Genomic DNA, 115343 nt, shown 5'->3' with positions numbered 1-115343 from the left:
CGATATACTGTTTATTCGGCGAGTTGCCGGATAACCCATTGCGAAATTGCAGATGAGCACAAAAAGCCCCAATTGGAATGACCTGCGTATCTTCCTCGAGGTAGCGCGCGCCGGGACGCTGTCCGGCGCCGCCGCCAAACTGCGTGTGGATCATTCCACCATCAGCCGTCGTATCGCCCATCTGGAGGCGATTCTCAATGCGCCGGTATTCGAAAGGGACCATCAGGGATTCCACATCACGGTGAAGGGACGCGAGTTGCTGGAGCATGTCGAAGCCATGGAATCCGGCGCGCTGGCGATCACCGAATCCTTGTCCGGCACCTCGCGCATTCCGTCCGGTCCGGTGCGCATCGCTACCATGGAAGGCATCGCCTCGCTTTATCTGTCGCGGCAATTCGTCAGCTTCAAGGAGCGCTATCCGCTGATCCAGATCGAACTCGTCACCTCCACGCAACTGGTCCATGTGAGCCAGCGTGAAGCGGATGTTTTCCTGAGCTTCTTTCCGTCCGAAGGCAAGGGGCTGGAGGTGGAGCCGGTGGGGGCGTTTCCGCTCCATCTCTATGCCTCGGAAAGCTACCTCGCCCGCCACGGCGTGCCGGGTTCGGTCGGCGAACTCAGGGATCATCAGTTCGTGTCGTATGTCGACGACCTGATTCAACTCAATACGGTGCGTTGGCTGGAAGAGGCGATCAAGAATCCGCCGGTGGTGTTTCATTCATCGAGCATGATTGCCCAATTGTTTGCCGCAGCCGAGGGTGGTGGCATCGTCATGCTGCCGGCGTTTTCCAATGCGGAGCGATTCGGTTTGCGCGCGCTGCTGGTGGACCAGATCGACGTGAAACGCACCATCTGGATGACGGTGCATCGCGAGCGCTGTTTCATGCCGCGGATCAAGGCGGTTCAGCAATTCATCAAAGACATCCTGGCGCGCGACTTTCCTCTGCCGCCGGGGATCAGGAGCAAGTGAGCGCGTAAAAAAAAGCGCCCCTCGCAGGGAGGGGCGCTTTGCAGCATCGCTAATCCTTGTGGATCAGCGTTTGAGCGCCGGCGCTTGCGCGCCGCCTTTGCCGAACACCAGCTGCACCACCACGGCCACAACGATGTTGAGCGCGAGAGCGATCAGACCGGTGTAGAGCGTGTAGGAATCAGCACCGATGTGGAAGGTATGCACCGGCTTGATGCCGTCCGCGTACGCCAGCCAGCTGCCGCCGACGATGCCGACGGCCCAGCCGGTCAGCAGCGCGTTGGCGCCGAACCAGCCGATGAACAGGCCGAAAACCAGCGCCGGGAAGGTTTGCAGGATCCACACGCCGCCCAGCAACTGCAGATCAAGCGCGAACTTGGTCGGCAGGAAGAGGATGAACACCAGCGCGCCGAACTTCACCACCAGCGAGACGATCTTGGCGACCTTGGCTTCACCCTGCGGCGACACGTTCGGGTTCACGTAGGGCTTCCAGAAGTTGCGCGTGAACAGGTTGGCAGCGCCGATCGACATCACCGCCGCCGGCACCAGTGCGCCGATGGCGATTGCCGCAAACGCAAAGCCGCTGAACCAGCTCGGGAACATGGCGTTGAACAGTGCAGGCACGACGTCATTGTTGGCTTCAACCTTGACGCCAGCCGCGTAGGCCATGTAGCCCAGCAGCGCGATCAAGCCGAGCAGCACGGTGTACGCAGGCAGGAACACGGCGTTCTTGCGGATCGTGTCGGCACTCTTGGCCGCGAAGATGCCGGTCAGTGTATGCGGATACATGAAGGCCGCCATGGCCGAACCCAGCGCCAGCGAAGCAAACGGCAGGAACTGCGCCGGCTTGAGTGTCAGGCCGGTGGCGCCGCCCTTGGCTGCAAACGCATCGCGCGCCGAAGCGAACACCACGCCGTAGCCGCCCAGTTTCATCGGCACCAGCACCACCGCCACCAGCACCACGATGTAGATCATCAGGTCCTTGACGAAGGCGATCAGCGCAGGTGCGCGCAGGCCGGCCGAATAGGTGTACAGCGCCAGGATCACGAAGGCCGCCAGCAGGGGAAGTTCACCGGTGACGCCGAGCGCCTTGATGACGACTTCCATGCCGATCAGTTGCAGCGCGATGTAGGGCATGGTCGCAACGACGCCGGTCAGGGCGATGGCGAGCTCCAGCTTGCGCGACTTGTAGCGGCCGAAGACGACGTCGGCAGCCGTGACGTGACCGGCCTTGTGCGCAGCGTGCCACAGCTTCGGCATGATCAGGAACACGATCGGATAGACCAGGATCGTGTACGGCAGCGCGAAGAAGCCATAAGCGCCGACCGCATACACCAGCGCCGGCACCGCGATCACGGTATAGGCGGTGTAGAAGTCGCCGCCGACCAGGAACCAGGTAATCCAGGTGCCGAAGTTACGGCCGCCCAGACCCCATTCGTCGAGGTGCGCACCCTTGTTGGCTTTGCCGCCGCTTTGCCAGCGCGAGGCCCAGAAGCCCATCACGGTGACCAGTGCGAAGAAGAAGATGAAGACGCCGAGCGCCGTCCAGTTGATGGAAGAGGAATTCATTATTCGACTCCCTTTTTGAGACCGTCTTTATAGACGATCCAGATGATCAGCGCGGTGAGCGGAACCCACGCGAACTGATACCAGTAGAAAAACGGGAAGCCAAGCAGCGTGGGCAATTCGTCGTTGTAAAACGGGACCCACAATAGACCAATGAACGGCAACAGGAGTAAGAGCCGCATAGAAATTCTCCTCATACTTTTGGTGGAAGGATTGTTATAAAAATTGCAGCGCAATTATAGAGAGGATCGATAATTTCTGTTTGCGGTGCAATCGTTTTTAGGGCTGTTACTACGGATGGAAAGCCGCTATGGCGTTGGGTTTGCGAGATTCCAGAAAATGCTGCTTGCGTTCAGTTTGCGAGGAAATCCAGATATTGAAAGGCCTGCTGTCGATGCCTGAAAATTCATTCGCATTTTTGTCAGTGAAACGTCAGATTTTTGGCGGCCGTCAGATTTTTCCGTGCATTGCATATCCGCTATCCATCTCGTTATGAAGAGGCAATAAAAAAGCCCCCGACAATGTCGAGGGCCCCTTCAACGCACACTACCAACTGCAATGACTACGCCGTCAGCGCCGGATAGTCGGTGTAGCCTTCAGCGCCGCCGCCGTACAAGGTGTCCGGGTTCAGCGGATTGAGCGGCTTGGATTCGCGCACGCGGCGCACCAGGTCCGGGTTGGCGATGAACGGACGGCCGAAGGCGATGGCATCCGCCTTGCCGGCTTCCACGGTAGCTTGTCCTTCAGCGCCGTCGAAGCCGTTGTTGACGACGAAGACGCCCGGGAAGCGGCTGCGCAATGCGGCGTAGTCAAACTTCACCGCTGCACCTTCAGGCACACGCACGCCGCCGGTTTCGCCTTCGATCACATGCAGATAGGCCAGGCCCAGTGGCGCGATCTGTTCCACCACATAGTTGTAGAGCGCTTGCGGATCGCTGTCGATGGCGGTGTCGTTGAAGGTTGTCATCGGGCTCAGGCGAATGCCGGTGCGGCCTGCGCCGACTTCCTTGGTGACTGCTTGCACGACTTCGAGCAACAGGCGCGCGCGGTTCTCGATGCTGCCGCCGTAAGGACCGGTGCGATCGTTGACGCTGTCGCGCAGGAACTGTTCCAGCAAGTAGGTGTTGGCGGCATGCACTTCAACGCCGTCGAAACCGGCGTCGATGGCGTTGCGCGCCGCCTTGCGGTAGTCCTCGACCAACGCCGGCAACTCGTCGTCGCGCAAGGCGCGCGGCGTCGATACGTCGCTATAACCCTCGGTGGTGAAGGTCTTGGCGTTGGCGGCACGGTTGGTTGACGATACCGGCGCGACACCGCCCGGCAGGAACGAAGTGTGCGAGATACGGCCGACGTGCCACAGCTGCAGCACGATCTTGCCGCCGGCTGCGTGCACCGCGCTGGTGACTTCGCGCCATGCAGCTACCTGTTCAGGAGAGTAAATGCCGGGCGTATTGAGGTAACCCTGGCCCATCTGGGTGATTTGCGTCGCTTCGGCAATGATCAGGCCGGCTGTGGCCCGTTGGCGGTAGTACTCCACCGTGAGCGGGCCGGGTTTGAAGCCTTCAACGGCGCGGCTGCGTGTCAGCGGCGCCATGACGAAACGATTGGCGAGCGAGATGTCGCCGAGCTTGATGGGATCGAACAAGGAAGTCATGGATATCCTTCAATAAAAATGAAAGCAGAATAAAAAAGACAGTGAGATCACTGTCTCTGAAGCTTTGCAGCCCGATGCATACGACAAATGCAACAGCCGAAATAAAGCCGACGGTTCATCATAGCCTAAAATTAGACCAGTCGTCTAAGAAGGCCCGATTTGCTGTTTCACTGTGGAAATCAGCAATAAAAAAGCGCCCCGAAGGGCGCTTGCAATGGAAACAGGACTGGCTGCAGAATCCGGCGACGGACAGGCCTGCGAGCAGGGCCAGACCGTCGTCGCGACAGTGCGCGTCAGTGATTGTGACGCGGCAGAACCTTGGCAATGCCCTGATACTTGACCGCCAGTTCCATGACGGCGCCGGTCTCGAGCTGGCCGACGGTGTCGCGATAAATCTCCTGCCACGGCGTCTGGCTGGCCGGGACTGCAGGGATACCCTCGGCCTTGCGTTTGGCCAGTTCTTCATCGCTGATCAGCATGTCGCAACGGCCGGTGTTGAGGTCGATGCGGATCTTGTCGCCCGTATGTAGATAGGCGAGACCGCCACCGACCGCGCTTTCGGGAGACGCGTTCAGGATCGACGGACTATCCGAGGTGCCCGACTGGCGACCGTCGCCGAGTGTCGGCAGGGTCGTGATGCCACGGCGCAGCAGTGCGTCAGGCGGTTGCATGTTGACCACCTCGGCCGAGCCGGGCCAGCCGACCGGACCGGCGCCGCGGATCACCAGGATGGTGTTCTCGTCGATGCCGAGCGCAGGATCGTTGATGCGCGCGTGGTAATCGTCGGAGCCGTCGAATACCGCTGCATTGCATTCGAAGATGCCTTCGCTGCCCGGTGTGTTCAGATAGCGTTCGCGGAAGGTGTCCGAGATGACGCTGGTCTTCATGATGGCGAAGTCGAACAGGTTGCCCTTGAGGACCAGGAAGCCGGCGCGTTCGCGCATCGGTGCTGCAAAAGGGAACACCACTTCGCGGTCGTGGCTTTCGCGGCCTTCGAGGTTTTGCGCCATGGTCTTGCCGCCGGCGGTGAGACGATTGGCGCGCAGCTTGCCGGCCTGTTGCAGTTCCCACATGATGGCCGGCACGCCGCCGGCGCGGTGGAAGCGCTCGCCCAGATATTTTCCGGCCGGTTGCATGTTGAGCAGCAGCGGCACGTCGTAGCCGTATTTCATCCAGTCATCGGAATGCAGTTCGACGCCGGCGTGGCGCGCCATCGCCATGATGTGCGGCTGGGCGTTGGTGGAGCCGCCGATGGCGGCGTTGACCACGATGGCGTCGAGGAAGGCGTCGCGCGTCAGGATCGCCGACGGACGCAGGTCTTCATACGCCATGCCGACGATGCGGCGACCGGTTTCGTAGGCCATCTGTCCGCGCTCGCGATACGGCGCGGGAATTGCGGAACAGCCGGTCAGCGACATGCCGAGCGCTTCGGCCATGGCGTTCATGGTCGAGGCGGTGCCCATGGTGTTGCAGTGGCCGGACGAGGGCGCCGAGGCGGCGGCGATCTCGAGGAATTTTTCATTGTCGATCTGGCCTGCGGACAACTGGCGGCGGCCCTTCCAGATGGCGGCGCCGGAGCCGACCAGTTCGCCGTCCATCCAGCCGTCCAGCATCGGACCGCCCGACAGTACGATGGCCGGGATGTCGACGGTGGAGGCGGCCATGATCTGCGCCGGCGTGGTCTTGTCGCAGCCAGTGGTCAGCACCACGGCGTCGATCGGATAGCCATGCAGGATTTCCACCAGGCCGAGGTAGGACAGGTTGCGGTCGATCGCCGCAGTCGGGCGACGGCAGTTCTCAAAAATCGGATGCAGCGGGAATTCCATCGGGATGCCGCCGGCGTCGCGGATGCCGTCGCGCACGCGGCGCGCCAGTTCCAGATGGATGCGGTTACAGGGGCTGATGTCGCTGCCGCTCTGGGCGATGCCGATGATGGGACGGCCGGAGCGCAGTTCCTCGGCGGTGATGCCGTAGTTCATGAACCGTTCCAGATACAACGCCGTCATGTCGATGTGGTCCGGATTGTCGAACCAGTCCTGGGAGCGGAAACGGCGTGGTGTCTGCGATTGATTTGTCACTTCTGTACCTCTGTCGATATGTAATGTTGAGCCAGGCCCGGCGTGTCGGCGCGGAACGAAAACAAGCCGCCCGCGAGCGGTTGCTGCAAGCGCTCGGCGGACGACAGGCCTTTCCAGGCAGTGGTGACGTGCACGGTCTGCAGGTCAGCGCCGCCGAAGGCCAGCTTGGTGATGTTGGCGCACGGGAAGGGAAGCACGCCGATCAGTTCCCCGGATGGCAGGAAGCGCTCGATGCGCCACCCGCCGAACAGGGCGACCCACAGGCAGCCTTCCGCATCCACCGCCATGCCGTCCGGGTAACCGGAGCCGTCAATGATGGTGAACGTGCGCTTGCCGGACAAGTTTCCCGCCGCGTCGACATCGAAAGCATATACCGTTCGCAGCAATGTGTCCGTGTGATATAGCGTTTTGCCGTCCGGGCTCATGGCCGGACCGTTGGTGATGACGTAGTTGTCGTCCTGTTTTTTCAGGATGTCGCGCTCGCGGCGGTACAGCGAACCGGTCGGATTTTCTTCCGCGTCATCCATGGTGCCGAACCACAGGCGACCGCGATGATCGACGAAACCGTCGTTGATCCGATTGCCCGGCAGGTCTTGTTCCACCGGCTGCAGCAACGTGAAACTTCCGGTGTCCGGAGTGAACTGATAAAGGCCGCCCTGCATGCCGCACAGCAGATTTTCGTCATCGCAGGGCAGCACGAAACCCGGCTGCTGCGGCGTGCTCCAGCTTTCCCGATGGCCGCCGTCAGCATCGCAGCGATGGAGCGCGCGGCCCTTGATGTCGACGAAGTAGAGCGCCTGTTGCGCCGCATGCCAGACCGGACCCTCGCCCAGTTCGGCGCCGACCGGCCACACGCAGGTCGGAGCGGGCGCGCTCATGCGCCGTACCAGCCGGCGTCGACGAAGTAGTCGCGACCGGAGCATTTCGATGCGCTGTCGGATGCCAGGAACAGCGCCAGCGCCGCGACGTCATGCGGATCGACGCGTTCGTACAGGCATTGCGATGCGAGGATCTTGGCTTCTTCTTCCGGGCTGTGCCACAGGCGCATCTGGCGCGGCGTGCGCACCGCGCCGGGGATGATGCAATTGACCCGGATGCCGTGCACGCCGAGGTCGCGCGCCAGGCCGCGCGTCAATCCTTCGATGGCGGCCTTGGCCGTCATGTACAGCGCCAGTCCGGGCAACGCCAGATGCCACGAGATCGAACCGAAATTCAGAATCACGCCGCGGCCCATTTCACGCATGCCGGGCGTAACCGCCTGTGCGCAAAAGAACTGATGGCGCAGGTTGACCGCCATGCGCTCATCCCAATAAGCCGGCGTGACGTCGGCGACTTTGTGGCGGTCGTCATTGGCGGCATTGTTGATGAGGATGTCGACGGCGCCGGCCATCTTTTCAATGACGACAAAGCTAGCCGCCAGCGCGTCCAGGTCGAGCAGGTCGCACTGCAGGAAGGTCGGCGGCAACGGCGTGTCGCGCAGCGTGGCTTCCAGTTCGCGCGACTCGCGCTCGGCGATGTCGAGGAAAAATACCTGCGCACCTTGTCTGGCGAAGGCTTCCACCAGCGCGGCGCCGATGCCGGTGCCGCCGCCGGTGATGACCACGCGTTTGCCGGCGAGGCTGCGGTAGACGGCGTGCTCGAAGGGTGTCGACGCGGCAGATGTGGTCGGCGGGGTCGGCGCGGTCGCGAGGGAAGCCGATGGTGATGCTGTCATGCTGCTGTTCTCCTGGAAGATGATACTGAAGTGGGCACTGAATCGGTCAGGCCGCGCCCGGCCAGATAGCGATAGAGCGAGCGGATGCCGAAGGTCCAGGGGGCGATGGCGTCGCTGCGTTGCACGCGATTGACGAGCGCGCCCAGCGACGGGCTGGCGATGGTGACGCGGTCGCCCAGATGATGGGTAAAGCCGGCACCGGCTGCGCCACGGTCCTTGATCGGCGAAAACATGGTGCCAAGGAACAGCATGAAGCCGTCCGGATACTGGTGATGCGCACCGCAGGTTTGCTGCACCAGGTCAAGCGGATCGCGGCTGATCTCGCGCATGAAGCTGACGCCGTCGAGACGGAAGCCGTCATCGCCTTCGATGAGCAGCGAGACTTCAGCCTGGCGCACCGTGTCGATCGTGAAGCGCTCGTCGAACAGACGGATGAAGGGACCGATGGCGCACGAACCGTTGTTGTCCTTGGCCTTGCCGAGCAGCAGCGCACTGCGGCCCTCGATGTCGCGCAGGTTGACGTCGTTGCCCAGCGTCGCGCCGACCGCTTCGCCGCAGCTGTTCACGGCCAGCACGATTTCCGGCTCGGGGTTGTTCCATTGCGACGCCGGGTGCAGGCCGACGTCGGCGCCCAGTCCCAGCGCCGACATCGCCTGCGCTTTCGAGAATACTTCCGCATCGGGGCCGATACCAACTTCCATGTACTGCGACCAGGCGTCGCGCTTGACGAGTTCCTGCTTCAACTTGGCGGCGGCTTCGGAACCGGGCCGGATGGTGGACAAGTCGGCGCCGATGCTGGCTTGCAATTCCTTGCGCAGGGCTTCTGCACGACCGGCGTCGCCGGCGGCTTTTTCTTCGATCACGCGTTCCAGCATGCTGACTGCGAAGGTCACGCCGCAGGCCTTGATCGGCTGGATGTCGCAGGGCGCCAGCAGCAGCGGCCGACTGGTGTCGTCCTGGGTATGCAGCGCATGATGAACCAGGTCCATTACGCTGCCCAGCGCTTCGCCGGGAGCGTGGCGGGCGATGTGCAGAAGGTCTTCGGCGTCGAGCAGGTCGGCCACCGTGGGCGCTGCGGCGGTGATGTCGAAGACCTGGCCCTGACGCACGACCACCACGCAGGGACCGTTGATCTTGCTGTTCCTCCAGACACGGCCGATCAGCAACGCGTCGGCAAGATCGGCGGGTAAGACGGCGTGGGCCGGTATGGTTTGCATCGAAGTTTGCATGAGCGTTTGCATGGCTGTCCTCTTTTCAGAATGAAATGGAAGCAGGCCGCTCAGCGACCCGAACGGGTGCTGACGTCGACCCACACGGCCAGCATCAGGATGCTGCCCTTGACGATCATCTGCCAGTAGGTGCCGACGTCGAGCATCGACATGCCGTTGTCCAGGCTGGCCATCACCAGCGCGCCGATCAGCGCGCCGTAGATGGTGCCCGAGCCACCGCGCATCGATGTGCCGCCGATGAAGCAGGCCGCGATGGCGTCGAGTTCGCCCATGCTGCCCGACGACGGCGAACCCGCCGCCAGACGCGCGGTGTTGACCAGTCCTGCCAGCGCGCACATCACGCCCATGATGCCGAACACCCACAGCTTGACCGACTGCACGTTGACGCCGGACAGCCGCGTTGCTTCCATGTTGCTGCCGACCGAATAGATGCGGCGGCCGAATACGGTTTGCGTGGTGACATAGCTGAACAGGCCGAGCAGCGCCAGCAACAGCAGCACCGGCACCGGGATGCCGTCATAGCTGTTGAGCGTGCGCACGAACGCCAGCAGCACCGCGCCGATCAGCGCCACCTTGACGGCGTCGCGCCACAGCGGCGGCACCGGCAAGGCATGGCGGGTGCGGTTGACGCGTTGGCGCCAGGTCAGCGCCAGCGCCAGCACGAACAGCACGATCACGAGCGCGACGCCGAAGCTGGCCGGCAGGTAGCCTTGGCCCAGGTACACCAGGTCGCTCGATACCGGTGCAATCGTGAGGCCGCCGGTGATGCCCAGCAGCACGCCGCGAAACGCCAGCATGCCGCCCAGACCGACGATGAAGGACGGGATGCGCATGTACGCCGTCAGGTAACCGTTGAACAGTCCCAGCAGCAATCCCAGCAGCAATACGAGGAACAGATTGAGCGGCAACGGCAGGTTGTGCGTCACGTTCAGGATGGCGGCAACGCCGCCCAGCAGGCCGAGCAGGGAGCCGACCGACAGGTCGATTTCGCCGGCGATGATGACCAGCACCATGCCGCAGGCCAGGATGCCGGTCACCGACATCTGGCGCAGCAGATTGGACAGGTTGCGCGGCGTGACGAAGCCGCCTTCGGTCTTCCAGCTGAAGAAGGCCCAGATGATGGCGATGGCGATCAGCAGCGCCATGATCTTGTAGCGGCTGAAGAGTTGCTTGATGTTGGCCGAGGTGTTGGCCGCGCCGTTGCGCGTACTGATGGTTGAAGTCATGCTTGATTCCAGAGTGTTGTGTTTATGCGGCGGAAGGCGTCGCGACGTGCATGCGCTGTGGCGGCGATTGGTTGATGGCCGCCGCCAGCACCATTTCCTGCGTCAGGTCCTGGTTGACGAAGTCGCCGCGCAGCTTGCCTTCGCCGATGACCAGCACGCGGTCGGAGACGCCCAGTACTTCAGCCAGTTCGGACGACACCATGATCACGGCCACGCCTTGCTTCGCCAGTTCGGCGATCAAGCGGTAGATTTCCGCCTTGGCGCCGACGTCGACGCCGCGCGTGGGCTCGTCGAGGATCAGGACTTTGGGATGCGCCAGCAACATCTTGGCCAGCACCGCCTTTTGCTGGTTGCCGCCGGACAGGCCGGTAATCGGCAGGAATGGGCTCGAGGTCTTGAGCCGCATGCGGGCGATTTCCTCGGTGACGGTCTTCAGCTCGGCCTCGGCGTCAATACGGGTGCCGCGCGAGAAGTTCTTCAGTACCGTCAGCGTGATGTTCTGGCCAACGTTGAGGTCAGGCACGATGCCGTGCTGCTTGCGGTCTTCCGGCACCATGCACAGGCCGAGCCGGATGGATTTGAGCGGCGTGCCGGTATCGACGCGTGCGCCGTTCATCCAGACTTCGCCTTCACAGCGGCCCGGATAAGCGCCGAAGATCGCCGATACCAGCTCGGTACGTCCCGCGCCGACCAGGCCGGCGATACCGAGGATTTCTCCGCGCCGCACCGAGAATGAGACGTCGTCGACGCGCTTGCGTTTGGGGTTGTCGACGTCGAGGCAGGTCATGTGCCGCGCTTCGAACACGATCTCGCCGACTTCATGGTCGCGGCGCGGGTACATCGCGGTGATTTCACGTCCGACCATCTGCGTGATGATGCGGTCGACGTCCAACTCTTCCATCGGCGTGGTGGCGATGTGCTTGCCGTCGCGGATGACCGAAATGGTGTCGCACACGGCGGCCACTTCGTCGAGCTTGTGCGAGATGTAAACGCAGGCCACACCCTTGGCCTTCAGATCCTTGATGATCTTCAGCAGTACGGCGATTTCGGAGGTGGTCAGCGACGATGACGGTTCGTCGAGGATCAGCAGGCGCGCCTTCTTGTTGAGCGCCTTGGCGATCTCCACCAGTTGCTGGTGGCCACCGCCGTATTGCATCACGGGCAGGGCGACGTTGATGTCCGGCATGTTCAGTTCGCGCATGAGTTCTTCGGCGCGCCGGTACATGGCGGGATAGTTCATGCGGCCGCCGGGCAAAGTCAGCTCATGGCCCATGAAAATGTTCTCCGCCACCGACAGCTCCGGTACCAGCATCAGTTCCTGATGGATGATGACGATGCCGGCGGCTTCGGTGTCGCGCACGGAGTGGGCGACCAGCGGCTTGCCGTCCCACAGGATGTCGCCGTCCCAGGTACCGTGCGGATAGACGCCGGAGAGGATCTTCATCAGCGTCGATTTGCCGGCGCCGTTTTCGCCGCACAGGCCGACACATTCGCCGGCCTTGATTTTCAGGTCGATGCCGTCGAGGGCGCGGACACCGTCAAACTGTTTGACGATGCCTTTCATTTCCAACAAATACTCTGACATGCTGCGCTCGCGGAAGGAGATGGGAAGAGGGGAGGCGCGGATACGACGCCCCGCAGGGCGCCGTCATCGCGTGCGTATTTCTTGTGGAGTTGCGAAGGACTTACTTCGCGCCGATCTGCGCCTGCGTATAGAAGCCGTCGTCGACCAGGATGTTGACGTTGGCCTTGGTCAGCGGGATCGGCTTGAGCAGCACCGTGTCGACCTTCTTGAAGCCGTTGTCGTACTGCGAGTTGTAGCTTGGCTTCTCGTTGCGCGCCAGGTGCACCGACAGGTTGGCGGCTTCGGTGGCGATCAGTTTGAGCGGCTTGTAGACCGTCATGGTCTGGGTGCCGGCGACGACGCGCTTGATCGCTGCGAGGTCGGCATCCTGGCCCGATACCGGCACCTTGCCGGCCAGCTTTTGTGCCGCCAGCGCCTGGATGGCGCCGCCTGCCGTGCCGTCATTGGAGGCGACGATGGCGTCGATCTTGTTGTTGTTGGCGGTCAGGGCGTTTTCAACAATGGACAAGGCCTCGGTCGGATTCCAGTCCTTGACCCATTGCTGGCCGACGATCTTGATGTCGCCCTTGTCGATCAGCGGCTTGAGCACCTTCATCTGGCCTTCGCGCAGCATCTTGGCGTTGTTGTCGGTAGGCGAGCCGCCGAGCAGGTAGAAGTTGCCTTTCGATTGCGCCTTGAGCACGCCTTCGGCCTGCATTTCACCGACCTTCTCGTTGTCGAACGAGATGTAGGCGTCGACGTCCGCGTTCAGGATCAGGCGGTCGTAGGACAGCACTTTGATGCCGGCCTTCTTGGCTTCCTTGATGGTGTTGGTCAGCACCGTGGCGTTGAACGGCACGATCACGATCACGTCGACGCCGCGCGAGATGAGATTCTCGATCTGCGAAATCTGGCGCGCTTCGCTGGCGTCGGCGGATTGCACGAATACCTTGGCGCCGAGTTTTTCCGCCGCGGCGGTGAAGAAGTCGCGGTCGCGCGCCCAGCGTTCCACGCGCAGGTCGTCAATGGAAAAGCCGATCTTCGGATTCTTGGCGTCAGCCATCGCGCCGCCTGCGACCAGCGACATCGTGGTCGCCGCCATCAGGGCCAATACACTCTTTTTCAGGATTGCGTTCATTGCCTTGTCTCCAGATTGTTCATTATGATTTTTAAGGGGGATGCTCCTGCATCGGCGGCTATTCTTGTAAGAACGTTTGTCCGCCACTGCCCATCTCCGCCTCGCCGAGGCTTGATGTGCGGCCATACTAGCAACCGCATACCGGCCACCACAATTACGAAATCCGCCAATCGGGAGTGCGATTCTTTCTATTGCACTTGCACAAACGGCTATTTGGACTGACGGGGGAACGCGCTCTCGGTACAATCAAAAAAGGATAAAAAACAGGAAGACCGGAATCGGAAAGATGCTGTTTTGGCATCACCAGAGGATTCGCCGGCGCTTCAGGAGACCGCTTGCCGGCGCAGCGATAGCTGCCGCCGGCGGGCATCGGAGAGTTCAGCGTGACAAAAGTACCGACCGTGCATCGCATTGCGCTGCTGTTCAACGGCAACAAGATATTCGACCGCGACATCATCGCCGGCATCGGTGAATACCTGACCAGCACGCGTGCGTCGTGGGACTTGTATCTGGAGGAAGATTTCCGCTGCCGGCCGCAGGGCATCGAGCGTTGGCAGGGCCACGGCATCATTGCCGATTTTGACGATCCGACCATGCAGGAAGCCTTGTCGCGCGTGCAATTGCCGGTGGTCGCGGTGGGCGGTTCCTATGCCGAAGAGTCCGGCTATCCGAAAGATTTTCCCTATGTCGCGACCGACAATTTCAAGCTGGTCAAGCTGGCTTACGATCATCTGATCGAAGCCGGCTTGCAGAATTTCGCCTGTTTCAGCCTGCCGCAAGCCGACGTCAACCGCTGGGCGCAGGAGCGTGAAAAGGCATTTGAATCGCTGACACAGCGCGACGGCATACAAGGCCACATCTATCGCGGCGTCGGCACCAGCGCGCAGTCCTGGGACACCGCGGTGGAGCAGCAAATCGCCTGGGTGCGTAGCCTCCCTAAACCGATCGGCATCATCGCGGTCACCGACGCGCGTGCGCGGCAATTGCTGCAAGCCTGCCTGTTCGCCGGCATCGCGGTGCCGGAGCAGGTCGCACTGATCGGCATCGACAACGATCCGCTGGCGCGCATCCTGACGCGCGTGCCGCTCAGTTCGGTAATACAGGGAACATTGGAAATGGGCCGCACCGCAGCGCATCTGTTGCACCAGATGCTGCACGGCCACGGCGGGCAGTTTGCCGACAAGCGCATCCTGGTGCCGCCGGCCGGCATCAACGTGCTGGCCTCCAGCCGGCATGAAGCGCGCAATCATCCGCACGTCATGCAGGCGATGCACTTCATCCGGCAGTACGCCCGCCAGGGCATCAAGACCGAGCAGGTCGCCGATTACGTCGGCGTATCGCGCTCGTCGCTGGACTGGTATTTCCGGCGCGAACTCGGCCGTAGCGTGCATGACGAAATCCTGCGTTTCAAACTCGACGCCGCGAAGCGCATGTTGCAGCAGGCGCATGGCAACGTCGCCGAGATCGCGGTCAGCTGCGGCTTTACCTCGGTGCAATACATGCACGCGGTGTTCAAGCGCGAGCTCGGCTGCACGCCGCGGGAATACCAGGAGCAGCTGACGCAGGGCGCCGCGGCCAATCCATCGCCTTCGCTTTCTTCTTTGCCTCTATTGCAAGAACCCATCCACGGCGATTGATTCGCCGCCGCATTCCGACGACATGACACATTTCACCCTCTCCAGCACTTCCGCCGGCCACGGCGTCACTTTGTACACCCTGCACAATGCGCATGACATGCGCGTCGTCATCAGCAACCGCGGCGCCACCCTGATTTCCTGGTGGGCGCCTGACCGCTATGGACGCGAGGCCGACGTCCTGCTCGGCTATCCGGACCAGCAGAGTTATCTCGCCAATACGCCGTTCTTCGGCGGCATCATCGGACGCTGGGGCAATCGCATCGCCGCAGGACGCTTTGCGCTCGACGGCGTCGACCATCAGGTCGACTGCAATGAAGGAGGCAATCATCTGCACGGCGGCGCCGGCGGCTTCCACTTGCTGCCGTGGCAGGCGCAGGCCGATCCCGAAGGGCTGCGCATGACGCTGGCGTCGCCGCACGGCGCCGCGGGCTTCCCGGGCAATGTGCTGGCGTCGGTGTTGTACCGGCTCGACGACGAGGGCCGGCTGAGCATCGACTACACGGCCACCAGCGATGCACCGACGCCGCTCAACCTGACTTCGCACGGCTACTTCAACCTGAACGGCGGCGCCGACGATATCTGCGACCACATCCTGTCCATCGATGCGGACCGCTATTTGCAAGTGGATCGCGCATTGATTCCGAACCGGGCGGCGCAGGTTGCCGGCAGTGCCTTCGATTTCCGCCAGCCGGCGCCGATCGGTGCGCGGCTGGCGTGGCCTGACGAGCAACTTGCCATCGCCGGTGGTTTCGATCACTGCTATTGCCTGCGTCCGGGTGACCCCGCAACCGCTTCGCGCAGCCGCAACGCGCAGGCTCTGCGCGACGTGGCGACGGTCTACGATCCCGGTTCGGGGCGTGAGCTGACTGTCGCCACGACGGAGAACGGCCTGCAGTTTTACAGCGGGAATTTTCTGGAAGGGGTTGCCGGACGCGGCGCGCAGGCCTATGCCGCGCATGATGGCTTCTGTCTCGAAGCGCAAGCCTATCCGGACCAGGTCAACGGGCCAGACCGCGAAGACGTGATCCTGCGGCCTGGGCAGGTCTATCGCCAGACCACGACTTATCGCCTGAGCGTGCGCGCCTGATCTGTTCAGCGTTCATCTCTTACCTCGCGCCGGATCGCCTGCGGTGGCACCCCGAAGCCGCGCATGAATACTTCACGCATGTGACGGCGGTCGCGGAAACCGGTTTCGCGCGCTATCACTTCGAGCGGATGGCGGCTTTGCTCGATCATCAAGCGCGCCGCTTCCAGGCGCAGGCCTTCGATCGCCTTGGCCGGCGACTGCCCGGTCTCGGCGGCGAACACGCGGCTGAACTGGCGCGGACTCAGGCTGACGGACTCCGCCAGCTCTTCCACCGAGAGCGCGTGCGAGAGATTCTTGCGGGCATAGTTGAGTGCGTTCTGAATGCGGTCCGATTTCGGCGCCAGGTCAAGGATCTCCGAATGCTGCGACTGGCCGCCTGAACGCCGCTGATGCATCACCAGCTTGTGCGCGACCGAGCGTGCCGCTTCCGAGCCGAGATCCTTTTCCACCATCGCCAGCGCCAAGTCCAGCCCGGCGGTCATGCCGGCCGAGGTCCAGATCGGACCGTCGATCAGATAGATGCGGTCGTCCTCGACCTGGATCTCCGGAAACATCGCCTGCATTTCGCGCGAAAAATGCCAATGGGTGGTCGCACGCCGTCCGTCCAGCAATCCTGATTCCGCCAGCACGAAGGCGCCGGTGCAGATCGCCGCGATGCGTCGCGCGCGTGTGCTGATCTTGTTGAGGAAGGCCAGCTCCGCCGCCGAGGCGGGTGAATGCACCGGGTCGCCGACGCCGGTGATGATCCAGGTATCGGCCGGACTGCGCAGCGTCGCCTGCCGCGTCGTCACGTTCAGGCCCAGTGAGGAGCGTATGTCGCCGCCTTGCACGGAAAAATTGTCGACCACGTAAAACGTCTCGCCCGCAACCAAGTTGGCGTATTCGAACACCGACTGTGTCGCCAGCGCCATCACCTGGAATCCGTCCTGCAGCAGGTAGCCGATACGGTGCATGTCCGTTCCTTGTTTGTTGAATGTCTCGAAATACTACCATAAACGTCATTTGAGACATTGGCGGACAGTCCTATGATGCAGCCATGGATTCGAACACGGATCCTTAATTACTCTCAAAAGGAACAAATCATGACGCAGGCACATCAAGGCACAGCCCTCATCACGGGCGCTTCTTCCGGCATCGGCGCGATCTACGCCGACCGTCTCGCAAAACGCGGCTACGACCTCATCCTGGTGGCGCGCAACCGCGATCGCCTTAACGCGCTGGCTGACCGCATCACGACCGAAACGCAGCGTACGGTCGAAGTGCTGGACGCCGACCTCAACGACAAGGCGGCGCTGGCGCAGGTGGAAGCCAAGCTGCGCAGCGACGCCAGCATCACGCTGCTGGTCAACAACGCCGGCATCGGCACGCATACGCCGCTGTTGTCCAGCGACGTCGACAAGATGGTGCAGATGATCGACCTCAACGTCACCGCGCTGACGCGCCTGACCTACGCGGCAGTTCCAGGTTTCGTTGCACGTGGCAAGGGCAGCATCATCAACATCGCCTCGATCGTCGCTATCGCTCCGGAAGTCCTCAATGGCGTCTATGGCGGCACCAAGGCGTTTGTCCAGGCGTTCAGCCAGTCGCTGCATCATGAGCTGGCGGCGCAGGGCGTGCGCGTGCAGGCGGTGTTGCCGGGCGCGACCGCAACCGAGTTCTGGGCCACAGGCGGCTTGCCGGTCGAGCATCTGGATCAGAATATCGTCATGCCAGCAGAGAGCATGGTCGACGCTGCGCTGGTCGGATTCGATCGCGGTGAACTGATCACGATTCCGTCATTGCATGAGGCCGAAGAGTGGGAAGCCTACGAGACGGCGCGCAAGACCTTGTCGGGGCATCTGTCGCGCAACACGCCGGCAGCGCGTTATACCTCGGTCGGCTGATTCATTCTGAGGGTAGTGTCAGAAGTATGGCGGCGCGAGTGCCGCCATACTTTCTCACTTTCTTGGAAGAGACTTTATCTGATGCGCAACAAGCGTCGCGTCAGCAGTGCATTCATTTCGCGTCGGACGTCGACAATAATATGAATGTAGACAACGTCCTGTCGCACTTCATAAATTACTCGGTTCATTCCCGATAGAACTTGCCGGTATTGCGTCAGGTTTAGCTTTTCAATTTCTTCAGGAACGGATCCGGCCTGCGGAAAATCCTGCAGACTGCGAATAGTTGCTTTCAACTTTATATAAGTGGTTTGCCAAGTGTCGGCTGAAAAGTCTTTGAGAATATAAGTGCGGAGCTCTTTGAGGTCTTGCTCGGCGGAATCGAGGATGACAACCTTGAAACGCATCAGCGATCGTCCTCGTCCATCTCTGCAAATACATCTTCCGCGTCGCGGAATTTTCCTCGCTCGATTTCACGATTGCCGAGTGCCAGGATTTTCAGCAACGCCAGCGTCTCTTCCTGTTCTTCGAAGCTTTTCACGTCCATGACGACCAGCTTGGCCTCGCCATTTTGCGTGATCAACATGGGCTCACGATTTTCTGTGATGTCCTTGATAATCTCAGCCGCGTGGCTCTTGAGGTAGCTGATGGGCTTCACCTGCGTGGAAAATTTCATGGACAGACCTCGGGCAAATACGTGAAGGACTGATTTTAGACCGAATTCAGTCTTGCGCATAGCGCCAGCGATCACATGCTGTCAAAAGTACATTGCGACAACAAATTGCTTTGATGAAGTGAAAAGTGGCGTTGTGCTCGCAAGGCTCTTATTTATGCGTAGTCGACAGCATGCGCTCGACATAACGCGCAATCAGGTCAATCTCCAGATTGACCTTGCCGCCCACCTTCAGGTGCTTGAGCGTAGTAACCTGGATCGTGTGCGGGATCAGATTGATCGAGAAGCGGCAGCCGTTGGCGACGTCTTCCACGCGGTTGACGGTCAGCGAGACGCCGTTGACGACGATCGAGCCTTTGTAGGCGAGATACTTGGCGAGCGATTTGGGGGCTTCGACGATCAGCTCCCAGGATTCGCCGATCGGTTCGAACTTGTTGACCACGCCGAGACCGTCGACGTGGCCGGAGACCAGGTGTCCACCCAGGCGTTCGGCCAGGGTCAGGGCCTTTTCGAGATTCACTTCACCGGGAGCGTCGAGGCCGACGGTGAGATTAAGGCTTTCGCGCGAGACGTCGACGGTGAATCCTTTTGCAGTCTTCTCCACCACCGTCATGCAGGCGCCGTTGAGCGCGATCGAATCGCCCAGCGCGACATCATCCATTGCCAGAGGGCCGGCGTCGATGTCGAGGCGCACACCGGCGTCGGCGGTGTTGCCCAGTGGTTGAACGGAAGTGATGTTGCCGACGGCGGCGACGATGCCTGTGAACATGATGGGATCCAAATAGGTAACTGAAGGTTGTTAAATAAAAGAGCCGGTTAGCTGAACCGGGCAAGGATACGCAAATCCTCGCCGATCTGCTTGATCTCATGGAAACGCAGCGCGATCTTGCCGGACAGGTCGTCCAGCGCCGGCAGGTCGAACATGCTGCGGCCGTCGCCCAGCAGGCTGGGCGCAAGGTAGAGCAGCAGTTCATCGACGCAGCCTTCGCGGATCAGCGAGGCATTGAGTTTGGAGCCCGCTTCGATGTGCACTTCATTGAGGTTGCGTTTGCCGAGCTCGGCGATCACGCGCGGCAGGTCGACCTTGCCGGCGGCGTTGGGCAGCACGATGACTTCGGCGCCGCGTTCTTCCAGCGCGGCAATGCGGGCGCGGTCTTCGCTGGCGGTGAAGACCCAGGTGCCGCCGCCGGCGAGGATGTTTGCGTCCGGCGACAGCGTCAATTTGCTGTCGACCACGATGCGGCGCGGCTGGCGTGGCGTATCGATGGCGCGCACACTCAGTTGGGGGTTGTCGTCCTTGACGGTGCCGATGCCGGTGACGATGGCGCAGGCGCGTGCGCGCCAGAAATGGCCGTCGTCGCGCGCCGCCTGGCCGGTGATCCACTGGCTCTTGCCGTTGTGCAAGGCAGTCTTGCCGTCGAGGCTGGCAGCCGATTTCATGCGCACCCACGGCGTGCCGTGCTGCATGCGCTTGAAGAAGCCGATGTTCATTTCACGGGCTTGTTCCGCCAGTACTCCGGACACCACGGCGATGCCGGCCGCCTGCAATTTTCCCAGGCCTTGGCCGGCCACCAGCGGATTGGGATCGGTCATCGCCGACACCACCTTGCCGACGCCGGCCTTCACCAGCGCATCGGCGCAGGGCGGGGTGCGGCCGAAATGGCTGCACGGCTCCAGCGTGACGTAGACGGTGGCGCCGCGCACGTCGTTGCCGCGTTGCTGCGCGTCGCGCATGGCCTGTATTTCAGCGTGGTTGCCGCCCGGCGGCTGTGTGAAACCGGCGCCGATGACACGGTCGTCGCGCACGATGACGCAGCCTACGCGCGGATTGGGCGTAGTCGTGAACATGCCTTGTTCGGCCTGTTGCAGCGCCAGCGCCATGGCTTGCTGGTCGTTTTCGATGAAGAGGTCGTAGATGGACATTTGGTTCACGGAGGTGCGATGTTCTGGTTGGTTGCCGGCGCAGGATTTGCTGTGAATGTGCAGCTTGCGTCATCCGCCGGATTGCAGATGCGGGCGCGACCCAGAATTCCAAGCCTGATCAGGCGGGTTCGGCCATCCAGCGAAAATTGCCACGAACCCCATAGCGGCGCCCGGTCGCTCATGTTGTTGCGGGTCCTGCCGTTGCCATTGTAAGCGATGTAGGACGCCGACTTGTCGCTCAGCTTGGTGGCCATATCGAGGCCGGCAGGCAACTGTTCATGGCTGTAAATCAATTCGTCCCCGATGTCGAATTGCAGGCTGGCGTCGCCCGGCTTGTTGGCGAAGACCACCCAGCCGCTCTCCCATCTGCTGCCGTCGCGCGGCGCCAGGTCGACCCGACTGCCGCGCCGGATGGCTTCGCTGCGGGCCAGATTGAGGGCGCCAAGGAACGCATTGGCGGCGTTCGCCAACTGCTGGTTTTGCGTGTAGGTGCGCAAGCTCGGCATGCCGGCCGCCAGCAGCACGCCGACTATGGCCAGCACGATCAGCAGTTCGGGCAGCGTGAAGCCGGCCGCAGCGGGATGCCGCCGGTGGGATTTCATCGGCATGCCTCGGGAGCGGCCGCGACAGATAGGCCGGAGATGGTTTGCTCGCCGCGGCTGTTGAGCGTCAGCGCGCCGCATTGGCGATCGATGAAGCCCCCGGCCGGCGTCGCCGACAACATGATGCATTCCTGCAAGGTGCCGCCGCTGCACCCGCTGGCGCTGAGGCGATAAGAGCTGCCGGCCTCGGTGTCGCCCGAAAACCATCGGAACATCCCGGCCGTGGAGGCGTCGCTGTAGGCGTGGTAGCGATTGTGTTGCGTGAAGTGGCGCTCCTGCTGCTGCATTGCCTGCATCAGCGCCGCACGTGCTTCGGTGCGGCGCGCCTTGCGTATGTGCGACTGGTAGGACGGATAGGCGAACAGCGCCAGCATGCCGATGATGCATAGTACGCACATGAGTTCGATCAGGGTGAAGCCGCGATGGCGGGCTTGCTGGGGCATGGCGTTTCTCCGTGAGGGGGGCAGTTCAGTTGTTGATTTCTCGCCAGGAAAGTCGAGGGAATGGCTTGGCGACATCGAGTACGGTTTGCAGCATGACCTGCGTGCCTGAGTTCGGGCCGAAGCCGACGGCCGTGACGCGATAGCGCACTGCGGCTTGCCGGTCTGCCGTCGTCAGCCTGAGCAATTCAATCAGGTAGCGTGGCGGTTGCGCCGGCAGCGACGCCGCGCCGTGCGGAAAGCTCAATCCCGTGAACTGGCCGTAGCGCACCGACGGCGACGGTGCGCTGAAATCGATGAGCCGCCACGGCGCCGCGTTGGCAGTAGCCAGGCACAGTCCGCTGTGCGCGCCGATGTCGTGACAAGCACCCGCCTGGTCAGGAAAAACTTCCGGTGCAACCCGACCGCCGGCAATGTCGCGTTCGGCATCGCGCAGCCCAGCCTCGGCAGCCTGGAAGGCGATGTGGCGGTCGCGGTCGTTGCGCGATGACTTCTCGTTCATGAGCGTGAGCTGTGCGGCGGAAACGCCGAACAGCATCACCACCACCAGCATCAGCAAGACGATCAGCAGCGAGGCGCCGCGTTGGCGATGTGTGGTATTCATGGCGCGGAATTGCGCAGCCAGATGGTGGTCTGGAAAACTTTGCGGATGCGTTGCCGCACAGCGGGCGCCAGCCTCGTTTCGTCGATCATGGCGCCGGCGTCGCCGCCATCCTGATATGCCGGGCCGAACAGGCGATGCACGACCGCTGCGCCGCCGTCCCGAACATTGCGCTCGCCGCGCGCCAGCAGCGCGATCCTGACCGCCGCAACATCGCGCCAGCGCGTACCGATACGCGTTGCATTCACATAGTCAAGCTCGCTTCCGGCACTGCGCACGCCGTACAGCACCTGAAAGGACTCGACGCCGCGCACGATGGCGGCAGCGCTCCAGCCGCCGTCGCGCGTGAAGTACTTGCAGCGCAGTTCCGGTTCGCCGGTGCTGTCGGGCGCCACGTAAAAGATGCTCTGGCCGCGCACCTCTTCAAGGTCCGATAACGAGGTGGCACCGTTGGGGCCGGGGACTGCGAAGCCGGCACAATTGAGCATGTCGTTGTCCGGCTGATTCCTGGGACCTGATCCAAAGAAACGTATCGCCAGCAAATCGCTGCCATGGGCATCGCGATTGGCGGAAGGCGACGACAAGCCGGTCGAATGTTCGCTCACTCTGGCGTTGTCGATGCCGAAGACGCCCGGCTCCAGGCCGCTGAGGTCATTGCGCAGGAACGCCGGATTATCTTGCGGCACGTAGTTCGCCTGCCGCACGGTGCGCGCGATCAGGTCCAGCGCATAACGGCCGTTTTCCTGGACCTGGGCGCTGTCGGCCACGCTCAGGTAGGTCGATCGTGCCGCCTGCATCAGCGCCACTGCGGCCAGCACCACGCCCATGCCGAGCGCCATGGCGATCATCAGTTCGATCAAGGTCAGGCCCTGCTGATGGCGGCGCATTTATCGCTCCACCGGCAGCGCCAGGAATGGCGGAGGCTCGGATTGCGCGGCGGATGTCGGCCCCGGCTCCCGCAACGCCCAGCCGATCTTGATCAGCAAAGGACCGCCGGCGCCGCTGCAGGCCCAGCGCAGCGTGTCATTGAGGACCGGCGCGTTGTCGGTGCAGACCACCACGCGTGCGCGCGGCAAGGCTTCCGCCAGGCGTTGCTTCCAGGCGGCAAGGTCGCAGTCGGCTCGTGCGCAGGCCACGGATGGCGCAACGGTGGCCTTGTATTCGAATTGGTAGGACGTCGGCTGGGCCTCGGCGCGCAGCAACTCGGCCAGTTCAATGGCCAATTGCAGTGCGGCCGATTGGTAAGCGCTGTGTTGCGCAGTGCGCAAGGCGTGCAGCTGCATGGCCGCGACGCCCGAAGCGGCCAGCGCCAGGATGAAAATCGCCGCCAGCACTTCCACCAGCGTGAATCCGCGCTGGGAAGAATACGGCATGGGTGGGGGAGAAGTGGAAGAGGTCCTGATCATGTAGCCTCACCGATTTTCATGTCGGAAAGGCAAGATTTTGCAGGTGTTTGAGAATTGTTGCGCCGGTTTGGCTGTGGAAAATCGGGCAGAAGCGACGATTTCCCGATTACCTGAAGTATCTATTTATATTTTCTAGCGATATTCGGCGTTGCATCTCGACAAGCATGGAAGAATGATGTCGCCCTGCGGCCGCCCGCAATAGCAAAAAGCCCCGCATCAGCGGGGCTTTCTATCGGGAGTACACCGGCGAACCTACACCGTGCGCGTCTCCGGATATTGCGTGACCACGTAGGCGATCGCATCGACGTTGGCCGGATTGCGATAGCTGTGCGCATGGTCGGCATCGAAGAAGATGGCGTCGCCGGTGCCGAGCAGCTGACGATGGTCGTTGATCTGGATCTCCAGTGTGCCGTGTGTGATGACCAGGTTCTTTTGTGCACCTGGCACCAGCGCCTGCAGATGTTCGGTCGACAACGCATCCAGCTTCAGTTCATGGAATTCGAAACGGCGCTCACCTGCCGGATACAGACTGCGGCTGGAAAAGCGGCCATTGCCGCTGACCGTGCGCGGCGAATCCTGCACCGGCAATACGACAAGTCCTTGCGGCGCGAAGTTACGCAGGAAGGCCGACACCGAGACCTGCAGGGCCGACGCCACGCGTTGCAGCACGCGAATGGTTGGCACGCTGCGGCCGGATTCGATCTGCGCCAGCATGGCGCGGCTCACGCCGGACTTGCGCGCCAGGCCGTCCAGCGAAAGATGGCGCAGCGCGCGCAGCCGCGACAGGTTGTCGGCGACGATATCTTCGATGTCGTTGCCGGGAGCCTGCGGCGGTACGGCATGCAGGTGCGGTGCGGGTTCGGCAATGCGCAATTCAGCGGTCATGGTGGGATTCTCTTCAGCGCAGGTTGGTGCGCGCCGCAGCCGCAAAAGGATGGAATGCCGACAGCGACCAGCCGTCATGGGTGCTTGGGAAATACGAAGCGGTCAATTGCTGTGCAGTCTGGCGCGTGGCGCGCTGCCGGCGATAGGCCTGCAGGTCGGTGACGGCGGCAGTGCGTGCTTCGGCGGGGGCGGATACAGGGGTGGTGACGTCGGTCATCGGGATTCTCCATTCCATCAGGCTTGCTACGATGGAATGGAGCTTAGCACCGACACTATATGCGTCAGAACGAATAAATATTCACATCCTTATGTGAATTTAGAATGAGGAATGCGGTTCTTTCAGAAACGCGATTTCTTCCGCCGTGGAGTCCCTGCCAAGGATTGCGTTGCGATGGGGGAAGCGACCAAAGCGCGCAACGATGGCGTGATGGCGGTCGGCAAACTTGAGATAGCCGTCGAAGGTCTCCCTGGACGCCGGATCATCTTTGGCAATTTGTTTCGCCAGTGCGCGGAACAATTGCACGCAGTGTTCCTGATCCTCAACGTCTTCCGAATGCTCCAGCGGCAGGTAAAAGAACACGCGCTGCAGCGGCGGCAACTGTTGATCGTATCCCTGCGCCAGACCCAGATGACAGCACTGGCGCGCCAGTTCATCGAAGTCGAACGCGGTCGCACTGTCGCGATAAATATTGCGCGGGAACTGGTCCAGCAACAGGATCAGCGCCAGCAGGCCGGCCGGGCTTTCGGCCCAGTCGTCCAGCTTGTTGTCGCGCGCGGCCAGCAGGCTGGCTTCGAAGCGCGTCTTGATGGTCTGGTCGACAGCGGCGTCCTTGCCCCACCACAAACCGGACTGACGACCGGCCACGGTATTGGCATCGTTGCCGGCGGCGTCGGCGCCGAACCAGAACACCAGGACTGATTCGATGGATCCGATGTTGTCGGCCGCCATCATTTCGCCGCTGATTCGGCCAGCACGCGGATGCGTACATCGCCCAGCTGCACGGTTTGGCCCGCAGTGATCTTGCAAGTCTTGCGCAGCTCCTGCCGGCCGTCGACCTTGACGTTGCCGTCGGCGACGATCGCCTTGCCGGCGCCGCCGCTGTCGCAGATGCCGACCAGTTTCAGCAACTGGTTCAGTTCAACGTAGGGGCCTTGCAGTTCGAATTCCAGGTGTTGCATATCTACCTTGTAGTGGTGTTCAGTGAGAGTGTTTCAGACCAGGGTCTTCTCGGCCTTGTGCAGCCAGAGCGCCAGGTTGTCGAGCAAGTCTTCCTGGCTGAAGGAGCAGCTTTCTTCGGTGAACAGGCTGCCCGCTTCGAGCCGGCCGAGCAGGTCTTCGGCGACTTCTTCGTAGCGCGGCGGCAGGCGCTTGATCAGGTCGGTCTGCGCGCGCCAGGCGCTGCAGAAAGCGGTGACGTTGATGTCGCCGTCGCGCAGCTCATTCAGCGCGTCGTGCAGGATTTGCAGGTCGGGATTGCTCATGTGTTTACAGGTGAAGGGCGGAAACGGCGAACAGGCCGAGGACGCAGGCATAGCCGACGGTCCACGACAGCGAGCGCAGGCTCGGCAGGTCGTTCAGGTAGAGCGCAGTATAGACCACGCGTGCAGCGATGAAGGCCAATGCAAGTCCGTCGATCCACTCCTGCGCCACGCCGGTTTGCTGGGCTACCAGCACTGCCGCGGCAAAGAAGGGAAACGCCTCGAAATGATTGCGGTGCGCATAGTCGGCACGGCGGCGCAGGCCGGTCTGCTTGTCGAGCCAGGCGCGCGGTTCGCCGTTGTCGAAATCGCGGCGGCCGTACTTCGCCACCGACACCGTGAGGATGGGCAGCAGGCCGGCGATCAGGACGCACCAGTAGGAAATTTCCATGTGAGCCTTATCAGTTTCAGAGTTTTTTTGCTTCGAAGGTATTGCAGGCGCTCACCTTGCCTTCGGTGACGCCGCGCTTGAACCAGCTCACGCGCTGCGCCGAGGTGCCATGCGTGAATGAGTCCGGCACCACTTCGCCGCGCGCCTGCCGTTGCAGGGCGTCATCGCCGATGGCCGAGGCGGCGTTGAGCGCTTCCTCGACGTCGCCGTTTTCGATGATGTGGCGCGCTTCATTGGCGTGGTAAGCCCAGACGCCGGCGAAGCAATCCGCCTGCAACTCGAGCTTCACCGACAAGGCGTTGGACTGTTTCTCGGACATGGTGCGGCGGGCCTTGTCGACCTTGGCGGAAATGCCGAGCAGATTTTGCACGTGATGGCCGACTTCATGCGCGATCACATACGCTTGTGCAAAGTTGCCGGAGACGTTGAAGCGCTGCTTCATCAACTGATAGAAGCTGAGGTCGATGTAGACCTTTTGGTCGCCGGGACAATAGAACGGTCCGGTGGCGGTCTGGCCGGCGCCGCAGGCGGTCGGCGTGGAGCCGGAGAACAGCACCAGTTTCGGCCGCACGTAGGTGGCGCCGCCGGCCTTGAAGATTTCCCCCCAGGTGTCTTCGGTGTCGGCCAGCACGGTCGAGACGAAGCGCGCCATCTGGTCGTTCGGCGGCGGCTTGTGCGCCGGCGCCGATTGCTGCACGGGAGCGAGCTGGCCGCCACCGCCGCTGAGCATGTTGATGACGGTCATCGGATTGATGCCGAGGAAGTAGGACGCCACCAGCGCCACCGCGATGCCGCCGATGCCGATCGAGCCGCCGCCGAAGGAAAAGCCTCCGCCGCCGCCGCCCGAACCCTCGCCGCGGCGGTCTTCCACGTTGTCGCTTTCGCGATTGCCTTCCCATTTCATGATGATTTCCTTTTTGCTGCGTGTAATGCTGCGTGATTGCCGGATAGGCGAGATTGTAATTGACCCGGCGCAGCGGCAATGGTTTCTGTCCTGACGCAAAGACGGAAATCCGACAAGAATGAATTTCTGCCAAGAAATGCGGTCACTCTTGCATGAAGCAATGCATGACGATGCGTGAGCATGCGAGGAAAGTACCGGGAGGATGTCAGCGGTTTCCGCAGCGGCAACTTCTGTGGGAATATCCGGCTATGCGTCCGCATCATCGTTGCGCATCTTCGTTGAATCATAAGCAGCATGCACGTCATCCAAAGACGTTGCCATGCAGACAACAGAAATTTTAACGGGAGACTCACATGATCTTGTGGCTAGTGCTTTTCGTAGCGGGCGCCCTGGCGTTGATGATGATGCGCGCCGGCGCATGGACCTGGCTGGTGGCCGAGCTGGCCTGGATATGGATAGGCGGCATGACCGATCAGGCCAATGCGGTCGCCTGCGTCCTGCTGGCGATCCTGTTGTGCGTGCCTACCCTGCTGGTGGCGATCAAGTCGGTGCGGCAGACGCTGATCACGCGTCCGGCGCTCGACATCTTCCGCAAGATCTTGCCGAGCATGTCGGCTACCGAACGCGACGCCATCGAAGCCGGCACCGTGTGGTGGGACGCCGAGCTGTTCTCCGGCAAGCCCGACTGGAACAAGCTGATGCAGTTGCCGCCGCCCACGCTGACGGCCGAAGAACAATCCTTCCTCGACAACGAAGTCACCCAGCTGTGCGCCATGGTCAGCGACTGGGACACCTCGGTCGTGTGGCAGGATCTGCAGCCGGAAGCCTGGCAGTTCGTCAAGGACAAGGGCTTCCTCGGCATGATCATTCCCAAGCAATACGGCGGCAAGCAGTTCTCGGCCTACATGCATTCGCAGGTCATCATGAAGCTGTCGTCGCGCTGTTCGGTGGCGGCAATCTCGGTGATGGTGCCGAACTCGCTGGGCCCGGCCGAACTGCTGCTGCACTACGGCACCGAAGAGCAAAAGAACCACTACCTGCCGCGTCTCGCACGCGGCGAAGAGATCCCGTGCTTTGCGCTCACCAGCCCCTACGCCGGCTCCGACGCCGCAGCGATTCCCGATATCGGGGTGGTCTGCAAGGGCATGCATGAAGGACGCGAAGTCATCGGTTTCCGGGTTACCTGGGACAAACGCTACATCACGCTGGCGCCGGTCGCCACCGTGCTCGGCCTGGCCTTCCGCGCGCACGATCCCGATCACCTGCTGGGCGACAACAGCGAACCTGGCATCACCTGCGCGCTGATCCCGACCAGCCATCCGGGCGTGGTCACCGGGCGTCGCCACTGGCCGCTCAACGCGGTATTCCAGAACGGTCCGACCTCGGGCGACAACGTCTTCATCCCGCTCGACTGGGTCATCGGCGGCCAGGCGCAAGTCGGCAAGGGCTGGCGCATGCTGATGGAATGCCTGGCGGCGGGGCGGGCGATTTCGCTGCCGTCGTCGAGCGTCGGCTTTTCCAAGATGGCGGTGCGCGGCACCAGCGCCTACACCGCCATGCGGCGCCAGTTCAAGATCGCCATCGGCAAGTTCGAAGGCATCCAGGAAGCGCTCGCGCGCATGGGCGGCAACCTCTACATGATGGACGCCACGCGCCGGTTGTCCTCGCTGGCGGTGGATGCCGGCGAGAAGCCGTCGGTGATTTCGGCGATCTCCAAATACCACGTCACCGAACGCGGCCGCATGCTGGTCAACGACGGCATGGACGTAATCGGCGGCAAGGGCATCTGCATGGGGCCGGGCAATTTCCTGGCGCGCGTGTACCAGCAGATTCCGATCGCCATTACGGTCGAAGGCGCCAACATCCTGACGCGCTGCCTGATCATCTTCGGGCAGGGCGCGATCCGTTGCCATCCCTACGTGCTCAAGGAAATGGCCGCGGCGGCCGACGACGACCACGACCGCGCGCTGCAAGATTTCGACCAGGCCTTCTTCGGCCATCTGAGCTTCGTCGCAGCCAACATGGCGCGTTCGCTGGTGGCCGGACTCAGCGGCGGCTATCTGGCGTCGGCGCCCGGGCCCAACCAGGCGGCGGAAGAAACGCGGGTCTACTTCCGCGCGGTGGCGCGCGTGTCGGCCTGCTTCTCGCTGCTGACCGACGTCTCGATGTTCGTGCTGGGCGGCTCGCTCAAATTCCGCGAACGCATTTCCGGACGTCTCGGCGACGTGCTGTCGCAGCTCTACCTGATCTCGGCTACCTTGAAGCGCTACGAAGACGACGGTCGCCAAAGCGCCGACTTGCCGTATGTCGCCTGGTCGGTGCAGGACGCGCTGCATCGCGCCCAGGAAGCCATCATCGACGTGCTCGAGAACTTCCCCAATCCCTTCATCGCCTTTGCGCTGCGGATCTGGATGTTCCCGCTCGGACTGTCGTTCCGCAAGCCGTCCGACCTGCTCGCCAGCGAAGTGGCGCTGGCGATGCAAACGCCGGGCGCCGCGCGCGACCGGCTGGTGGCGGATGCGTATCAACCGGACTTCAAGACCGATCCTCTCGGCAGCGGCGAGCATGCCTTCAATCTGTTGCCGCAAGTGCATGAGATCGAAACACGCCTGAAGCAATCGGTGAAGGACGGCGTTTTGCCGGCGATGCCGCAGAGCCTGATCGAGATGCGGCGCTGGAATGCGCGCGCGATGGAGCAGGGGCTGATCAGCATTGACGAGCGCGTGGTGCTGGACGATTTCGCCCACTACGGCAACATCACGGTGCAGGTGGATGATTTCGACGCCGGCTTCGACATGAAGGATGCCTTGCAAAAAGGGCAGGCGCCGGAAATCGTCATCAGCACATAAACGTCAATTCAACGGCGGTGGAGATGCCGCGGAGACGGTCTTTGTTCGGATTTTCTTGACAATCCGGCGAGTCCGTCTTGCCGGTCGGGCTGTTTCGATGGGCCGCAACGTCGTATAATGTCGGTCATCATCGTTCAACAAGACGTCTGTGCAAGGGCGTCGTTTCTTTTTTAGCCTCTTACAGATATCGCCATGTCCACTACGTCGAACAGCATCGCCACCGAACAAAACGCCTCGCCGCCATTCCGTTGGCTCAATCCTTACCGTCCCACCAAGTTCAACGTCATCGTCGGCCTCGGCATCGCCGCCATCGTGCTGGCGCTGATCAACCTGTTCGTACCGGGTGCGCTGGGCGCTACCGCCTACCTGTCGAGCATCGCCGCCGGCGCCATCGCCTACGTGCTGGCCGAAGTGCTGCTGGTCACCATCGTCGTGGTCGGGCCGTTCGCCGGGTTTGTGTATGGTGTGATTGCGTTTTTCTCGCGCTGAAGAACATCCTTCGGGACAAGGCCGCAAGCTTCAGGTTTGCGGCCTTTTTCATTTTTCAGGCAGCGATGCCGAAATCCGTATTCCCCGCGCGCAATAATTCATTGGAAACGCGCACCCGTCCGGCATAACATGGCGGCCTCATCCGCGCGCCGCAATCCGGCGCCGCAGGCTCAACGCTTCAACCACAAGGACAAACACATGCAAACACGCAAACTCGCCCGCGACGGCCTGACGGTCCCCGAAGTCGGCCTCGGCTGCTGGCAACTGGGCGGAGGCTGGGGTGGCGACTGGGACAACGACGTCGCCCAGCAGACGCTGGCGCAAGCCTACGCTACCGGCGTGCGCTTCATCGACACCGCCGACGTCTACGGCGACGGCGCCAGCGAGCGTTCGATCGGCCAATTCCTGACCTCGCATAAAGACCTCACCGTCGCCACCAAGCTCGGACGCGGCGCCATCTATCCGGACGGCTACAGCCGCGAGGCCGTGCGCACGGCGACCCAGCGCTCGCTTGAACGCCTCGGCGTCGACAAGCTCGACCTGACGCAACTGCACTGTGTGCCGCCGGCCGTGCTCAAGGACGGCAAGATTTTCGACTGGATGCGCGAGTTGCGCGATGACGGTCTGATCACGCGCTTCGGCGCCAGTGTTGAAACCGTCGAAGAAGGCCTGTTGTGCCTGGAGCAGGAAGGCATGACTTCGCTGCAGATCATCTTCAACATTTTCCGCCAGAAGCCGCTGGCCGAATTGCTGCCGCAGGCAAAAGAAAAGGGCGTCGGGATTATCGTGCGGTTGCCATTGGCCAGCGGCCTGCTGAGCGGCAAGATGACGCGCGCCACCACCTTCAAGCCGGACGATCATCGCAACTTCAATCGCGACGGCCAGCAGTTCAATGTCGGCGAAACATTCGCCGGGCTGGAGTTCGCCACCGGCGTCGACCTGGCGCAGGAAATCGCCGCGCTGGTCCCGGCCGGCATGAGCATGCCGCAGATGGCGCTGCGCTGGATCCTCGATCACGACGCCGTGTCGGTGATCATCCCGGGTGCCAGTTCGCCGGCGCAGGTGTTGTCGAACGCGGGCGCATCGGCCTTGCCGCCGCTGCCGGCAGAACTGCATCAGAAGCTGACGACGCTGTATCGCGACAAGATCCACGCAGCGATTCGCGGACCTTACTAATTCAGCTACTCCAAAAAAGAAAAAGCCCACGACCGCAAGGCCGTGGGCTTTTTTCATGAACGGCTGAAGGTCAGCGTCAGAGTTTGCGTCAGAGTTTGAATACGCCGACCACCTTCACCAGGTTGTCGCCCTGCTGCTGCATCGACTTCGACGCGGCGGCGGCTTCTTCCACCAGCGCGGCGTTCTGCTGCGTGACTTCGTCCATCTGCGTGATGGCCAGGTTGACCTGGTCGATGCCTTCGCTCTGTTCATGGCTGGCGACGGCGATTTCCTTGATCATGTCGCTGACCTTGCGGATGCTGTCGACCACCTCGCTCATGGTCTGGCCGGCCTGGCCGACCAGGTCGGAACCGGCGCGCACTTCCTGTACCGAGCCGTCGATCAGCGATTTGATTTCCTTGGCGGCGGCGGCCGAGCGTTGCGCCAGGCTGCGCACTTCCGAGGCGACAACCGCAAAGCCGCGGCCCTGTTCGCCGGCGCGCGCTGCTTCGACCGCAGCGTTCAACGCCAGGATGTTGGTCTGGAAGGCAATGCCGTCGATCACGCTGATGATCTCGACGATCTTCTTCGACGAGGCGTTGATCGAGTCCATGGTCTGCACCACTTTCTCGACCACGTGACCACCTTCTTCGGCGACCGCCGAGGCGGACACGGCGAGTTCACTGGCCTGCTTGGCGTTGGCGGCGTTTTGCTTCACGGTGGAGGTGATTTCTTCCATCGCCGAGGCGGTTTCTTCCAGCGAGCTGGCTTGTTCTTCGGTGCGGTTGGACAAGTCCATGTTGCCGTGGGCGATCTCGTCGACCGATTCCTTGATCGAGTCGGTGGCCTTGAGGATGTTGTTGACCGTGTCGACCATGCGGTCGCGTGTGTAGGCGATGGACGACACCAGGCTGGCCTCGTCGCCCTTGCGTACGGCGATCACGCCGGTCAGGTCGCCTTCTGCGATCTTGCGCGCGATCTGCGATGCTTCGCTGGGTTCGCCGCCGATGGAGCGATAGATGTTGCGCACCACCAGCGTGGCGATCGCCGACATGACCGCGCCGAGGATCAGCAGCACGATGCCGGCCTTGATCAGCGAGCGGTAGAAGTCGGCCTGAATGTCATCCTGGTATACGCTGGCGACGAAGTCCCAGTTCCACGGTTTGAAGCGTTTGACGAAGCCCATCTTGGGGCTGGGTTTGGTCTCATTCGGACGCGGCCACCAGTACTCGAGGAAGCCTTCGCCGGCGGCCGATGAACCGGTCGCGGCGATCATCTTGTAGAGCTCGTTGCCTTTGGCGTCCTTGAAGTCGAGCATGTTCTTGCCGTTGAGCTTGGGGCTCATCGGATGCATCGCCACCACCGAGTCGGCGCCTACCAATGTGATGTAGCCGTTGCCGGTGTAGCGCTGGTCGGCCACGCGGGCGATGGCTTGCTTGCGGGCATCGTCGGCGGAAATCTTTCCCTCGGTCGACTGCTTGTGCAGGCCGGCCACGATGGAGTAGGACATTTCGGTGATGTCGATCAGCGCGTGCTGGCGATCGGCGATCTGCAGGTTGCGGGTTTCATAAATATTCCACAGCGACAGCGCAAAGAGCGCTATCCAGGCAAAGACCAGCGGCAGCCAGAGTTTCTGCTTCAAAGACATGTTGTTCACTACGAATTCCCCTTTAGATATGCCCGCCGGAGGCGGACAAAAATTTCCCTGAGCACACTCTTTTTATTGCCCTGCAAGAACATACTGAAACGTATTTTTGTCGAAAAATCTTAGCATGCAAAAAGCGTGCGAAAACGTGGAAATGAGGGGTAAACACTCAGTCTTTTCCTGATAAAAAAGCGGTACCCCCGTCATGTGACGGAGATACCGCAAAGGGACGACTGCTCAAGAGAAATGATTTACATCAATGCTGCAACTTCAGACCGGCTTGCCATAACCCCCGCCGCCCGGCGTGGCGATCACGAACACGTCGCCCGGCTGCACGTCGATGCTGGCGACGAAGCCCAGCTCTTCTTCGGTGCCGTCCTTGCGGATCACGGTGTTGCGGCCGCACTGGCCGGGCTCGCCTCCCGCTGCGCCGAACGGCGGCACGATGCGGTTGTTGGACAGGATCGAGGCCGTCATCGCTTCGAGGAAGCGGATCTTGCGCACGCCGCCATTGCCGCCGTGCCATTGACCGGCGCCGCCCGAGTTTTCGCGGATCTCATAGCTTTCCAGGCGAACCGGATAACGCCATTCGAGGATTTCCGGATCGGTCAGGCGCGAGTTGGTCATGTGCGTCTGCACCACATCAGTGCCGTTGAAACCCTGGCCGGCGCCGGAGCCGCCCGAGATGGTTTCGTAGTACTGATGCTCGCCGTTGCCGAAGGTGAAGTTGTTCATCGTGCCCGGCGCCGAGGCCAGCACACCGAGTGCGCCGTACAACGCATTGGTGATGCAGCTCGAGGTCTCGACGTTGCCAGATACCACTGCCGCGGGATAGCGCGGGTTCAGCATCGAGCCTTCCGGGATGATCACGTTGAGTGGTTTGAGGCAGCCGGCGTTGAGCGGGATTTCATCGTCCACCAGCGTGCGGAACACATACAGCACCGCCGCCATGCAGATCGCGCTGGGGGCGTTGAAGTTGTTGTTCAGCTGCGGCGAGGTGCCGGTGAAGTCGATGTCGGCGGTGCGTTCGGCGTGGTTGACGCGGATCGCCACCTTGATCACCGCGCCGTTGTCGAGCCGGTAGTCATAGCTGCTGTCCTTGAGCAGCGTGATGACGCGGCGTACGGCTTCTTCGGCGTTGTCCTGCACGTGGCCCATGTAGGCCTGCACCACTTCCAGGCTGAAGTGATCGACCATCTTCAGCAACTCGTCGACGCCCTTCTGGTTGGCGGCGATCTGCGCCTGCAGGTCGGCCAGGTTCTGCGCGATGTTGCGCGCAGGGTAGGGACCGGAGCCGAGCAAGGCCACGGTTTCCTGTTCGAGGAAACGTCCCGCGCGCACCAGTTGGAAGTTGTTGATCAGGATGCCTTCTTCTTCCACTACGGTGCTGTTGGCCGGCATCGAACCCGGCGTGATGCCGCCGATATCCGAATGGTGGCCGCGCGAGCCGACGTAGAACAGGATGTCCTTGCCGGCTTTGTCGAAGGCCGGCGTGATCACCGTGATGTCCGGCAAGTGCGTACCGCCGTGGTAAGGGTCGTTGAGCATGAAGACGTCGCCCGGCTGCATCTTGCCGGCGTTCTCGCGGATGATGGTGCGGATGCTTTCGCCCATCGAGCCCAGATGCACCGGGATGTGCGGCGCGTTGGCGATCAGGTTGCCCTGGGCGTCGAACAGCGCGCACGAGAAGTCCAGGCGCTCCTTGATGTTGACCGAGAAGGCGGTGTTCTGCAGGCGCAGGCCCATCTGCTCGGCGATGCTCATGAACAGGTTGTTGAACACTTCCAGCATCACCGGATCGGCTGTGGTGCCGATGGCTTTGCGTTGTACGCGCGCCTGGTAGCGCTGCATCACCAGATGGTTCAGCGGCGTCACTTCGGCCAGCCAGCCCGGTTCGACGATATTGGTGGCGTTCTTTTCCGCGATGATCGCAGGGCCGTGCACGACGTCGCCGGGACGCATGTCTTCACGGCGGTACAGTGCGGTGTCGTGCCACTGGCCGCCCGAGAACAGCTGCACGGTTTCGGTCGATTGGAGTGCACCGTCGCGCGGCGGCAACTGCTCGGTCTTTTCTTCACGGTCGGTGGATACGCCGATCGCTTCCACCGAAATGGCTTCGATGATCATGGTCTTGTCCGGCATCAGGAAAGAGTAGCGCTTCTTGTAGGCCGATTCGAACTGCGCCACCATGCCGGCGATATCGCCGAAGGCCACCACGATCACCGAATCGGTGCCGTCGTAGCGCAAATGGGCGCGCTTGATCACGTCGATCTGTGTCGGCATCACGCCTTGCGCCAGCAGATCATCTGCGGCTTGTGTGGCGAGCTTGTTCAGTTCCGCATCGAGCGTGCCGACCGAGCCGGTCGACAAGGGCAACTCCATCGCCTGTTCGCGCATCGCGGTCTGGTCCGCCAGTCCCATGCCGTAAGCCGACAGCACGCCGGCGAACGGATGCGCAAACACGCGCGTCATGCCCAGCGCATCGGCAACCAGGCAGGCATGCTGGCCGCCGGCGCCGCCGAAGGTGGTCAGGGTGTAGTCGGTGACGTCATGGCCGCGCTGCACTGAGATGAACTTGATCGCGTTGGCCATGTTGCCGACGGCGATGTCGATGAAGCCCTCGGCGACTTCTTCCGGCGTGCGGCGGTTGCCGGTTTCGGCATGGATGCGGTCGGCCAATTCGGTGAACTTGCGCACCACAGCGTCGCGGTCGAGCGCTTCGTCCGCAGCCGGGCCGAATACTTTCGGGAAGTAGGCCGGCTGGATCTTGCCCAGCATGACGTTGCAATCGGTGACCGCCAACTGGCCGCCGCGGCGATAACTGGCCGGGCCGGGATTGGCGCCGGCGCTGTCGGGACCGACGCGGTAGCGCGAACCGTCGAAATGCAGGATCGAGCCACCGCCCGCCGCCACCGTATGGATGCTCATCATCGGTGCGCGCATGCGCACGCCGGCAACTTGCGTTTCAAATTCGCGTTCGAACTCGCCGGCATAGTGCGACACGTCAGTCGAAGTGCCGCCCATGTCGAAGCCGATGATCTTGTCGAAACCGGCCGTCTCTGCCGTGCGCACCATGCCGACGATGCCGCCGGCCGGGCCGGACAGGATCGAGTCCTTGCCCTGGAAGCGATGGGCGTCGGTGAGGCCGCCGTTGCTTTGCATGAACAGCAGGCGCACGCCGTCCATTTCACCAGCGACCTGGTCGACGTAGCGGCGCAGGATCGGCGACAAATACGCGTCGACCACCGTGGTGTCGCCGCGCGAGACCAGCTTCATCATCGGGCTGACTTCGTGCGATACCGAGACTTGCGTATAGCCGAGTTCGGCGGCGATCTCCGCCAGCTTTTCTTCATGCGCAGTAAAGCGGTAGCCGTGCATCAGCACGATGGCGACGGCGCGATAGCCCTCCTTATATAAGGCAGCCAATTCCTGGCGCACCGACACCGTGTCGAGCGGCTGTACCACGTCGCCGTGCGCGCTCAGACGCTCATCGACTTCCACGACTTTTTCAAACAGCAATTCCGGCAGCACGATGTTGCGGTCGAACAGGCGTGGACGATTTTGATACGCGATGCGCAAGGCGTCGCGGAAGCCCTTGGTGATCACCAATACGGTCGGATCGCCCTTGCGCTCGAGCAGCGCATTGGTGGCGACGGTGGTGCCCATCTTCACCGCTTCGACCTGCTGCGGCGAGATCGCTTCATCGGGTTTGAGTCCAAGCAGGCGCTTGATGCCGGCCACGGCCGCGTCCTTGTATTGCTCGGGATTCTCGGACAGCAGCTTGTGCGTCAACAGCGTGCCGTCGGGCTGGCGCGCAACGATGTCGGTAAACGTGCCGCCGCGATCGATCCAGAACTGCCAGCGTTGTTCCCCCAGTGTTGTCTGCTCTTTATTCATGGTGCATTGCCTTTCTCGATTGAACTTTCAGGTGCATTTTTGTTGATGAATTATCGACACTTTGCACATAAACCGTGCGATCAGGGCCGAACGTTTTGCTGAGGAAACATCGGGGAAGCCCGCCATATCCTCCTTAAAGCCTTGCTGTATCTGTGTTTGCGTCTGAAGTGGCGATCACGCTGCAAAACTGGCACGCGCTTTGCTAATAACTCGTCAATGATTTGGCGATCATTTATTTTTATTAATATTAATAATTTATTGACATATTATCGACGAAACATATAGGATTCAAGAAAAAAATCAAGGAGACAAAAAATGGCGAAAGAACGACGCATAACGCGGTGAAGTGCAAACCAACGCAACCACCGCCGCCATTTTCAAGCGTGCCCCCGACGTCGGCGAAATGCCGGCGAGCAATAGCGCAAGTGCGGGGCAAGGCCATGAATCCTGAGTCACCTGAATCAAGCAGTCGATAGAAGTCAGCGCAACACCAGCACATAAGTCCAGTCGGGCAACCGGCCTGGAGTGGATCAACACAGCCTTCGCTTTTGCGATGGCGGTGGGGTGGAAGTTTTTGTGGTGATTTTGGGTAGCTCCCGGGCAGGGTGCGGCAGATGTCATGCAGCGGTCTGCGGTGGGAGGAATTTTTGGATGTCAGTCAATACAACAAGGAGCGTCTCATCATGTTAGGTCTCGTCTTCAAACGTGTTTTCAAAGCCGGCCTGGCCGTGTCTTTCAGCGTTGCCGCCTTCTCGGCGCAAGCGCAACAGCAGGAAATCAAGATCGGCGTCATCTATCCCCTGAGCGGCGCCGCCGCTTCCACCGGCGCTGAAATGAAGGACGCGCTGGAACTGGCCGCCGACATCATCAACAACGGCGCCAAGGGCGTGCCCAACCTGCCGTTCTCGGCCGGCGGCGGTCTGCCCAACCTGAAGGGCGCCAAGATCAAGCTGGTGTTCGCCGATTCGCAAGGCAACCCGCAGGTCGGCGCCACCGAAGCCGAACGCCTGATCACGCAGGAGAAGGTCGTCGCCGTGGTCGGCGCCTACTTCAGCAACGTCACCGCCACCACCAGCCAGGTCGCGGAACGCTACAAGGTGCCTTACCTGAATCCGGAATCGTCGTCGGCTTCGCTGACGCAGCGCGGCTTCAAGTGGTTCTTCCGCACCACGGCGCACGACGACCTGTTCGTCACCAACTTCTATGAATTCTTCAAGGAGCTGGAAGCCAAGAAGGGCATCAAGATCAGCAAGCTCGGCGCCTTCAACGAAAACACGCTGTGGGGCAACGAGACCACCAAGCTGGAAACCAAGCTGTCCAAGGACCGCGGCTACGATCTGGTGAAGACCATCGTCTATCCGGCCAAGAGCACCCAGCTGACCTCCGAAGTGCAGCTGCTCAAAGCCGCCGCACCGCAAGTGGTGATGCAGTCCTCCTACCTGGGCGACGCCATCCTGTCGATGAAGACGTACAAGGAACTGGGCTTCACGCCGGACATGATCCTGGCCAACGACGCCGGTTTCATCGACACCGAGTTCGTCAAGACGCTGGGCAAGGACGCCGACTTCATCATCACCCGCGATGTCTGGTCGCTTGACCTGGCCGGCAAGAATCCGCTGATCAAGCAAGTCAACGATCTGTTCAACGCCCGCTTCAAGATCAACTTCACCGGCAACTCGTCGCGTACCTTCACCGGTCTGATGACGCTGGCCGATGCGATCAACCGCGCCGGCTCTACCGATCCTGAAGCGATCCGCAAGGCGCTGTCGGAAACCAACATCCCCGGCAACAAGCTGATCATGCCGTGGAAGGGCGTCAAGTTCGACGAGCACGGCCAGAACACGCTGAGCTCCGGCATCCTGCTGCAAATCATCAACGGCAAGTACTACACCGTGTGGCCGTTCGACATGGCAACGCGCGACATCGTGTGGCCGATGCCGAAGTGGGATCAGCGCAAGTAAAAAGCAGCAAGCAATCAGTCTTTCCGGTGGCAGACGGAAGGCCGCAGCGACAAGAACAACAATGCGCGGCCTTCCTTTTCAGATTCAATTTTTATCGCGGGTATTTACGGCGCGTAAATAGTTCGTAAAGGGGAAATTCATGACTTGGGATATTTTGGTGCAGACCCTGGCGTCCGGCCTGTTGATCGGACTTATTTATGCGCTCGTGGCAATCGGTTTGACGCTGATCTTCGGCGTGATGGACATCGTCAACTTCGCCCACGGCGAATTCCTGATGTTCGGCATGTATTCGAGCTTCTGGCTGTTCGCGCTGTATGCGCTCGATCCGATCTTTACCTTACCGCTCACCGCGCTGTTCCTGTTCGGACTGGGCGCGCTGCTGTACAAGCTGGTGATCCGCAAGATCACCAATGCGCCGATGGTGTCGCAGATCTTCACGACCTTCGGCCTGATGATCTTGTTCCGCGGCATCGCGCAGTTCTTCTGGAAGGCCGACTTCCGCACCATCGAAAACTCCATGGTCGCCGGCCACGTCTCGCTCGGCGGCATCCAGATCGGCTCGCCGCAACTGACCGCCGGCCTCGGCGCGATCGTGGTCACCGGTGTGATCTACCTGTTTCTGACCCGCACCAAACTCGGCGCCGCACTGGAAGCGACCGCCGCCGACAAAGAGGCGGCACAACTGATGGGCATCGATTCGCAAAAGATGTTCGCGCTGGCCTGGGGCGTCGGCGCCGCCTGTGCCGGTGTGGCGGGCGCCTTGCTGTCGACCTTCTTCCCGATCTTCCCGGAAGTCGGCGCCAACTTCATCCTCATCGCCTTCGTGGTGGTCAACCTGGGCGGCTTCGGCAGCGTGGTCGGCGCACTGATTGCAGGTGTACTGGTCGGCGTGATCGAAGTGATGGGCGGTTTGTTCCTGGGACCGCAATACAAGATGGCGATCGTGCTGGTGCTGTTCCTGACAGTGCTGATGTTCCGTCCGCAAGGTTTGATGGGCAAGGCCTGAGCCTGACCACACAATTACTCGGAGAGAAACCTCATGCTCAAAACTACTTCCAGCCTGCCGCTGACGCCCACCGCGTCCGCTCCGGGCTTCAATAAAACGCACGGACTGCTGGTCGCGCTGCTGCTGCTGGCGCTGGCCTTGCCGCTGTACATCACCAGCCCGTCGCACCAGAACCTGGCGATCCTGATCCTGATGGCGGCGCAGATCGGCGTGTCCTGGAACATCGTCGGCGGCTACGCCGGCCAGGTCTCGCTGGGCCACGTCGCCTTCTACGGTATCGGCGCCTACACTTCGGCGATCCTGTTCTCGGTCTACGGCGTCAATCCGTGGTTCGCCATGGTGGTCGGCGGCGTCATCGCGGCGCTGGTCAGCCTGGTGATTGGCTGGTCCTGCTTCCGCCTCAAGGGCCATTACTTCGCAATGGCAACGATTGCGGTCGCCGAAATCATCCAGATCGTCTTCACCAACTGGGACTTCGCAGGAGCAGCAGTCGGCCTGACGATCCCGATGGGCGAGGGTGGCTGGGCCAGCATGATCTTCGCCGGAAAGGAGCCGTACTACTACATCGCGCTCGGCCTGCTGCTGGTCACGCTGCTGGCCAACTTCATCATCGAACGCAGCTTCCTCGGCTACTACTTCCGCGCCATCAAGGATGAGCCGGACGCCGCCCGCAGCCTTGGCGTCAGTCTCAGCAAATACAAGCAGATCGCATTCGCTGTGAGCAGCTTCTTCACCGCCATGGGCGGTAGCCTGTACGCGCAGAAAGAACTGTACATCGATCCGGCCTCGGTGCTGGGCACCGGCATGTCGATCAAGATGGCGCTGGTGGCGATTCTCGGCGGCATCGGCACGCTGTTCGGCCCGCTGGTCGGCGCCGGTCTGCTGACCGCCATCGAAGAAGGCACGCGCACCTTCTTCGGCGGTTCCGGCCGCGGCACCGACCTGATCATCTACGCCGCACTGATCATCGTCATCGCGGTGTACTACCCGAACGGCATCCTCGGTTACATCAAGAGCGTGTTCGCCCGCCGCAAGGCCATCAAGGCGCAGGCTGAAAATGCCGCCAAGGAGGACACGAAATGAGTTTGCTACGCGTAGAAAACGTCTACAAGAAATTCGGCGGCCTGACCGCCAACCAAGATATTTCCTTCACGGTCCAGGCCGGCGAGATCGTCGGCCTGATCGGCCCCAACGGCGCCGGCAAGACCACCATGTTCAACTGCATCGCCGGCTACTCGCCGCCGACCACGGGCGACATCTGGCTGGAGGATCTCAAAATTTCCGGCATGTCGCCGGAGCAGTGTGCCCGCATCGGCATCGGCCGCACCTTCCAGGTGGCGCGCACCTTCACCAGCATGACTGCGCTGGAAAACGTCATGGTCGGTGCCTTCCTCAACGAGCGCGGCGTTGGCGCGGCGCGGCGCACCGCGCAGGAGCTGCTGGACTTCGTCAACCTTGGCCGCTTTGCCGACAAGCCGGCCGGCAGCATGACCATCAGCGAACAGCGCCGCCTGGCGGTGGCGCGCGCGTTGGCGGTCAAGCCCAAGCTGCTGCTGATGGACGAAGTCATGGCCGGCCTCAACCCGACCGAAGTGCGCGAGACCGTCGACGTGGTGCTGAAGATCCGCGACCAGGGCATTTCCTGTCTGATCGTCGAGCACGTGCTGGAAGGCATCATGCCGATCGCCAACCAGATCGTGGTGCTCGACTACGGCAAGAAGATTGCCGACGGTTCGCCGCACGACGTATCCAACGATCCGCATGTGATCGCCGCCTATTTGGGAGATGAATGATGCTACAGGTGAGAAATCTGCGAGCCAGCTATGACGGCGTGCTGGCCTTGTCCAAAGTCGATATCGACGTCAAGCCGGGCAGCCTGGTGGCGCTGGTGGGCGGCAACGGCAACGGCAAGTCGACCACGCTGCGCGCGATTGCCGGCCTCAACAAGGTCGACGCCGGCAGCATCGTGTTTGATAACACCGACATCGGCAAGGTGGCGCCGTTCGACCGCGTCGGCCTCGGCCTGTCGCTGGTGCCGGAAGGCCGCCGCCTGTTCGGCCGCCTGAGCGTGCAGCGCAACCTTGAACTCGGCGCCTACACGCGCAGCGACAAGCACGAGATAGCCGAATCGATCGAAGAGATGTACGCGACTTTCCCCATCATCAAGGAACGCCGCCATCAACTGGCCGGCACCATGAGCGGCGGCGAGCAGCAGATGCTGGCGATTGCGCGCGGTCTGATGGCCAAGCCGCGCCTGTTGTTGCTGGACGAGCCGTCGTGGGGCATCGCACCCAAGTTCGTGACCAAGGTGCTCGACACCATCCAGCAGGTCAACGCCAAGGGCGTGTCTATCCTGCTGGTGGAGCAAAACCTGCACAAGGCGCTGGCGATTGCGGATTACGGCTACGTGATCCAGACCGGCCGCATCGTGATGGAAGGCACCGGCAGCGAACTGCTGAACAACGACGACATCAAGAAGGCTTACCTGGGAGGCTTGTAAGGTGATGACGACCCACATGAAGATGACCCAAGACGCGGCGCTGTCCGCCGCCGACCTGCGCGCACTGTGCCGGTCCGGCACGTTCGACGGCCCGACCGCCGGTTATGCCGACGGCCACGTGCAGGCCAACCTGATGATCGTGCCGCGCGAATACGCTTTCGATTTCCTGCTGTTTTGCCAGCGCAATCCCAAGCCTTGCCCGCTGGTGGAAGTGCTGGAGCCGGGCCGTTTCGAGCCGCGCAGCGCACCCGGCGCCGACCTGCGCACCGACGCGCCGGGTTACCGGATTTTTGAAAATGGCGTACTGCAGCAGGAGGTCGCCGATATCTCCACGTATTGGCGCGACGACCTGGTGAGTTTCCTGATCGGTTGCAGCTTCTCGTTCGAAAGCGCGCTGATCGAGGGCGGCATCCCGCTGCGCCATATCGAACAGCAACGCAACGTCGCCATGTACAAGACCAATATGCCGTGCACGCCGGCCGGACGTTTCACCGGCAACGCGGTGGTCAGCATGCGTCCGGTCAAGAGCCGCGACATCGCCCGTGCGGTGGAGATCACGGCGCGCCTGCCGCAGGTGCATGGTGCGCCGGTGCACATCGGCAATCCGCAGGCGATCGGCATCGTCGATCTGATGCGGCCGGATTTCGGCGATGCCGTCGAGATCATGGACGATGAATTGCCGGTGTTCTGGGCTTGCGGCGTGACGCCGCAATACGTTGCCGAACTCAGCAAGCTGCCGTTCTGCATCACCCATGCACCCGGCAAGATGTTCGTCACCGACCGTCTCAACGAATAGCCATGTAAGCACCATCCGAAGCGCCTGCACCACAGAGCAATGCGGTGCGCGCAGATCCCATAGCGACGGGCCCGCCCGTCATGAAACGAGGAATTTTATGTTGACGCATAAATCCCTGTTGGAAGCGTACGTCTATGCAAAAGACAAATGCTGTCCTTCATTGATCCATGACATCTACGAACCGAACGCGGTGCTGAGCATTTCGACCTCGGCCAACGCGGTGGCGTTTCCGCCGCTGGTGGTCGGCGCCGACGGCATCGCGCAGACGCTGGTGACCGACTTCGCCAAGCGCTTCACGCATTGCCGCACCTATTACGTGTGCGACGAGCTGGACGTCAATAACGGCCGCATCGAACAACTGCCGTGGCTGGTGCTGATGCGCGAGGAAGAAACCGCGTCGTTGCGCATCGGACGCGGTTACTACAACTGGCAACTGAACCAGCATCCGGAAGAGCTGTGGCGCGCCAGCGAAATGCACATCCGCATCGACCACATGATGCTGATGGCCGACGTCGCCGGCGACCTGCTGACGACCTTGCATTCGTTCCTGCCGTATCCGTGGCTGCCGCCGCGCGTGCTGGATTCGTCGTTCGGCTTCATCGGCGACAGCAGTCCGGCATTCGCCTTCCTCAAGGAATTCAGGAGCAACAAGTTCGAGCTGCCGCGCGAGCGGCTGACGGCATAGCAAGAAGCAAAAGCAAGAAACAGAAAAAGCAGGAAAAAGAATGGCGACGCGCAGCTGAAAAGGGGAACAAGGCTGCGCGTCCAGGAGTTCTCTTTGAACGCGCCGGGACAACGGCCATTGTCCCGGCGCCGCAGAGAGCAGGCGCATGCCGGCCAGCAGGAGGGCGCGCACAACATTTGGCCGGTACGCGGTTTATTGGGTTTGATGCAATTTCATCTATCGGGGAGTTTCAATGAAACATAAAGTCTTGGCTGCAGCGGCGTTTGCCGCAGTCGGCATCCAGGCCGCGCCTGTCCAGGCGCAGTCGTCGGTCACGATCTACGGTCTGATCGACACCGGCATCGTGGTCGAAAGCGGCGGCGCAGCAGGTCACGTCACCAAACTGACCAGCGGCATCAGCGGCGGTTCGCGCATCGGTTTCAAAGGCACGGAAGATCTGGGCGGCGGCATGTCGGCGCTGTTCCTGCTCGAAACCGGCTTCCAGAACGACACCGGCGCATTGGGCCAGGGCGGCTTGCTGTTCGGCCGTCAAAGCTATGTCGGCCTGGGCGGCGGTTTCGGTACCGTCACTGCCGGTCGCCAGTACACGCCGCAATACCTGGTGCTGTCTGCTGTTGATCCGTTCGGCACCGGTTACGCCGGCGACGCAGCCAACCTGATGCCGAACACCGGCAACGGCGCCAGCCGCATGGACAACACCATCAAGTACGCTTCGCCCAACTTCGGCGGCGTGACCGGTGAACTGGCTTACGGCTTCGGCGAAACCGCCGGCAGCACCAAGGCCGCCAGCCAGATTGGCGCAGCCGTCGGCTATGCCAACGGTCCGTTGAACGTGCGCCTGGGTTTCCACGGCCGCAACAACGACACGGTGACTACCCAGACCGGCTCCGGCCGCAGCACGCTGCTCGGCGCGACCTACAACTTCGGTCCCGTCAAGCTGCACGCCGCGTACGGCATCAACAAGGGTCTCAACAGCTCGCCGCTGCGCAACACCGTCAACCCGTACGGCACCACGCCGATCGTGGCGTCCACCGACAGCGCCGACATCCTGGTCGGCGTGACGGTGCCGTTCGGTGTGCAGCATACGTTCCTGGCGTCCTACATTCGCAAGAATGACAAGACCGCGCTGAACCAGGATGCGGATCAGTTCGCACTCGGCTATCGCTATGCCTTGTCCAAGCGCACCGACTTGTACGCGATGTATGCCCACATCAAGAACAAGAACGGCGCGCCGTACACAGTCGGCAGCTCGATCGAGGCAGGTAGCGGCAACAGCGCCTGGAACATGGGCATCCGCCACACGTTCTGAGCGTTCTTCCGGCGGCTGCGTCCTGAAGGCAAGTGGTTCCTGGAAAAACACTTGTCTTCAGGCGTAGTCCTCCGGGCCTGATTGCCGGCGGCTTTGAGATTTGCCGATTGCGGCGGGGCCGCGAATTTTCATATCCCCGCCGCAAGCGGCCGATTCTTTCTTGAGGAAAGCCGTCGGCCAGGCGGACCTGTACCAACGCGTATTTTTGTCGTGAACATTGAGGGGTGGAAAATGAAGAAACTGTCTCACCTGAAAATCGGACAACGCCTCGGCCTCGGGTTCGGCGTGGTCATCCTGCTGATGCTCGGCCTGACCGTGATCGGCGTCTACCGCCTCAACCAGATCAACGGCAACATCCGCAGCATCGCCAACGATTTCTATCCGCGCACGGTCATGGCCAACACGGTCAAGGGTGCGCTCGACGAAACCGCGCGCAGCATGCGCAACCTGCTGTTCATGAGCACCGTCGACGAGATCAAGGGCGAGCTCGATGCAATTACCCGCGCCGGCGCCGTCATTGACGAGACGCTCAAGCGCTTTGCGCGCGACACGCCATCCGCCGAAGGCAAGCGCATGCTCGACGCCGTCAACGCGGCGCGTGCGCAGTACACGCCGGTGCTCAACAATTTCCTGGCGGCAGTCAAGGACGGCCAGGTGGAGCAGGCGCGCGACCTGATCCTGCCGGAGATCGCGCCCTACCAGGTGGCGTACTTCAAGGCGCTCGACAACCTGATCGCCTTCCAGGGGCGCGGCATGGAGCAGGCCGGCCAGGAAGCGGAGCGTGTCTCCGGCGCGGCCAGCGTGCTGATGATTGCGATGGCGACGATCGCCTCGCTGCTGGCGGTGCTGGTCGGCTATTCGGTCATGCGCAGCATCACGCGTCCGTTGAACGCCGCCATCAACATCGCCGAGCGCGTCGCCGGCGGCGACTTGTCGGTGCGTGTCGAGAACAGCGCCCACGACGAAACCGGAAAACTGCTGACTGCGCTGCAAGGCATGCGCGACGGCCTGGTCAACGCCGTCACCCAAGTGCGCGACGGCTCTGACGCCATCTCGGTGGCTGCCCGTGAAATAGCCGACGGCAACGCCAACCTGTCGGCGCGCACCGAACTGCAGGCCAGCACGCTGGAAGAAACCGCCAGCTCGATGCTGGAGCTGACCGACGCCGTCAACCACAACGCCGAGAACGCGCGCCAGGCCAACCAGCTGGTGATGAATGCCTCGCAAGTGGCGACGCAGGGCGGCGACGTGGTCACGCAAGTGGTCAACACCATGCGCGAAATCAAGGACAGCTCGCGCCAGATCGTCGAGATCATCGGCGTCATCGACGGCATCGCATTCCAGACCAATATCCTCGCATTGAACGCCGCAGTGGAAGCGGCTCGGGCCGGCGAACAGGGCCGCGGCTTCGCCGTAGTGGCGGCGGAAGTGCGCGGACTGGCGCAGCGCAGCGCCTCGGCCGCCAAGGAAATCGCCGGACTGATCCAGAACTCGGTCAAGAAAGTCGACGCCGGCAGCACGCTGGTGGACCAGGCCGGCACCACCATGCAGGACATCGTGCGCAGCGTCAAACACGTGGCCGACATCATGACCGAGATCTCCGCCGCCAGCGATGAGCAGAGCGCCGGCATCCGCCAGGTCAACGACGCCATCGAACAGATCGACGACATGACCCAGCAGAACTCGGCGCTGGTCGAACAGGCCGCCGCCGCCGCGCAAAGCATGCATGACCAGTCGATGGCGCTGGGCCGCGCGGTGTCGATCTTCAAGATCGAGGCGCCCGGCGATATCCAGACCATCGGTATCGGCGGGATACATGCCGATCCTGCACCCGCCAGAATTTCATATCAGGAGCCAGCGCCATGTCGACCGCAAAGAAAAACGTAAAGGCCACCTTCGCGCAAAACGTCGCCAAGGTTCCCATCGTATCGTCGTTGCACCTGGCATCAGGGAGAAGCAAGGAATTGAGCGAGTTCGAGTTCGGCATGATCATCGCCAGCAATGCCTTCAACCGCTGGATGGTGCGTTGCATCTCCGCCGCAGGCATGAAGGACATGACCGCCACCGACGTGCTGGTGCTGCATCACATCAACCATCGCGCGCGCGAGAAGAAACTGGCCGACATTTCTTTCATCCTCAACATCGAGGACACGCACGTGGTCAACTATTCGCTCAAGAAGCTGCATTCGCTGGGCCTGGTCAACACCGAGAAGCGCGGCAAGGAAGTACTGTACTCGACCAACGAGGCCGGGCAGGACATCTGCAAGCGCTACTACGACATCCGCGAGCAGTTGCTGGTGTCCGGCCTGACCGGGGATGAGGCGGAGAGCTTCGAGCTGGAGGAGCTGGCGCGCTTCCTGCGCATCCTGTCGGGGCTGTATGAACAGGCGGCGCGTTCGGCGACGTCGATGTAAAGGCAGCAGGATCGGACAGAGGCGACGGATTGACGGTCGTCCCTTGTCCCAGTGAAATCTGTGCTTCTTGGCTCTGTCGGTTGTGCCAAACCTTCCTTACCATGCAGGCTTGTCTACTCTGCCCGGAAGGATTTCCATGTCCAACAGTCCCGCCGTCCTGCGCCATGCCGATACGCCGGAAGCGCTGCGCGCCTGCTATCCCGTCATGAAGCAGTTGCGTCCGCACCTGCAAAGCGAAGCGGAATTCCTCGAACGCGTGGCGCGCCAGGCCGCTGAAGGCTACCGCCTGCTGGCCGAATGGCAGGACGACCAGCCGGTCGCGCTGGCCGGCTATCGCCTGCAAGAGAACCTGGTCTACGGAAAATTCCTCTACGTCGACGACCTCATCACCACCGAAGCGGCGCGCGGCAGCCAATGCGGCGCGCGCTTGCTGGATGCACTCGGCGAAGTTGCTGCGCAGTCCGGTTGTGTGCGGCTCACGCTCGACACCGGACTGGCCAATGCGCTGGCGCAACGCTTCTACTTCCGGCAGGGGCTGCTGACCAGCTCCATGCGTTTCGGCAAAGCCATCACTCCCATCATCCCTGTCCAATAAAGAAACAAAGGAACAGCTTCATGAAATTGCTTCACGTCGACGCCAGCGCCAAGCGCGAATGGTCCAACTCGCGCGCGCTCTCGCGTCACTTCATCGATCTGCTCAAGCAGCAGATCCCGGCTCTGGAAGTCGACTACCTCGACGTCGCCGCAGACACGCCGGCACACGTCAGCGAAGCCTTCACCGTCGCCACCTACACGCCGGCCGCGGATCGTACGCCGGCCATGAAGCAGACATTGGAAGCCTCCGATGCGCTGTGCAAGCGCGTGCTGGATGCCGACGCTTTCGTGTTCGCCATGCCGATGTACAACTTCTCGATGCCGTCCGTGTTCAAGGCCTTCATCGACAACATCGTGCGCACCGACCTGACCTACAAGGTCGGTGCCGACGGTTCCTATCAGGGTCAGTTGGCGCCGGAAAAGGTATTGTTCCTGACCACGCGCGGCGCCGATCTGCGTCCCGGTTCGCCGCTGGCGGGCATGGATGCGCTGACACCGGCCTTGCGCGCGGCGTTTGCCTTCATGGGCGTGCCGTCGCCGACCTTCGTCGATGCCCAGCCGCTGACCTTCAGCGCCGTGCAGGAACGCGAAGCGGCGCTGGTACGCGCCAAGTCTGAATTGGCGGCACTGGCGCAACGCTGGGCCGTATAAAGATAGTCAAGAGCGGCTAACAAAACGTCGATAGCAAGGCGCGCCGACGAAGACAGTACGCGAGTACCTCAGTTAAGTTGAACCGGGAGGTGCAACGCCGCTAGCGGCGTTTTGTTAGCCGCTCTAAATGCGCGGCTGGCGCGAGCCGAAGTTGTTGGCATAGATCCAGGTGAACTCGGCGCCGAGCAGGAAAATCTGCGCCGAGTAATAGATCCACGCCAGCAGCAGCGCAAACGATCCTGCCGCGCCGAAGCCGGAACTCATGCCGGTCCTGCCGAGGTACAGGCCGATCAGGTATTTGCCGATCATGAACATCACCGTGGTCGCCATCGCGCCGATGCGCACGTCGTGCCATGACAGGCTCACGCGCGGCATGAAGCGGTAGATCGCCGAGAACAGCACGGTGAACACCGCGAACGAAATCACGAAGTTGGCCACGTGCATGACGATGGTCCAGCCTTCGAACCAGTCGCCCCACCATTTCCCCAGGGCCGCCAGCCCGGCGCTGACCACCAGCGACACCATCAGCATGAAGCCCAGTCCGAGGATCAGACCGAACGACAGCAGGCGCGTGCGCACCAGCGTCCAGATGCTGCTCTGGCGCGCCACGGTGGGCATTTTCCAGATGCGGTCGAGTGCGCTCTGCAGCTCGGCGAACACGGCGGTGGCGCCGACCGCCAGCGTGATCACGCTGAGCACCGTGGCAATCACGCCATCCGAGCGCGTGCTGACCGACTTCAGCAAGACCTGCACCGCGATGGCGCCGTCGGTGCCGACGATGCTGCGGATCTGCTCGACGATTTCTCCCTGCGCGGCATCCTGGCCGAAGATCATGCCGGCGATGGCGATCGCGATGATCAGGATCGGCGCGATCGAAAACATGGTGTAGTAGGCGATCGCTGCGCCCATGCTCGGCGCGAAGTTGTCGAGCCAGGCGTTGACGGCGGCATGGACGAATTGCCATGCCTGGCTCCACCACGGTCCGGGCTGGATCTTGACGATGCCGCCGTCGGATGGATGCAACTGCGACGACTCTGCGTTCAGGGCCGCAGCGGCCTCCACCAGCGCCGCGGATTCGCGGGTCTTCTCCAGCGAGGCGTGCGCCGCACGCTTGCCCTGTTCGGCCTGCCACGAGGCGATCATCGGCAGCACCGTGGTCAGCACCGGTGCGAGTTGTTCGAGAAAGCTGGATTTGCGAGGATGGGCGGCTTTCCTGACGGCTGCAGGAGGACGCTGACGCGGTGCGGGCAGTGCGGCAGCGGGTGACGCGGTCCGCTGCGACCGTTTCGGCTGTTGCGGCTGTTGCGGCCGTTGTGTATGCCTGCGGCGCAGGCCGGCAAACAGCAGCCCGAGTCCGGTCGCCAGCACCGCGCCGGCGACGATCTTGCCGGCCTTGTCGCCGTCTCGCTTCTTGCGTTGCTGCGTGTCGATATCGGGCATGTCAATTCTCCTGTTACGGCTTGTTTTGCGTTCCCGGCTTTGCCGGCGTTCCCGCTTTTCCCATATCGGATTGCGTGACCGGTTTGGCCGGTGCTGCAGTCGGTTCCGAGTGCGGCTGGGCGCGCGTCTGCGCGGTCTTCGCCATCGCCAGCGCGCAATCGTCGGCGTTGTCGCGCTTGTCGCCCATGCTCACCAGCGGCAGCACTGCGGCAGCCGGCGCCAGCAGAGCCAACGCGCCGGCGGCGGCAGCCTTCAGCGCCAGCGGACCCTTGTACGGGCCAATGTCGGGATGGGCGAATGTGCCCTTGGCGTACAGCGGCGTGCGCAGTGAAAAAATCCGCATACCCTTGGCCTGTGGACGCACGTCCAGGTCCAGTTGTTCCCGGCTCAGGTCGACGCCGCCGGTTACGTCGACGCGCGTGTCGTCGGTGTCGAGCATGAAGCGGCGTACATCGGCACGGCCGTTGTTGACGACCATGTCGCCAACCATGCAGTTGAGGTGCACCGGTTTGTCGCCGAACACTTTGGCGAAGACGGCGTTGGCGATATTCAGGCCGGCCGCTTCCAAGATGAACTTGCTGACGGCGCCTTCGCTGACCACTGCGCCGATTTCACCGTTGGAGGTGCCCAGCATGGTCGCGATGGAGTTGCCGTGGCCGGTCAGCGCGGCGTCGCCGTTGATCTCGCCGAAACTGGCTTGCATCGATTTCAGTTTTGGGAAAAGTTCGCGCACCTTGACCTGGCGCGCGGCCAGCTTGATCTGCGCGGCAATCGGCTGATGCCTGCCGTCCAGCGAAATGTTGGTGGTCACCTTGCCGCCGGCCAGGCCGAAGTTGAGCGGCGCCAGACTCAGTACGCGGTCCTGCATGCGGATGACGGTATCGACATCCTGCAGCGCGGCGAAGCTGCTGATGATTTTTTTTCCCTTGAAGGCGATGTCGGCGTCAAGCGCGGCCCATTGTTCGGCGCGGAACTGCTTGTCCGGCAGCAGCTTGTCGCGTCCCGGTTTTTTTGAGGCGGCGTCGGCCCCCACGGAAGGGCCGAGATCGGCCAGCCGCAATTGCTGCGAGGTGATCGTACCGCGCAGCAGCGGTCGCGGCAGCTTCGGCTGGCGCGGCAGGTATTGCGCCGTGCCGGCCAGGTCGCTGTCGCCGACACGGCCGGTGAATTTCTCGTAGGTCCAGAGCCAGATGCCGTCATTCTTGGTGCCGATCAGGCGTCCGCGCGTTTCGTAGGCGGGCGTCTGCGGCAGCAGCACGCCGGTGACCGGATACAGGTCGCTCATGCTGTCGCCGCCCAGCGTCAGTTGCAGGTCGAGTCCGGCCGGCGCGCGCGGGTCGTTGATGATGCCGTCGATGCTGGCCTTGTTCTTGCCGATCAGGGCCTGCGCCTGGATCGGAAACACCGAATGTTCCGCGGTAAAGGCCAGCAGGCCGCCGGCCTTGCCGCTGCCGTTCACCGATGCCTTGCGATAGGTGCCGGTGGCGGTGAATTGCAGGCCGAAGCGCTGGCCGCTTGCCGGGCCCTTGGCGTTGGCATCGTCCAGCGAGGTGACCTTGGCCTTGAGATCGAGATCGAGCAGGCGATTGACATACATCAGGTCACCGTTGCTGAAGCTGCCGTGCAGCACTTCCAGGCGCCACGGCGATGGCCGGTCGGGGTCGCGCAGCCGCCATGAACGGCGACCTTGTGCATCGCGCTCCAGCGCCAGCATGGGCGAGTCCATGACGAGGTTGCTGAGCACCACGCGGTGATCCAGCAGCGGCAGCGGATGCAGCGCCACGCTGATGCGGTGTGCGGTGAGCAGATTGGGGCCGGTGCTGGCCCAGGAAGGATTGGCGAAACGAACATTGTCGCCGGTGATGAGCAGGCGCGGCACGTAGCGATGCCAGCCGGGTTCGGTCGGCAGGCCCAGCGTGTAGCCGACCTTGAGATTGCCGCCGATGGCGAACTCGCGTCCGGTCAGATCAACCACCTTGCGGCTGATCCAGGGGCGGGCGACATTCCAGTCGACGGTGGCGACGGCGATCAGCAGCGTGACGCAGAGCAGAACCAGGCCGGCGAGCACCCATAGAACGATGCGGATGACGAGGCTCAGAAGCGAACGGCCGGAGCCGGAGGGCGGCCGGGATGGGGGAAGCGGCTCGGGTGAAGCTGCGGTAGCGGTCGGGATTTCTGTCATTGCTTGCTCTTCTTATGTTCGTGGTGACGTCGATCTGTCGTGCAGCAGGGTGGGCCGCAGCGCTTGTCCATGCGTATCCATGCGTATCCATTATGCCTGCCGCCGCTGTGCAAAAGGGATTGCGGGATGGTGAACCGGAAGTGTCGCGCCGGCAAGGCCGTGCAGGCTAGAGGAAAATCCCGCCTTCGCTTGTAGGAAAAGGCCTGATAGCTGCGCTCACAAGTCCCGTGCCGCTTCGCCGATGGCCGAATCCAGCATGCGCCGACACAGATTTGCCGCTTGTCCGACTGACCCGCAGACGGAGCAGGCGTAGTGTGAATGACATCAACAGAGCTTTCCGGTCCATGCGCACGCCTTGCTTGTCCTGCCTGTGCATGGGCCTTCCTGTTTTTGATTCATCGGCATACATATTTACCATCCACACAAGGAGATAACATGAAAAAGACCTCAATCCGTATCCTGACGCTTCTGGTCGCTGCGTCGCTGGGCGGCGGCGCCTATGCACAAACTTCCACGGGCGCTGCAGGCGGCGTCGGGGCAGGCGCTGGAGCAAGCGGCATGACCTCGGGCTCCGGCGGTTCGGGATCCGGTTCCGGCTCGGCAGGCGTCTCCGGTAATGGCGGCGCATCCTCCACGCGCAGCGGTTCCGGCGTCAACAGCAGCGGCAATGCCGGCATCAAGGGCGGCGTCAATGGCGCAACAAACGGAGCAACAAACGGCGGCGCCAATTCCGGCACGCGCTCGGGTAGCGGCGGTGCAAATGGCGGCGTCAATGCCGGCGTCGGCGTGAATGGCGGCGGCAACAGTAACGGTAACGGCGGCAGTGGCGGCGCCGGCGCGTCAGTCGGCGTGGGCGGCTCGGGCAATGCAGGCGGTTCCGGTGGCTCGGGCGGTCTCGGCGTCGGTGTTGGTGTCGGCGGCGGCGCTGCCGGCGGTACACGCTAACCGCTAGCAGATCGAGATCGGCCCAGCCACATCGGTTGAGCCGATCAGCATCCCACTCTCCCACTCACCAGCCATCAGCGGAGGACACGCCCATGAAGCCAGACGATCGCAATCTCGATGCGCCGATCTACTACGATCCGGCGTACGAACTCCTTGAACCCGATGAGAAGGAGGTGGAAGCCGGCCTGATCGCCGCACTCAAGGAGATTTCGGAGACCACCTTCAAGCATTCCGGCCACGCCATGCGCAGCGTCCATGCCAAGAGTCACGGCCTGCTGCGCGGTGAACTGGAAGTGCTGGGAGGTTTGCCTGCGACCTTGGCGCACGGCGTGTTCGCCCGTCCCGGCATTTATCCGCTGGTGATGCGGTTGTCGACCACGCCGGGCGACATGCTTGACGACAAGGTATCGACACCGCGTGGCATGGCGATCAAGCTGGTCGGCGTGTCGGGGTCGCGTCTGCCGGATTCGGAAACCGACGTGACCCAGGATTTCGTGCTGGTCAACGGGCCGGCGTTCGCCGTCTCGAGCGCGAAGAAATTCCTCGGTACGCTGAAGCTGCTGGCCAAGACCACCGACAAGGCGCCCAAACTCAAACAGGCGCTCTCGTTGTTGTTGCGCGGCGCCGAAGAAATGCTCGAATCCGCCGGCAAGCAAAGCTCGACGCTGATGGCCATGGGCGGCCATCCGCCCAACCATGTCCTGGGCGAAACCTACTACAGCCAGGCGCCGCTGCTGTGCGGGCCTTTCATGTCCAAAATTTCGGTCGCGCCGGTGTCGGCCAATCTGAAAGCGCTGACCGGCGCACAGGTCGACTTGCGCGGCAAGCCCGATGGCCTGCGTGAAGCCGTGTGCGACTTCTTCGCCGCCAATGATGCGGAGTGGGAGTTGCGCGTGCAGCTATGCACCGACCTGGAACGCATGCCGATCGAGGATGCCTCCGTCGTGTGGCCCGAAGACCTCAGCCCGTATGTGACGGTTGCGCGCATCCGTGTGCCGCGCCAGGCGGCGTGGAGCGAAGCGCGTTCGCAGGCGATCGACGACGGCATGTCGTTCAGCCCGTGGCACGGCGTGGTTGCGCATCGGCCTGTGGGTTCCATCATGCGCATCCGCAAGGCGGCCTACAGTTTCTCCGCAGGATTCCGCGCGCGCCATAACGGCAAGTCCACCGCCGAGCCGGTTGACCTTGGCAAGTTGCCGGACTAAGCCGTCGCCATCATCCGTGTGTTGCGTTGTAGGACAGGCGCTGTATGTAAATCGGCTCCCGGCCTACAGTCAAATCGCCGCCGCAGGTGGAAGATGAGGCTTTGGCCTGAAGCGAGTATTGATGTTGCTCGCCGGGCCGTGTCGGCACGGAGTTGCGCATGAAGACCAAAGACATCCCCGAAGAAGCCACCTTCACCGAATACACCAACGCCGCCGGCGGCTGGGGTTCGGTGCGTGCGCTCGGTTCCATCCTGATGCAGGAACATGTATTGACCTCCGGCACGCGTGTGCTGATGAAGCAGAACAAGCCGGACGGCTTCGCCTGCGTCAGTTGTTCGTGGGCCAAGCCGGCGGACCCGCATGTGTTCGAATTCTGCGAGAACGGCGCCAAGGCGACCGCCTGGGAAATCACCGACAAGCGCGCCACGCCGGAATTCTTCGCGCAGCACACCGTCACCGAATTCGAAAGCTGGTCCGACCTCGAACTCGAAGCCGTCGGACGCGTCACGCATCCGATGCGCTACGACGACGCCAGCGACAAGTATCTTCCTATCGCCTGGGACAAGGCTTTTGACGAGATAGGCTCCGCGCTGCGTGCTGCTGATGCCGAGAAAGTAGTCTTCTACGCTTCCGGCCGCGCCTCGCTCGAAACCTCCTACATGTACCAGTTGATGGCGCGCATGTACGGCAATAACAATCTGCCCGACAGCTCCAACATGTGCCATGAGTCGACTTCGGTGGCCTTGCCGAAAACCATCGGTGTGGCGGTCGGCACGGTCACGCTGGACGACTTCGCCTCCACCGATTGCCTGCTGTTCTTCGGCCACAACACCGGCACCAATGCGCCGCGCATGCTGCATTCGCTGGAAGAAGTGCGCAAGCGCGGCGTGCCGGTGATTACCTTCAATCCGCTGCGCGAACGCGGCCTGGTCAGTTTCGTCAATCCGCAATCGCCGCTGGAAATGCTGACGCCGGCGCGCACCGCCATCAGTTCGCAGTATGTGCAGATCAAGATCGGCGGCGATACGGCCGCCGTGATGGGCATGGCCAAGTGGCTGATCGAAGCCGACGACGTCGCCCGCGAAACGCGCCAGCCGCGCCTGCTCGACGTCGGCTTCATCGCTGACCATACCGCCGGCTTCGAAGAATTCGCCGCCGCTGCGCGCAGTGCCGAATGGGACGAGATCGAACACCGTTCGGGGGTCTCGCGCGCCGAGCTGGAGCAGGCCGCGCAGACTTACGCCAACGCCCGTTCGACCATGCTGATGTACGGCATGGGCGTGACCCAGCATCGTGAAGCGGTGCGCACCATCCACATGCTGACCAACCTGCTCCTGCTGCGTGGCAATATCGGCAGGCCGGGCGCCGGTATCTGTCCCATCCGCGGTCATTCCAACGTGCAGGGCCAGCGCACCGTCGGCATCACCGAAAAACCGGAGATGGTGCCGAAGGAAAAATTGAAAGAGCAATACTGTTTCGACGTGCCTGAAAAGAAGGGGCTCAATACCGTCGAAGCCTGCGAAGAAATCCTCAAGGAAAAGATTTCGGCCTTCTTCATGCTGGGCGGGAATTTCGTGCGCGCGATTCCGGACCACAGCCGCATGGAGCCGGCCTGGCGCAAGATCCCGCTGACCGTGCAGGTGGTCACGCGGCTCAACCGCAGCTCGGTGATCCACGGTCGCCGCTCCTATCTGCTGCCGTGCCTGGGAAGGATCGAAGTTGATCAGCAGGCCAGCGGCGCGCAAGCCGTTTCGGTGGAAGATAGCACCGGCTGCATGCACGGTTCGCATGGCATGGTGAAGCCGGCGTCGGAACATCTGCTGTCGGAAGTCGCCATCGTGGCCGAGATCGCCAAACGCATCCTGATCCCCAATCCACGCGTCAACTGGAACGCCTGGGCCGCCGACTATTCGCGCATCCGCAACGCCATTGCCGAAACCTATCCGGAAATTTTCCACGACTTCAACGAGCGCATGTGGACGCCCGGCGGTTTCGCGCGGCCATTGGCGGCGCGCGAACGCAAGTGGAAGACGGAAAACGGCAAGGCCAATTTCATCACGCCCGACAGCCTGGACGAAGACCCGGACATGCCGGCTGACGGCCCCGATGTATTGCGACTGATGACCACGCGCGGCGACAACCAGTTCAACACCACGGTGTACGGACTCGACGATCGTTTCCGCGGTGTACACGGCACCCGTCATGCATTGCTGATGAATGTCGCCGACATCGAACGCCTGGGACTGAAAGAGGGCGACCTGGTGACTGCCGCGACCGTGTCGCAGGACGAAATCGCGCGCAGCGTCGACAAGCTGCGCGTGCACGCATTCGACATTCCGGCGGGGTGTATCATGGGCTACTTCCCGGAGCTCAATCCGCTGATTCCTTTGGCGCATCATGCCAAGGGCAGCAAGGTGCCGGCCGCCAAGTCGATACCGGTTCGACTCACGCGCACGCAAATGCAGACCGCGCAGCCTGAAGACATCATTATTGGAGCCCCCGCGCCTTGAAGACATTCCACTGCGACAATTGCAGCAAGCAGGTTTTTTTTGAAAATACCGTTTGTAATCATTGCGGCTGGATGCTGGGCTATCAGCCCGAGCATCAGATCATGAGCAGTTTCACGCCGGCCGATCAGCCCGAAGTGCAGACGGACGCATCGACCGACGCACCTGCCGACGCAGCTATCCAATCCGAGGCGCCTTCGCGCTGGCGCAGCGTCAATCCGGTCAATGCCGGCAAGCTGTTCCGGCAATGCAGCAACTACGCGCAGGAAAAGGTGTGCAACTGGATGCTCGACGACCAGGACGAGCATGCGCTGTGCGCCTCCTGCCGCCTGACTGCCGTCATTCCTTCGCTGGACGACGCCAATAATCCCAACAATCGCATCCTGTGGCACAGGCTCGAAGTCGCAAAGCGCCGCCTGCTGCATTCGCTCTGGACCATGCGGCTGCAACCGCGGCCCAAACCGGACGATGCAAGCAATGGGTTGTCCTTCGAATTCTTGCAGGACATGCCGCATGAAAAAATCATGACCGGCCATGCCGACGGCGTCATCACCATCAACATCGCGGAGGCCGATCCGGCCTACCGCGAAAAGATGCGCGAGCAAATGGCCGAGCCTTATCGCACGCTGCTCGGACATTTCCGCCATGAGAGCGGGCATTATTATTTCGATCGGCTGATCGCCGGCAACGCACGGCTGGACGCTTTTCGCGCGCTGTTCGGCGACGAGACCGCCGACTACGGGCAGAGCCTGCAGCGCCATTATGAGAACGGTCCGGTGCAGGGATGGGAACAGAATTTTGTCAGCGTCTACGCCAGCAGCCATCCGTGGGAAGACTGGGCCGAAACCTGGGCGCATTACCTGCACATGTTCGACACGCTGGAAACCGCCTATTCCTGCGGCGTGCAGTTGCGTCCCCAGCATCGCGGTGAACAGCAACTGGTGATCGACGCATCGCCGGTGGAAGAGGACAGCTTCGACGAGCTGGCGCGCGAATGGTTTGCGCTGACCTATGTGCTCAACAGTCTCAACCGCAGCATCGGGATGCCGGATTCCTACCCGTTCACCTTGTCGACGCCGGTGCTGGAAAAGTTGCGTTTTGTTCACGCCGTGGTGCGGGAGGCGGGAGTGGAATCGGAGGCGGGAGTGTCGGAATCACAGGAAGCATCGGAGATATCGGGAATTTCCTGATACCTTTAACAACATTGGCCCCGTAAGCTTCTCCCATCCCTTGCAGACACAAGAACGGAGCTTACAATGAGCGGCAACAACGGCGGCACCAACAACGAAATTTCCCTCAGCTATTGCATCGCCAACTACGCGGTGACCCTCGACATCCTCGCGATCCTCGTGCGGAAAAACTACCTGACGCGCGACGACGCACTGGAATCGGTGCAGCGGGCGCGCAAACTGGCCAACCTTTCCAACGGCTTTCCCGGCGAGCATGACTATCTTTCCGCCGCCAAGGAATGCATGGAGCTGATCGACCAGGTGTTCAAGACCGATACCTCCAATCTGGCCTTCGTCAGCCTCGGCCAGGGCCGCAGCGCCGGCGCGCAGGACCAGGCGCAGTAACTCACCGTTTTCTGCAATGAAAAGCGGCAGCAGGGCACGATGGCGTGCCTTGCTGCCGCTTTTTTTCGTCCGTCTTTTACTTGGCGATTACTTGGCCAGCCGCGCCTTCGGCGTGTTCGACAGGTCGCACAGCACATCCACCATCGCCGAGAAATCGTTGCCGCCGAAGCCGCGCGCACGGGCCGTGCTGAACGCTTCGCGCGCCGCTGCGCCGATCGGCATCGGCGACTTGGCCGAATTGGCGGCGCTGACGATCAGCGTCAGGTCCTTATGCGCCAGGTCGATGGTGAAGCCTGGTGCGATGTCACCCTTGAGCACCTTGTCCGGCCACGCAATCTTGAGCTGGCCGTTGGTGGCCGTGGTGCCGTAGATGACGTCGAGGGTCTTTTCCAATGACAAGCCGAAACGTTGCGACAGCGTCAGCGCTTCCGCATTGAGCTGGCACGACACCACCGCCAGGTAATTGTTGACCAGCTTGGTGCGGGTGCCGGTGCCGACGGCGCCGCAATGATGGATGGTGGTGCCCATCGCCTGCAGCAGCGGCAATACCTTGTTGAAGTCGGCTTCGGTGCCGCCCACCATGAACAGCGATTCGCCGCGGTCGGCGTGACTCGCCAGGCGTCCCACCGGCGCATCCACGAAGGACTTGCCGCCGGCCAGCGCGGCTGCCGCCAGTTCATCGGTAGCTTCCGGTTCGACCGTGCTCATGTCCATGACGATGGCGCCCTTGCGCGCGTGCGCCAGCACGCCATCGGCGCCGTTGACGGCTTCCAGCACCACGGCCGTGTTGGGCAGCATGGTGACGATGACGTCGACGTCGCGCGAGGCTTCGGCGATGCTGCCGGCCGCCTTGGCGCCCAATTTGACCAGCGCGCCGACGGCGTCGGCGTTGATGTCGAACACTGTCAGCGCGAAGCCCTTGCGCTGCAGGTTGGACGCCATGCCCATTCCCATGCGGCCGAGGCCGACGAAACCGACGGTAAGGTTGTTGCTCATGCTTGTCTCCTTATGGTTTTTGTTTGCTGACTGCTGCTTACTGAATGTTGTCGCCTTACACGCTCAGGTAAGAGGTCTTGACGATGGTATAGAAATCGATCGCATACGTGCCCTGCTCGCGCGGTCCGTAGCTCGAGCCTTTGCGGCCGCCGAACGGTACATGGTAGTCGAGCCCGGCGGTGGCCAGGTTAAGCATGGTGAGGCCGGCTTCGGCGTTGGCCTGGAAATGGCGCGCGTGCTTTTGCGAGGTGGTGCAGATGCCGGCCGAGAGGCCGAAGGCGGTGTCGTTGGCCAGGTGCAGCGCTTCCTCGTAGTCCCTGGCGCGGATCACGGCGGCGACCGGGCCGAACACTTCTTCGCGGTTGATGCGCATGTCGTTGGAGGTCTCGGTGAACAGCGTCGGCGACAGGTAATGTCCTGGCGTCGCGCGTTGCAGCAGCTCGCCCTTGACCACGGCGCGCGCGCCTTCGGCGATGCCGACGTCGATGTAGCGCAAGTCCTGTTCCAGCTGGCGGCGGTCGACCACCGGACCGACCTGGGTGCCGGCCTTCAGTGCATTGTCGATGACGATCTTGCCGAGGCGTTCGGCGACGGCGGCGACGAAGCGGTCATGGATGCCGGCCGTGACGATCAGGCGGCTCGATGCCGTGCAGCGCTGGCCGGTCTGGAAGAAGGAGCCGTCGACGGCGCAATTGACGGCGGTGTCGAAGTCGGCGTCGTCCAGCACCACCAGTGGATTTTTGCCGCCCATTTCCGCCTGCACGCGAATCATGCGCTGCGTGGCGCGCTGCACGATCTGGCCGCCGGTCTTGACCGAGCCGGTGAAGGTGACGGCATCCACGCCGGCCAGAATGGCGTCGCCGACCACCGCGCCGGCGCCGTGCACCAGGTTGATCACGCCGGCCGGCACACCGGCGCGGGCGATGATGTCGACCAGCGCGGTGGCGCTGGCCGGAGTCAGTTCAGACGGCTTGAAGACGACAGTGTTGCCGAAGGCCAGCGCCGGCGCGATCTTCCACGCCGGAATCGCCACCGGGAAATTCCACGGCGTGATGACGCCGATCACGCCGACCGGATCGCGCGTGATTTCGACGTCGATGCCGGGCCGCACCGAGGCCAGCTTTTCGCCGCGGATGCGCACCACCTCGCTGGCGAAGAAGCGGAAGATATTGGCCGCGCGCGCCACTTCGCCGATGCCTTCGGCGCGGGTCTTGCCTTCTTCGCGGGCCAGCAGTTCGCCCAGTTCTTCCTTGCGGGCAAACAATTCATTGGCGACCGTGCTGAGGACGTCCGAACGCAATTGCACCGTGTTGCGCGACCAGCCCGGCAACGCCTGCCGCGCTGCAGCAACGGCGTCGGCGGTTTGCGCCGCACTGGCGTGCAAGGCGACGCCGACGACGTCGTTGGTGTCCGACGGATTGATGTTGTCGTGGCGCTCAGCGCCGGCGACCCACTCGCCGGCGATCAGGTTCTTGTACTCGGTCATGGTCAGCCTTCTGTAAAAGGAATGCGTAAAGAGAGTGCGAAATTGCGGAAGAAGAATGCGGCGGCGCAACGAAGAAAACCGACCTCCGCGCCGGATGGCAGACGCCAGCATTGCACGGGCGAAACGCCGCCGTCCAATACCGGATTGTGATCGCGCCATTACGTTTCTGCATGCGGCGTCCTTCCATAGCAATCGGGAATGAGCCGATCACAATCAGGTATTAGACATGGCGTGCCGGGCGCGTTAAGTTTTCTACGCCGACGGATGGAATGCAGCTATCCGAAATCGACCCCGGGACTGAACGCCATGGAGATCCTCATGTGTTCACCTGCGGCCATACCAATGACAATGGAGAAGACAATGCGCATGAGATTGACAGCACTGGCGGCGGCGATCGCCGCCGGCATGATGATGGCGCCGGCAGGGATGGCATTTGCCGCGGGCGACACCATCCGGATAGGTTTCATCACCGACATTTCCGGCGTGTACGCCGACATCGACGGACCCGGCGGCGTGGAAGCGATCAAGATGGCGATCGCCGATGCCGGCGGCAGCGTCAACGGTAAGAAGATCGAACTGTCCGTCATCGATCACCAGAACAAAGCCGACATCGCCGCCACCCGTGCGCGCGAATGGTACGACGCCGGTTACGACCTGGTCATCGGCGGCACCAATTCTTCGGCCAGCCTGGCCATCGCCAAGATCGCGGCGGAGAAGAAACGCGTCTTCATTTCTTCCGGCAGCGGCACCACGCGCCTGACCAACGAAGAGTGCAATGCCTATACCGTGCAATACACCTACGACACCATGTCGGTGGCGCGCGGCACCGGCACGGCGATGGTCAAGCAGGGCGGCAAGACCTGGTACTTCCTGACGGCCGACGTGGCGTTCGGCAACTCGCTGGAGAAGGACACCGCCGACACCGTGCGCGCCAATGGCGGCACCGTGCTGGGCGCGGTCAAGCATCCGCTCGGGGCCAGCGACTTCTCGTCCTTCCTGTTGCAGGCGCAGGCTTCCAAGGCGCAAGTGCTGGGCCTGTCAACCGGCGGCACCGACCTGATCAATGCGATCAAGGGCGCCTCCGAATTCGGCGTGTCCAAGACCATGAAGCTGGCCGGCATTTTGATGTTCATCAGCGACATCCATTCGCTCGGTTTGCAGCAGACCCAGGGTTTGTATTTCACCGACGGCTACTACTGGGATCGCACCGATGAATCGCGCGCCTGGTCGCAGCGCTTCTTCGCCAAGACCAAGCGCATGCCGAGCTCGCTGCAGGCCGGCGACGCCTCCGCCACCTCGACTTACCTGAAGGCGGTCAAGGCTACCGGCGGCACTGATCCTGACAAGATCATGGCTTACCTGCGCGAGAACAAGATCAATGACTTCTTCGCCACCAACGGCGTGATCCGTCCCGACGGCCGCATGGTGCACGACATGTTCCTGATGCAGGTGAAGGCGCCGGCCGATTCCAAATATCCGTGGGATTACGCCAAGGTGGTGCAGACGATTCCGGGCGATGCGGCTTACATGAGCAAGGCGGAATCGAAGTGTAGTCTGTGGAAATAAAATGTAGATAGATCGAAGCAGTGGTTGCAGAAAACGTCCGCCGTGTGCGGACGTTTTCTATTTCATCATCTATGTAGCCATAAAAAAACCCGCCGGAGGAGGCGGGCTGAACGCACAGCTGAAAAACTTTATACAGGACCGAAACCGAGTGCTTCGCGGAAGCGGTTCTTGGTGTAGACGCCGTCGCGGGTCGGCAGCGCGCGCGGCAATTCGTCGGCCTGCACGAACACTTGCGCCAGCAGCGCGCCGGAACGCGTGTTGATGTCGGCGGCCAGCGACGGCAGCTGCTCCAGCGTGTTGACCGTGACCACCTTGCCGATGCCGCAACCGCGCGCCACTGCCGCCAGGTCGGTGCCCAGGCTGGTGTGACTGCGCTGCATGCCGGTCTCGCCGAAGTGGCCGTTGTCGATCACGATGATGTTGAGGTTGGCCGGCTTTTGCGCGCCGATGGTGGCGAGTGCGCCGATGCCCATCAGTTGTTCGCCGTCACCGGTGATGACCAGCACGGTGCGCTTGGGTTGCGCCAACGCCAGTCCGAGACCGACCGCAGCGGCGCCGCCCATCGCGCCCCAGAGGTAGAAATTCTCCGGGCGGTCGCCGGCGGCGTAGACGTCATAGGTCGCCGAGCCGAGGCCGGTGATGACCAGCGCATCGGGGCAGGCCGCGATCAGCTGCTTGACGAAGGCGCGGCGGTCGATGTGTGCTGTGCGTTGATTTGCTTGGTTCGCTTGATTCTGCTGGCTCATTTGCCCTCCCATTTTTTCTTGCCGATCAGGCGTTGGCCGAGCAGCACGCAGACCGATTCGCCGCCTTCAAACGCGGCGTCGAAACCGGCCGACACCGTAGCTGCAACTTCTTCCGGGCGGTCGGCGCGCAGCACCGTGATGCCCATCAGTTCGATGGCGGCCTGTGTGGCCTTGCCCATCGGCGATTGCCATTGATTGAATTCGGCCCACTCGCCGCGCATGGTGATGATGGCGAGAAAAGGGAAGCGGCAATTGTTCACCAGCGAGAACATGTTGATGCAGTTGCCGACGCCGCTGCTCTGCATCAGCAGCACGGCGCGCTCGCCGCCGAGCCAGGCGCCGCACACGCTGGCGACGCCCTCTTCTTCGGTGGTCAGGACGATGGGGTGCATGCCCGGTTCTTCGTGGACGCGATTGATCACGTGCGAGTGGCCGGCATCGGGCACGTAGGCCACCTGGCTGACACCGCCGTTCTTGAGGATGGAAAAGATATCTTCGCGCCAGGCGTAGAGGTCGTTTTGGGCGCTGCCAGGACTGTTCATGTTTGCTATTCCCCGTTCATTGAGCTTGGATGGGAATAGTAGGGTGCGCCCCGCGCAGGCGTCCAATGCTGAAATTTGTTCGGTCAATCAGTTTTCAGCATAGCTCTCGCGAACGTCCGGATGAGACGTTCGCGAGCAGATCAGTTTGCCAGCCAGGTAGCGCCGGGCCAGTTGTCCTGGGCCAGCATTTCCTTGATCAGTTCGCGCAGTTCGGTGACCGCGCAGCGCACCGCAATCGACGAACGTCGCGTCAACGGCAGGGCCAGCACGATCTTGCGCTGCAGGGTCGGACTGGAGATCGGCGCCACGCTCAGGCGTCCGGCGGCGACGTCGTCGAATACCGCGACGCCGGGCAGGATGGTGTAACCGAGGCCGCTGAAAACGAGATTCTTCTGCACGTTCATGGCGTTGGTTTCGGCGACCACGTTGAGGTCGATCTCGGCCAGCGCGCAGGCCTTGTCGACCAGCAGTCGCAAGCCGTGCGGCTGGCTCGGCAGGATCAGCGGCAACTCGGCGACGTAGCGCAGGGCGGCGACGCCGTCGACGGCCGGATTCTTGCCAGGCAGCGAAACCAGATAGAGGCTTTCGTCAAGCAGCGGTTGCACTTCCAGCACCGAGGAGGGCTTGGGATCGTAGAGCAGCGCAACGTCGACGGCGCCGTCTTCCAGCCATTGCTGCAGGTGGCCGGCGTAAGCGACGGAAATGTTGACGATCAGTTGCGGATACAGCGTGCGCAGCCGCGTGATCAGGCGTGCGGCGAGCAGGTCAGTGGTGCTCGGCAGCAGGCCGACGGTGATGTTGCCGGTGACCATGCCGGGTTCCGGCACGATCTCAGCCTTGGCCAGATCGAGCTCATGCAGCGCGCGCTTGGCGTGCGTTGCAAGAATCTGGCCGGCATCGGTCAGTTCCATGCCGCGGCTGCCGCGTTCGAACAGGGTGGTGCCGATGTCTTCTTCCAGCATGCGCAACTGGCGCGACACGGCGGGCTGGACTATGTGGAGCAACTCCGCTGCGCGCGTGACGCTGCCGGTTTCGGCAATGGCGAGCAGGGCGCGCAATTGTTTGACGTTCAAATGGCCTCCTTGATTGCAGCGGCCATTGAGGCCGGGCTTGTCACATGCATCTGGTGCGCATTGGTCCCGGCGAGTTTAGCACCACTCCGGCGCTCCGGCTCCGACGACGCGTCAGTGCGAGAACAGCACCGGCAAGGTCATGCAATTGAGGATGGTTTTGGTGACGCCACCCAGCAGCACTTCGCGGAAACGGGTATGGCCGTAACCGCCCATCACCAGCAGGTCGGCGCCGGTGTCAGCGGCCAGCGAGAGCAGTGCGTTGCCAATGTCGAGTTCAGTGGGTTGCTGCAGGACGTTGACGTTGACGCCGTGGCGCGCCAGATAGAGTGCGATGTCAGCTCCCGGTTGCTGGCCGTGGACGTCGTACAGCGCGTCGGGATTGAACAGCACGACGTCGACGTTGCGGGCGCGGCGCAGGAACGGCAATGCGTTGGTCACCGCCCGCGTGGCTTCCATGCTGCCATCCCAGGCCACCAGGATGTGGGTGCCGACCTTGTCGAACACGCCGGCGTACGGGATCGTCAGCACCGGACGTGCGGTATTGAGCATCACGTATTCGGGCAGGTCGTAGACGTCGCCTGAGTCGCGTTCGTCCGGATCGGTCTGGCTCAGCACCACCAGGTCGGCGTAACGCGCCTGCAGAACCAGTGCGCCGGCCGGATCGTCTTCGCTGAGGCGTCGCTCGAAAGTCACGCCTTCGCGGCGGGCGGACTCTTCGAATTTTTGCAGTTCGGTTTGCGCGCTCTCCCGTAAGGAGTCGATGACCGATCCGATGAAGACGACGCCATCGGGATAAATGAAGCGTGAAATGCCGGTCATGGAAGTACCCACCAGATGCGCCTCCTGGCTTGCCGCCAGCTGCGCTGCGAGTCGGATGCGCGCCGCCGCATGTCGGGATTGATCAACGTGGACGAGTATGGTTTTGTAAGTCATGAGCTCACCTTTTGGTTCGGACGATATGGAAACCTGATGGAGCATGTCCATCAGCGCATGCAAGCAACTTAGCATCGGCAAGTTTGCGATGGATTGATGTATGTCAAACGCTGAAGCACTGTTGCCGTTCAGGTGGGATATCCCGGGTGTTTGACTTGCATCAAGCCGTTGGTGCGCATTTGGCTTACATTGGGCGACACGCAGAGGGAAGGCAGGATATGGAAAACTTGGAATGGTCGCCGCAGATGTCTCTCGGCATCACGGAAATGGATGACGCGCACAGAGCGCTGGTGAGAGAGTTGACGCTGGTGATGCAGGCTCCCGATCACGAGTTCAGTGCGCGCCTGCAGGGTCTGATCGGATTGCTGGAAGCAGATTTCCGCGAGGAGGAGGCGCTGATGGAGGAAATCAGCTATGCGAATGCGAATTTCCACAGGCAACATCACGCGCAACTGCTGAGCACGCTGCATCATCTGGTGCCACGGGCGCTGAGCGGCGACTATGTCCTGCCGCGTGGAATCGTGCATGCTTTGCCGCAATGGTTTCTCGTTCATCTGGTAAGGATGGATGCGCCCCTGGTCAATGCACTTGCGGCGCATGCCCTGCAGGCCGAGCAGACAGGCAAGGTGCATTGATGAAGGGCAAGAATGCATGCGCGCAACTGTGTTGTAAAAAGATGCTCGGTATGTGATTTTTGACGCAGGTCATGTGCAGGAGGCAGGTGTTTTCTTTAGCATGAAAACGCCCGCTTCTCTTGCCCCTGCATGACCCACGATGCCTCACAGAAAACAAACCTACGTCATCTTCCTCGCCAAGACTCTGGTGGTCCTGGCATGCGCGCTGCTCGTTGTTCTGGCCGTCGTGACCGACTGGCGAGCACGCCAGCATCAACTGCAAGAGGCCGGGACCACCAGCCACAACATTGCGCTCGCGCTGGCGCGGCATGCCGACGACACTTTCAGGCAAGCTGACACCATCTTGATCTTCCTCGCCGAACGGCTCCTGCACGATGAACGCAAGCCGGCATCGCTGCGCAAGCTGGAAACATTTCTGGCGCAGCAGACAGTGGAATTGCCCCAGTTGCACGGCTTGTTCGTCATCGACAAGGACGGCAAGTGGCTGCTCAATTCACGTCAATATCAGGCGGGAAACGTTAGCAGCCGCGACCGTGAATATTATCTCTATCATCGCCAGCATGAAGACCTGTCGCCGCATATCAGCATGCCGGTGCAAAGCCGCGCCAACGGAGAATGGATCGTCACCATTTCACGACGCCTCAATAGCGCCGAAGGCAGCTTTGACGGGGTGGTCATGGCGGCGATCCGGATTGCCTATTTCAGCAAGTTTTATGAAAGCTTCGACATCGGCGACGGCGGTGCGGTGATTCTTGCCAGCAACCAGGGCACGTTGCTGGTGCGGCGGCCCTTGATGAATGATTCGATCGGCAAGAGCCTGGCGGAGGCGGCGATATTCCGCGACCACGCCGCCATCAACACGAGCGGGACCGCGCGCATCCGTTCTTCGCAGGACGGCGTCACCCGGATCAACAGTTATCGCCATCTTGAACGCTATCCGCTGTTTGTCGCGGCGGCGCTATCCGAGCAGGAAGTGCTGGCAAGCTGGCGGTCGGATGTGCTGTTGCACGTAAGCGGACTGATCGTGCTGCTGTCGCTTCTCGGCTGGCTGGGCGCGCGTCTGATCCGCCAGATCGAATTGCGGGTGGAGGCCGAGAACAAAGCCAACCATGCACGTGAGCATGTCGAATTCCTGAACCGGACTCTGCAGAACCTTGCCACGCAAGACGGCCTGACCGGACTGGGCAATCGTCGCTGTTTCGATGAGGAGATGGCGCGGGCTTTGCGGCGTTGCGCGCGGGAAGGAAAGCCGCTGGCGCTGATCATGATGGACGTCGATTTTTTCAAACGCTACAACGATACCTATGGCCATCTCGCCGGCGACGAATGCCTGCGTAAGTTGTCGCAGGCGATCCGGCAGGGACAGAAGCGCGAGGGTGACCTGGCTGCGCGCTACGGCGGCGAAGAACTGGTGCTGTTGCTACCCGATTGCGATGGCGACGATGCGCTGGCCATTGCGGAAGAAACACTGGAGCGCATACGGGCGTTGCAGCTGCCGCATCAGGGTAATCCCACGGGAATCGTCACTGTCAGCGCGGGCGTCGCGGTCCTGGATGCGGTCAGCGAAGGCGATGTTGCGGAGTCGCTCATCGGCAGGGCCGACAAGGCCTTGTACCTGGCCAAATCGACGGGAAGGGATCGCGTCTGCGCCAGTGAAGCGAGTACCGACGCCCGGCGACCCATGCCGGCCTGAACGGCACGTTCAGCTGCGTTCAGGCGCAATCATCTCGGCATAGTCGTAGAGCGCACCGAGGATTTCCTCGCCGCGTTCATCGGCCGACTCCGACAACTGGTCGATTTCCTCGAATAGCCCATCCAGCGTGCGGGCACCGCCTGCGCCGTCGAACAGGCGTGCAGCGCGATGATCTTCCCAGCGCTGGGTTTCTTCCGGCGACAGGGTTTCGGGGAAGTTGCGCGCGCGGTAGCGGAACAGCAATTCCTCCAGCCGCGCGTCGTCGAAACTGATCTTCGACTGCGCCAGCTGCAGCGGCGTCAGGGCGCGCAGTTGCGTCAGTTGACGACGGTCGTTGTTGCCGACAAAGCCGCCGTAGAGATCTTCGTCGACATCGTTGGGGGCTTCTTTCGGACGCTGGAATACCTTGGCCCAGATCGCGCCCATCTCCGGCAATTCAGCTGCCGCCGTGGCGTTCTGCAAGGCCGCGTCGATGTCGAGATTGAATTCGGCGGCGCGCTGCGCCGTCAGCGTCTTCAGGCTGGCGATCACCATCGGCGACTTGTTCAGGTGGATGGTCTTGACCGGCAGGCGCGTGACGCCTTCCGGCAGGTCGTCGGTCTTGCTGAACATGCGCGTGCGGATCGTGTCGGCGTCGAGGCCGGCGAGTTCGCGCGGATCGCGGCTGAGGTCCCAGGCGATCACTTCATTCTTGTTGGTCGGGTGCGTGGCTAGCGGCCACATCACGGCCACGCAGCCTTGCGCGGCGGGGAACATGCCGGACACATGCAGGAAGGGCTTGGCCAGCGGCAGGCCGAGTTCGGCGGCGACGCGATCCTTCTTGTGCAGCGCCAGGCAGAAGTCGAACAGGCGCGGCTGCTTGTCGCGAATCAGGCGGGCGAAGGCGATCGTCGCGCGCACGTCGGACAGTGCATCGTGCGCCGCTTCATGCAACAGGCCGTTGGCCTTGCTCAAGTGTTCCAGCTTGAAGCTGGGCGTGACGCCGTCTTCCTTCTTCGGCCATTCGATGCCTTCGGGGCGCAGCGCATACGTGGTGCGTACGACGTCGAGCAAGTCCCAGCGGCCGCAGCCGTTTTGCCACTCGCGCGCATACGGATCGATCAGGTTGCGCCAGAACATGAAGCGCGTGATTTCATCGTCGAAGCGGATGGTGTTGTAGCCGACGCCGATGGTGCCGGGCTCCGCCATGGCCTGTTCGATCTGCGCCGCGAACTGGTATTCGGGGATGCCGCGCTCAAGACAGACTTGCGGCGTGATGCCGGTGATCAGGCAGGACTGCGGATCGGGCACGAAGTCGGGCGCCGGCTTGCAGTAGATCATGATCGGGTCGCCGATCTCGTTGAGGTCGGCGTCGGTGCGGATGGCGGCGAACTGGGCGGGACGATCGCGGCGCGCCTGGGCGCCGAAGGTCTCGTAGTCGTGCCAGAGGAAGGTGTGATTGGACATCGTGACGGTACAGTGACGGTTCGGTGGTTGCAGCACGGAGGCGCCGGCAGGGCCGGCAAAACTTTCCGCGATTCTAACCGATAGCGCCGGCCTTCCGATGACGGACGTTACTGGACGATGCGCCGTTCGTTCTTGTTGAGGATGCCTTGCAGGGTCTTTTGCAGGTCGCCGGTATGGACCGTGGCAGTATTGCCACCGCCGTATTCGATGTTGTCGATGACCCAGCCGCGCGCGTCGCGCGTGAGGATGACGCGGTCATTCGACTTGAACGGCGCCTGCAGCTTGGCGTCGCTGTAGATCAGTTCGACCGTGCAGACGCCGCTGCTGTCGGCGCTGCTCTGGCTGGTTTCACAGCGCAGCAGGCGATACGTTGAAGCGCCCTTGGGATGGGTGGTGAACAGGTCGCCGTCGACCAGCGGCGGGGTCTGGTTGTCGGTCTGGGCCAGGTGGGCTTCTTCAGCGACCGAGACGTCCTTGAGCAGATCGAACAGCGGTACCGACAGGAAGTGGCGGAAGGTGATCAGTTCCTTCAGCGACAGCGCGCCGACGGGGCGATTCGACTGGTGGGTCTGGTAAAAACTGTTGACCAGATCCTTGGCCTCCTGCTCGCGGCTGGCGCTGCATGCGGACGCGATAAAGGCGACAGCCAGGATCATTATTTTGCCGAATTGCTTCACGATCATTCTCTCCCCGGCGATGGCGGCGCGGATGATTGCCCGCACGGCAAAGCCATTGCTGTGTTGTCATGTTGTCAGCTTCCCCGTTTTTTCCTCGGGGAAATGCAGCCAGCATGATAAATCAAACGTCGGACTTTGCGTGTACGTCGCAGCCGTCTGCAGGGATGTTATCGGAAGCGGCGGCGCATTTCTTCAATGCCGCCGGCAGGAGATGAAAACGGAACCTCAGTTGAATTCGTTGATGATGCTGCTGAGGGTGTCGGTGAGATATTCGCGCTGCGACGACTGGTCGCTGCCGAGGAATTCAATGTCGTCGATGCGCCATTGCTTGTCTTCCCTGACCAGCATCAGCTTGTCTTTCCACTTCTCTTCATCTCCTCCGTTGCCACCCTTATAGGTGAACCTGACCTGGCAGGAGGCGTGCGCGTCGTCGCTTTCGCAACTGTCGACCTTGAAGGTGGAGGCGCCTTCGAACAGCGAAGTGAACAAGTCGCCGTCCACCAGCGGCGGCACCGGATCGGTGGCGGCGGCGTGGTATTTGATTTCGGTCTCGGACGCCTGGCTCAGCAGCTTGAACAGCGCCTGCGAGACGAACGGCTGCAACTGCTTCAGCTCGTCCGCGCTCGGGATGCCCGGACTGTGCGTCTTCATGTGCTGCTGGTAAAAGCCGGAAATCACCTTCTCCTGCAAGTGCGTATCGTCCGGCGGTTCGCCGCAGCCGGCCGCGAGGGCGACCGCCGACAAGGCGGCGAGGCGGGTAAGAATCTTCATGCGCGTGGTCCGGGTATATCGATGTGGAGGTGCAATGTCATTAGTCGGTTAGGTCGGGCAATCGGCATTGCGTTCCCGGTGTTTGTACATTGCGGCAGGATCGCCTGCCGCAATGACAGCTTGAAGGTGTATTTACTTCGAGCCGCTCAGCAGCGCAAAGTGTTCGACAGTCGGTGCGCCGGCGAAGAACGGGCCGACGATGCCGCGCCATTCGGTGAAGGCAGGCGATTCGCGGAAGTCGACGGTATGGTTTTCCAGTGTCGCCCATTGCACCATCAGCAGGTAGCGTTCCGGCGATTCGATGCCCTTTTGCACCTGATGGCCGAGATAGCCCTTGGCCTTGGCGATGGTCTGTACGACGCCGCGTTGGATGGCTTCGTCGAATTCAGCCTGTTTGCCCGGTTGGATGCGGATATCGGCAAGTTCCAGAATCATTGTTGTCTCCGTTTGAGCGTGTAATTGAAAGTAAGTGCGTGGTGAAGCGGGGCTTGATTATTACATTTTCCCGGCGGCATCGCGTGAGCATGGTCGGGCGACGGCTGAAAAACTTTCAACGCCGGCACGGCCAAATTGGGGCAACAGCGGTCCACGGCGGGGAATTCCGCACCGCGACAACGCAAGCTTGCCCAGAGGCGCATTTTTTTTGCGTTTTTCTCTTGTTTAAGGCATGCGGGCAATTGTCATTTGGACGTTGCCTCAATACACTAGCGGTCATTCCACACAAGGTGCATCGCGGTTTCCAGCCGATGAGCGCCGTATAACAACTCCATATAACAACTTCAACTCGGAAGGAAATTCATGGCGGGTTCATATTTCCCACAATGGCGTGTGCGCAGCGGCACGTCGGATGGACAAGGACAGGTCATCGCAGCCGACGAACGCCTGCCGATGCCGCAAACGGTCGCCATGGGCGTGCAACACGTGGTGGCGATGTTCGGTTCGACCGTGCTGGCGCCGCTGCTGATGGGCTTCGATCCTAACCTGGCGATTCTGATGTCGGGCGTCGGCACCTTGTTGTTCTTCCTGCTGGTGGGCGGTCGCGTGCCGAGTTACCTCGGTTCCAGCTTCGCCTTCATCGGTCTGGTGATCGCCGTCACCGGCTATGCCGGACAAGGTCCCAACGCCAACCTCGGCGTCGCGCTCGGCGGCATTGTCGCCTGCGGCGTGGTGTATACGCTGATCGGTTTCCTGGTCAGTATCGTCGGCACGCGCTGGATCGAAAGCCTGATGCCGCCGGTGGTGACCGGTTCGGTGGTTGCGGTGATCGGCCTGAACCTGGCGCCGATCGCGGTCAAGGGCGTGACCGGCAACAACTTCGACGCCTGGATGGCGCTGGGTACGGTGTTGTGCGTGGGTCTGGTGGCGGTATTCACGCGCGGCATGATGCAGCGCCTGCTGATCCTGATCGGCTTGCTGCTGGCGTACGTGATCTACGCGATCCTGACCAACGGCGCCGGCCTCGGCAAGCCCATCGATTTCAGCGCGGTCGCCAACGCAGCGTGGTTCGGCATCCCGAGCTTCGCGGCGCCGGTGTTCAAGGCCGAAGCCATGGCCTTGCTGGCGCCGGTCGCGATCATCCTGGTGGCGGAAAACCTCGGCCACATCAAGGCGGTCAGCGCCATGACCGGCCAGAACCTCGACAAGTACATGGGACGCGCCTTCATCGGCGACGGTCTGGCGACTATCCTGTCGGGCAGCGTCGGCGGCACCGGTGTGACCACTTACGCCGAGAACATCGGCGTGATGGCGGTAACCAAGATTTACTCGACGCTGGTGTTCGTGGTGGCGGCGGTGATCGCGATCGTGCTGGGCTTCTCGCCCAAGTTCGGCGCGGTGATCCTGACGATTCCGGGTGCGGTGCTGGGCGGCGTATCGATCGTGGTGTTCGGCCTGATCACCGTATCGGGCGCGCGCATCTGGGTCGAGAACAAGGTCGACTTCTCCAACAATACCAACCTGATCGTGGCAGCGGTGACGCTGGTGCTGGGCGCGGGCGACTTCACGCTGAAACTGGGCGGCTTCGCGCTGGGCGGCATCGGTACCGCCACGTTCGGCGCGATCATCTTGTATGCCTTGCTGAGAAAGCGCGGCGCATAAAGTTGTCGAAATAAAAACGCGGCCTCATGGTCGCGTTTTTTACATGCAAAGTTTTACCGATTTGAAACTGCACGAACTTGCCAGATTTCCATTGAGCAATGTTCATGAACTTACTATACTCACGCGTGGCAATTGCTTCATATCTGCTTTGCATCGGAACAGGCTCGGGAAGGGGACTGTGATGCATGCGAAGGAATTGCCTCTTGCCGGCCGCGGCTTATCACTCAAAAAACAGGAACACGCCGTATGAAGATCTCTCTGACACATTCCCTCGCATTGTTGTGCGTTGCCGCTGCGCCCCTCTTGTCCGGTTGCGACGCCCTGGCGGGCAAGAAGGATTACGCTTATTTCCGCCAGCATCTGGATGAAGCCAAATCGATTTCCGACCAGTGCCAGATGAACGGCACCTCGGGCATGTCCAAGGCGCAGATGTCGCAATGCGACGCCGCCCGCGACGCCTACGCCAACCGCAACTACAACTATTGATCGTTCAGAACCGGGCCGCTGCGCCTTCACGGCGCCGGCCTTGTCACAAAATTGTCAAAGTCGGCCGGTAGAATCCAGCGTTTTCACGTCGATAGCGCCGCGCCATGCACAATCCCCCGGACACGCCTCAGGCCTTGCACTTGCTGTACGAGCCCGCAGGCTTCATTTGCGCGTTCCGTTTCGACGAGGGCCGCGCCACCCAATTGAAGTGGCATGAAGTCATGGCGCGCAAGATTGCGGCGCCGGCGTTCAGCTGGCTGCACGTCAAGACCGCCGACGTCAAGGTCCGTCACTGGATGGAAACCAGCGACGACATTCCCGAGCACATCGCGGAATTCCTGCTCAGCAGCGACACCCACCCCTGCCTGCACACCACCGCCAACGGCGCCTACGGCACGCTGGCCGATCTCAAGATGGAAATTGGCGACACCGGCACCGAAAAGGGCGCACTGCATTTTTTCCTCGACGGCAACCGTCTGCTGACCTTGCGCACGCAGCCGCTGTGTTCGACCAACATGCTGCGCCAGAAGGTGCTCGACGGCGCATTGTTCGACAACCCGATGGAGTTGTTCGCCGAGCTGTTACGTTGCCTGGCCGACGGCTTTGATGCGCGCGTGGCCTCGCTCAACGACAAGGTGGATGACATCGAAGAGTCGGTGCTGTCCGATCGCCGGCCGGAAGATCGCGCCGAGTTGAGCGCAATCCGACGCCAGCTGGCGGAATTGCGACGCCACATCACGCCCGAGCGGCGCTTGCTGAATCAGCTCAATCGTCTGCGCCCGGCCTGGGTGCCGACCGCCGCGCTGGAAGAACTCAACCATGCGCTCGATGAACTCAATGAATTGCACCTGACATTGGAGGCGCTGTATGAACGCGCCAAGCTGCTGCAGGAAGAGATCGCCTCGCAGATGTCCGAGCAGATGAACCGCAACCTGATGGCTTTGTCGATCCTGACCGCGCTGCTGATGCCGGCGACGCTGGTGTCGGGCATCTTCGGGATGAACGTGGCGGGTTTGCCGGGCCTGCATGACGAGGCTTCGTTCACGATGGTGATGTGGGTGATGATGGGTCTGGGCGTGGCGACCGTGGGCTTGCTCAAATGGCTGAAGATCTGGTGATCGCGGATCGTTTCGTCAAATAATATTCATCACATTCGACGCGATTGCGAAGAAACGCACAAAGCGTAGTGATATGCCTTGTGCGAGCCAACCGGCAGATTGCCGGTTGGCGATGCCAGGATCAGCAATTTCCTTTTTTTGCCTGCCCCGGTGGGCAATGATCGCGGCGGCCGTCATGACGATCGTCGTGGTCATGTTCGCGATGACGTTCTTCACCCCGGCGCCAGCCACCGCGATGCAGCTCCCATCCTCGCGGTCCCTCACGCCATTCAGGGCGGTCATATTCATAGCCGCGGCGCATGCGTTCCCAGTGCCCCTGCACCCATACGTGGCGATGGCCATTCCAGTTCCAGTACCCGGGCGCCCATATATAACCGCCGCGTGGCGGCGGGGCCGCTTCGTAGCGAGGCGGCGGCGGCGGGGTGCCAATATTGATGTTGACGCTGACTTGTGCCGCGGCCTGACCGGGCAAGAGCACTGTCATGCAGCTGAGGGCAAGTGCGGATGCGTATAAGAAGCGTTTCATGTGGTGACTCTTTTCGATTTTGGGACAATCGCACTATACCGAGAATTCTTCGCTCGCCAACGGATAATGCATTTGATTACATTTGATATCGCTTCAGCCTCAAGCAGAGGTTGACGAGGCTGCAGCGGAAGTTTGGCTGCGTGCCAGATGCCAGATTCACCTGTCAAAAAAAATCCTTCCGTAAATAACGACGGAAGGATTTTCAATACGCTCTGTGCTATCTGATCGCCCGCGATGGACTGCGGGCTTCCTGCTGAAGATCAGTAAGTACCGATGTAATCGCTCTTGCCGACTTCGACGCCGTTGTGACGGAAGATGTCGTAAGCGGTAGTGACGTGGAACAGGAAGTGCTGGACACCGTAGTGCAGCAGGTAGGCTTCGCCGGTGAAGCGCTTTTCTTTCGGCGTGCCGGGACGCAGCACGATTTCGCGGTCGGCGGCGCCGTCGAACTGTTCCGGCTTGAGCGCCTCGATGAAGGCCAGGGTCTTGTCCAGGCGCGCTTGCAGATCGGCGAAGCTGGCTTCGTTGTCTTCGTACGGCGGCACTTCGACATTGGCCAGACGCGCCGGCACACCCTTGGCGAAATCGGCGGCGATCTGCACCTGGCGGGTCAGGTTCAGCATGTCGGGAAACAGACGCGCCTTGAGGAAGGCATCGGCGTCGATGTTCTTCGCTGTGGCGTGTGCTTCAGCCTTGGCGAGGATGGCCTTGAGGCTGTTGAGGCCTTGCTTGAAGACGGGTACCGAAGCGTTATAGAAGGAGATGGTCATGTTGTGTCCTTTGGTATGTACCTGCATGCGCACATGCGCATGTCCGGGTTTGGAGCTGCTAACAAAACGCCGCTGGCGGCGTTGCGCCTCCTTGCCGTACGTTCGTACTGTCTGCGTCGGCGCGCCTTGCCACCGACGTTTTGTTAACAGCTCCTACTTTGTATAGCTGAGATGAAGCGGACGAAATTTCGAATACAGCCACAGGCCGCAAGCGAACAAAGTGCCGAGGAAGCCGGTGAAGATCAGCGCCATCATGATGCCGACGAACGGCGAGGCGATCAGGCCCATGAGACCGGTCAGGTGCTGGCCGTTCCAGACGATGGTTTCGGCGCCGAAGAAAGCGAACAATCCCATCAGGATGGCCAGCGGCACCATCGAAAACGTGGAGGCCAGGAACAGAATCTTGTACACCGTGCCGAACGAGAAGCGCTGGATTTGCAATGTTTCAAACATCATGGACTCGCAAAAAAATGCCGGCGTCCTGGGATGCCGGCGGGAAGAATATTGTTGGAATGATTATTTGGCGACCCAGCTGTCCTTGAGCGTGACGGCGCGGTTGAAGACCGGCTTGCCGGCAACCGAGTCGACGCGGTCGGCGACGAAATAGCCGTGGCGTTCGAACTGGTAGATCGCGCCGGCTTCGGCGGTCTTCAGCGTCGATTCCAGGTAAGCGGTGATGACTTCCTTGGAGGACGGATTCAGCGCCAGCTTGAAATCCTTGCCGCCGGCGTCCGGATGGGCGTCGGTGAAGAGGCGATCGTACAGGCGCACTTCAGCTTCCAGCGCATGGTCGGCGCTGACCCAGTGCAGGTTGCCCTTGACCTTGTAGTTGGCACTGCCGGGCGTGCCGCTCTTGCTGTCTTCGAAATAGTTGCAGTGCACGGCAATGACGTTGCCGTCGGCATCCTTGTCGCAGCCGGTGCACTCGACCACATAGCCGTAGCGCAGGCGGACCTTGTTGCCGGGGAAGAGGCGGAAGTAACCCTTGGTCGGCACTTCCATGAAGTCTTCCTTCTCGATCCACAGATTCTTGGTGATCGGGAACAGGCGGTGCTCGCTGTCATGCAGCGGATGCGCCGGCGGGTAGACCGGGGCGCTGCATTCGACGCTCTGGCCTTCCGGGAAATTGTCGATGATCAGCTTGAGCGGACGCAACACCGCGACGGCACGCGGCGCCTTCGGGTCGAGATCGTCGCGCAGCGCGCCTTCGAGGATGCTGTAGTCGATCCAGCTATTGTTCTTGGAGGCGCCGGTGCGGTCGCACATCAGGCGGATCGCTTCCGGTGTGTAACCGCGGCGGCGCAGACCGACGATGGTCGGCATGCGCGGATCGTCCCAGCCGCTGACGATGTGTTCATCGACCAGTTGCTTGAGCTTGCGCTTGCTGGTGATGATGTAGGTCAGGTTCAGGCGCGCGAATTCGTATTGATGCGGCAGCGGCTTCTTGAAGAAACCTTCTTCGGCCAGGCGTTCCAGCACCCAGTCGTAGAACGGGCGCTGGTCTTCGAACTCCAGCGTACAGATCGAGTGGGTGATGCTTTCCAGCGCGTCTTCGATCGGATGTGCGTAGCTGTACATCGGGTACACGCACCACTTGTCGCCGGTGTTGTGATGGGTGGCGTGGCGGATGCGGTAAATGGCCGGATCGCGCAGGTTCATGTTGGGGCTGGCCATGTCGATCTTGGCGCGCAAGATCAGCGTGCCGTCGGCGTGTTTGCCGTCGCGCATTTCTTCGAACAGGCGCAGCGATTCATCGGCCGGGCGGTTGCGCCATGGCGAATCGGTGCCGGGTTCGGTCAGCGTGCCGCGGGTTTCGCGCATCTGTTCGGCGTTTTGTTCATCGACGTAAGCCAGGCCCTTGCGGATCAGCGCTTGCGCGCCGGCGTACATGACGTCGAAGTAATTGCTGGCGTAATACAGATGCGGCTGGCCGCTGTGGTCCCAGTCGAAGCCCAGCCATTTGACCGAGTCGATGATGGTGTCGACGTATTCCTGGTCTTCCTTCTCCGGATTGGTGTCGTCGAAGCGCAGGTGGCAGCGGCCGTTGTAGTCGCGCGCCAGGCCGAAGTTCAGGCAGATCGATTTGGCGTGGCCGATGTGCAGGTAGCCGTTCGGCTCGGGTGGAAAGCGGGTCACTACCTGCGGCAGGGCCTGACCCTGCTTGTCGCTGCGTTCGGCATACGTGCCGGAAACCAGGTCGGCTTCGATGATGCCGCGCAGGAAATTGGTGGATGGTGCTGGAGTGTGACCGTTTTTCAGTTCGTTGCTCATGGACGCTTTGTGGGGAGACATATAGGTATAGACAGACATTTTACCGCAGCAAGCGGTGTTGACGGGGTTTTGCGGCGCATCGCCAGCGCTTGCCGCAGGCGTACCGCAGGAAATAATTGATTACACCTGATACGGATGCGAATTACCTGCCGTTTTCCTTTGCTGGCAAGCTGTGCCCATCGTCAAGTCCAAGGAGGACGTCATGAAGAAGCTGCTCAAACTCGCCATTGCCGGCATATTGGTCGCCACCTCGCTGTCCGCCTGCATCGTGGTCCCGGTCGGCCCGCCGCACGGCGGTGGTTATTACCGCCATGGGCCGTATTACGGTGGCGGCGGCTATTATGGTCGTTAATTCATGGCCGTTAATTCGCGGCCGTTAATTCTCGCTAGCTGATCTCCCGCTGCAATTCGCTCCGCGCAGGCGGCATTTCGTCGCATCGCGCTGTTTTCTTCTTCCGCCGCCGCAGATACTGGAATCCTGATTTGATTGGATCAACAGGAGAATTCCATGTCTGTCGGCTTGCTCAAGACCCTGCACCTGCTGGGCGTCGTACTGTTTCTCGGCAATATCATCGTCACCGCCTTCTGGAAGCTCATGGCCGATCGCACCCGCGATCTGGCCGTGATCCGTTTCGCCGTGCGCGCGACCAACTGGGCCGACGTGTTTTTCACGTTCGGCGGCGTGGTCTTGCTGGCCGTGGCCGGACGGGCGCTGGCGGCGCAAACCGGCATACCGGAGCTGCCCTGGCTGCGTTGGTCATATGGCTTGTTTGCGGCGACCGGATTGCTGTGGGTGGGTGTGCTGATTCCCTTGCAAAGGGCGCAGGCGAAGCTGCTGGCGCCGTTGCCGCGCGATGCCGCGATTCCTGCGCGCTATTGGCGTCTGGCGCTGGCATGGGCGGTGGCCGGCACGCTGGCGACGCTGCTGCCGCTCGGAATAGTGTGGCTGATGACGGTCAAGCCGTCGCTGTAAATTGTCCGCTGTAAATTATCGCTTGTCGCCGGCCTACATCTGCCGGAACAGGTGTGCAAACAGGCGGCTGACGGCCAGCATCTCGGGCCGCTTGCGCAGCTTCAATGACAATTTGCCGGCGTCGTCGCGCTGCGCGGCAGCGACTCCGGCGATCTGCACGACGGTGCCGCGATGCACCTGCCAGAAACGCTCGGGATCGAGCTGCGGGATCAATTCTTTAAGGCTGGTGCGGATCAGCGCTTCGCCGTCCGCGGTGACGACGTTGACGTACTTGTCCGTGGCTTCGAAATACACCACGTCGTCGACCGGAATCAGCCTGATCTGGTTGCCGACGGCGGCGCGGATCATGCGCAGGCGCTCCTGCGGCGCGGTGGCGGCCGGCGTCAAGCCGCGCAGCCGTGCCAGCACCTGCTCCAGTCCCCGGTCATTTGTCTCCTTCAACCTCGCCTGCAGACGGGCGATGGTGAGCGCCAGGCGTTCGTCGTTGGCCGGCTTCAGTACATAGTCAAGCGCCGCCTGCTCGAAGGCCTGGATTGCATAATCATCGTAGGCGGTCACAAACACCAGCAAGGGAAAAGGGGGCTTGTCCGGCCATTCGTCGGCCAGTTCGCGCGCCGCTTCCAGGCCGCTCTGGCCGGGCATCCTGATATCGAGGAAAAGGACGTCGGGTTGCAGCGCCAGCGCCTGCTCGACGGCCGCCATGCCGTTGGGCGCGATGCCGGCAATCTCCAGCCCGGGCCACAATCGTTGCAACTGCGCGGAGAGGGCGTCGGCCAGCAGGACTTCGTCTTCGGCAATCAGGGCGCGGACAGGTGGCGACGTGGTGGGCATGGTCGATCGGCTAATTGGGCTCGATGTAGGACTTCTTGAGCGCGTACATGGGAATCGTGATCTGCGCGACGGTGCCTTCGGGGATGTTATGCGTCAGCGTCAGCTCGGCCTCCGGCCCGTACAACACCGCCAGGCGGGCGCGGATGTTTTCCAGGCCAAGGTGGGTGCTGTCCGGCCGATTGTAGCTGGCCGTGCTGTTGAGGCCCCTGCCGGTGTCGAACACGCTGATGATCAGCAACTCCTGATGTTTGGTCACGCTGACGGTGCAGTCGCCGCCGTCGATCTTGGGTTCGAGGCCGTGGCGGATGGCGTTCTCGACCAGCGGTTGCAGCAGCATCGGCGCGATGCGCTGGCGTCGCAATTCATCCGGCAACTGCAAGGTGTAGGTCAGACGCAGGCCCATGCGCAGCGACATCAGGCCGAGGTAGGCCTTGATCAGGTCGAACTCCTGGCCCAGCGTGGTCTGTTCGCTGCGCGAAGTCGACAGCGTGGCGCGCAGGTAATGGATCAACTGGTCGAGCATTTGTTGCGCGCGGATCGGTTCACTGGAAATCAGCGTTTGCAGCGTCGCCAGCGTGTTGAACAGCATGTGCGGTTCGATCTGCGCCTGCAGCATCTGCAATTGGGCTTGCAAGGCTTGCTTCTCGATGACGACGTTACGCGCTTCGAGCGCGGCCATTTTTTCCCGGTTCCAGTAGAACAGGGTGGCGCCGACGCAGGCCAGCAGGATCAGGACGATCACGCCGATGGTGTTGTTGGCCTGGCCGGTCGTGAAAATCCTGAGCGGATAGCCGAGCAGGGCGCTGGCGATCATGTTGCCGATGACGAACGACAAGGGCGCGAAAATCACCAGCATCAGCAGGAAGCCCGGCTTGTTCGGCTCGTCCTCGCCCCACAGCAGCAGGCGGCCGCAGTCGATCAGCACCATCGCGGTGGTGCCGATGCAGATCGAAAACACCAGGTTTTCAACGAAGCCGGCGCCGATGCGCATCAGATAGGTAACCACCAGCGCACACAGCAGGTTGATGATCATGGTCGGCAGCAGGCCGCGCAGCAGTTCCGGCGGGATGAGGCGTAAGCGTGAAGCGGGAATGTTCATGAAAAGTTCTGAGTCAATCCGGTGAGTTCTCTGATGACGGAATGGTAACCCGATTCAACCCCTGGAAAACCGTCCGGCGACGAAGCGTCGGATCGGCTTGATGAAATGCTGTTATCGTGCCGCCGCCCGGCATAGAATGTCGGCACTAAATTCTGCAGGGAGAAATACATGTGGCCTTATCCAAAAGTAGTAGCGCATCGCGGCGGCGGCACGCTGGCGCCGGAAAACACGCTGGCGGGCTTCCGCTGCGGCATGGAGCACGGTTTCCGCGCGGTCGAATTCGACGTCATGCTGACCGTCGACGAGCAGGCCATCCTGATGCACGACCCGGTATTCGGCCGCACGCTGCCGGGCGAAGGCAAGGTCGCCGAGCACACGCTGGCGCAGTTGCAGCAGCTTGACGCCGGCGGCTGGCACAGCCCGCAATACGCCGGCGAGCGGGTTTGCACCTTGCAACAGGTGCTGGAGTTCAGCCGCGCCAACGGCATCTGGATGAACATCGAAATCAAGCCGGCCGGCGACGCCTGGGCGGTGCGCACCGGCGAAGTGGCGGGCGAGGTGACGGCGCGCTTTTTCGCCGCCGAAATCGCCGCCCACGTGCCGGGGCAGAACGACCGCACGCTGCCGCTGTTTTCGTCGTTTTCCTTCGACGCGCTGATGGCGGCCAAGCGGGTCGCGCCGGGTATCCCGCGCGGCTTCCTGGTCGATCGCATTCCCGCGGACTGGGAAGCGCGTTTGCAGGCGCTCGAAGCGGTGGCGTTGCACACCAGTCACAAGAATCTGACGCCGGAGTTGGCGCAGGCGGTGAAACAGGCGGGATATGGTTTATTCTGCTACACCGTCAACGACCCGGCCCGCGCGGAAGAGATTCTGGGCTGGGGTGTGGATGGATTTTGCACCGACCGTATCGACCTGATCGGCCCGGCATAAAAACCTGCTTTCGATCTTACTGCGAGGCCATGATCCGGCGTCGGGCGGTGCTCGGAATCCTCATGTACTAAAGTACATTCCAAGGGTTCCAACTAAGCTCCGCTCCGTCCGCCACCGGCTGATGGCCTCTCGCTACAGATCGCAAGCAGGTTTAAGCAGAACAAGAGAAACAAGAGAAACCAGTTCAGGGAAGCAAGGAATCATGAAAACCAAGGGCATGCTCAGCATGCTGGCGGCAGCAGCCGCCATTGTCATCACCACCAGCGCCGGCGCGCAGACCGGCAGCAGCCAGAAAAAATACACCGACGACAGCATCGTGCGCGACCTCAAGGCCGGCAAGCTGACCGTACGCGAAGCGCAGATCCTGCAAGACCGGCGCGATCATGCAACGGCAAAGACTGCCGCGACACCGGCGCCGGCAGTTGCACCAAAATCTGGCGCGGCAGCGAAGGCAGGCAAGAAGGCGCACACCACCAAGCCGGCCAAACCGGTAAAGGCGAGTAAAGCTGTCCAGAAGAAAAGCAAGGCGCCTGTCAAGAAATTGACCCATCCGCATCCCGGGCACGCAGCGCAGAAAGCGCATGCCGGGAAAGCCGGTCACGTTGTCAAACCAGCTGCCACACCGGCCCCCAAGCCGCACCACGCGGTCGCGGTGAAGGAACAGCAGGCCAAAGCAGCGAGCAAGAAAGACCACGCTGCCACCAAAAAAGCCGAGCCGGTCCGCAAAACTGCGGTGAAATACATCAGGTAATTCCCGAATAGATTTCTAGGGTGTGAAGCTTAAACTGTGTCAACGCGAATCGAAATTCTGGCGTTACAGCAGTGACAGGCCGCATGTCAGAGCGGATTCGCCGAATTGACGGGGGACGTGACCAACAATCGTCAGCGAGCTTGTAAGAACCAACTTAAGAGGAAAAGATGAAACTGAATAAATTATTGGCAGCCGTACTCGTCGCCGCTTTCGCCATGCCTGTCCTGGCACAGAATGCACCTGCAGCAGCGCCTGGCGCACCGGCAGCAACTGCACCTGCAGCACCGGCAGCCAAGGCGCCGCATGCCAAGCACAAGAAACACGCTAAAAAGCACAAGAAGCACAAAAAACACGCCAAGAAGAGCAAGAACAGCAAGCTGTATCAAGGCGCCTGATTTACCGGAGGGGGTTTTGACCAGGCAAGTCGTGATGGGGATAGGTCGGAGGATTCCGAGACCGGTCTGATTCAGGTTGCAGGTTGATATCGCCATTGACCCGTTGGGAGCAATCCGAACGGGTTTTTTTACGTCTTTTTCCATGATCGGCCGTGTTGACTTGCGGCAAACATCGGGCAAACGTCCTGCAGGCCTTGCCGACCATGATTGCGGCAGGGCTAATCACGTATAATCATCGGTTCGCAACATCTTTCTTGCACCGCTTTCTTTACAGTCCTCGAACATGAACTCAGCCGAAATCCGCGACAAGTTTCTGAAATTCTTTGAATCCAAGGGACACACCATTGTCCGTTCGTCCAGCCTGGTGCCGGGCAACGACCCCACCTTGTTGTTTACCAACTCCGGCATGGTCCAGTTCAAGGACGTGTTCCTGGGCACCGACAAGCGCAATTACGTGCGCGCGACTTCCGTGCAGCGCTGCCTGCGCGCCGGCGGCAAGCACAACGATCTGGAAAACGTCGGTTACACCGCGCGTCACCACACCTTCTTCGAAATGCTGGGCAACTGGTCCTTCGGCGACTATTTCAAGCATGACTCGCTGGTCTGGGCCTGGGAGCTGCTGACCAAGGTCTACGGCCTGCCTGCCGAAAAGCTGTGGGCCACCGTCTATGAAACCGACGACGAAGCCTACGACATCTGGCACAAGGTCATCGGCCTGCCGAAAGAGCGCATCGTGCGCATCGGCGACAACAAGGGTGCGCCTTACGCCTCCGACAACTTCTGGCAAATGGCCGACACCGGCCCTTGCGGTCCCTGCTCGGAAATCTTCTACGACCACGGTCCCGATGTCTGGGGCGGTCCTCCGGGCAGCCCGGAGCAGGACGGCGACCGCTACATCGAAATCTGGAACAACGTGTTCATGCAGTTCGACCGCCAGATCGATCCGAAGACCGGCGAAGCCACGCTGACCCCGCTGCCGGCGCCATGCGTCGACACCGGCATGGGCCTGGAACGCCTGGCTGCGATCCTGCAGCACGTGCACAGCAACTACGAGATCGACCTGTTCCAGAAGCTGATCAAGGCTGCTGCGCGCGAGACCAACGTCAGCGATCTGGAAAACAATTCCCTGAAGGTCATCGCCGACCACATCCGTGCGACCTCCTTCCTGATCGTCGACGGTGTGATTCCGGGCAATGAAGGCCGCGGCTATGTGCTGCGCCGTATCATCCGCCGCGCGCTGCGCCACGGCCACAAGCTGGGCCAGACCCAGCCGTTCTTCTACAAGCTGGTCAAGGACCTGGTCGCCGAAATGGGTGCGGCCTATCCGGAACTGCCGGCCGCAGCCGCGCGCGTCGAACAAGTCCTCAAGCAGGAAGAAGAACGTTTCGGCGAAACACTGGAACACGGCATGAAGATCCTCGAAGCCGCGCTGGCCAAGAACGCCGCCAAGCTCGACGGCGAGACTGCCTTCACGCTGTACGACACCTACGGCTTCCCGCTCGACCTGACCGCCGACATTTGCCGCGAACGCAATGTCGAACTGGACGAAGCAGGTTTCGCCACGGCCATGGAACGTCAAAAATCGACCGCCCGCGCCGCCGGTAAATTCAAGCTGGCCGCCGGCATCGAATACAGCGGCGACAAGACCAAGTTCGTCGGCTATGACGCGCTCACGCAGCAGGCCAAGGTCACTGCGCTGTACGTCGACGGCAGCGCCGTCACCAAGGTCGAAGCCGGCCAGGACGCCATCGTGGTGCTTGATACCACGCCGTTCTACGCCGAATCGGGCGGCCAGTCGGGTGACGCCGGTGTGCTCGAAGCAGCCGATGCGCTGTTCGCGGTGGCCGATACGCAAAAGATTCAACCCGACGTGTTCGGCCATCACGGCAGCCTGGTCAAGGGGTCGCTGTCGGTGGGCGACGTCGTGAACGCCAAGGTCGACGGCGAGCAGCGCGCGCAAATCATGCGCAACCACTCGGCCACTCACCTGATGCACAAGGCATTGCGTGAAGTGCTGGGCGACCACGTGTCGCAAAAGGGTTCGCTGGTCGACGCCGACAAGACGCGTTTCGACTTCAGCCACAACGCACCGATGAGCGCCGATGAAATCCGCCGCGTCGAAGAAATCGTCAACCGCGAAATCCTCGCCAATGCCGCGACGGAAGCAAAGCTGATGGGCTACGACGACGCCGTCGGCGCCGGCGCAATGGCACTGTTCGGCGAGAAGTACGGCGACGAAGTGCGTGTGTTGTCGATCGGTTCGTCGCGTGAACTGTGCGGCGGTACGCACGTCTCGCGCACCGGTGATATCGGCCTGTTCAAGATCGTTGCCGAAGGCGGCGTCGCAGCGGGCATCCGCCGCGTCGAAGCTGTCAGCGGCGAAGGCGCGCTGGCGCTGGTGCAGACTCTGAGCAATCGTGTCGCTGAAGCGGCTGCGGCTCTGAAGGCGCAACCGGAAGAACTGACCCAGCGCATCGCGCAGGTGCAGGATCACGTCAAGGCGCTGGAAAAAGAATTGAGCTCGCTGAAGTCCAAGCTGGCGTCCAACCAGGGTGACGAATTGCTCACGCAAGCGGTCGACGTCAACGGCATCAAGGTGCTGGCGGCGACGCTGGAAGGCGCCGATGTCGCCACGCTGCGCGAAACCATGGACAAGCTCAAGGACAAGCTCAAGACCGCTGCCATCGTGCTGGCCTCGGTCAAGGACGGCAAGGTCAGCCTGATCGCCGGCGTCACTGCCGATGCGACCTCCAAGGTCAAGGCCGGTGAACTGGTCAACTTCGTCGCCCAGCAAGTCGGCGGCAAGGGCGGCGGACGTCCCGACATGGCGCAAGCCGGCGGCACCGATCCGAGCGGCCTGCCGAAGGCGCTGGAAGGCGTCGCGGCCTGGGTCGGCGCCAAAGCCTGAGCACGGATACGCCCATGAGCGACTTCAAGTTCTGCCCCGTCTGCGCCGCCTCGCTGGTGATGCGCGCCGACGAACAAGAGGCGGGCAAGCTGCGGCTTGCCTGTCCCGAAGGTCACTGGACGCACTGGGATAATCCGTTGCCGGTGCTGGCGGCGCTGGTCGAGATCGACGGCAAGATGTTGCTGGCGCGTAATGCGGCATGGCCGGAAGGCCGTTTCGCGCTGATTACCGGCTTCATGGAACGCGACGAAACGCCGGAGCAGGGCATCGCCCGAGAAATAAAAGAAGAAACCGATCTGGATGCCAACCAGATCACCCTGATCGGCGTTTATGAGTTCATGCGCAAGAATGAACTGATCATTGCGTATCACGTGAAAGCCTCGGGCCAGATCAAGTTGTCTCCGGAATTGCTGGAGTATCGCCTGGTGGCTCCCCCCGATTTGCGGCCTTGGCCGGCGGGTACGGGATACGCTGTGGCGGAGTGGATGCGGCGGCATGATTTGCCGGTCCAGTTCGTTGAATTTGCCGGCTCATCGACCCCGCTAGTTTCCCCTGCACAACAGTAGTGCGCGAAATACAACATAGTATGTTGCGACGCACCAAGGCGGTTCAGGTTGGAGTAGAATTCTCGAACGATCACTAGGAATTTTTGATTCACAGTATGGTTATTGAATTTCACAGAGAGCTGGATGCACGGGGCCTGAATTGCCCGCTGCCGATACTGAAAACCAAGAAGGCATTGGCCGACATGTCGAGCGGTCAGGTATTGCGCGTGACGGCGACCGACACCGGTTCGGTGCGCGACTTCCAGGCGTTCGCCAAGCAGACCGGCAACGATTTGCTGTCGCAGTCGCAAGAGAATCAGGAATTCATTTTCTTCATGAAGCGTAAATAATTTTCGAGAATATTTACCTCGGCGTACGCGCCGCTTCTGTAGCAGACAAGCATAAAAAAACGCCCGCAATCGCGGGCGTTTTTCATTGGCACCGTCCGGCCGCGCTGTATGAAACAGCTCAATGGAAGGTGCTGCCGATTTCCGGATGGAAGCTTTCGGCGCGGGCGATCGGCCAGTATTTTTCGTAGACCTGGTAGCGGTAATTGCCGGTGATCAGGTCGCCCGGTTCCAGATATTTGAGCATCTCCGACAACAACTGGATTTCATGATCGTTGATGCGATGAACGATGTGGAACGGACGCAGCGCCGAGGTGTGCGGCAAGCCGGCCGCCTGCACCAGTTCCTGCAGCGCATGCAGCGTGCTCTGGTGGAAGCGGTAGACGCGCTCGGCCTTGTCAGGCACCACCAGCGCACGGGCGCGCGTCGGGTTCTGCGTCGCCACCCCGGTCGGGCAGCGATCGGTGTGGCAGCTCTGCGACTGGATGCAGCCGAGCGCAAACATGAAGCCGCGCGCCGAGTTGCACCAGTCGGCGCCGAGCGCCAGCGTACGGGCGACGTCAAAGGCGGTGATGATCTTGCCGCTGGCGCCGATCTTGACGCGGTCGCGCATGCCGATGCCGACCAGGGTGTTGTGCACCATTAGCAGGCCTTCCTGCAGCGGCATGCCGACGTGATCGGTGAACTCCAGCGGCGCCGCGCCGGTGCCGCCTTCGGCGCCGTCGACGGTGATGAAGTCGGGCACGATGTTGGTTTCCAGCATGGCCTTGGCGATGCCGAAGAATTCCCAGGGATGGCCGACGCACAGTTTGATGCCGGTCGGTTTGCCACCCGACAGCGTGCGCAGTTTTTCGATGAATTGCAGCAGGCCGATCGGCGACGAGAACGACGAGTGCACCGCCGGCGAGATGCAGTCGACGCCCATCGGGATGCCGCGCGTGGCGGAAATTTCCGGCGTGATCTTGGCCGCCGGCAGCACGCCGCCATGGCCGGGCTTGGCGCCTTGCGACAACTTCACTTCAATCATTTTCACTTGCGGCGCATTGGCTTGAACCGCGAATTTCTCTTCGTCGAAACTGCCGTCCGGATGGCGGCAGCCGAAGTAGCCGGAGGCGATCTGCCAGACCAGATCACCGCCGAATTCGCGGTGATAGGCGGAGATCGAGCCTTCGCCGGTGTCGTGTGCGAAGTTGCCTTTTTTTGCGCCCTGATTGAGCGCGCGGATGGCGTTGGACGAGAGCGAACCGAAGCTCATCGCCGAGACGTTGAAGACCGACATCGCATACGGTTGCGCGAGGCCTGCGCCGACGGTGACGCGGAAGTCGTGGCTGGCGATCTTGGTCGGCGACAACGAGTGACCGATCCATTCGTAGCCGGCCAGCTTGACGTCGAGTTCGGTGCCGAACGGGCGACTGTCGACGTCGGCCTTGGCGCGCTGATAGACCACGCTACGCTTCTTGCGCGTGAACGGCGCGCCGTCATTTTCACCTTCGAAGAAATATTGGCGGATTTCCGGACGGATCGCTTCGAACAGGAAGCGGAAATGGCCCATCAGCGGGTAGTTGCGCAGCACCGCATGGCGGCGTTGCACGATATCGCGCACGCCGATCACGCTCAGCACCAGCGGTACGGCCGCCCACCACCAGCTGACCATGTGGTCCGAGGCAAGGATGGCGAGCGCCAGCGTCAGGAAAATCATGAACCACAAAATCATGTAACGAGTTGCCCACATACCAGCGTCCTTTTTGTTGTTTGTCAGGCGGTGTTGGGATTCTACTGCTGCCAAGGTGGCGGTATGGGTCGAAAAGAATGGTGTTTACGGCAATCGCCGGAGCTTCGGTGTTGCGCCAGGTTGGTGCGTTGTGTTGGTGAGGCAACGGCCGGGAAAGCGGCACGGGTATTGCTTCATGGATATACATACTCAAGAGTTTGTGCTGAGCCTGTTCCTCAGGGCCGGATAGTTGAGTGGCATTGTTATTGCTTATTGTGATCAAAAAAGTACGCACCACTACTTAGACTTCTCCGTCATGTAGCCTGGGGGAAATTCTTTGTAGTCCTTGCGCCGTTTCCGTTCGTTTCCTTTCGCTGTCGCCGTTTCGCATTGATTGTGTAACCCATTTATGAAGATCGTCGCTTCCGTGATTCCGCCAGACAACGCCGCCGCCATCACCTCCATCGCCAGGCCGCCGCGTTTGCTTGAAACGCTGTTGGCCAATCTGGACGGCATGGTGTATCGCTGCCGCGACGACGAAGAATGGACCATGGAGTTCGTCAGCGAAGGTTGCCTTGAGCTGACCGGTTACCAGCCTGAAGACCTGCTGTTCAATCACCGTATTTCGTACGAAGGCATCACCCACCCCGAAGACCGTGAAACGGTGCGCCAGACCATCCAGTCCTGCCTGGACGGCAAGCGCCGCTTCGAGCTCGAATACCGCATCGTGCGCGTCGACGGCGAAGTGCGCTGGGTGTGGGAGCGCGGCGTCGGCATCTACAACGCCGCCGGCACGCTGGATGCGCTGGAAGGCTACGTGCAGGACGTTACCGCGCGCAAGGCGGCCGACCAGGCCTTGCTGGAAGCTGAGCGGCGCTACCGCAGCATCTTTGAAAACGCCATCGAAGGCGTGTTCCAGTCGACGCCGGACGGCGGCTACATCGCGGTCAATCCGGCACTGGCGCGCATCTACGGCTACAAGTCGGCAGATGACCTGATCGTCAGCCTGCGCGACATCAAGCATCAGTTGTATGTGGAGCCCGAGCGCCGCACCGAATTCATGCGCATGATGGCCGAGTTCGGCTCGGTGTCGAACTTCGAATCGCGCGTCTACCGCCGCGACGGCGAGGTCATCTGGATATCGGAGAATGCCCGCGCCGTGCGCGACGAGTCCGGCACCCTGATGTTTTATGAAGGCACCGTCGAAGCCATCACCGAACGCAAGTTGTACGAAGCCGAAATCCGTCATCAAGCCACGCATGACGCGTTGACCGGGCTGCCCAACCGCACCATGCTGCACAGCCACTTGCAGCGCGCGATCCAGAGCACGCGGCAGAAGGGCACGCTGACGGCGGTGGTGTTCGTCGATCTGGACCAGTTCAAGTTCATCAACGACAGTCTCGGTCATCAGGTCGGGGACGAGCTGCTCAAGACCGTGGCCCAGCGGCTGGTGTCGTGCGTACGCGAAACCGACATGGTGGCGCGTCAGGGTGGCGACGAATTCGTGCTGGTGCTGCAGAATCAGCCCGACGAAAACCGCATCACCGAAGTCCTGCAGCGCATCCTGACCGCCGTGGCGCGGCCGTGGGTGGTGGGTGACCGCGAATTCCACGTCACCTGCAGCATCGGCGTGAGCCGCTGCCCGACCGACGGCCGCGACGTCGAAACGCTGCTCAAGAACGCTGATTCGGCCATGTACAAGGCCAAGGAGCTGGGACGCAACAACTTCCAGTATTTCGCCGGCTGGATGGATGCGCAGGTCAGCAATCGTCTGGAAATGCTGGTCAGCCTGCGGCGTGCACTCGACCGCGATGAATTCAAGCTGTATTACCAGCCCAAGATCAGCCTGGCCAGCGGCCGCATCATCGGCGCCGAGGCGCTGATCCGCTGGATCACGCCGGACCAGGGCATGGTGCCGCCGGATCGTTTCATCCCGTTCGCCGAGGAAGCAGGCCTGATCGTGCCGATCGGCGAATGGGTGTTGCGCACCGCCTGTGCCCAGAACAAGGCATGGCAGGACGCCGGTCTGGTGCCGATTCCGGTGGCGGTGAACCTGTCTCCGCGCCAACTCGACCAGAACCTGCCCGAATTCGTGCGCCAGGTGCTGGCCGAGAGCTGCCTGGCGGCCGCCTGGCTGGAGTTGGAAATTACCGAGAACGTCGTCATGAAGGACGCTGAAAAGACCGTCGCCACGCTCAATGCGCTCAAACGCCTGGGTTTGCAGGTGTCGGTGGACGACTTCGGCACCGGCTATTCGAGCCTGAGCTACCTGCGGCGCTTCCCGGTGGATGCGCTGAAGATCGACAAGTCCTTCGTGCGCGACATCGCCCGCGATGCTGACAGCGCGGCGATCGTCAAGGCGGTGATTTCTCTGGGGCACATTCTCAACCTGCGGGTCATTGCCGAAGGCGTGGAAGATCAGGAGCAATACAACTTCCTGTTGGAAAACGGCTGCGACGAAGTGCAGGGTTATCTGCTTGGCAAGCCGATGCCGGCGGAGGATTTCACGCGCCGGCTGGAGCTGGAAAAGAAGGCGATCGGCTGATCCGGTCAGGCGTGCAGCAGCGCGGCAGCGGGTCGTTGTTGCCTTGCAGTTACGTTGCAAATACTGTCTGACTGCTGCAACGCTGCGCGATTGAGGCGACAACCGTCCGGGCCTTTGTGCTAAACTCCGCGCAGTATATTTTGCATTTTGCCTCCGGCCACCCGAAAACTCAGCTCGGCGCCGCCTGCAAGGTCAAAAGTTGAAATGGTGCGAGGATCTGGGAACTCAAGATTCTGTATTCGCAACCAAGCCTTATTTTCCCGCTCATCTTCAACCTCCTATAAATCGAGCGCCGGGAAGCAGCACCAACAGCATCAGGCAGCATATTCAGGTTCGACAACCTGGCAGCACCGTTGGCGCTGTGATGAAACTCAACCCGCGCAGCCAGGCTTCGTATAGTCCGTATCTCCGATATATCGAATAGTCAGCCGCGAACTTTTATTAAACAAGCCGCACACGAGTCGTACATGAATATTATTGAGGCCAAGAAAGTCCTCGAAACAGCATTGCTATGTGCTCACGAGCCATTGTCAATCAACGAACTGAAGAAGCTTTATGTCTCAGGTGACGATGCGCCCAGTGAAATAACTGCGGACATCATCCGGCAAATGCTGGAAGAGCTGCGCGAAGACTGGATCGACAAGGGCGTGGAAGTGGTCAGCCTGTCGACCGGCTGGCGGTTCCAGAGCCGGGCCGACATGAAGGTCTACCTGGATCGCCTGAATCCTGAAAAGCCGCCGAAATACACCCGCGCCACGCTCGAAACCCTGGCCATCATTGCCTATCGCCAGCCGGTCACGCGCGGCGACATCGAAGAGATTCGCGGCGTGACGGTCAGCACCCAGACCGTCAAGCTGCTGGAAGACCACGCCTGGATTGAGGCCATCGGGCATCGCGACGTGCCCGGCCGCCCGGCGCTGTTTGCGACGACCAGGAAATTCCTTGACGACCTCGGCCTGACTTCGCTGGATCAGTTGCCGCCGTTGAAAACTGTGACCAAGGACGGCGTAGTCGATCCGGGTGCATTGCTGGAACTGCAGGCGCTGGAAGCCGGCATGCAGGCCGATCTGCTCGCCCAGGGCGAAGCGGAGGCTGCCGCTGCTGTTATTGCTGCCGCTGCCGGCGAGTCCGCCGAATCTGTCGACACGGCTGAGATTGCCGAAGTCGCCGACGGCATTGCCGTGGAACTGACGACCGAAGAAGTTGCCGAACCGGCTGAGTTCGCCGACGAGGCGGATGCAACGGATGTGGCTGAAGCCGCCGATGTGGCTGAAGAACCGGTTGCCGGAACTGCCGTGGAAGAAATTCCTGGAGAAGACATCGAGAATGACGTGGATGCGATTGCATCAAGCGTCGCCAATCACGAAGAAGTACCGGCTGAAAGCCCTGCTTCTGCTGAAGACATTCACACCAACGACCCCGCCTCCGGCCACGCAAGTGACGCCGCGCCCGGTCTGAATAACCGCGATTCAAATAATGAAACCATCTAGTTCCAATGATGATCAGCAGGTAGACCTGCTCGGCGCCGCTGCCGACAATGCCACCGCCGCCAAGCCGGCCCGCAAGCGCACCAAGAAGGTCGCGGCGGAAGAAGTCGTCGCCGAGGTGGCTGAAGTTGCCAAAGCTGCGCCGGCCGAAAAGCCTGCCAAGGCGCCGGCCAAACCGCGCGCCAAAAAGGTTGCTGCGGAAGCGCCGGCTGAAACCGCCGCGCCTGCGCCTGTGTCGGTGGTAGCCGAAGTCGCCGCCGATGCGCCCGCCCCGAAGAAGCGCGCCCCGCGCGCCAAAAAGGTGGTCGCCGATGTTGCTCCGGTGGTTGAGTCGGCTTCTCCTGCCGCGGAAGCGCCCAAGGTCATCGTCACAATTGGTGAAGAAATTACTGCCGCGCCGGTCCTGCTCGATGCCCCGACCGACAGCGCGCGCACCAAGCCTGCACGCCGTGGTGTACGCGGCCCGCGCGCCTTGCGCAACAATCGGGCTGCACAGCGTGCCGCCGAAGCCGGCGAAGGCGATCAACATAATGCAGTTGCAGGCGACGAGCAGCCGGTTCAGGCAGATGCCAATGCGCCGGTTCCGGTAGCCGACCAGGCCATGGCGGAGTCGCGCCGTGACGGTCAGGGCCAGGATCGCAATCGCCAGCAAAAAGGCAAGAAGCCATTCGCCAAGGGCGGCAAGCCAAAAGCGCCGCAACTGGGTTTGCGCACGCATGACGCCGGCGACGACGTGTTTTCGTTCGTCACCTCGGATGCCTATGACAAGGAAGACGGCGCCCGCAGCGGCGCGCGTGGCACGCATCAGTTGCGCGGCAAGAACGGCCGCCGCGACCTGACGTCGGAAGACGACGCACCCAAGCTGCACAAGGTGCTGGCCGACTCCGGTCTCGGTTCGCGCCGCGACATGGAAGAGCTGATCGTGGCCGGCCGCGTGTCGGTCAACGGCGAGCCTGCCCACATTGGTCAGCGTATCCTGCCGACCGACCAGGTTCGCATCAACGGCAAGCTGCTGCAGCGCAAAGTCAGCAAGAAGCCGCCGCGCGTGCTGGTGTATCACAAGCCGGCCGGCGAAATCGTCAGTCACAATGACCCGGAAGGCCGCCCGTCGGTATTCGATCGCCTGCCGAACATGAAGGCCGCCAAATGGCTGGCCGTCGGTCGCCTCGACTTCAATACCGAAGGTCTGCTGTTGTTTACGACTTCCGGCGATCTGGCCAACCGCCTGATGCACCCGCGCTACAACATCGAGCGTGAATACGCCGTGCGTACGCTGGGCGAGCTGGAGCAAGGCATGCGTCAGAAGCTGCTGCACGGCGTTGAGCTTGATGACGGCGTGGCGCAATTTTCCAAGATCGCCGACGGCGGCGGCGAAGGCGTCAACAAGTGGTACCGCGTGACCATCGGCGAAGGCCGCAATCGCGAAGTGCGCCGCATGTTCGAAGCAATCGGCCTGACCGTGTCGCGCCTGATCCGCACCCGCTACGGCGTCATGTCGCTGCCGCAAGGTTTGAAGCGCGGTCGTTGGGAAGAACTGGAAGAAAACGCCGTACGCTCGCTGCTGACGGTGTGCGGTCTGGAAAAACCGGGTGGCGCCGAAGCGCCGGCGGGCAAGTCCAAAGGCGGCAACGGCAATCGCAACGGCGACAATCGCGGCAACGGCGACAATCGTGGCAACAGCGACAGCCAGCCGCGCAGCAACGCCAACGCCAATCCGATGCAGCCACGCGGCCCGCGTCGCGACCAGCAGCCGTCCTGGCAAGGCCAGGGGCAGGGGCCGCGTCAAGGGCAAGGTCAGGGCCAGGGTCCGCGCCAGGGCCAAGGCCAAGGCGGCCGTCCGCAGAGCAACAAGCCGCGCCAGCCAGATCCGTTGCAGACGGCGCTGGGTTTCCCGGACGCCGGTCAGCGGCGCCATAACCGCCCGCAACGCAATGGCAGTGGCGGCGGTGGTAGCGGCATGCCCGGCCAAGGGATGGGCGCGGGCGGTCAGCAGCGTCGCCGCCGCGGATAAGTCTTTGATTGCTCTGGTATTTCTTTTTGGAAATATCGGGCTGTCTGCGGTATGTCCGGCAATCTTGAATTGCCGGACATACCGTAATCGGTTATAATGCGCAAGTTAACGGGGTGTCTTCACGACGAAATACATCGTGAAGCGGCCTGTAGTTGAATAAACGATAAGAACGATGGGCAGATGCCCATTTTTTTTTTGCTGAACAAATTGACGTGTCTGTGCCGGTTGTTTGAAATGCGCAGAACGAAGCGCGGAGAGATTTCCTTGCAATTGCTGGATCTGATTGAAACCACCCTGTCGGGTATGGGCTACGAACTGGTCGACCTCGAAAAAGCAGACCGCGGTCTGGTGCGCGTGTTTATCGATTTCCCGTTCGCCGACGCCGACAAAGGGCCGATCACGGTCGAGGATTGCGAAAAAGTCACGCATCAGCTGTTGCACGTGTTTACCGTCGAAAACGTCAACTACGAACGGCTGGAAGTGTCATCCCCCGGGCTTGATCGCCCGCTGAAGAAGCTCAGCGACTATGTGCGCTTTGCCGATCAGGAAGCAATCGTCAAGCTGCGCATGCCGATGCCGGGCGCAGCCAACCGCAAGTCGTTCCAAGGCATCTTGCGGGCGCCCGAGGGCGAGAATTTAAAACTGGAATTTGAAGCAAACGATGGGTCGGCAGCGTTGTTGGACTTTACGCTCGCCGATGTGGATAAGGCACGCCTGGTGCCGAAAGTGGATTTTAGGAGTCGCAAAGCATGAGTCGCGAAGTTTTGTTATTGGTCGATGCGCTGGCGCGCGAAAAGAACGTCGATAAGGATGTGGTCTTCGGAGCACTGGAGCACGCGCTCGCGCAAGCTACCAAGAAACGCTACGAAGGCGAAGTCGACATCCGCGTGTCGATCGACCGCGAAAGCGGCGAATTCGAATCGTTCCGTCGCTGGCACGTGGTGCCTGACGAAGCAGGTTTGCAATTGCCCGACCAGGAAGTTTTGCACTTCGAAGCCAAGGAACAGATTCCTGACATCGCCGTCGATGAATACATCGAAGAGCCGATCGAGTCCGTGGAATTCGGTCGCCGTTTTGCCCAGGACACCAAGCAAGTGGTCCTGCAGCGCATCCGCGACGCTGAACGCGAACAGATTCTGGCTGACTTCCTTGAGCGCGGCGATTCTCTGGTGACAGGTACGATCAAGCGCATGGAGCGCGGCGACGCCATCGTCGAATCCGGCAAGATCGAAGCACGCCTGCCGCGCGACCAGACGATTCCAAAGGAAAACCTGCGTATCGGCGACCGTGTCCGCGCCTATATCCTGCGCATCGACCGCAATGCACGCGGTCCTCAAGTGATCCTGTCGCGCAACGCGCCTGAATTCATCATGAAGCTGTTCGAGCTGGAAGTTCCGGAAATCGAACAAGGCTCGCTGGAAATCAAGTCGGCTGCACGCGACCCGGGCGTACGCGCCAAGATCGCGGTCTTCACCAGCGACAAGCGCATCGATCCTATCGGCACCTGTGTCGGCATGCGCGGTTCGCGCGTGCAGGCCGTGACCGGCGAACTGGGCGGCGAACGCGTCGACATCGTGTTGTGGTCGGAAGACCCGGCGCAATTCGTCATCGGCGCACTGGCTCCGGCCAACGTCAGTTCGATCGTCGTGGATGAAGAAAAGCACGCCATGGACGTCGTCGTCGACGAAGAAAACCTGGCGATCGCCATCGGCCGCGGCGGCCAGAACGTGCGCCTCGCAGCGGAACTGACCGGCTGGCAGATCAACATCATGACGGCGGAAGAATCGGCCGACAAATCGGCGCAGGAAACTGCCGCGATCCGCATCCTGTTCATGGAAAAGCTGGACGTCGATCAGGAAGTCGCAGACATCCTGGTGGAAGAAGGTTTCGCCAGCCTGGAAGAAATCGCCTACGTGCCGATCAACGAAATGCTCGAGATCGAATCCTTCGACGAAGAAACCGTCAACGAGCTGCGCAACCGCGCGCGCGATGCACTGGTGACCGAGGCGATTGCCTCCGAAGAAGGTCTGGAAGGCATGGACGAAGAACTGATCAATTTCGAAGAAATGGATCGTGTCGTTGCCGGCAAGCTGGGCCTGGCGGGCGTCAAGAACGTGCCTGCTTTCGCCGCACTGGCGTACGACGAGTTCGGCGCGATTCTGGCCCTCTCGGCCGAACGCGCGCGCCAACTGATTGAGAATGAATTTGAAGATGTGACCGACGATGAAATGAAGCTCATCGATGCTAAATACGACGAGCGTGCCAAGGCACTGCAAGCCAAAGCATGGGCCACCGTGGAAGCAAAGCAGTAAGCGTCCAGGACCACATCATCGCCGAGCCACATAGAAAAGAGGACTGAATGGCAAGTAACAACGTAGCCCAATTTGCCACCGAGCTGAAAATGCCGGCGGATTTGCTACTGACCCAGCTGCGATCTGCAGGAGTTGAAAAGAGCTCCGAGTCCGATGCTTTGTCAAAAGAAGACAAGGACCGTCTGCTGGAGCACCTGCGCCGCGTGCGCGGAGCAGCTCCGGAAGGCGAGAAGAAGAAGATCACGCTGACCCGCAAGGAAACGACCGAAATCAAACAGGCCGATTCCACGGGCAAGTCGCGCACTATCCAGGTGGAAGTGCGCAAGAAACGCACCTTCATCAAGCGCGATGAACCGACTGCGGACGAAACCGGCAAGCCGGCAACTGTTGCGCCTGAGTCGACTGAAGCCGAGCCAAGCCCGGAAGAAGCGCGTCATCAGGAAGAGCTGATCGCACGTCAGGAAGCCGAATTGCGCGAGAAGCAGGAACGTCTGGCGCAACTGGAAGCCGAGCGCGCCGCGGAAGCCAAGGCAGCCGAACTGGAAGCAAAGAAGGCCGAACAGGAAGCCAAGCAGGCGGCTGAAGAAGAAGCCCGTCAGGCTGCGACAGAAACTGCCGACAAGGCCAAGCCGAGCGCCGGTGCTGCTGTTGCTCCCGTAGCGAAATCGGCAGAAGATGCCGCCGCTGACGAGAAGAAGCGCGCTGCTGCCGAAGAAGCCAAGAAGAAGGTTGCCCAGGTCGCCAAGGAAGCCTCCGAACGTGCGGCTGCCGCCGACCGCGCCCGCAAGGTCGTGGAAGACGAAGTCGCCCAGATCAAGGCCATGATGAATGCGCCGCGCCGTGTGATCAAGGCTCCCGAGCCTGCGCCCGTCGCTGCGACCAAGACTTCCGAAGGCACGCTGCACAAGCCCGCCGACAAGAAGCCTGGTGAAAAGAAAGACGACAAGAAGGCGCCGGTTGCGGTCGACAAGAAGTCGATCAAATCGGCCAACGTGTCATCGACATGGCAGGACGACGCCAAGAAGCGCGGCACCGGCATGAAGACGCGCGGCAACACCGGCACCGGTGGCCGCGACGGCTGGCGTGCAGGTCCGAAGGGCCGCCGCAATTCGCATCATGACGACCACGAAAGCAATTTCCAGGCGCCGACTGAAGCGATCGTCAAGGACGTTCACGTCCCTGAAACGATCACCGTCGCCGAGATCGCCCACAAGATGTCCGTCAAGGCCTCCGAAGTCATCAAGCATCTGATGAAGCTCGGCCAGATGGTCACCATCAACCAGGTGCTGGACCAGGAAACCGCCATGATCGTGGTGGAGGAAATGGGCCACCGCGCGCATGCTGCCAAGCAGGATGATCCGGAAGCATTGCTGGAAGAGGGCGTTGAGCATCCTGATGCGGAACTGCTGGCGCGTGCGCCTGTGGTTACCGTCATGGGTCACGTCGACCATGGTAAGACATCGCTGCTGGATTACATCCGACGCGCGAAGGTTGCTTCCGGCGAAGCCGGCGGCATTACCCAGCACATCGGCGCGTACCACGTGGAAACACCGCGCGGCATGATCACCTTCCTCGACACCCCGGGCCACGAAGCGTTTACCGCCATGCGTGCCCGCGGCGCCAAGGCAACCGACATCGTCATTCTGGTGGTGGCTGCCGACGACGGCGTGATGCCGCAAACCAAGGAAGCGATCGCTCACGCGAAGGCCGGCGGCGTGCCGCTGGTCGTGGCGATCAACAAGATCGACAAGCAGGGCGCCAATCTGGACCGCGTCAAGCAGGAACTGATTGCCGAAGGCGTCGTGCCGGAAGAATACGGCGGCGAAGCGCCATTCATCTCCGTGTCTGCGAAGACCGGCGAAGGCATCGATTCCCTGCTGGAAAACGTGCTGCTGCAAGCCGAAGTGCTGGAATTGAAAGCTGCCATCAACGTCCCGGCCAAGGGCCTGGTCATTGAAGCCAAGCTCGACAAGGGCCGTGGTCCTGTCGCCACGATTCTGGTGCAGTCCGGTACCCTGAAGCGCGGCGACGTCGTGCTGGCGGGTTCGGCCTACGGCCGCGTCCGTGCGATGCTGGACGAAAGCGGCAAGAGCATCACCGAAGCCGGTCCGTCGATCCCTGTTGAAATTCAGGGTCTGACTGAAGTGCCGAGCGCCGGTGAAGAAGTCGTGGTCATGTCCGATGAACGCAAGGCGCGTGAAATCGGCCTGTTCCGTCAAGGCAAGTTCCGCGACGTCAAGCTGGCCAAGCAACAGGCAGCGAAGCTGGAAAACATGTTCGAACAGATGGCCGAAGGCGAAGTCAAGAACCTGCCGATGATCATCAAGACCGACGTGCAAGGTTCGCAAGAAGCGCTGGTGCAATCGCTGCAAAAACTGTCCACCGCAGAAGTGCGTGTTCAGGTGGTGCATGCAGCGGTCGGCGGCATTTCCGAAAACGACGTCAACCTCGCGGTGGCATCGAAGGCGGTCATCATCGGCTTCAACACCCGTGCCGATGCGTCTGCCCGCAAGCTGGCCGAAGCCAATGGCGTGGATATCCGCTACTACAACATCATTTACGATGCCGTGGATGAAGTGAAAGCCGCGATGTCGGGCATGCTGTCGCCGGAGAAGCGCGAACAGGCCCTGGGTCTGGTCGAGATTCGCCAGGTGTTCGTGGTCAGCAAGGTCGGCTCGATCGCCGGCTGTTACGTCCTCGAAGGTCTGGTCAAGCGTGGTTCGCAAGTCCGTCTGCTGCGCAACAACGTGGTGCTCTGGACCGGCGAGCTGGATTCGCTCAAGCGCTTCAAGGACGACGTCAAGGAAGTCAAATCGGGCTTCGAGTGCGGTCTGTCGTTGAAGAACTACAACGATATCCAGGAAGGCGATCAGCTGGAAATTTTCGAAGTGCAGGAAGTCGCGCGTACTTTGTAATTCTCTCAGTCGTCACGAGGGCGGGTGTCTGCGCAGCAAACACCCGCCTTGTTTCATTCAACAGCAGCACAGAATTTTTATGCCGTCCCGCTTTGGCGAGTCGGCCGAGGTCAGTTTCCCAGCATGGCAAAACACAGCAAATCCATTCCCGGGCGCGGTCTGCGCGTCGCCGACCAGATCCAGCGCGATCTGTCGGAAATCATCGCATTCGAGTTGAAAGACCCGCGTGTGGGGATGGTCACGATCACGGAAGTGCAAGTGACGCCGGACTATGCGCATGCCAAGGTTTTCTTTACGACCTTGAAGGACGACAAGCAGGCGATTCAGGAAACAGTGACCGGCCTCTCGAAGGCCTCCGGTTTCCTGCGTGGTCAACTGGGTCGCCGTTTGACGATTCACACCTTGCCCGAATTGCATTTCGTGCATGACAACTCGACGGCCCGTGGCATTGAAATGTCGCGCCTGATCGACGAGGCCAATGCCACCCGCGCCAAGGATGCCGACGAGAGCTGAGCACGCAGCGGCGTTATTTAGCCGCTTAACCGCACGTCAGTAATTGTCGTCGCATCGTTTCAAGACGCATCGATTCAAGAAATTCCCGGACCACACAATCATGGCGCAATCATCGCCCCAACCCTCCCGGCCGCCAAGAGCGCCGCGCGTGCCTGTGCATGGCGTGCTGCTGCTGGACAAGCCGGTCGGCTGGTCCAGCAACGATGCCTTGATCAAGGCCAAGCGTCTGCTCAATGCCCTGAAGGCAGGGCATACCGGCACGCTTGATCCGTTCGCGACCGGTTTGCTGCCCTTGTGTTTCGGCGAGGCTACCAAGTTCTCGCAGGATTTGCTGGAAGCCGACAAGACCTATGAAGCCGTGGTCCATTTCGGCATCGTCACCAACACCGGCGACACCGAAGGCGAGGTGCTGAGCACCAGGGCAGTCGACGTCACGCCGGAGCAGATCGAAGCGGCGCTGGAAAAATTTCGCGGCCCGATCGAGCAGGTGCCGCCCATGCATTCCGCGCTCAAGCGCGACGGCAAGCCGCTGTACGAATATGCCCGCGCCGGCATCACGCTGGAGCGCGAAGCGCGTCCGGTGACGATCCATCAGCTGGAGTTGTTGTCGTACGAAGCGCCGTTCCTGCGCATCCGCGTGATGTGCAGCAAAGGCACCTATATCCGCGTGCTCGGCGAAGACATCGGTGCACTGCTCGGTTGCGGCGCTCATTTGAATCAGCTACGGCGCACCGGCGTCGGCGCGTTGACGCTGGAGGGCAGCGTGACGCTCGATCAGTTCATCGCGCTGGAAGACGGCCAGCGCACGCAAGCTTTGCTGCCGGTGGACGGTTTGCTGACGACGTTTCCGGCGGTGATGCTCACGGATGTGCTGACTGAGCGCTTCCTGCACGGACAGCGTCTGGCGCTCGGAAAAGAAGGTATTGCATTGCCCGCAGAGTCAGGCCGGGCAAGGGTTTATCAGGAAAGCAGCGGTCGCCTTCTGGGCACCGGACTGATGCAGGAATTCGGCATACTGGCGCCGGAAAGGCTGATTTCGACTCTGTCGGAATAGCGCAATTTTTTGCTGTCGCCAGCCTTTGTAATGTGTACAGCAACTCTTTGAAATTATTAGGCTTTTTAAAGTTCGTGCGTCGCAACATGCTATAATGCGCGCCTTTCAGGGCCTCCCTAAGCCCTTCGGATTCGGCAGACCAACTCAATTCAATCATGTCAAACAATAAACGCGCTATTCGTAACATCGCCATCATCGCCCACGTTGACCATGGCAAAACCACCCTCGTCGACCAGCTGCTGCGTCAGTCGGGCACCTTCCGCGACAACCAGCAGGTTGACGCCCGCGTGATGGACTCGAATGATATCGAAAAAGAACGCGGCATCACGATTCTGTCGAAGAACTGCGCCGTGGAATACAAGGGTACCCACATCAACATCGTCGACACCCCGGGCCACGCCGACTTCGGCGGCGAAGTGGAACGCGTGCTGTCGATGGTCGACAGCGTGTTGCTGCTGGTCGATGCGCAAGAAGGTCCGATGCCGCAAACGCGTTTCGTGACACGTAAAGCACTGGCGCTGGGCCTGAAGCCTATCGTCGTTGTCAACAAGATCGACCGCGAAAACGCCGATCCGCAAAAGGCCGTCAACGCCACGTTCGAACTGTTCGACAAGCTGGGCGCAACCGACGAGCAACTGGATTTTCCTATCATTTACGCATCGGGCTTCAAGGGCTACGCCGGCCTGGAAGACACCGTCCGCGACGGCAACATGGAACCGCTGTTCGACGCGATCCTGGAACACGTTCCTGCGCGTGAAGATGACCCGGACGGTCCGCTGCAACTGCAAATCACTTCGCTGGAATACTCGTCCTACGTCGGCAAGATCGGCGTTGGCCGTATCCTGCGCGGTCGCGTCAAAGCGCTGCAAGACGTGATCTGGATGAACGGTCCCGATGACAAGCCAACCAAGGCCCGCATCAACCAGGTGCTGACTTTCCGCGGCCTGGATCGCGTGATTGTCGAAGAAGCGCTGGCCGGCGACATCGTCCTGATCAACGGCATCGAAGAAATCAGCATCGGCTCCACCATCTGTGCACCGGACACGCCTGAAGGCCTGCCGATGCTGAAGATCGACGAACCGACCCTGACCATGAACTTCATGGTCAACAACTCGCCACTGGCCGGCCGCGAAGGCAAATTCGTGACCACCCGTCAGATCCGCGACCGTCTGGACCGCGAACTGAAAGCCAACATGGCGTTGCGTGTGGTGCAGGCTGAGAACGACGATTCGACCTACGAAGTGTCGGGCCGCGGCGAATTGCATCTGACGATTCTGATCGAAAACATGCGTCGCGAAGGCTACGAGCTGGCCGTGTCGCGTCCACGCGTGGTATTCAAGATGGTCGATGGCGTGCGCCACGAGCCGTATGAAAACCTGACCGTCGACGTCGAAGAAACCAGCCAGGGCGGCGTCATGGAAGAACTTGGTCGTCGTCGCGGCGATCTGCAAAACATGGAACCGGACGGCAAGGGTCGTGTTCGTCTGGAATACCGTATCCCTGCGCGCGGCCTGATCGGCTTCCAGGGCGAATTCATGACGCTGACACGCGGCACCGGCCTGATGAGCCATGTGTTCGACGAATACGCTCCGGTTGACAACAGCAAGGGTGAACTTGGCGGCCGTCGCAACGGCGTGCTGATTTCGCAAGACGACGGCGCTGCCGTTGCCTACGCGATCTGGAAACTGCAAGACCGCGGCCGCATGTTCGTCAGCCACAACGATCCGGTCTACGAAGGCATGATCATCGGCATTCACTCGCGCGACAACGACCTGGTCGTGAACCCGATCAAGGGCAAGCAACTGACCAACGTCCGTTCGTCGGGTACCGACGAAGCGGTGCGCCTGGTCCCGCCAATCGAAATGTCGCTGGAATATGCGGTTGAATTCATCGACGACGACGAACTGGTCGAAGTCACACCGAAGAGCATTCGCCTGCGCAAGCGTTTCCTGAAGGAACACGAGCGCAAGAAGGCATCGCGCGACGCGTAATTGCCGTCGGCGGTGGAGAGAAGGCAAGAACGGCAGGAGCAGTAACGCTGTGCTGATATTGGTTTCGTGAATACCTGATATCAGCACAATAAAGCGGACGACTATGATGCGGTGCGATATAGTTAGACCTGTCTCCTCCAATTTCCTCCTAAAGAATTGGATTTAAGCCCGCAACCGAAAGGTGAGCGGGTTTTTTTTTACCTGAATCTTTTAACTTGTTTTGTCTCCGGACGCGTGTTTGCGCGGCAGTGGCAAAAGAAGCGTTGCAAAATTGGAACGCCCGCAAACGTTTTCCAGTGCCGGAAAACAGATAAGCACTTAAATTGTGCATTGCGAAATGACGAATGCTGGTTTGTGGTGCAGAATCACCCCCGCAGTATAAAAATCCTATCTCACAGAGGATAGAGGGGACACCAGCCCGCAACGTGCAAACGTTGCGGGCTTTCTATTTGTGGCGTGTGGTGCGTGTTCCGATGCCGGTGCAGATTGCCTGTAGTGCAGCCGTCGGCCCGTAAAGCACTGCTGGCCCATGTTGTTGCTCATTTTGGATAGGTGTTATGTCTTACGGACCACGAACAATCAGCGTAGCGCCCATGATGGACTGGACCGACCGGCACTGCCGGCTGTTCCATCGCCAGATCACGCGGCACACCTGGCTGTACACCGAAATGGTCACCACCGGCGCCTTGCTGCACGGCGACGTGCCGCGCCACCTCAATTTCAACGACGAAGAACATCCGGTCGCCCTGCAGCTCGGCGGCAGCGAGCCCCACGATCTGGCAAAAAGCGCCAAATTGGGCGAGGAGTGGGGCTATGACGAGATCAACCTGAATTGCGGCTGTCCCTCCGAGCGTGTGCAGAAGGGGGCATTCGGCGCCTGCCTGATGGCTGAGCCGACATTGGTCGCCGATTGCGTCAAGGCAATGCGCGACGCCGTCGACATCGACGTTACCGTCAAGCATCGCATCGGCATCGACGACGTCGAGTCCTACGATTTCGTACGCGACTTTGTCGGCGCGATCGCCGATGCCGGTTGCAAGACTTTCATCGTGCATGCGCGCAACGCCGTTCTGAAGGGCCTGAGCCCCAAGGAAAACCGCGAGATTCCGCCACTCAAGTACGACTACGCTTACCGCCTCAAGAAGGACTTCCCGGCGCTGGAAATCCTGATCAACGGCGGCATCAAGACCGTGGCCGAGATCGACCTCCATTTGCAGCACGTCGACGGCGTCATGCTGGGCCGCGAGGCGTACCACAATCCTTTCATGATGGCCGGCTTCGACGCGCGCTATTACGGCCAACTCGACGGCGGCCTGCAGCCCACGCGCAACGACGTCATCGCGGCCATGGTGGAGTACGCGCGCGCGCAACTGGCGGCGCACGGCGACGGCGGCAAGGGCCTGCGCCTGAACAGCATTACCCGCCATATGCTGGGCCTGATGGCGGGACTGCCGGGCGCGCGCGCCTTCCGCCAGACCTTGTCGGATTCCAAACGGCTGGCGCTGGGCGATCCGGCGCTGCTGATGGAAGCCTTGTCGCATACGCAACTGGTGACGCTGGAATAAGTCTGCATTCACGCCGTCCTTGCCCGCCCATGCAGGCAATCAGGCAAAAAATCGCCCGCAAATCCTTTAAAATACGGGGCTACTGAGGAAATCGTTATGCCTATCGCAACAACAGAAGAAATCGTCGCCGAACTGCGCGCCGGACGCATGGTCATCCTGGTCGACGAAGAAGATCGTGAAAATGAAGGCGACCTGGTGCTGGCCACCGATTTCGTCACGCCCGAAGCCATCAACTTCATGGTCAAGCATGCGCGTGGCCTGGTCTGCCTGACGCTGACCGAAGAGCATTGCGACCGTCTCGATCTGTCGATGATGTCGACCCGCAACGGCACCCAGTTCGGCACCAACTTCACCGTCTCGATCGAAGCCGCCGAAGGCGTCACCACCGGCATCTCCGCCGCCGACCGCGCGCGAACCATTCAAGTTGCCGCTGCCAAGGACGCAGTGCCGGCCGACATCGTGCAACCGGGTCATATTTTCCCGCTGCGCGCGCAAAAGGGCGGCGTGCTGATGCGCGCCGGCCATACCGAAGCCGGTTGCGACCTGACCCAGATGGCGGGCCTGACGCCGGCCGCCGTGATCTGCGAAATCCTCAAGGACGACGGCACCATGGCGCGTTTGCCGGACTTGCTCGAATTCGCCGAAGAACACAAGCTCAAGATCGGCACCATCGCCGACCTGATCCATTACCGCAGTCAGCACGAAAGCATCATCGAACGTGTCGCCGAGCGCGAGATGCACACCGTGCACGGTTCGTTCAAGGCCATCGCCTACCGCGACACGCCAAGCGGCGGCGCCCACCTGGCGCTGGTGCATGGCGACATTCGTCCAGGCGAAGAAACATTGGTGCGCGTGCATCAGCCGGTCTCGATCCTCGACCTGCTCGAAACCAAAGCGACGACGCACTCGTGGAACATGGCCTCGGCCATGGCCGCGATCAAGGCGGCGCCAAGCGGCGTCGTGGTGCTGCTCAATTGCGAAGAATCGGCCGACCAGATGTTCGCCCAGTTCGCCGCGCTCAACAACGTGCAGGCGGCCAAGCCGGCCCGCGCCGACCGCCTCGACCTGCGCACCTACGGCATCGGTGCGCAAATCCTCAAGGATCTCGGCGTGTGCAAGATGCAGCTGCTGGCCAGCCCGCGCAAGATGCCGTCGATGACCGGTTTCAACCTCGAAGTCACCGGCTATCGCGCCAAGCCGGACGCCTGACCGACCGTACCGTCCGCAATGCATCGCGGCACTATCACAATCACACAACGCAAGTTTGCGTATAAGGAAAAGCCATGACTATTGGTACTTACGAATCGGATCTGAATGGCGATGGCTTGCGTATCGGCATCGTCCAGGCGCGTTTCAACGAAGACGTCTGCCACGGCTTGCTGGCGTCGTGCCTGGCTGAGCTCAAGCATCTTGGCGTGCAGGATGAAGACATCCTTCACGTCAGCGTGCCGGGCGCGCTGGAAATTCCGCTGGCCCTGCAGAAGATGGCAGAGACCGATCAGTTCGATGCGCTGATCGCATTGGGCGCGGTGATTCGCGGCGAGACCTATCACTTCGAACTGGTGTCCAATGAATCTGGTGCAGGCATCACGCGCGTCGGCCTCGACGCCGGCATCCCGATCGCCAACGCCGTGCTGACCACCGAGAACGACGAACAGGCCGAAGCGCGCATGGAAGTCAAAGGCGCCGATGCTGCCCGCGTCGCCGTCGAGATGGCCAACCTGTCGCTGGCGCTGGAAGAACTCGCGCAAGTGGCTGAAGAAGAATAAGCAGGCAGGCCGGCCGGTCGTCGTTGCATGTTGTGCAGCGAAGACCGGTGGCGCAATCGATGGTTGATTGCGCGTCCTGTTTCGATTTTGTATTGACCCGGTTTCCAGATTTCACCATGACCAATAAAATTCAACACGCCAACCCGAGCAAGAACCGTACGCCGCGTCACCGCGCCCGCGAGTTCGCACTGCAAGGTCTGTATCAATGGCTGCTCAACAATGAAGATGCCGGCGCCATCGAAGCGCACATCCGCGAAGCGCACGGTTTCGACAAGGCCGACGCCGAGCATTTCGACGTGCTGCTGTACGGTGCGATCAAGCAGGCCCCGGCGCTGCGCACCGACCTCGCGCCGCTGATCGACCGCGCCATCACCGAGCTGTCGCCGGTGGAGCACGCAGCGCTGCTGATCGGCGCCTTCGAACTGAAGAACAACCTCGAGATTCCCTATCGCGTGGTTATCAACGAAGCCGTTGAACTGACCAAGTCGTTCGGTGGTATTGATGGCCACAAGTACGTCAACGGCGTGCTTGACCGTTTCGCCGCCAAGGCGCGCGAAGTTGAAGTGAGCGCCGGTCGCCGCTGATCGGGTAATCGCTCTTTACGCCGACGCTGCGGATGCATTGATGTGCATTCACGGCAGCGTGCGGCAAAGTTTTTGCAGACTTTCGCACTTGTTCGTTCTCGTTCGTTCCGCTTCGCCCTACCGCACACTCCCATGAGCTTTCACGATCTCGCCTCCCGCCTGCAAAACATCGCGCCCTTCCATGTGATGGAGTTGGCCAAGATGGCCGCTGCCCTGGAGCAACAAGGCAATCACATCATCCACATGGGCATCGGCGAGCCGGACTTCACAGCCGCGCCCGCCGTTGTTGCCGCCGCGACACAAGCGATGGCCGACGGCAAGATGCAATACACCTCGGCAACAGGTTTGCCGGCGTTACGAGAGGCGATCTCAGCCCATTATCAGCGCGTGTACGGGTTGGGCATCGCGCCGTCGCGAATTATCGTCACAGCGGGCGCCTCAGCGGCCCTGTTGCTTGCCTGTGCGGCGTTGGTGGAGAAGGGCGCTGAAGTATTGATGCCGGATCCGTCTTATCCGTGCAACCGCCATTTCGTCGCCGCCTTCGAAGGCAAGGCAAAATTGATCGAAAGCGGACCGGAACATCGATTCCAGTTGTCCGCGGGCATGGTGCAGGAACATTGGTCGACGGCAACCAAAGGCGTATTGCTGGCGTCGCCGTCGAATCCGACCGGCACCTCGATCCTGCCCGATGAGTTGAAGAAGATCGTCGACGTCGTGCGCGAGAAAAAGGGTTTCACCATCGTCGATGAAATCTATCAGGGCCTGTCGTATGAAGGCGCACCGTTCTCGGCGCTGTCGCTCGGTGAAGACGTCATCGTCATCAACAGTTTTTCCAAGTACTTCAACATGACCGGCTGGCGTCTCGGTTGGCTGGTGCTGCCCGAAAGCCTGGTGCCGCAAGTCGAGAAGCTGGCGCAGAATCTGTTCATCTGCGCTTCATCGATTGCACAGCATGCCGGCATCGCCTGTTTCGCGCCGGAGTCGATCGCGCTGTACGAAGAACGCAAGGCCGAATTCAAACGTCGCCGCGATTACATCGTGCCGCAACTCGAACGTCTCGGCTTCAAGGTGCCGGTGATGCCGGACGGCGCGTTCTATGTTTACGCCGATTGCAGCGCGCTCAGCGACGACGCCGATGCATTTACCATCGACATGCTCAACAAGGCCGGCGTGGTGCTGGTGCCGGGACTCGACTTCGGTCCGGCTACCGCGCATCGCTACATCCGCTTGTCGTATGCGACCTCGATGGAGAATTTGCAGGAAGCGGTACGGCGCCTGGAGAAATATCTGGCGGAGCGCAAGGCGGCGTAATTTGTTGAGAATTTCGTTTGAGTAGAAAATAAAAAAGGAGCCGCTTGGCTCCTTTTTTATTGGCGTTGCTGAAGTAATTACAGCGCGGCGATTTCTTCGGTCACGTTCGTGCCTTGCTTCTTCGGCGCTGCGGAAGCCATGTCGCCGACAGCGGTCGGCTTGGCTTGCACCGGCGCCGCTGGAGCGGCAGGACGTGGAGCCGGCTTGATCAGTGCGGTGGTGAAGATCGAGATGTTCTTGCCGACCGCGACTTCCTTCAGGTTCTGATATTCGGACAGGACCTTGAGGCCATAGCCGCCGTCGTTGTCCATTTCAGCTGCGCCCACGTAGCTCTTCAGGCCGGCTTCCACCGAACCGCCGCGCGTCACGTATTCTTTCAGGATCAGCGAACCGACCTTGATGTTGGCCACCGGATTGAGCGCTGCCTTGACGCCGCCCAGTTCCTGGAACTTGTCGTGATGGACCTTGGACATGACCTGCATCAGGCCTTGTGCGCCCATCGGGCTTTCCGCGAACGGATTGAAACGCGACTCGATCGCCATCACCGCCAGGATCAGCAGCGGATCAAGCTTGATGTCGCGTGCCGTCAGATACGCAGCCGAGACCAGCATGTCGGTGGCGTCGCCGGCAACGCGATAACGCTTGGACAGCCAGTTTGTCACCAGCTTCTGCTGACGCGGCGTGCCAAGAATCTTGCGCTCCTCATCGCTCAGCGGGATGGCGGCGGCTGCCGGTGCAGCGGCGGCAGTCAATGCCGGCGCCGGCGTATCCATCAGGTTGGTCAGTGGCGGCGCTTCTGGCGCTGCCTCTTCAACCTGGCCGTCCGAGAAGGGCGACAGGGCGATGATTTTGTCAGCGAAATCCGGGTTGAAGAACATCATGCCCAGAACGAACAGTGCAGCGATGCCGACCAGAGTCAGGACATAGTGTGCTGCGGTAAAAAAGCGACCGATGCGGCTTGGAATCGACTTCGCCCATTGCGCCGACTGATCAACCATATCCGAGGCGACACTTAACGGCGCCTCTATGGGTTGGTTTAACATTGAACCTCCTGAATGTTGCAAATTACATAGGGCAAAACCGGCCAAGAGTGAAAAACCGGATTACTGACTACATGCATCACAATCAAAAAACTGCCGTCGCAAGGCGTTACGGCAAGCTTGGGGCTGTTTGCGGTTACTGCAGGGCCGGTGGCTCCTGTGCAGTGCAAGACAACCATGTTCGGGGGAGAAGGCTGACGCCTTTTGACAACACTCCTTAAAATGTCAGTGGGACCCCGTTCCCGTGAAACCTTGTGAGCTGATTCGGGTTCCTGACCCGGCTCCTTTAATCAAGGTGGCCGAATTGTAGAAGCCACTTTATATCAAGTCAATACTAATAAACTGATTTAATATAACTTTTAAGTCTAATTTTTGGAGGGGTATACCGCCAAAAATCAATAGAATCAACCGTTTGCCCGGTCTACCTCACCTAAGGGCTGTGTTACAGAAATCCAGCGAAAAAAAATGAAATATACAGATTTACGCGATTTTATTTCGCAATTGCAACTTTCCGGCGAATTAAAACGTATCTCCACGCCGGTGTCTCCCTACCTCGAAATCACCGAAATCTGCGATCGCACCTTGCGAGCCTCAGGTCCGGCGCTGATTTTCGACAAGGTCGAAGGCAAAAATATCCCGGTCCTGGCGAATCTTTTCGGCACGCCGCGCCGTGTGGCGCTGGGTATGGGCGCCGAAGATGTCAGCGAATTGAGGCGCATCGGCCATTTGTTGGCGAAGTTGAAAGAGCCCGAGCCGCCGAAAGGCTTCAAGGACATCATGGGTCTCGGCACGCTGGTCAAGTCGCTGTGGGACATGGCGCCCAAGGAGCGCAGTTCGGCGCCGTGCCAGGACATTGTCTGGGAAGGCAACGACGTCGACCTCGACCGCCTGCCGATTCAGCATTGCTGGCCGGGCGACGTCGCCCCTCTTATTACATGGGGCCTGGTGATCACCAAAGGTCCCAACAAGAAGCGCCAGAATCTCGGCATCTACCGCCAGCAGGTCCTCGGCCGCAACAAGGTCATCATGCGCTGGCTGGCGCATCGCGGCGGCGCGCTCGACTTCCGCGAACACTGCATCGCCAACCCCGGCAAGCCGTACCCGATCGCCGTCGCACTCGGCGCCGATCCCGCTACTATATTAGGAGCCGTCACGCCGGTGCCGGACAGCCTGTCCGAATACCAGTTCGCCGGCCTGCTGCGCGGCAGCCGCACCGAGCTAGTCAAGGCCATCGGCAGCGAGCTGCGCGTGCCGGCGTCGGCCGAGATCGTGCTGGAAGGGCACATCTATCCGGACGAATCGCATCCCTCCGGCTACGAGCATGCGCTGGAAGGTCCTTATGGCGACCACACCGGTTACTATAATGAGCAGGACTGGTTCCCGGTCTTCACCATCGACCGCATCACCATGCGCCGCGATCCCATCTATCACTCGACGTACACCGGCAAACCGCCCGACGAACCAGCCGTGCTGGGCGTGGCGCTCAATGAAGTCTTCATCCCGCTGCTGCAGAAGCAGTTCAGCGAAATCACCGATTTCTACTTGCCGCCGGAAGGCTGCAGCTACCGCATGGCGGTGGTGCAGATGAAGAAGTCCTACGCCGGCCATGCCAAGCGCGTGATGTTCGGCGTATGGAGTTTCCTGCGCCAGTTCATGTATACCAAGTTCATCGTGGTGGTCGATGAAGACGTCGACATCCGTGACTGGAAGGAAGTGATCTGGGCCATCACCACCCGCGTCGATCCGGTGCGCGACACCGTGATGGTGGACAACACGCCGATCGACTATCTCGACTTTGCTTCGCCGGTCAGCGGCCTCGGCAGCAAAATGGGCATCGACGCCACCAACAAGTGGCCCGGTGAAACCAATCGCGAATGGGGCACCACCATCGCCATGACCGACGCAGTGAAGAAGCGCGTGGACAGCATCTGGGACGAGCTCGGGATTTAATGCAGATGAGTTGCGGCGCATTGGCGTGCGCCGCAATTTATCCTGTCTGCGCGAACAGCGCTCGCGCCGGCCGCGCAGATGAGGTACAATTCCTGCCGGCGGGCCCCTGCGCATTGTGGCATGGTCAACCTGGTCAGGTCGGGAACGAAGCAGCCACAGCCATTTCCTGCAAGTGCCGCAGACAAGGCTCGCCTCTTCCTTCTCAGGAAGCATTCCACAAGTCGCCGACGACGCAGTTCATTCTGTCGCCGATTCTCCTGTTTCAAATCCCAGATTTTGTAGATTAATTAAGCCGCTTTGCCGCCGACGGTAAATCCTATCGTGGTCTTGCCGCCTCTGCTGTTGGCGAACGCGGTGCCGCCGTGCATCAGCGCTATTGCCTTCACGATCGCCAGGCCGAGGCCGTGGCCGTGTACGCCGTCGAAGTCGCGACGCGCGCTGTCGACGCGGTAGAAACGGTCGAACAGGCGCGGCAAATGGCGCTGCTCGATCGGTTCACCCGGATTGGAAACGGCGACCTGCACGCGCTGTTGCACATCCTGCTGCTGCGCATCGATCGACACCGTGATGCGGGCGCCGGCCGGCGAATGCTGGATGGCGTTTTGCAGCAGATTGGTCAGCGCGCGACGGAACAGCGCAGTCTCGATCATCGACTTCGCATCGACGTCGCCGACTACTTCCACGCTCATCTGCATCTCGTCGAGCACGAACTCGAAGAACTCGATGGTCTTTTGCACCTCGTCGGCGATCGCCGTGTATACCAGGCTGGTGGCGGCTTCGCCCTGATCGCAGCGGGCCAGGAACAGCATGTCGTTGATGATCGACCGCAGTCGGTCCAGTTCTTCCAGATTCGACTGCAGCACGATCTCGAACTCCGGCGCGCTGCGTTCGCGCGACAAGGCCACCTGAGTTTCACCGATCAGGTTGGCCAGCGGCGTGCGCAACTCGTGCGCGACATCGGCGTTGAAGGCTTCCAGTTGCTTGTAGGCGTTTTCCATACGGTCTAACGCGCCGTTGAAAGCCTGCGCCAGATCCGACAATTCATCCGGCAGCGCCGAGACGGTGAGGCGTTCCGACAGGGTCTGCGGACTCAGGGTCTGCGCCTTGTCGGACATTTTCTTGAGTGGCTGCAAGCCGGCGCGCGCGATCCAGTAACCAAACAGGATCACCAGGAAAATCCCCGCCAGCGACAGCCCGATCATGGCCACCACGAAGGTGCGCAGCGTCTCGAAATAAGGTTCGGTGTCGACGCCGATGGTCAGGCGGATGGCGGGGCGGTCGAGATAGGCCGGCAACACCTTGGTCAGCGTGTGCATCGGGAATTCCTTGCCCTTGATGCGCAGGCGGCCGATGTTGTTGGGGTCGTAATCGAAGTCATGCAATTCGGCCAGGTCCTTGCCGTAGCTGAATTGCGGATCGTCGCTGAACACCCAGAAGCGCACCTTGCCGTCGGCCGGCGTCAGCGTGTCCAGCTTGGCCTGCACGCGCGCCCAGCGCTCCACCGTGCCGATGCGCGAGACCATGTATTCGATGTCATTGAAGGTCGTCACCAGGCCGTCGCGCTCGTGGCGCAACAACTCGTTCTTGACCACGGCATACAGCACGCCGCCGATCAGCGAAAAAATGACCAGCGCGGCGGCCGCGAACATCATGACCAGCCGCGCGATGATGGAATGCCTCATCCGTCTTCCCCGTCATGTTCATCATGTTCCGGCACGGCAGCTTCCGAAGCGCGCGGCTCCAGCACATAGCCCATGCCGCGTATCGTGTGCAGCAGCTTCTGGTCGAACGGGGCGTCGATCTTGGCGCGCAGGCGCTTGATCGCGACCTCGACGACGTTGGTGTTGCTGTCGAAATTCATGTCCCACACCAGTTCGGCAATCGCCGTCTTGGACAGGATCTCGCCCTGGCGCCGCGCCATGATCGCCAGCAGCGCGAACTCCTTGGCGGTCAGGTCGATACGCGTGTTGTTGCGGTAAGCCTTGCGGCTCAGCAGGTCGATCTGCAGGTCGCCGATGCGCAGTTGCGCCGGTTCCTGCGCACGGCCGCGGCGCGTCAGCGCCTGCAGGCGCGCCAGCAGTTCAAGGAAGGAAAACGGCTTGATCAGGTAATCGTCGGCGCCGTCGTGCAAGCCCTTGATGCGGTCTTCCACCCGATCGCGTGCGGTCAGCATGATCACCGGCGTCTGCTTGACCGTGCGCAGCGAACGCAGCACCGAGAAGCCGTCCAGCCCCGGCAGCATGACGTCCAGCACGATCACGTCGTAATCGTGCTGGATAGCCAGGTGCTGGCCGTCGATGCCGTTGGCGGCCAGATCCACGGTGCAACCCTGCTCGGTCAATCCCTTGCAGAGGTACTCCGCCATCTTGTGCTCGTCTTCGACGATCAGAATTTTCATTCCTGCTCCAAATACCGCGTTCATGGACATCAACTAGTGCGATTCTATTACAGGAGCGGCGCCGCCTTTGCGTGCTGCCTTACGCGCTGCGCGTGCTTCCTTCTTGTTCATGTACCAGTAATGCGCGCGATCCAGGTAGAGATACACCACCGGCGTCGTGAACAACGTCAGCGCCTGCGACAGCACCAGACCGCCGACCATTGCATAGCCGAGCGGACGGCGCAGCTCGGAACCGGCGCCGTGGCCCAGCATCAGCGGCAGGCCCGACAGCAGGGCGCACATGGTGGTCATCATGATCGGCCGGAAGCGCAGCAGACACGCCTGATAGATCGCTTCTTCCGGCTTCATGCCGTGTTGCCGTTCAGCCGTCAGCGCAAAGTCGATCATCATGATGCCGTTTTTCTTGACGATGCCGATCAGCAGGATGATGCCGATCAGCGCAATCACGCTGAGGTCGTAGCCGCCCGCCATCAGGATCAGCAGCGCCCCCACGCCGGCCGAAGGCAGCGTCGACAGGATGGTCAGAGGATGGATGTAGCTCTCATACAGCAGGCCCAGCACGATATACACCGCGATCAGCGCCGCCGCAATCAGGTAAGGCTGCGACGACAGCGAATCGCCGAAGGCCTTGGCCGTACCCTGGAACGCGCCCGACAAGGTAGTCGGCACGCCCATCTCGGCCTGCGCCTGGTTGATGGCGTCGACCGCTTCGCCCAGCGCCACGCCGTGCG

At 61.3% G+C, this 115343-nt stretch carries 104 protein-coding genes, 1 other RNA gene and 2 pseudogenes (1 of these 107 only partly in view); 54 read left to right on the top strand and 53 right to left on the bottom strand.

The annotated features are described in order from the left end of the window. Nucleotides 1-52: 52 nt before the first annotated feature. On the top strand, nt 53-967 hold the full coding sequence (locus E4P32_RS16275) for a LysR family transcriptional regulator (protein ID WP_116434810.1): 915 nt from the start codon (nt 53-55) through the stop codon (nt 965-967). 63 nt (nt 968-1030) lie between these two features. On the opposite strand, the gene E4P32_RS16270 is transcribed toward E4P32_RS16275, so the two are convergent. The 10 genes from E4P32_RS16270 to xylF all read right to left on the bottom strand — a co-directional run bounded on the left by E4P32_RS16270 (nt 1031) and on the right by xylF (nt 13133). Next, complete coding sequence (locus E4P32_RS16270) at nt 1031-2533, bottom strand: sodium:solute symporter family protein (protein WP_116434811.1); 1503 nt, start codon at nt 2531-2533, stop codon at nt 1031-1033. Then, nucleotides 2533-2712 carry a DUF3311 domain-containing protein gene (locus E4P32_RS16265; RefSeq protein WP_116434812.1) on the bottom strand — a complete coding sequence of 60 codons (180 nt, stop codon included), beginning with the start codon at nt 2710-2712 and terminating at the stop codon, nt 2533-2535. Before E4P32_RS16265 ends, E4P32_RS16270 begins: the two co-directional genes overlap by 1 nt. A 380-nt stretch (nt 2713-3092) precedes the next feature. Continuing rightward, entirely contained in the window at nt 3093-4184 is a 1092-nt protein-coding gene (locus E4P32_RS16260) for an alkene reductase (RefSeq protein ID WP_116434813.1), read from the bottom strand. A gap of 293 nt (nt 4185-4477) precedes the next feature. Then, a complete protein-coding gene (locus E4P32_RS16255; protein ID WP_116434814.1) occupies nt 4478-6262 on the bottom strand; it encodes an IlvD/Edd family dehydratase in 1785 nt (594 codons plus the stop codon). After that, on the bottom strand, nt 6259-7140 hold the full coding sequence (locus E4P32_RS16250) for an SMP-30/gluconolactonase/LRE family protein (protein WP_116434815.1): 882 nt from the start codon (nt 7138-7140) through the stop codon (nt 6259-6261). Before E4P32_RS16250 ends, E4P32_RS16255 begins: the two co-directional genes overlap by 4 nt. After that, on the bottom strand, nt 7137-7976 hold the full coding sequence (locus tag E4P32_RS16245; RefSeq protein WP_116434816.1) for an SDR family oxidoreductase: 840 nt from the start codon (nt 7974-7976) through the stop codon (nt 7137-7139). The genes E4P32_RS16250 and E4P32_RS16245 overlap by 4 nt, the downstream gene beginning before the upstream one ends. Continuing rightward, entirely contained in the window at nt 7973-9193 is a 1221-nt protein-coding gene (locus E4P32_RS16240; RefSeq protein WP_116435300.1) for a fumarylacetoacetate hydrolase family protein, read from the bottom strand. The genes E4P32_RS16245 and E4P32_RS16240 overlap by 4 nt, the downstream gene beginning before the upstream one ends. Nucleotides 9194-9255: 62 nt before the next feature. Next, the gene (locus E4P32_RS16235) at nt 9256-10431 is read right to left on the bottom strand and encodes a sugar ABC transporter permease (protein WP_116434817.1); all 1176 of its coding nucleotides are present in this window, start codon (nt 10429-10431) and stop codon (nt 9256-9258) included. A gap of 22 nt (nt 10432-10453) precedes the next feature. Further along, nucleotides 10454-12016: a D-xylose ABC transporter ATP-binding protein gene (xylG, locus tag E4P32_RS16230; protein WP_116434818.1), complete on the bottom strand. Its 1563-nt coding sequence runs from the start codon at nt 12014-12016 to the stop codon at nt 10454-10456. 100 nt (nt 12017-12116) lie between these two features. After that, complete coding sequence (gene xylF / locus E4P32_RS16225) at nt 12117-13133, bottom strand: D-xylose ABC transporter substrate-binding protein (RefSeq protein WP_116434819.1); 1017 nt, start codon at nt 13131-13133, stop codon at nt 12117-12119. A 383-nt stretch (nt 13134-13516) separates the two neighbouring features. Between xylF and E4P32_RS16220 the strand changes: the two genes are divergently transcribed. After that, a complete protein-coding gene (locus E4P32_RS16220; RefSeq protein ID WP_116434820.1) occupies nt 13517-14770 on the top strand; it encodes a DNA-binding transcriptional regulator in 1254 nt (417 codons plus the stop codon). A gap of 22 nt (nt 14771-14792) precedes the next feature. Beyond that, the gene (locus tag E4P32_RS16215) at nt 14793-15857 is read left to right on the top strand and encodes an aldose epimerase family protein (RefSeq protein ID WP_116434821.1); all 1065 of its coding nucleotides are present in this window, start codon (nt 14793-14795) and stop codon (nt 15855-15857) included. 5 nt (nt 15858-15862) lie between these two features. On the opposite strand, the gene E4P32_RS16210 is transcribed toward E4P32_RS16215, so the two are convergent. Further along, on the bottom strand, nt 15863-16810 hold the full coding sequence (locus tag E4P32_RS16210) for a GlxA family transcriptional regulator (protein ID WP_116434822.1): 948 nt from the start codon (nt 16808-16810) through the stop codon (nt 15863-15865). A gap of 129 nt (nt 16811-16939) precedes the next feature. Between E4P32_RS16210 and E4P32_RS16205 the strand changes: the two genes are divergently transcribed. Beyond that, on the top strand, nt 16940-17740 hold the full coding sequence (locus E4P32_RS16205; RefSeq protein WP_116434823.1) for an SDR family oxidoreductase: 801 nt from the start codon (nt 16940-16942) through the stop codon (nt 17738-17740). Between the two features lie 74 nt (nt 17741-17814). On the opposite strand, the gene E4P32_RS16200 is transcribed toward E4P32_RS16205, so the two are convergent. The 16 genes from E4P32_RS16200 to E4P32_RS16125 form a co-directional block, all read right to left on the bottom strand. Continuing rightward, on the bottom strand, nt 17815-18144 hold the full coding sequence (locus E4P32_RS16200) for a type II toxin-antitoxin system RelE/ParE family toxin (RefSeq protein WP_116434824.1): 330 nt from the start codon (nt 18142-18144) through the stop codon (nt 17815-17817). Continuing rightward, nucleotides 18144-18413 (bottom strand): type II toxin-antitoxin system Phd/YefM family antitoxin, encoded by a 270-nt coding sequence (locus tag E4P32_RS16195; protein ID WP_116434825.1) that lies wholly within the window; start codon nt 18411-18413, stop codon nt 18144-18146. Before E4P32_RS16195 ends, E4P32_RS16200 begins: the two co-directional genes overlap by 1 nt. Before the next feature lie 148 nt (nt 18414-18561). Beyond that, the gene (locus E4P32_RS16190) at nt 18562-19179 is read right to left on the bottom strand and encodes a riboflavin synthase (RefSeq protein ID WP_116435301.1); all 618 of its coding nucleotides are present in this window, start codon (nt 19177-19179) and stop codon (nt 18562-18564) included. A gap of 47 nt (nt 19180-19226) precedes the next feature. Further along, complete coding sequence (gene ribD, locus E4P32_RS16185) at nt 19227-20333, bottom strand: bifunctional diaminohydroxyphosphoribosylaminopyrimidine deaminase/5-amino-6-(5-phosphoribosylamino)uracil reductase RibD (protein ID WP_116434826.1); 1107 nt, start codon at nt 20331-20333, stop codon at nt 19227-19229. Between the two features lie 5 nt (nt 20334-20338). Continuing rightward, nucleotides 20339-20935, bottom strand: coding sequence for a GspH/FimT family pseudopilin (locus E4P32_RS16180; protein WP_158559728.1), 597 nt, complete (start codon nt 20933-20935; stop codon nt 20339-20341). Continuing rightward, the gene (locus E4P32_RS16175; protein WP_116434828.1) at nt 20932-21378 is read right to left on the bottom strand and encodes a type IV pilin protein; all 447 of its coding nucleotides are present in this window, start codon (nt 21376-21378) and stop codon (nt 20932-20934) included. The genes E4P32_RS16180 and E4P32_RS16175 overlap by 4 nt, the downstream gene beginning before the upstream one ends. 25 nt (nt 21379-21403) lie before the next feature. Further along, on the bottom strand, nt 21404-21979 hold the full coding sequence (locus E4P32_RS16170; RefSeq protein WP_116434829.1) for a PilX N-terminal domain-containing pilus assembly protein: 576 nt from the start codon (nt 21977-21979) through the stop codon (nt 21404-21406). Continuing rightward, nucleotides 21976-22863, bottom strand: coding sequence for a PilW family protein (locus E4P32_RS16165; RefSeq protein WP_116434830.1), 888 nt, complete (start codon nt 22861-22863; stop codon nt 21976-21978). The genes E4P32_RS16170 and E4P32_RS16165 overlap by 4 nt, the downstream gene beginning before the upstream one ends. Continuing rightward, nucleotides 22864-23382, bottom strand: a complete 519-nt coding sequence (pilV, locus tag E4P32_RS16160; RefSeq protein WP_116434831.1) for a type IV pilus modification protein PilV — start codon at nt 23380-23382, stop codon at nt 22864-22866. Nucleotides 23383-23634: 252 nt separating this feature from the next. Beyond that, nucleotides 23635-24267: an XRE family transcriptional regulator gene (locus E4P32_RS16155; protein ID WP_116434832.1), complete on the bottom strand. Its 633-nt coding sequence runs from the start codon at nt 24265-24267 to the stop codon at nt 23635-23637. A 13-nt stretch (nt 24268-24280) separates the two neighbouring features. Continuing rightward, nucleotides 24281-24502: a hypothetical protein gene (locus E4P32_RS16150; protein ID WP_135008755.1), complete on the bottom strand. Its 222-nt coding sequence runs from the start codon at nt 24500-24502 to the stop codon at nt 24281-24283. Nucleotides 24503-24583: 81 nt separating this feature from the next. Further along, nucleotides 24584-25219: a DUF924 family protein gene (locus E4P32_RS16145; protein ID WP_116434834.1), complete on the bottom strand. Its 636-nt coding sequence runs from the start codon at nt 25217-25219 to the stop codon at nt 24584-24586. Next, the gene (locus E4P32_RS16140) at nt 25216-25446 is read right to left on the bottom strand and encodes an RNA-binding S4 domain-containing protein (RefSeq protein ID WP_116434835.1); all 231 of its coding nucleotides are present in this window, start codon (nt 25444-25446) and stop codon (nt 25216-25218) included. Before E4P32_RS16140 ends, E4P32_RS16145 begins: the two co-directional genes overlap by 4 nt. Before the next feature lie 33 nt (nt 25447-25479). Next, nucleotides 25480-25749: a hypothetical protein gene (locus E4P32_RS16135; RefSeq protein ID WP_116434836.1), complete on the bottom strand. Its 270-nt coding sequence runs from the start codon at nt 25747-25749 to the stop codon at nt 25480-25482. A 4-nt stretch (nt 25750-25753) separates the two neighbouring features. Beyond that, complete coding sequence (locus tag E4P32_RS16130; protein WP_116434837.1) at nt 25754-26137, bottom strand: MAPEG family protein; 384 nt, start codon at nt 26135-26137, stop codon at nt 25754-25756. Between the two features lie 16 nt (nt 26138-26153). Continuing rightward, on the bottom strand, nt 26154-27041 hold the full coding sequence (locus tag E4P32_RS16125) for a neutral zinc metallopeptidase (protein ID WP_116434838.1): 888 nt from the start codon (nt 27039-27041) through the stop codon (nt 26154-26156). A 353-nt stretch (nt 27042-27394) separates the two neighbouring features. On the opposite strand from E4P32_RS16125, the gene E4P32_RS16120 reads away from it, so the two are divergent. From E4P32_RS16120 to E4P32_RS16110, 3 genes are all read left to right on the top strand, one after another. After that, a complete protein-coding gene (locus E4P32_RS16120; protein ID WP_116434839.1) occupies nt 27395-29890 on the top strand; it encodes an acyl-CoA dehydrogenase in 2496 nt (831 codons plus the stop codon). A gap of 192 nt (nt 29891-30082) precedes the next feature. After that, a complete protein-coding gene (locus E4P32_RS16115) occupies nt 30083-30379 on the top strand; it encodes a hypothetical protein (RefSeq protein ID WP_116434840.1) in 297 nt (98 codons plus the stop codon). Between the two features lie 198 nt (nt 30380-30577). Next, nucleotides 30578-31555, top strand: a complete 978-nt coding sequence (locus E4P32_RS16110) for an aldo/keto reductase (protein WP_116435302.1) — start codon at nt 30578-30580, stop codon at nt 31553-31555. Nucleotides 31556-31643: 88 nt separating this feature from the next. Here the strand turns inward: E4P32_RS16110 and E4P32_RS16105 are convergent, their stop codons facing one another. Both E4P32_RS16105 and E4P32_RS16100 read right to left on the bottom strand, forming a co-directional pair. Beyond that, nucleotides 31644-33191: a methyl-accepting chemotaxis protein gene (locus E4P32_RS16105; RefSeq protein ID WP_116434841.1), complete on the bottom strand. Its 1548-nt coding sequence runs from the start codon at nt 33189-33191 to the stop codon at nt 31644-31646. A 258-nt stretch (nt 33192-33449) separates the two neighbouring features. Next, entirely contained in the window at nt 33450-37076 is a 3627-nt protein-coding gene (locus tag E4P32_RS16100; protein ID WP_116434842.1) for a hydantoinase B/oxoprolinase family protein, read from the bottom strand. A 683-nt stretch (nt 37077-37759) separates the two neighbouring features. Here E4P32_RS16100 and E4P32_RS16095 point away from each other — a divergent pair. The 12 genes from E4P32_RS16095 (at nt 37760) to E4P32_RS16040 (ending at nt 48992) form a co-directional block, all read left to right on the top strand. Beyond that, nucleotides 37760-39037, top strand: a complete 1278-nt coding sequence (locus tag E4P32_RS16095) for an ABC transporter substrate-binding protein (RefSeq protein ID WP_116435303.1) — start codon at nt 37760-37762, stop codon at nt 39035-39037. 139 nt (nt 39038-39176) lie between these two features. Then, complete coding sequence (locus tag E4P32_RS16090; RefSeq protein ID WP_116434843.1) at nt 39177-40043, top strand: branched-chain amino acid ABC transporter permease; 867 nt, start codon at nt 39177-39179, stop codon at nt 40041-40043. A gap of 33 nt (nt 40044-40076) precedes the next feature. After that, the gene (locus E4P32_RS16085) at nt 40077-41126 is read left to right on the top strand and encodes a branched-chain amino acid ABC transporter permease (protein ID WP_116434844.1); all 1050 of its coding nucleotides are present in this window, start codon (nt 40077-40079) and stop codon (nt 41124-41126) included. Beyond that, entirely contained in the window at nt 41123-41836 is a 714-nt protein-coding gene (locus E4P32_RS16080; RefSeq protein ID WP_116434845.1) for an ABC transporter ATP-binding protein, read from the top strand. The genes E4P32_RS16085 and E4P32_RS16080 overlap by 4 nt, the downstream gene beginning before the upstream one ends. Next, complete coding sequence (locus tag E4P32_RS16075; RefSeq protein ID WP_116434846.1) at nt 41836-42543, top strand: ABC transporter ATP-binding protein; 708 nt, start codon at nt 41836-41838, stop codon at nt 42541-42543. Before E4P32_RS16080 ends, E4P32_RS16075 begins: the two co-directional genes overlap by 1 nt. Before the next feature lie 16 nt (nt 42544-42559). Continuing rightward, the gene (locus tag E4P32_RS16070; protein ID WP_199525646.1) at nt 42560-43339 is read left to right on the top strand and encodes a putative hydro-lyase; all 780 of its coding nucleotides are present in this window, start codon (nt 42560-42562) and stop codon (nt 43337-43339) included. Between the two features lie 97 nt (nt 43340-43436). Continuing rightward, nucleotides 43437-44024: a hypothetical protein gene (locus tag E4P32_RS16065; protein ID WP_116434847.1), complete on the top strand. Its 588-nt coding sequence runs from the start codon at nt 43437-43439 to the stop codon at nt 44022-44024. Between the two features lie 232 nt (nt 44025-44256). Further along, nucleotides 44257-45333 carry a porin gene (locus E4P32_RS16060; protein WP_116434848.1) on the top strand — a complete coding sequence of 359 codons (1077 nt, stop codon included), beginning with the start codon at nt 44257-44259 and terminating at the stop codon, nt 45331-45333. A gap of 231 nt (nt 45334-45564) precedes the next feature. Beyond that, entirely contained in the window at nt 45565-47220 is a 1656-nt protein-coding gene (locus tag E4P32_RS16055; protein ID WP_116434849.1) for a methyl-accepting chemotaxis protein, read from the top strand. Then, complete coding sequence (locus tag E4P32_RS16050; RefSeq protein ID WP_116434850.1) at nt 47196-47747, top strand: winged helix DNA-binding protein; 552 nt, start codon at nt 47196-47198, stop codon at nt 47745-47747. Before E4P32_RS16055 ends, E4P32_RS16050 begins: the two co-directional genes overlap by 25 nt. Nucleotides 47748-47883: 136 nt before the next feature. Beyond that, on the top strand, nt 47884-48342 hold the full coding sequence (locus tag E4P32_RS16045) for a GNAT family N-acetyltransferase (protein ID WP_116434851.1): 459 nt from the start codon (nt 47884-47886) through the stop codon (nt 48340-48342). Nucleotides 48343-48362: 20 nt separating this feature from the next. Further along, a complete protein-coding gene (locus tag E4P32_RS16040; protein ID WP_116434852.1) occupies nt 48363-48992 on the top strand; it encodes an NAD(P)H-dependent oxidoreductase in 630 nt (209 codons plus the stop codon). Between the two features lie 123 nt (nt 48993-49115). Here the strand turns inward: E4P32_RS16040 and E4P32_RS16035 are convergent, their stop codons facing one another. After that, nucleotides 49116-50432: a YihY/virulence factor BrkB family protein gene (locus E4P32_RS16035; protein WP_116434853.1), complete on the bottom strand. Its 1317-nt coding sequence runs from the start codon at nt 50430-50432 to the stop codon at nt 49116-49118. Between the two features lie 13 nt (nt 50433-50445). Further along, a complete protein-coding gene (locus E4P32_RS16030; RefSeq protein ID WP_116434854.1) occupies nt 50446-52614 on the bottom strand; it encodes an AsmA family protein in 2169 nt (722 codons plus the stop codon). Between the two features lie 435 nt (nt 52615-53049). On the opposite strand from E4P32_RS16030, the gene E4P32_RS16025 reads away from it, so the two are divergent. The 5 genes from E4P32_RS16025 to E4P32_RS16005 all read left to right on the top strand — a co-directional run bounded on the left by E4P32_RS16025 (nt 53050) and on the right by E4P32_RS16005 (nt 58845). Beyond that, nucleotides 53050-53559, top strand: a complete 510-nt coding sequence (locus E4P32_RS16025; RefSeq protein ID WP_116434855.1) for a PE family protein — start codon at nt 53050-53052, stop codon at nt 53557-53559. A gap of 92 nt (nt 53560-53651) precedes the next feature. After that, nucleotides 53652-54764, top strand: a complete 1113-nt coding sequence (locus tag E4P32_RS16020) for a catalase family protein (RefSeq protein ID WP_116434856.1) — start codon at nt 53652-53654, stop codon at nt 54762-54764. Between the two features lie 158 nt (nt 54765-54922). Continuing rightward, the gene (locus tag E4P32_RS16015) at nt 54923-57274 is read left to right on the top strand and encodes an FdhF/YdeP family oxidoreductase (RefSeq protein ID WP_116434857.1); all 2352 of its coding nucleotides are present in this window, start codon (nt 54923-54925) and stop codon (nt 57272-57274) included. Beyond that, on the top strand, nt 57271-58461 hold the full coding sequence (locus tag E4P32_RS16010) for a putative zinc-binding metallopeptidase (protein ID WP_116434858.1): 1191 nt from the start codon (nt 57271-57273) through the stop codon (nt 58459-58461). Before E4P32_RS16015 ends, E4P32_RS16010 begins: the two co-directional genes overlap by 4 nt. 66 nt (nt 58462-58527) lie before the next feature. Further along, nucleotides 58528-58845, top strand: a complete 318-nt coding sequence (locus E4P32_RS16005) for a hypothetical protein (RefSeq protein ID WP_116434859.1) — start codon at nt 58528-58530, stop codon at nt 58843-58845. A gap of 87 nt (nt 58846-58932) precedes the next feature. Here the strand turns inward: E4P32_RS16005 and E4P32_RS24415 are convergent. Next, nucleotides 58933-59862 (bottom strand): annotated as a pseudogene (locus E4P32_RS24415) (NAD(P)-binding domain-containing protein); the annotation flags it as partial. 34 nt (nt 59863-59896) lie between these two features. Beyond that, the gene (locus E4P32_RS15995) at nt 59897-61327 is read right to left on the bottom strand and encodes an aldehyde dehydrogenase family protein (RefSeq protein WP_116434861.1); all 1431 of its coding nucleotides are present in this window, start codon (nt 61325-61327) and stop codon (nt 59897-59899) included. 360 nt (nt 61328-61687) lie between these two features. Between E4P32_RS15995 and E4P32_RS15990 the strand changes: the two genes are divergently transcribed. Continuing rightward, nucleotides 61688-62893: an ABC transporter substrate-binding protein gene (locus tag E4P32_RS15990; RefSeq protein WP_116434862.1), complete on the top strand. Its 1206-nt coding sequence runs from the start codon at nt 61688-61690 to the stop codon at nt 62891-62893. Nucleotides 62894-63021: 128 nt separating this feature from the next. Here E4P32_RS15990 and E4P32_RS15985 read toward each other — a convergent pair whose 3' ends face one another. The 4 genes from E4P32_RS15985 to E4P32_RS15970 all read right to left on the bottom strand — a co-directional run bounded on the left by E4P32_RS15985 (nt 63022) and on the right by E4P32_RS15970 (nt 66187). After that, nucleotides 63022-63639: a thiamine pyrophosphate-dependent enzyme gene (locus tag E4P32_RS15985; RefSeq protein ID WP_116434863.1), complete on the bottom strand. Its 618-nt coding sequence runs from the start codon at nt 63637-63639 to the stop codon at nt 63022-63024. Continuing rightward, nucleotides 63636-64181: a thiamine pyrophosphate-binding protein gene (locus E4P32_RS15980; RefSeq protein WP_116434864.1), complete on the bottom strand. Its 546-nt coding sequence runs from the start codon at nt 64179-64181 to the stop codon at nt 63636-63638. The genes E4P32_RS15985 and E4P32_RS15980 overlap by 4 nt, the downstream gene beginning before the upstream one ends. 140 nt (nt 64182-64321) lie before the next feature. After that, on the bottom strand, nt 64322-65254 hold the full coding sequence (locus tag E4P32_RS15975) for a LysR substrate-binding domain-containing protein (protein ID WP_116434865.1): 933 nt from the start codon (nt 65252-65254) through the stop codon (nt 64322-64324). 111 nt (nt 65255-65365) lie between these two features. Further along, nucleotides 65366-66187, bottom strand: a complete 822-nt coding sequence (locus tag E4P32_RS15970; protein ID WP_116435305.1) for a universal stress protein — start codon at nt 66185-66187, stop codon at nt 65366-65368. A 218-nt stretch (nt 66188-66405) separates the two neighbouring features. Here E4P32_RS15970 and E4P32_RS15965 point away from each other — a divergent pair, with 218 nt between their 5' ends. Beyond that, the gene (locus E4P32_RS15965; RefSeq protein WP_116434866.1) at nt 66406-66822 is read left to right on the top strand and encodes a hemerythrin family protein; all 417 of its coding nucleotides are present in this window, start codon (nt 66406-66408) and stop codon (nt 66820-66822) included. A gap of 139 nt (nt 66823-66961) precedes the next feature. Beyond that, complete coding sequence (locus tag E4P32_RS15960; protein ID WP_116434867.1) at nt 66962-68515, top strand: sensor domain-containing diguanylate cyclase; 1554 nt, start codon at nt 66962-66964, stop codon at nt 68513-68515. 9 nt (nt 68516-68524) lie between these two features. Here the strand turns inward: E4P32_RS15960 and sbcB are convergent, their stop codons facing one another. The 4 genes from sbcB to E4P32_RS15940 all read right to left on the bottom strand — a co-directional run bounded on the left by sbcB (nt 68525) and on the right by E4P32_RS15940 (nt 71844). After that, complete coding sequence (gene sbcB, locus E4P32_RS15955; protein ID WP_116434868.1) at nt 68525-69961, bottom strand: exodeoxyribonuclease I; 1437 nt, start codon at nt 69959-69961, stop codon at nt 68525-68527. Between the two features lie 107 nt (nt 69962-70068). After that, nucleotides 70069-70683, bottom strand: a complete 615-nt coding sequence (locus E4P32_RS15950) for a hypothetical protein (RefSeq protein WP_233526667.1) — start codon at nt 70681-70683, stop codon at nt 70069-70071. Between the two features lie 180 nt (nt 70684-70863). Further along, nucleotides 70864-71409: a DUF3828 domain-containing protein gene (locus E4P32_RS15945; RefSeq protein ID WP_116434869.1), complete on the bottom strand. Its 546-nt coding sequence runs from the start codon at nt 71407-71409 to the stop codon at nt 70864-70866. 132 nt (nt 71410-71541) lie between these two features. Continuing rightward, nucleotides 71542-71844 carry an antibiotic biosynthesis monooxygenase family protein gene (locus tag E4P32_RS15940; RefSeq protein WP_116434870.1) on the bottom strand — a complete coding sequence of 101 codons (303 nt, stop codon included), beginning with the start codon at nt 71842-71844 and terminating at the stop codon, nt 71542-71544. Nucleotides 71845-72207: 363 nt separating this feature from the next. Between E4P32_RS15940 and E4P32_RS15935 the strand changes: the two genes are divergently transcribed. From E4P32_RS15935 to E4P32_RS15925, 3 genes are all read left to right on the top strand, one after another. Then, complete coding sequence (locus E4P32_RS15935; RefSeq protein WP_116434871.1) at nt 72208-73506, top strand: solute carrier family 23 protein; 1299 nt, start codon at nt 72208-72210, stop codon at nt 73504-73506. A 246-nt stretch (nt 73507-73752) separates the two neighbouring features. Beyond that, nucleotides 73753-73992, top strand: a complete 240-nt coding sequence (locus E4P32_RS15930; protein WP_116434872.1) for a hypothetical protein — start codon at nt 73753-73755, stop codon at nt 73990-73992. Nucleotides 73993-74096: 104 nt separating this feature from the next. Next, nucleotides 74097-75110, top strand: a complete 1014-nt coding sequence (locus tag E4P32_RS15925; protein WP_116434873.1) for a transporter — start codon at nt 74097-74099, stop codon at nt 75108-75110. A 15-nt stretch (nt 75111-75125) separates the two neighbouring features. On the opposite strand, the gene E4P32_RS24410 is transcribed toward E4P32_RS15925, so the two are convergent. The 5 genes and pseudogenes from E4P32_RS24410 to E4P32_RS15905 all read right to left on the bottom strand — a co-directional run bounded on the left by E4P32_RS24410 (nt 75126) and on the right by E4P32_RS15905 (nt 78677). Continuing rightward, nucleotides 75126-75392 carry a hypothetical protein gene (locus E4P32_RS24410; protein ID WP_348533513.1) on the bottom strand — a complete coding sequence of 89 codons (267 nt, stop codon included), beginning with the start codon at nt 75390-75392 and terminating at the stop codon, nt 75126-75128. A 32-nt stretch (nt 75393-75424) separates the two neighbouring features. Beyond that, a pseudogene (locus E4P32_RS24405) lies at nt 75425-75594 on the bottom strand (YXWGXW repeat-containing protein); the annotation flags it as partial. Between the two features lie 302 nt (nt 75595-75896). Beyond that, nucleotides 75897-76406: a DUF1993 domain-containing protein gene (locus tag E4P32_RS15915; protein ID WP_116435307.1), complete on the bottom strand. Its 510-nt coding sequence runs from the start codon at nt 76404-76406 to the stop codon at nt 75897-75899. Nucleotides 76407-76559: 153 nt separating this feature from the next. Next, nucleotides 76560-76859 (bottom strand): hypothetical protein, encoded by a 300-nt coding sequence (locus E4P32_RS15910; RefSeq protein ID WP_245192073.1) that lies wholly within the window; start codon nt 76857-76859, stop codon nt 76560-76562. A gap of 63 nt (nt 76860-76922) precedes the next feature. Next, the gene (locus E4P32_RS15905) at nt 76923-78677 is read right to left on the bottom strand and encodes a glutamine--tRNA ligase/YqeY domain fusion protein (protein ID WP_116434876.1); all 1755 of its coding nucleotides are present in this window, start codon (nt 78675-78677) and stop codon (nt 76923-76925) included. Nucleotides 78678-78879: 202 nt separating this feature from the next. On the opposite strand from E4P32_RS15905, the gene E4P32_RS24140 reads away from it, so the two are divergent. Both E4P32_RS24140 and E4P32_RS15900 read left to right on the top strand, forming a co-directional pair. Then, a complete protein-coding gene (locus E4P32_RS24140) occupies nt 78880-79029 on the top strand; it encodes a hypothetical protein (RefSeq protein WP_167735687.1) in 150 nt (49 codons plus the stop codon). A 156-nt stretch (nt 79030-79185) separates the two neighbouring features. After that, on the top strand, nt 79186-79650 hold the full coding sequence (locus tag E4P32_RS15900; protein ID WP_116434878.1) for a DUF2269 family protein: 465 nt from the start codon (nt 79186-79188) through the stop codon (nt 79648-79650). A gap of 33 nt (nt 79651-79683) precedes the next feature. Here E4P32_RS15900 and E4P32_RS15895 read toward each other — a convergent pair whose 3' ends face one another. Then, nucleotides 79684-80481 carry a LytTR family DNA-binding domain-containing protein gene (locus E4P32_RS15895; RefSeq protein WP_116434879.1) on the bottom strand — a complete coding sequence of 266 codons (798 nt, stop codon included), beginning with the start codon at nt 80479-80481 and terminating at the stop codon, nt 79684-79686. Between the two features lie 10 nt (nt 80482-80491). Beyond that, nucleotides 80492-81580, bottom strand: a complete 1089-nt coding sequence (locus tag E4P32_RS15890; protein ID WP_116434880.1) for a histidine kinase — start codon at nt 81578-81580, stop codon at nt 80492-80494. Between the two features lie 168 nt (nt 81581-81748). Here E4P32_RS15890 and ugpQ point away from each other — a divergent pair, with 168 nt between their 5' ends. The 6 genes from ugpQ to E4P32_RS15860 all read left to right on the top strand — a co-directional run bounded on the left by ugpQ (nt 81749) and on the right by E4P32_RS15860 (nt 87459). After that, nucleotides 81749-82510, top strand: a complete 762-nt coding sequence (ugpQ, locus tag E4P32_RS15885; protein ID WP_116434881.1) for a glycerophosphodiester phosphodiesterase — start codon at nt 81749-81751, stop codon at nt 82508-82510. A 202-nt stretch (nt 82511-82712) separates the two neighbouring features. Further along, nucleotides 82713-83261, top strand: coding sequence for a hypothetical protein (locus tag E4P32_RS15880; RefSeq protein ID WP_116434882.1), 549 nt, complete (start codon nt 82713-82715; stop codon nt 83259-83261). Nucleotides 83262-83428: 167 nt separating this feature from the next. Then, nucleotides 83429-83656 (top strand): hypothetical protein, encoded by a 228-nt coding sequence (locus E4P32_RS15875; protein ID WP_116434883.1) that lies wholly within the window; start codon nt 83429-83431, stop codon nt 83654-83656. A gap of 283 nt (nt 83657-83939) precedes the next feature. Then, nucleotides 83940-86564, top strand: a complete 2625-nt coding sequence (alaS, locus tag E4P32_RS15870) for an alanine--tRNA ligase (protein ID WP_116434884.1) — start codon at nt 83940-83942, stop codon at nt 86562-86564. Nucleotides 86565-86578: 14 nt separating this feature from the next. Continuing rightward, nucleotides 86579-87130: an NUDIX domain-containing protein gene (locus tag E4P32_RS15865; RefSeq protein WP_116434885.1), complete on the top strand. Its 552-nt coding sequence runs from the start codon at nt 86579-86581 to the stop codon at nt 87128-87130. Between the two features lie 95 nt (nt 87131-87225). Beyond that, nucleotides 87226-87459, top strand: coding sequence for a sulfurtransferase TusA family protein (locus tag E4P32_RS15860; RefSeq protein WP_007876134.1), 234 nt, complete (start codon nt 87226-87228; stop codon nt 87457-87459). 118 nt (nt 87460-87577) lie between these two features. On the opposite strand, the gene E4P32_RS15855 is transcribed toward E4P32_RS15860, so the two are convergent. Further along, the gene (locus tag E4P32_RS15855; protein WP_116434886.1) at nt 87578-89188 is read right to left on the bottom strand and encodes an FMN-binding glutamate synthase family protein; all 1611 of its coding nucleotides are present in this window, start codon (nt 89186-89188) and stop codon (nt 87578-87580) included. A gap of 388 nt (nt 89189-89576) precedes the next feature. On the opposite strand from E4P32_RS15855, the gene E4P32_RS15850 reads away from it, so the two are divergent. From E4P32_RS15850 to E4P32_RS15785, 14 genes are all read left to right on the top strand, one after another. Then, nucleotides 89577-91712 carry a bifunctional diguanylate cyclase/phosphodiesterase gene (locus E4P32_RS15850; protein WP_116434887.1) on the top strand — a complete coding sequence of 712 codons (2136 nt, stop codon included), beginning with the start codon at nt 89577-89579 and terminating at the stop codon, nt 91710-91712. Between the two features lie 467 nt (nt 91713-92179). Next, complete coding sequence (gene scpB, locus E4P32_RS15845; RefSeq protein ID WP_116434888.1) at nt 92180-93202, top strand: SMC-Scp complex subunit ScpB; 1023 nt, start codon at nt 92180-92182, stop codon at nt 93200-93202. Next, nucleotides 93189-95210 (top strand): 23S rRNA pseudouridine(2605) synthase RluB, encoded by a 2022-nt coding sequence (rluB, locus tag E4P32_RS15840; RefSeq protein ID WP_116434889.1) that lies wholly within the window; start codon nt 93189-93191, stop codon nt 95208-95210. Before scpB ends, rluB begins: the two co-directional genes overlap by 14 nt. Nucleotides 95211-95474: 264 nt before the next feature. Then, nucleotides 95475-95963, top strand: a complete 489-nt coding sequence (gene rimP, locus E4P32_RS15835; protein WP_116434890.1) for a ribosome maturation factor RimP — start codon at nt 95475-95477, stop codon at nt 95961-95963. Beyond that, on the top strand, nt 95960-97522 hold the full coding sequence (gene nusA, locus E4P32_RS15830; protein ID WP_116434891.1) for a transcription termination factor NusA: 1563 nt from the start codon (nt 95960-95962) through the stop codon (nt 97520-97522). Before rimP ends, nusA begins: the two co-directional genes overlap by 4 nt. Before the next feature lie 47 nt (nt 97523-97569). Then, nucleotides 97570-100437, top strand: coding sequence for a translation initiation factor IF-2 (gene infB, locus E4P32_RS15825; RefSeq protein WP_116434892.1), 2868 nt, complete (start codon nt 97570-97572; stop codon nt 100435-100437). 123 nt (nt 100438-100560) lie between these two features. Further along, nucleotides 100561-100950: a 30S ribosome-binding factor RbfA gene (rbfA, locus tag E4P32_RS15820; protein ID WP_116434893.1), complete on the top strand. Its 390-nt coding sequence runs from the start codon at nt 100561-100563 to the stop codon at nt 100948-100950. 100 nt (nt 100951-101050) lie between these two features. Next, entirely contained in the window at nt 101051-102004 is a 954-nt protein-coding gene (gene truB, locus E4P32_RS15815; protein WP_116435308.1) for a tRNA pseudouridine(55) synthase TruB, read from the top strand. A 155-nt stretch (nt 102005-102159) separates the two neighbouring features. Beyond that, nucleotides 102160-103995: a translational GTPase TypA gene (gene typA / locus E4P32_RS15810; protein WP_116434894.1), complete on the top strand. Its 1836-nt coding sequence runs from the start codon at nt 102160-102162 to the stop codon at nt 103993-103995. Between the two features lie 557 nt (nt 103996-104552). Further along, nucleotides 104553-105560, top strand: a complete 1008-nt coding sequence (gene dusA, locus E4P32_RS15805) for a tRNA dihydrouridine(20/20a) synthase DusA (protein ID WP_116434895.1) — start codon at nt 104553-104555, stop codon at nt 105558-105560. A gap of 96 nt (nt 105561-105656) precedes the next feature. Then, nucleotides 105657-106769, top strand: a complete 1113-nt coding sequence (gene ribBA / locus E4P32_RS15800; protein ID WP_116434896.1) for a bifunctional 3,4-dihydroxy-2-butanone-4-phosphate synthase/GTP cyclohydrolase II — start codon at nt 105657-105659, stop codon at nt 106767-106769. Between the two features lie 74 nt (nt 106770-106843). Beyond that, nucleotides 106844-107329, top strand: coding sequence for a 6,7-dimethyl-8-ribityllumazine synthase (gene ribH, locus E4P32_RS15795; RefSeq protein ID WP_116434897.1), 486 nt, complete (start codon nt 106844-106846; stop codon nt 107327-107329). Nucleotides 107330-107445: 116 nt separating this feature from the next. Next, entirely contained in the window at nt 107446-107913 is a 468-nt protein-coding gene (gene nusB / locus E4P32_RS15790; protein ID WP_116434898.1) for a transcription antitermination factor NusB, read from the top strand. A 132-nt stretch (nt 107914-108045) separates the two neighbouring features. Further along, the gene (locus tag E4P32_RS15785) at nt 108046-109224 is read left to right on the top strand and encodes a pyridoxal phosphate-dependent aminotransferase (protein WP_116434899.1); all 1179 of its coding nucleotides are present in this window, start codon (nt 108046-108048) and stop codon (nt 109222-109224) included. A gap of 77 nt (nt 109225-109301) precedes the next feature. Here the strand turns inward: E4P32_RS15785 and E4P32_RS15780 are convergent, their stop codons facing one another. Then, entirely contained in the window at nt 109302-110267 is a 966-nt protein-coding gene (locus tag E4P32_RS15780) for a transglycosylase SLT domain-containing protein (RefSeq protein WP_116434900.1), read from the bottom strand. Between the two features lie 462 nt (nt 110268-110729). On the opposite strand from E4P32_RS15780, the gene ubiD reads away from it, so the two are divergent. Both ubiD and ffs read left to right on the top strand, forming a co-directional pair. Continuing rightward, a complete protein-coding gene (gene ubiD, locus E4P32_RS15775; protein WP_116434901.1) occupies nt 110730-112214 on the top strand; it encodes a 4-hydroxy-3-polyprenylbenzoate decarboxylase in 1485 nt (494 codons plus the stop codon). Nucleotides 112215-112311: 97 nt separating this feature from the next. Beyond that, nucleotides 112312-112410, top strand: an RNA gene (gene ffs, locus E4P32_RS15770) — signal recognition particle sRNA small type. 91 nt (nt 112411-112501) lie between these two features. Here ffs and E4P32_RS15765 read toward each other — a convergent pair. The 3 genes in view from E4P32_RS15765 to E4P32_RS15755 are tightly spaced (at most 33 nt apart) and all read right to left on the bottom strand, a layout consistent with a single transcriptional unit that may run on beyond the window. Then, complete coding sequence (locus E4P32_RS15765; RefSeq protein WP_116434902.1) at nt 112502-113896, bottom strand: heavy metal sensor histidine kinase; 1395 nt, start codon at nt 113894-113896, stop codon at nt 112502-112504. Continuing rightward, complete coding sequence (locus E4P32_RS15760; RefSeq protein ID WP_116434903.1) at nt 113893-114612, bottom strand: heavy metal response regulator transcription factor; 720 nt, start codon at nt 114610-114612, stop codon at nt 113893-113895. The genes E4P32_RS15765 and E4P32_RS15760 overlap by 4 nt, the downstream gene beginning before the upstream one ends. A gap of 33 nt (nt 114613-114645) precedes the next feature. Beyond that, nucleotides 114646-115343, bottom strand: the 3' end of a protein-coding gene (locus E4P32_RS15755) for an efflux RND transporter permease subunit (RefSeq protein ID WP_116434904.1). The gene runs 2473 nt beyond the window's last position; 698 of the gene's 3171 nt are visible here — the last part of the coding sequence; its start codon lies beyond the right edge, outside the window; its stop codon occupies nt 114646-114648.

Source organism: Herbaspirillum sp. 3R11 (genome assembly GCF_004563925.1).
Classification (GTDB): domain Bacteria; phylum Pseudomonadota; class Gammaproteobacteria; order Burkholderiales; family Burkholderiaceae_D; genus Herbaspirillum.
The sequence above is the reverse complement of the archived record's forward strand: the minus strand, read 5'-3'. Positions and strand labels throughout refer to the sequence as shown.

Bases quoted from the DNA above. Each gene is read 5' to 3' on its own strand.
- E4P32_RS16275 (WP_116434810.1), top strand. From the start codon at position 53: ATGAGCACAAAAAGCCCCAATTGGAATGACCTGCGTATCTTCCTCGAG.
- E4P32_RS16270 (WP_116434811.1), bottom strand. From the start codon at position 2,533: ATGAATTCCTCTTCCATCAACTGGACGGCGCTCGGCGTCTTCATCTTC.
- E4P32_RS16265 (WP_116434812.1), bottom strand. From the start codon at position 2,712: ATGCGGCTCTTACTCCTGTTGCCGTTCATTGGTCTATTGTGGGTCCCG.
- E4P32_RS16260 (WP_116434813.1), bottom strand. From the start codon at position 4,184: ATGACTTCCTTGTTCGATCCCATCAAGCTCGGCGACATCTCGCTCGCC.
- E4P32_RS16250 (WP_116434815.1), bottom strand. From the start codon at position 7,140: ATGAGCGCGCCCGCTCCGACCTGCGTGTGGCCGGTCGGCGCCGAACTG.
- E4P32_RS16245 (WP_116434816.1), bottom strand. From the start codon at position 7,976: ATGACAGCATCACCATCGGCTTCCCTCGCGACCGCGCCGACCCCGCCG.
- E4P32_RS16240 (WP_116435300.1), bottom strand. From the start codon at position 9,193: ATGCAAACCATACCGGCCCACGCCGTCTTACCCGCCGATCTTGCCGAC.
- E4P32_RS16235 (WP_116434817.1), bottom strand. From the start codon at position 10,431: ATGACTTCAACCATCAGTACGCGCAACGGCGCGGCCAACACCTCGGCC.
- xylG (WP_116434818.1), bottom strand. From the start codon at position 12,016: ATGTCAGAGTATTTGTTGGAAATGAAAGGCATCGTCAAACAGTTTGAC.
- xylF (WP_116434819.1), bottom strand. From the start codon at position 13,133: ATGAACGCAATCCTGAAAAAGAGTGTATTGGCCCTGATGGCGGCGACC.
- E4P32_RS16215 (WP_116434821.1), top strand. From the start codon at position 14,793: ATGACACATTTCACCCTCTCCAGCACTTCCGCCGGCCACGGCGTCACT.
- E4P32_RS16210 (WP_116434822.1), bottom strand. From the start codon at position 16,810: ATGCACCGTATCGGCTACCTGCTGCAGGACGGATTCCAGGTGATGGCG.
- E4P32_RS16205 (WP_116434823.1), top strand. From the start codon at position 16,940: ATGACGCAGGCACATCAAGGCACAGCCCTCATCACGGGCGCTTCTTCC.
- E4P32_RS16200 (WP_116434824.1), bottom strand. From the start codon at position 18,144: ATGCGTTTCAAGGTTGTCATCCTCGATTCCGCCGAGCAAGACCTCAAA.
- E4P32_RS16195 (WP_116434825.1), bottom strand. From the start codon at position 18,413: ATGAAATTTTCCACGCAGGTGAAGCCCATCAGCTACCTCAAGAGCCAC.
- E4P32_RS16190 (WP_116435301.1), bottom strand. From the start codon at position 19,179: ATGTTCACAGGCATCGTCGCCGCCGTCGGCAACATCACTTCCGTTCAA.
- ribD (WP_116434826.1), bottom strand. From the start codon at position 20,333: ATGTCCATCTACGACCTCTTCATCGAAAACGACCAGCAAGCCATGGCG.
- E4P32_RS16180 (WP_158559728.1), bottom strand. From the start codon at position 20,935: ATGAAATCCCACCGGCGGCATCCCGCTGCGGCCGGCTTCACGCTGCCC.
- E4P32_RS16175 (WP_116434828.1), bottom strand. From the start codon at position 21,378: ATGCCCCAGCAAGCCCGCCATCGCGGCTTCACCCTGATCGAACTCATG.
- E4P32_RS16170 (WP_116434829.1), bottom strand. From the start codon at position 21,979: ATGAATACCACACATCGCCAACGCGGCGCCTCGCTGCTGATCGTCTTG.
- E4P32_RS16165 (WP_116434830.1), bottom strand. From the start codon at position 22,863: ATGCGCCGCCATCAGCAGGGCCTGACCTTGATCGAACTGATGATCGCC.
- pilV (WP_116434831.1), bottom strand. From the start codon at position 23,382: ATGATCAGGACCTCTTCCACTTCTCCCCCACCCATGCCGTATTCTTCC.
- E4P32_RS16155 (WP_116434832.1), bottom strand. From the start codon at position 24,267: ATGACCGCTGAATTGCGCATTGCCGAACCCGCACCGCACCTGCATGCC.
- E4P32_RS16150 (WP_135008755.1), bottom strand. From the start codon at position 24,502: ATGGAATGGAGAATCCCGATGACCGACGTCACCACCCCTGTATCCGCC.
- E4P32_RS16145 (WP_116434834.1), bottom strand. From the start codon at position 25,219: ATGATGGCGGCCGACAACATCGGATCCATCGAATCAGTCCTGGTGTTC.
- E4P32_RS16140 (WP_116434835.1), bottom strand. From the start codon at position 25,446: ATGCAACACCTGGAATTCGAACTGCAAGGCCCCTACGTTGAACTGAAC.
- E4P32_RS16135 (WP_116434836.1), bottom strand. From the start codon at position 25,749: ATGAGCAATCCCGACCTGCAAATCCTGCACGACGCGCTGAATGAGCTG.
- E4P32_RS16130 (WP_116434837.1), bottom strand. From the start codon at position 26,137: ATGGAAATTTCCTACTGGTGCGTCCTGATCGCCGGCCTGCTGCCCATC.
- E4P32_RS16125 (WP_116434838.1), bottom strand. From the start codon at position 27,041: ATGAAATGGGAAGGCAATCGCGAAAGCGACAACGTGGAAGACCGCCGC.
- E4P32_RS16120 (WP_116434839.1), top strand. From the start codon at position 27,395: ATGATCTTGTGGCTAGTGCTTTTCGTAGCGGGCGCCCTGGCGTTGATG.
- E4P32_RS16115 (WP_116434840.1), top strand. From the start codon at position 30,083: ATGTCCACTACGTCGAACAGCATCGCCACCGAACAAAACGCCTCGCCG.
- E4P32_RS16110 (WP_116435302.1), top strand. From the start codon at position 30,578: ATGCAAACACGCAAACTCGCCCGCGACGGCCTGACGGTCCCCGAAGTC.
- E4P32_RS16100 (WP_116434842.1), bottom strand. From the start codon at position 37,076: ATGAATAAAGAGCAGACAACACTGGGGGAACAACGCTGGCAGTTCTGG.
- E4P32_RS16095 (WP_116435303.1), top strand. From the start codon at position 37,760: ATGTTAGGTCTCGTCTTCAAACGTGTTTTCAAAGCCGGCCTGGCCGTG.
- E4P32_RS16090 (WP_116434843.1), top strand. From the start codon at position 39,177: ATGACTTGGGATATTTTGGTGCAGACCCTGGCGTCCGGCCTGTTGATC.
- E4P32_RS16085 (WP_116434844.1), top strand. From the start codon at position 40,077: ATGCTCAAAACTACTTCCAGCCTGCCGCTGACGCCCACCGCGTCCGCT.
- E4P32_RS16080 (WP_116434845.1), top strand. From the start codon at position 41,123: ATGAGTTTGCTACGCGTAGAAAACGTCTACAAGAAATTCGGCGGCCTG.
- E4P32_RS16075 (WP_116434846.1), top strand. From the start codon at position 41,836: ATGCTACAGGTGAGAAATCTGCGAGCCAGCTATGACGGCGTGCTGGCC.
- E4P32_RS16070 (WP_199525646.1), top strand. From the start codon at position 42,560: ATGAAGATGACCCAAGACGCGGCGCTGTCCGCCGCCGACCTGCGCGCA.
- E4P32_RS16065 (WP_116434847.1), top strand. From the start codon at position 43,437: ATGTTGACGCATAAATCCCTGTTGGAAGCGTACGTCTATGCAAAAGAC.
- E4P32_RS16060 (WP_116434848.1), top strand. From the start codon at position 44,257: ATGAAACATAAAGTCTTGGCTGCAGCGGCGTTTGCCGCAGTCGGCATC.
- E4P32_RS16055 (WP_116434849.1), top strand. From the start codon at position 45,565: ATGAAGAAACTGTCTCACCTGAAAATCGGACAACGCCTCGGCCTCGGG.
- E4P32_RS16050 (WP_116434850.1), top strand. From the start codon at position 47,196: ATGTCGACCGCAAAGAAAAACGTAAAGGCCACCTTCGCGCAAAACGTC.
- E4P32_RS16045 (WP_116434851.1), top strand. From the start codon at position 47,884: ATGTCCAACAGTCCCGCCGTCCTGCGCCATGCCGATACGCCGGAAGCG.
- E4P32_RS16040 (WP_116434852.1), top strand. From the start codon at position 48,363: ATGAAATTGCTTCACGTCGACGCCAGCGCCAAGCGCGAATGGTCCAAC.
- E4P32_RS16035 (WP_116434853.1), bottom strand. From the start codon at position 50,432: ATGCCCGATATCGACACGCAGCAACGCAAGAAGCGAGACGGCGACAAG.
- E4P32_RS16030 (WP_116434854.1), bottom strand. From the start codon at position 52,614: ATGACAGAAATCCCGACCGCTACCGCAGCTTCACCCGAGCCGCTTCCC.
- E4P32_RS16025 (WP_116434855.1), top strand. From the start codon at position 53,050: ATGAAAAAGACCTCAATCCGTATCCTGACGCTTCTGGTCGCTGCGTCG.
- E4P32_RS16020 (WP_116434856.1), top strand. From the start codon at position 53,652: ATGAAGCCAGACGATCGCAATCTCGATGCGCCGATCTACTACGATCCG.
- E4P32_RS16015 (WP_116434857.1), top strand. From the start codon at position 54,923: ATGAAGACCAAAGACATCCCCGAAGAAGCCACCTTCACCGAATACACC.
- E4P32_RS16005 (WP_116434859.1), top strand. From the start codon at position 58,528: ATGAGCGGCAACAACGGCGGCACCAACAACGAAATTTCCCTCAGCTAT.
- E4P32_RS15995 (WP_116434861.1), bottom strand. From the start codon at position 61,327: ATGACCGAGTACAAGAACCTGATCGCCGGCGAGTGGGTCGCCGGCGCT.
- E4P32_RS15990 (WP_116434862.1), top strand. From the start codon at position 61,688: ATGCGCATGAGATTGACAGCACTGGCGGCGGCGATCGCCGCCGGCATG.
- E4P32_RS15985 (WP_116434863.1), bottom strand. From the start codon at position 63,639: ATGAGCCAGCAGAATCAAGCGAACCAAGCAAATCAACGCACAGCACAC.
- E4P32_RS15980 (WP_116434864.1), bottom strand. From the start codon at position 64,181: ATGAACAGTCCTGGCAGCGCCCAAAACGACCTCTACGCCTGGCGCGAA.
- E4P32_RS15970 (WP_116435305.1), bottom strand. From the start codon at position 66,187: ATGACTTACAAAACCATACTCGTCCACGTTGATCAATCCCGACATGCG.
- E4P32_RS15965 (WP_116434866.1), top strand. From the start codon at position 66,406: ATGGAAAACTTGGAATGGTCGCCGCAGATGTCTCTCGGCATCACGGAA.
- E4P32_RS15960 (WP_116434867.1), top strand. From the start codon at position 66,962: ATGCCTCACAGAAAACAAACCTACGTCATCTTCCTCGCCAAGACTCTG.
- sbcB (WP_116434868.1), bottom strand. From the start codon at position 69,961: ATGTCCAATCACACCTTCCTCTGGCACGACTACGAGACCTTCGGCGCC.
- E4P32_RS15945 (WP_116434869.1), bottom strand. From the start codon at position 71,409: ATGAAGATTCTTACCCGCCTCGCCGCCTTGTCGGCGGTCGCCCTCGCG.
- E4P32_RS15940 (WP_116434870.1), bottom strand. From the start codon at position 71,844: ATGATTCTGGAACTTGCCGATATCCGCATCCAACCGGGCAAACAGGCT.
- E4P32_RS15935 (WP_116434871.1), top strand. From the start codon at position 72,208: ATGGCGGGTTCATATTTCCCACAATGGCGTGTGCGCAGCGGCACGTCG.
- E4P32_RS15930 (WP_116434872.1), top strand. From the start codon at position 73,753: ATGAAGATCTCTCTGACACATTCCCTCGCATTGTTGTGCGTTGCCGCT.
- E4P32_RS15925 (WP_116434873.1), top strand. From the start codon at position 74,097: ATGCACAATCCCCCGGACACGCCTCAGGCCTTGCACTTGCTGTACGAG.
- E4P32_RS24410 (WP_348533513.1), bottom strand. From the start codon at position 75,392: ATGACCGCCCTGAATGGCGTGAGGGACCGCGAGGATGGGAGCTGCATC.
- E4P32_RS15915 (WP_116435307.1), bottom strand. From the start codon at position 76,406: ATGACCATCTCCTTCTATAACGCTTCGGTACCCGTCTTCAAGCAAGGC.
- E4P32_RS15910 (WP_245192073.1), bottom strand. From the start codon at position 76,859: ATGTTTGAAACATTGCAAATCCAGCGCTTCTCGTTCGGCACGGTGTAC.
- E4P32_RS15905 (WP_116434876.1), bottom strand. From the start codon at position 78,677: ATGAGCAACGAACTGAAAAACGGTCACACTCCAGCACCATCCACCAAT.
- E4P32_RS24140 (WP_167735687.1), top strand. From the start codon at position 78,880: ATGAAGAAGCTGCTCAAACTCGCCATTGCCGGCATATTGGTCGCCACC.
- E4P32_RS15900 (WP_116434878.1), top strand. From the start codon at position 79,186: ATGTCTGTCGGCTTGCTCAAGACCCTGCACCTGCTGGGCGTCGTACTG.
- E4P32_RS15895 (WP_116434879.1), bottom strand. From the start codon at position 80,481: ATGCCCACCACGTCGCCACCTGTCCGCGCCCTGATTGCCGAAGACGAA.
- E4P32_RS15890 (WP_116434880.1), bottom strand. From the start codon at position 81,580: ATGAACATTCCCGCTTCACGCTTACGCCTCATCCCGCCGGAACTGCTG.
- ugpQ (WP_116434881.1), top strand. From the start codon at position 81,749: ATGTGGCCTTATCCAAAAGTAGTAGCGCATCGCGGCGGCGGCACGCTG.
- E4P32_RS15880 (WP_116434882.1), top strand. From the start codon at position 82,713: ATGAAAACCAAGGGCATGCTCAGCATGCTGGCGGCAGCAGCCGCCATT.
- E4P32_RS15875 (WP_116434883.1), top strand. From the start codon at position 83,429: ATGAAACTGAATAAATTATTGGCAGCCGTACTCGTCGCCGCTTTCGCC.
- alaS (WP_116434884.1), top strand. From the start codon at position 83,940: ATGAACTCAGCCGAAATCCGCGACAAGTTTCTGAAATTCTTTGAATCC.
- E4P32_RS15865 (WP_116434885.1), top strand. From the start codon at position 86,579: ATGAGCGACTTCAAGTTCTGCCCCGTCTGCGCCGCCTCGCTGGTGATG.
- E4P32_RS15860 (WP_007876134.1), top strand. From the start codon at position 87,226: ATGGTTATTGAATTTCACAGAGAGCTGGATGCACGGGGCCTGAATTGC.
- E4P32_RS15855 (WP_116434886.1), bottom strand. From the start codon at position 89,188: ATGTGGGCAACTCGTTACATGATTTTGTGGTTCATGATTTTCCTGACG.
- E4P32_RS15850 (WP_116434887.1), top strand. From the start codon at position 89,577: ATGAAGATCGTCGCTTCCGTGATTCCGCCAGACAACGCCGCCGCCATC.
- scpB (WP_116434888.1), top strand. From the start codon at position 92,180: ATGAATATTATTGAGGCCAAGAAAGTCCTCGAAACAGCATTGCTATGT.
- rluB (WP_116434889.1), top strand. From the start codon at position 93,189: ATGAAACCATCTAGTTCCAATGATGATCAGCAGGTAGACCTGCTCGGC.
- nusA (WP_116434891.1), top strand. From the start codon at position 95,960: ATGAGTCGCGAAGTTTTGTTATTGGTCGATGCGCTGGCGCGCGAAAAG.
- infB (WP_116434892.1), top strand. From the start codon at position 97,570: ATGGCAAGTAACAACGTAGCCCAATTTGCCACCGAGCTGAAAATGCCG.
- rbfA (WP_116434893.1), top strand. From the start codon at position 100,561: ATGGCAAAACACAGCAAATCCATTCCCGGGCGCGGTCTGCGCGTCGCC.
- truB (WP_116435308.1), top strand. From the start codon at position 101,051: ATGGCGCAATCATCGCCCCAACCCTCCCGGCCGCCAAGAGCGCCGCGC.
- typA (WP_116434894.1), top strand. From the start codon at position 102,160: ATGTCAAACAATAAACGCGCTATTCGTAACATCGCCATCATCGCCCAC.
- dusA (WP_116434895.1), top strand. From the start codon at position 104,553: ATGTCTTACGGACCACGAACAATCAGCGTAGCGCCCATGATGGACTGG.
- ribBA (WP_116434896.1), top strand. From the start codon at position 105,657: ATGCCTATCGCAACAACAGAAGAAATCGTCGCCGAACTGCGCGCCGGA.
- ribH (WP_116434897.1), top strand. From the start codon at position 106,844: ATGACTATTGGTACTTACGAATCGGATCTGAATGGCGATGGCTTGCGT.
- nusB (WP_116434898.1), top strand. From the start codon at position 107,446: ATGACCAATAAAATTCAACACGCCAACCCGAGCAAGAACCGTACGCCG.
- E4P32_RS15785 (WP_116434899.1), top strand. From the start codon at position 108,046: ATGAGCTTTCACGATCTCGCCTCCCGCCTGCAAAACATCGCGCCCTTC.
- E4P32_RS15780 (WP_116434900.1), bottom strand. From the start codon at position 110,267: ATGTTAAACCAACCCATAGAGGCGCCGTTAAGTGTCGCCTCGGATATG.
- ubiD (WP_116434901.1), top strand. From the start codon at position 110,730: ATGAAATATACAGATTTACGCGATTTTATTTCGCAATTGCAACTTTCC.
- E4P32_RS15765 (WP_116434902.1), bottom strand. From the start codon at position 113,896: ATGAGGCATTCCATCATCGCGCGGCTGGTCATGATGTTCGCGGCCGCC.
- E4P32_RS15760 (WP_116434903.1), bottom strand. From the start codon at position 114,612: ATGAAAATTCTGATCGTCGAAGACGAGCACAAGATGGCGGAGTACCTC.